Genomic DNA, 113,743 nt, shown 5'->3' on the forward strand with positions numbered 1-113,743 from the left:
CGGTGGGAGCCGTCAGTACCGGCAGGTGACTCATGTCCGCCGCGTCGACCGCATTCTCGGCCCGGGGGATCGGTGTGGGTGGCAGAGGTTCTTGACTCGCGCAGCCCGTGAGGCCCAGTAGGAGCACCGCGACGGCGGCCCTGACGCGCAGGGCCGCCGTGCGGCTCAAAACTCCTCCTTGGGCCGCAGCCGGGTCAGCACGACGCCGGCCATGACGAACGCCACGCCGGAGACGACGATCCAGAACGCATCCAGCCCGGTGGCTGCCAATGCGGTGGCCGAGGCGCCGGTTGCAGCGAGACTTCCGTTTGCTCCGTACATTAGTTCTTCCCTCCTCTCAGGTGATCCAGACGCGCGCCTCGCGGCGCACGGCTCCTAGCAGGGAACGCCAGTACACGATGAACATGGCGTTGTCATAGAGCCACAGCGGGACGAAGAAGATGGCCGTCCGGATCGACGCCCTGTCCTTGGTCCGGTATGCGGTGACGATGTTCTCCGCCATGAAGATGGGCAGGAGGAACCAGTAGAACGGGTTGGGGGTGATGTCCCACAGCAGCCAGCTCAGGACCAGCGCGAGCAGCGCGGCCGGGAAGAGCAGGGACGAGAAGAACGTGAACGCGACCCCGCCCCAGGTGCGGCGGGTGATCTTGTTCCAGCCGTAGAGCCAGAGCGATTCCATGGCCCCTCGGTACCAGCGCAGGCGCTGGACCTCGAGGTCTCGGATCGTCGGCATGACGTCGGTGATCACCGGGCAGCGCTTGGTGCTGGTGCAGTCGAAGCCGAGGTGCCTGATCGCGAGGGTCAGCTCGTAGTCCTCGGTCAGGGAGTCCTCCATGTAGACGCTCCCGGGGGCGCCCGGAAGTGTCTTGCCGCGTGCATCGGCGATAGCCCGGAAGACGTGCACCGGGAACAGCGAGGCGGCACCGGAGAGAACGTGCACCTTGCCGCCCTGGCGCCCCATGAGGCGGGTGCCACGTGCGTACTCGATGGCCTGGGCGCGTTCGATGAAGTTGTTGGGAGTGCGGGCGATGATGCAGCCCGACACCCCGCCCAGATTCGGCTTCACGTCATAGGCCCACAGGGCGTTCTTGACGAAGTCGTTGCTGAGCTCGCCATCCGCGTCCTGGGCCAGGATGTAATCGCCGTCGTCGAGCAGCGGCATGACCAGGGCCAGTCCCTGGTTGAGCGCGCCGGCCTTCTTGGCCTTGTTGCCCACGGTCTCCAGCACCTGGGCGCCGGCCTCACGGGCCAGTCGTACGGTGTCGTCGGTGCAGTTGTCCGCCATGACGATGACCAACGCGGGTCTGATCGTCTGGGCGAACTGGCTGCGGACGGTCTTGACGATGCCGTCCTGCTCGTTGTGTGCCGGGATGAGTGACACGATGCGGGGCCCCGGCCGGTCCAGGCCGGAGAGGTCCAGGCCGCCGGCGTCGGGGGCGGTGGAGGGCGGGGCGCCCCCGACGGAGAACGGGTCTGCGGTCAGTTGCATGACGGGCCTCCGTGCCGGACCTCGGCGCAGCGGCTGCAGGAGACTCTGGGGCGCTCTTGTTCGGGCCGGGGTCTCTCCTGCGGTTCAGGGGCCCGGGCGGGGGGCGTGGTGATAGTGGCAGTCATGACTGCGCTCCTCTTGAAGTGAGACCACGAGCTCAAAGGCTCGCGACGAGACCGAATGCGCTTGTGCGCATGCAGGAAAGCACTTCACGACTGCCCTGTCGACGGCCGGAAGGCAGTTGATCGGACAATTGATTTGCGTTCAGCACAAAGCTTGTTCCGGTTCTCCGACTCGTTCACGAGTAGGTGCTACTCCACCTTTATCGGGGACTACTTGCCCGGCCGGACCGCTTTACTCAGAACCTCCGGGACGGCCGGACAGACGGGCGACCGCCTGTTCCTCGTCATTTCCTGAGGATTCGCCTTGCTACGCCTGACACTTCCTACTCGTGTGCGCGCGGCGAGACCATCAACGGACGGAGGGAAATTCCTTGCGGTGTCCGAAGTGGCGTTGATCACAATTAGTACGGAATTCGCGATGAAATGGTGCAGACCATTGCGGGCGTGGATGGACGCCGCGCCAGGGTGCGCCACGCGGTGTGACGGGTGTGTCCCACGCGGTCCTTCAGGGACGCGTGACGCCGAGTTGTCCATCACGCTCAATCTGGCAGACGGCAGTAGTAACGGCCCCCTGACCTGCGCAATCAGTCCTATGCCGGCCCTCGTGGCCATGATGGGAGGGAGTCCGCGGAGCTGTTCCCGGGCCGACTCCCCTGGTACTCGACGGCTGCTTGGTGACGGGGCGCGGCCTGGAGGGAAGACCGGAGAAGCGGACGGGGGGTACCTGCTCACGGTGTCTGCAATTCGACGGTCGGCTCTGACGCGACGCAGTGCCCGACCGACTCGGAACTCGCTTACATGTTGTGTCCTGAAAGGGTGTTTCCGTCGGACCGTTCACCGCGAATTGGCCTTCCATGGATCGGATCCACCATGGATTCCACGACCCCGGCTTCCACCACCTATTGACGGGAAAAGTGACTCTTGCTGATCTCGAGGACTTATCCGAACTGCGCCATTTGTGCCTCTTAGACTATTGGAAGGGGCGAGGAAGTACCGGACCGGGGGAATTCAATGGGGCCTACGAGTAGTCGGAATTGGTAGACAGGTAGATGAACTCCCTGATTTCGAGTATTCCGGTCCGAACTGGAGTGATATCCCGTGCGGACGACCTCGCACCGGCTCCTCGCACCGTCGATCCGGTCGGACGAACGCGCCGGGTTCCTCCGCCCCCGGCGCTCGCTCATGGGCCTGCGTCCTGTGGCGGACGACGTCTTCAGCGAGAACCGAGTGGGGCTCGACCATGTCGCCTTCGCCGTCGAGGATCGCGACGTCCTCGACGACGCTGCCAGGCAGTTGGACGATCGTCCTCTCACGCCCTGGAGCGAAGGACATCGGCGCGGGCTACATCCCGGAGTTCCGCGATCCTGACGGCATCGCACTCGAGCTCTGCGCTCCGAAGGCGTAGGTACCGGGTGCGGCCGGTCGGGCGGAGCCCGCGCCGTTGACCTCGAGCTCGGCTTCGTCCGCCAGACGGCGGAGCTGCGCGAGCCCCTGTCGGTCGAGGTCCCGCGGCTGCGGATCGAGGATGCACATGCTGCCCACGAACCACCCGCCGGGACCCCGCAGCGGTACACCGGCATAGAAGCGGGTGTAGGGCGCGCCCTTCACGAGGGGGTTGTCCCGGAAGCGCGCGTCAGCGAGGAGGTCGGGCACCACCAGTGTCCTGTCGCTCTGGATGGTGACGTTACAGAACGCCGCATGACGTTCGACGGCGCGCGGAAAGGGCCCTGCGAACGACTTGAGGTACTGCCGGTCCTCGGCGATGAGCGAGATGATCGCGGTCGACACCCCGAACCGGGACTGCGCCTGGCGGGTCAGGCGATCGAAGCGTTCCTCATCGCCTGAGTCGAGGAGCCCGGACCGGTCCAGCGCCCTGAGTCGCTGGCGCTCCATCTCGCGGTTGGTGGTCGATGACGTCGGAAGGTCTGACGGGATCTCCGCACCGGAGGACAAAGGCATGGGCAAGAAGGGAATCCGCTCGGCTGGGGGTTGGGAAGGCTGACCGTTCGCTGCGGCAACGGATATACCCATACTGCCTGTCGAATCTCAAGACGGCGGCCGGGGAGGGGAGCGTGCGGCGAAAGCTTTGGCGAACTTTCCCTGTACTGCGGTGTGCGACAGGAGCTGCCGCTGTACGAGGCGCGGCTGATGGGCAGGCCTGTCCGAGGGCTGCACCCACCCCGGGGAAGCGCCCGGTGGTCGGCACAGTCCCGATCAGGACCGCGTCACACGATCAGGCGGCGCACTCCCCCCGTCCCACCGGTACGCGGCATGGGTGCAACGCCAAGGGGTCATGCTGCGATGGTGCTGCAGCATGACCCCGTGGTGGGTCTCCGGGTCGGCCAGGATGACCCCCGGCATGACGGGCGTCAGGAGAGCTTGACCGCCAGCACGTTGCAGGGTGCGGACAGCAGGATCGTCTGCGCCGTCGAACCCATGATCAGCTTGCCCACCGGAGTGCGGTGCCGCAGTCCGATCACGATCAGGTCCGCAGCCAGTTCCGCCGCCGTGTCGACCACCTCCTCGGCCGCCGTGGCCTCCGAGATGCTGTGGCGGATGGAGTAGGGCACCCCTGCCGCGCTGAGTATGCCCTCCAGCTTCGAGACGTCCTCGGAGTCGGCATAGGCCGGGTTGACGAGGCGGTCGGCACGGGTGGTGTTGATGACCACCAGCTCGGCATCCCGGCGTCGGGCCTCCTCGACCGCTTCGGCCACGGCGGCCTCCCCCAGTGCGTTGGGCACATAGCCCACCACGATGGTGCTCATCGGCCAGTGTCCTTTCGGTCGGATCCGGGCGACGTCGGAGACGACGGCGCCGCGGATGTGGCGGGAGACGACGGTGCAGACGAGGTCGGTGACCCCGGCGCGGTCACAGAGGGTGCCGTCGTCGACGCATCGGCCCCGGCACCAGCCGTGCCGGCCTCCGATCCGCGGACGACGTCGGCCGCGTCGGCGTTCGCCGCGACCATGGCCTCGAACTGGCGCTGGCGCCGCTTGAGCAGGAGGGACAGGGCGAAGATCACGATCAGGACCACGTAGATGGTCGCGGCGACCGGCGACTGGATCAGCGCCACCGGATCACCCTGGGAGATCGCGAGCGACCGGCGGAGCTGGCTCTCGAAGATCGGACCGAGGATCAGGCCCACCACCATCGGCGCGATCGGGTAGCCGAAGCGCCTCATGAAGAAGCCGAGGATACCGACCACCAGCAGGATGATGACATCGATCGGCGTGAAGTTCACCGAGAACGCACCGAGGACGGCGAACACCAGGATCCCCGCGTACAGGTAGGGCCGCGGGATCTGGAGGATCTTGACCCAGATGCCCACGAGCGGGAGGTTCAGCACGAGCAGCATCAGGTTGCCCACGTAGAGGCTCGCGATGAGCGCCCACACCAGTGCACTGTTGGACTCGAAGAGCTGCGGGCCCACGGGGATCTGGTACCGCTGGAAGGCCACGAGCATCATGGCGGCCGTGGCCGTCGTGGGGATGCCGAGGGTCAGCAGGGGTACGAGCACGCCGGCAGCCGCGGCGTTGTTCGCGGCCTCCGGACCTGCAACGCCCTCGATGGCGCCCTTGCCGAACTGCTTCTTGTTCTCACCCTTCGCGAGCTTGCGCTCGGAGGCGTAGGACAGGAAGGTCGCGACGTCGGCCCCGCCGGCGGGGATGGTGCCCACCGGGAAGCCGATGAACGTCCCGCGGAGCCAGGGCTTCCAGGACCTGCGGAGATCGTCCTTGCGGAGCCAGCTCGTCCAGCCACCGGTCACCGGGATGACCTTGATGGGCCCGTGCCGCAGGCGGGACGCCACGTAGAGCGCCTCGCCGACGGCGAAGAGCGCCACGGCCACGAGGACGACGTCGATCCCGTCCGCCAGGAACGGGCTGCCGAAGGTGTAGCGCTGCTGGGCGGTGAGCGCGTCGAACCCGACGAGCGCGATGAACAGCCCGAGTCCCAGGGAGGCCAGGCCGCGCAGCACCGAGGAGCCGAGCAGGGCGCCCACCGTCAGGAACGCCACCACCATGAGCGCCACGTACTCCACGGGACCGATCTGCACCGCGAAGGCCGCCACGAACGGGGCCAGGAAGCTCAGCAGGACGGTCGCGATGGTACCGGCGACGAACGAGCCGACCGCGGCCGTCGCGAGCGCCGCCGCTCCCCTGCCGGCCTTCGCCATCTTGTTGCCCTCGAGGGCCGTGACGATCGAGGAGGACTCACCGGGCGTATTGAGCAGGATCGACGTCGTGGACCCGCCGTACATGCCGCCGTAGTAGATGCCGGCGAAGACGATGATCGCCGCCGTCGGCTCGAGGCTGTAGGTGATGGGCATGAGCAGGGCCACCGTCATGGCCGGGCCGATGCCCGGCAGCACGCCGACCGCCGTACCCACGAGCACCCCGCCGAGTGCGAAGAGCAGGTACATGGGCTGCATCGCCGTGGCGAAGCCCTCCATGAGCAGGAAGAAGTTATCCACCGAAGATCCCCAGCCCTTCGAGGAAGCCCGGAGGCAGCGAGACGCCGAGGAGCCCGCCGAAGACGAACTGCAGCACCAGGGCCAGGACGATCGCGGTCACGAGGTTGCGCCACCAGGGGCGCGCTCCGAGTGACCATGCGGCGCCGAAGAAGAGGATGGCCGCTGCGACGGGCCACCCGAGCGGCACGATCAGGAACGCGTGCAGCAGGACGAAGCCTGCGAGCTTCCCGACGGTCAACCAGTCCGTCTTCGCCTCGAGGTCCACGTCCTCACCCTCATCGGCGGAGCCACGGTGGCCGCGGAGCACCTGGAACACCAGGCCCGCCCCGACTGCCACGAGCAGTGCGGACACGGCGAAGGGGAAGGCACGGGGCCCGATGTCACTGGCCGACGGCGGGGTCTGGATCCCCGCGCCGGCCACGAAGCCGACGACGCCGATGCTCACGATGAGCAGTGCGAAGACCAGCTCACCGATCGGCTTGCCGGGAGCGGCGGCCGTGCCGCTCCCGGGGCTGTTCTGGACCGAGGTACTCATGGCTAGAGCAGGCCGATGTCGGTGAGGGTCGTCTTGACGCTGGCGATGTCCTCGTCGAGGAAGCTCTGGAACTCCTCGCCGGTCAGGAAAGCGTCCGACCAGTTGTTCTCCTCGAGGGTGGCCTTCCAGGTGTCGGTCGCGTGCAGGTCGGTCACGAGCTGCGTGAGCTTGTCGGCCTGGGCGTCGTCGATGTTCCCGGGGGCGACGACGCCGCGCCAGTTGGTCAGCACGAGGTCCACGCCCTCCTCGGTGAGGGTCGGGGTGTCGGGCAGCTGCGGGGCGGCTTCCTCACCGGACACCGCGAGCGCCCGGAGCTTGCCGGCATCGACCTGCTCCGCGTACTCGCCGACGCCGGAGATGCCGGCGTTGACCTTGTTGCCGAGCAGTGCGGCGAGCGATTCGCCACCACCGGAGTAGGGGATGTAGTTGAGGCTGTCCGGGGAGATACCGGCCTCCTTCAGGACCGAGCCGGCCAGGATGTGGTCGGCGCCGCCGGCCGAGCCGCCCGTGATGGAGACGCCCTTGCCCTTGGCCTCGATGTCGTCGAGCAGGTCCTGGATGGTCTGGTACGGCGAATCCGCGGGGACCACGATCACGAGGGGCTCCTCGGTGAGGCGGGCGATCGGGGTGGTGTCCTCGATGCGGGTGGCGGCGTTGTTGGTCTCCACGGCGCCGACCATCACGTAGCCCATGACCATCAGTGTGTTCGGGTCCGTCTCGGTGGCGAGCTGGGCGAGGCCGTTGGTGCCGCCGGCACCTCCGACGTTGACCACGGAGGCGTTGCCCACGAGGTCGTTCTCCTTGAGGTCCGTCTCGATGGCCCGGCCGGTCTGGTCCCAGCCTCCACCGGGATCGGCGGGGACCACGATGTTGAGTTTCTCGATCGTTCCTTCCGCGTCACCCGCGGTGGTGCTCTCCGTCATCGAGCCGCAGGCCGAGAGGGCCAGTGCGGAGACGAGGGCGAGTGAGGTGAGGGCCGAGCGGCGCGTCGTCGTGCGTTCGATCTTCATGGGTGTCTCTTCCTTGAGATGTGATGTGTGTCACCACTGCTGTCCTCAGGCTAGGAAGGGGACTGACCGGCGGTAAAGCATGCGGTCGTAGTGCTCGTATTGGTCTTTGTGGTCTCGGGGTACGGTTTGTCCGCTCCGGTGTGATGCGCCCGGGCGTGTCACACTAAGGGAATGATCAGGTCGATGTCGCTTCGATCACAGCTGTTCCTGCTGCAGCTGGCCATCGTTCTGATCATCGTTGCCGTCGCCGGCTCGACGGCCGTCGCGATGCAGCGCCAGCAGATCCGGGAGCAGTACGAGGACCGCATGGTCGGTGTCGCCCAGTCGGTGGCCCAGCTGCCCTCCGTGATCGACGCCTTCGACGAGACGGATCCCAGCAAGACCATCCAGCCCATCGCCGACCTCATCCGCCAGTCCACCGGCGTGACCTATGTCGTCGTCACCGACGAGGACGGCATCCGCTACTCCCATCCGAATCCCGAGCTCATCGGCGAGATCGTGTCCACCGACCCGTCCATCCCGCTCTCCGGGAAGACGTTCGTGGGCACCCAGACCGGCACGCTCGGTAAGTCCTGGCGCGTGAAGGTGCCCATTCTCGACGCCGACGGCAGCATCATCGGCACGGCGTCCGTCGGCACCCTCGAGTCGGAGCTCGACGCCGACCTCTACGAGGACCTGCCCCGCCTGCTGGCCTGGTTGATCGTGGCCGCGCTCGTCGGGTCCGCGGGGGCCATCTGGATCTCCCGGCTCGTCTGGCGGCGCATCTACCGCCTCGAGCCCGAGGAGATCGCATCCCTCCTCGAGACACGCGACGCGATGATCCACGGCATCAGCGAGGGCATGGTCGCCGTCGACGAGCACCACCGGATCGCGTTGCTCAACGACGAGGCGAAGAGGCTGCTGGAGCTCGACGACGACGCCACGGGCCGGCTCGCGGCCGACGTCATGGAACCCGCCCTGGCGCAGCTCCTCACCGACCCCGCCGACACGGACGAGACAGTCCTGTCGGGCGAGCGGGTGCTCCTCGCCCGCACTTCCGGCGCCCTCGTCGACGACAAACGCGTGGGCCGCGTGATGATCCTCCGCGACCGTACCGAGCTCTACCAGCTGCTGACCGACCTCGACGGCGAACGGGATGCCACCCAGGCGCTGCGGGCGCAGGCGCACGAGTTCGCCAACCGGATGCACACCATCTCCGGGCTGCTGGAGCTCGGCCGCACGCAGCAGGCCGTGGACTTCATCTCGCGGTCCGGGCACGGCGGCTCGCTCGTGTCGGGCAGCATCGCGCCCGGCATCCAGGACCCTGACGCCGCGAGCCTGCTCATGACCAAGAGCACCATCGCCGCCGAGAAGGGCATCACCCTGACCATCGACGAGACCTCGGCGCTCGAGCCCGACGGCACCACCGACGTCGTCACCGTACTCGGCATCCTTCTCGACAACGCGATGGAGGCCGTGACCGGTAGCGGACGGCCGGACGGGCAGGTCGTGGTGCACCTCGCGGCGGACGACGACGCCGTCCGCATCACCGTCGCCGACAACGGCCCCGGCGTCGCACCGGAGGACGTCGACGGCATCTTCTCCTCCGGCTACTCGACCAAGGACGGCGGCCACACCGGGACGCGCGGGTTCGGCCTCGCGCTCGTGGACCGCATCGCCCGCCGCCGCAGCGGGCAGGTCGTCGTCGACGACTCCGAGCTCGGCGGCGCCGAGTTCACCGTCTGGCTCGCGCCGTCGCTCGCCGGCACCCGTCCTCCGCTGCGCGTGCCATGAGCGCCCCTGCTTTGATCCCCACGCTGGTGGTCGACGACGACCGCGAGGTGGCCGGCATCCACACCGGCTTCCTGCTCGCGCACGGTGCGTTCGACGTCGTCGGCGCCGCACACACCGGAGCCCGTGCGCTCGAGCTCGCCGAGGCGCTGCGCCCGCGCCTCGTGCTGCTGGACATCCACCTGCCCGACATGACCGGCATCGACGTGCTGCGGACGCTGCGGAACCGACCCGGCGAGCCGCTCGACGTCATCGCGATCACCGCGGCCCGCGAGCTCGACACCGTACGGGCGGCCGTGGCCGGCGGGGTGCTGCACTACCTCGTGAAGCCGTTCAGCGCAGCGGTGCTGGGCCAGCGGCTGGACTCCTACGTCGCGTACCGCCGCGAGCTCGACACCCACGCGGCCGACGGCTCCGCGGCGCTCGATCAGGGCCGCATCGACCAGCTGCTGCGGACGACGGCGGGGTCCGGTGCGGGCGGCGCGGGTGCGCCGTCCGGCACGGCGACCATCGTGACGCCGAAGGGCCTCTCGGCGCCGACCCTGGAGGCCGTCATGCTGGACCTGCGCGGTCATGGCCGTGGGACGTCGGCGTCCGATGTCGCCGAGCGGCTCGGTATGGCCCGCGTGAGCGCCCGGCGGTACCTCGAGTTCCTGGTCTCGCGGGGGCAGGCACGGATCGTCCCGCAGTACGGGTCGGCGGGCCGTCCCGAGAAGTTCTACGTCTGGACGGACGGCGCCTCCCGCGGCTGAGCGGGGACAGGCGGGCCGGGCCGGCGCTAGCGGCCTCCGACGACCACCGGTGAACAGCGCACCGCATCGCAGACCTGGTAGCGCACGGACGCCGATTTCGCCGTGGTCGAGGTTCCTCCCGTGTTCGGGACCGTGCTCCGGACCCCGTTGGTCAGCAGCGTCACGGAGGAGCCTGCGGCCCCCGACCAGCTGAGTGTCGTGGTGATGGTGCCGCGGGTCTTGGTGCTGGACGCGGCGAGCGTGATGGTCGCCGGAGCGGGGGTGGGCGCCGGCGCCACGACCGGCGGTGTCACGACCGGCGGTGCCGCGCGCGGAACGAAGGAGAAGTCGCGGACGACCACCTTCTCGGGAACGACGCGGGCGGGGTCCCCGCCGCCTCCGTCGGTCACCCAGAGGTTGAAGTGGACGGTCTCGCGGGCCGGTTCCGGGACCTTCTCACCCGCCAGGACCGTGCGCTTGAGGAGCTGGCCGGTGTAGCCCTCTCCCGCGAAGGTCTCGAAGGTGATCCTGTCCGGCTCCCACACCATCCTGTGCGTCAGGACCGGATGATCCGTGACCGCGAAGATCGCGGTGTCGTTCCCCACGCCCGGGCCCTTGCTCGCATCGAACCAGTAGCCGTGCCCCTGCGTGATCGGCCACACCTGACCGAAGCTGCTGCCACCACCCCACGAACTCGCCTCGCACAGGTCGATCTCGTTGAATCCGGGGGCGGCCGCGGGGTCGTAGGTGAAGAGGCACCCCCACACCACCTCCTTCTGCAGGGTGCTGAGGTCCTTCTCGATGGTGGTGCTGTAGGTGCCGTACCCGAAACCGTGGCGCGTCGTGTTGAACTCGGCCCCGATCGCCGAGCCACCGGTCGGGTTGGAGAGCGTCATGGTGACATGCCCGTTCGCATCGGGGTTGCTGACGTTCGCCGCGTCGAACTGCTTGTTGTAGTTGGGGGCACCGGTCCACCAGCGCTTCTCCCAGTTGAAGCCCTTCCAGGCGAAGTCGCCGACCGGCCCGGGGTCCACGACGGCAGGCCTCGTCTCGCCGGCTTCGGCGGAGGTGGAGGCGGATACCGACACCGCCAGCAGGAGCGCGGTGAGCACGGAGGCGACGAGCGACGAGCGGCCGTCCGTCCGTCGGCGGGTCCGTGAGGTGACGGGCAGGAGGTTCATGCGGGGAGCCTTCGCTGTTCGGTAGCCCGGCGGACCGCGTGGGTCCCGTGGCTTTGCGTCGCCGGTTCGCACCGGGTTTGCCCTTGTCGCTGAGCGGTCGTGCCAGCGGCGCCGCCGGACGCGCTGCACGATGTCCGCCGGCCCCTCCATCGTCCTGCAGACGTGCGCCAAGGACCCCGTCCTTCAGCGCAGATCTTGCTCAGATTTGGCGCAGGTCCCTACGAACACGCCCCGGGGTCCGGGCTAGCCGGCTCCACGCCAGATGCGCCGCCAGAAGGAGGGCCGAGGCTGCTCGGGCGGTGCGGCGTCCTCGGCCGCACGGCGCGCCGCAGCCCTGCGTTCGCGCCAGAGCTCCACCTCGGCGTCCACGTCGCGGAGCTTCGTGATGACGGGCGGGCCCCCGAGGAGCTGACGCCTCGCGTCGATCACTCGGTAGTTGAAGTCCTCGAGCACCTCGCGGACCTGCTTCTCGGTGTACTGGCGGTCGAGGCGGTCGTCGAGTTCCGCGTCCTCCGTGCGCAGCAGGATGGCGCGGGGGCCGAGGCCCGTGATGTTCTCGCGTTGGATCAGGCCCTTGACCCACCAGTCGGGGTCGTGGGCCTCCCCCAGCCCCGGGATGGGCTTGCCGGCGAGCGCCAGGTCGTCGAAGTCACCGCGTGCCACGGCCTGGTCCACGATGAGCCGCGCCCGCTTGACCTCGTCCTCGCCCGCGCGCAGCGGCGCCATCTCGCCGTTGGCCGCGTCGCCGTCGTTCTGGCGTTCGAGCTCGGCGAGCGCGTCGTCCGCATCCCGGGCCCCGCTGCGGGCAGCGCGGTACTGGGCCGCCTTGCGCAGCCTCTCCTCGTTCTCCTGGGAACCGCTGATGCCGCTACCCTTCGCCTGGTCGTGCCGTCCTCCCCAGTATTCCGAGGTCCCTGCCGGGCCCGCAACCGATTCTCCTGCGGACGAACGGCCCTTCCACCCGGCAGGGACGACGACGGCGGGCCACTTCCGAACGGGCCCGCCGTCGTTGGACTCCTGCTACACGAGCCAGGCGGTGGTGTCGCCCGGCAGCCTGCCGTCCTCGAGCGGTGAGCTGCTCAGCAGCACGGTGCCGGCGGGCAGGTCCACCGTGGCCGGGCCGAAATTGGTGACGCTGTGCCAGCCGCCGGGACGCGTGAAGTGCAGGACGTCGGCCGAAGGCTCGTCGACCCACTCGAAGTCCTCCTCGCCCTGCAGCTCGCGGCGCAGTTCGAGTGCACGGCGGTAGAAGCCGAGGTGGGAGGAGGGGTCCGCTTCCTGCACCTCGACGGCGTAGTCCCCGAACCACGCGGGCTGCGGCAGGTGCGCTCCGCCGAAGCCGAAACCGAAGGATTCGCCGTCGCGCGTCCACGGCAGCGGCACGCGGCACCCGTCACGCCCCACGTCCACGCCCCTGTTGCGGAAGAACGTGGGGTCCTGGCGGTCCTCCTCGGCGATGTCGGCCACCTCGTGCAGGCCGAGCTCCTCCCCCTGGTACAGGTAGGCGGAGCCGGGCAGGGCGAGCATGAGCTGCGAGACGGCACGCGCACGGCGCTCCCCGAGCGCGCGGTCGAGCTCCGGCTCGGTGCCGCCGCTCATGAGCCACGCGCCGCCGTCCTGGCCGTCGTCGCTGTCGGCTCCGACGGGAGGCAGCCCGTAACGCGTCGCGTGCCGGACGACGTCGTGGTTGGAGAACACCCAGGTGGACGACGCCCCCGAGGACGTCGCCTCGACGAGGTTCTTCGTGATGATCTCCCGGAACTGGCGGGGGTTCCAGTCGGCCTTGAGGAGGTCGAAGTTGAACGCCTGGCCGAGGCCGTCGGGGCTGGCGTAGCGCGCCCGGCGGTCGGCGTGCACCCAGGCCTCGGCGACGGCGGTGCGCGGCGGCGTGTACTCGTTGAAGACCGTGCGCCATTCGGCGAAGACCTCGTGCACCTCGTCGCGGTCCCAGAAGGGGTGCTCCCCCAGATTGTTCCCGCCCTGGGGGCCGAGCTCGGCCTTGGACGGCAGCGGCTCGGTCAGGTCCTTGGTGAGGGCGTGCGCCACGTCCACGCGGAAGCCGTCCACGCCGCGGTCGGACCAGAAGCGCAGGGTCTTCAGGAAGTCGTCGCGGACCTCGCGGTTGTCCCAGTTCAGGTCAGGCTGCTCGCGGGCGAAGATGTGCATGTACCACTGGCCGTCCTCCGTGCGCTCCCAGGCGGGGCCGCCGAACACCGAGTCCCAGTCCGAGGGCGGCCGGGAGCCGTCGGGGCCGAGCCCGTCGCGGAAGATGTAGCGGTCGCGGGCGGCGGATCCCTTCGGCGAGGCCAGCGCCTCCTGGAACCACTCATGGAGGTTCGAGGTGTGGTTGGGCACGATGTCGGCAATGAGCTTGATGCGGGCCTCGTGCAGCGCAGCGATCATCTCGTCGAAGTCGGCGAGGGTGCCGAGCTTTGGGTCCACGTCGCGGTAGTCGTCGACGTCGTACCCGCCGTCGGCGAGCGCGGACGGGTAGAACGGGCTGAGCCAGACGGCGTCCACGCCGAGGGACTTCAGGTACGGGATCCGGGACGTGATGCCCTTCAGGTCACCGATGCCGTCGCCGTTCGAGTCGGCGAAGCTCCGCGGGTAGATCTGGTAGACGGAGGCCTGGCGCCACCAGTTCGGATCCTCCATCGTCGCGGCGAGCGCCGCGGCGGGGGCGTCGACGGCGGATTCGAGGTCGGGGTTGACGGTGGAAGTCACGGGACGGGGTCCTTTTCGGGGATCGGTGAGGCGGACGTCGAGCAACCAGCCATCGCCGGAAGGAAGCCAACGGGATCGCTCCAATAATTTTTACGGTAGAAATAAGAACGGCGTCAACCGCCGGACTCCCGCCCGGAACAGCTCGGTTCCGCATTGACATCACCTCGACGTAGGGTTCTCAGCACCACCCCACACAACATGCCTGCCTGCGAACGGAATGCCATGGACGCGGTCACCTCGCTCGCCCCCTCCAGCCCGGCCCGAGCACTCGCACGCGAGGTCCTGATCCGCGGGCCGATCTCGCGCGGCGACCTCGCGGCACGCCTCGGGCTCTCGGTGGCGAGCCTCACACGCCTCAGCCGGCCGCTCCTCGACTCCGGCGTCCTCCGCGAAGCGGACGAAGCCGCGAGCACCTCGATCGGACGCCCCATCCGCCCCCTCGAGGTCAGCCCCGAGAGCCACCGGTTCGTGGGCGTGAAGCTTACCGGGGACAGCGCCGCGGCTGTCGCCACCGACCTCAGGTCCGATGTCATCGGCTCGAGCGAGCGCCCCCTGCGGAGCCACGGTGTCGAGGACGTGGTGGGGACCATCGCCGACGCCGTCGCGGACCTCGGCGCGCCCGGCGACTTCAGCGGTATCGGCGTCAGCATCGGTGGCAAGGTGGGGCCCGGCGACATGGTGCTGCGTGCACCCTTCCTCGGGTGGCGCGACGTCCCCCTCGCCGCCCTCCTGCAGGAGCGGACCGGCCTGCCCGTCGCCGTCGAGAACGACGTCGTGGCCCTCACCGTGGCTGAACAGTGGTTCGGCGCGGGGCGCGGCGAGAAGGACTTCGCCGTCCTGACCGTGGGGGCCGGGGTGGGCTACGGGCTGGTCGTCAATGACGCCGTCATCGCGCCGCCCGACGCCGGCCTGGGCCTCGTGGGCCACTTCCCTCTCGAGGCCTCCGGGCCACGCTGCAGCGAGGGGCACCGCGGTTGCGCCTCCGCCGTGCTCACCATTCCCGGCATCTGCTCCCGGTTCGCCGCCTCCACGGGGCAGCAGGCGCCCTACGCGGCGATCCTCGCACTCGCGGCGGAGCGCCACCCCGCCGCCTCGGAGATCGTCGACACCGCCGGCGCAGCCCTCGGCACGCTGGTCTCGGCGGTCGCGAACCTGACGATGGTGGAGCTCGTCATCCTGTCGGGCGAGGGCATGGACCTCGCGGACGTGGCAGCCGCTTCCCTGCACGGGTCCATCACCCGCCATCGCGATCCCGAAGCCACGGCCGTCCGGCTGAGCCGGCAGCCCTCGGATTTCGCACAGTGGGCGAGGGGAGCCGCTGCCGTCGCCATCCAGCGCACCATTCTCGGGACGCTGCGCTGACGTGCACGGCCGCTGGTCACGGAATTATTACGGCGCGCCGGTCCTTGCACCCGGTATGACTACTCTCGCGATCATCGGAGCAGGACGCGGCCTCGGTGCCGCCGTGGCACGGCGGTTCGGAGCCGAAGGGTTCTCCGTGGCCCTGCTCTCCCGCAACCAGGGCAAGCTCGACGCCCTCGCGGACGACCTCGGCAAGGAGGGGATCCACGCCCGGGGCTTCGCGGCCGACGTCCGGAACCCCGACTCCATCGCCGCAGCCCTCGAGTCCGCGACCGAGACCCTCGGCCCCATCGAGGTGCTGCAATACAGTCCGCTGCCCCAGAAGGACTTCATGCGTCCGGTCCTCGAGACGACGCCCGCGGACCTCAGGGGTCCCATCGCGTTCTCCATCTACGGGTCCGTCGCCGCCGTCCACCAGGTACTGCCCGGCATGCGGGCCCTCGGCGCGAACCGCGGCACGATCCTCTTCGTCAACGGCGGGTCCGCGGTGAAGCCCGGACGTTCCGTCACGGGAACCTCGGTGGCGTTCGCAGGCCAGGCCGCCTACGCGCAGCTCCTCCACGAGGTGCTCGGCGAGGAGGGCATCCAGGTGTCCCAGCTCATCATCGGCGGGCGGATCGTCGAGGGGGACCCCGAGAAGGATCCGAACCTCCTCGCGAACCTCCTCTGGGAGCTCCACGCGAAGCGGGACACCTTCCGCCACCAGGTCAGCGAAGACTGACCACCCCGACCTCCGGAGGATTCATGAAGATCGCACTGCTCGGCGTCGGACGCATGGGCCACGAGCTCGGCGTGCACCTGCTCGCGGCCGGTCACGAGCTGACCGCCTGGAACCGGACCCCTGCGGCCGTGGAGCGGCTCCGCGACGCCGGAGCCACGCAGGCCGACTCCCCCGAGGACGCCGTCCGGGACGCCGACGTGGTGATGACGGTCCTCTTCGGCCCGGACACGGTCCGCGAGGTGGTGCTCTCCGGGCTGGAGATCCCCGCCGAAGCCGTCTGGTTCGACGTCACCACGGTCTCCCCCGAGGACGCCCGCGAGTTCGCGGACTACGCCGTCGCCGCGGGCGTCCGCTACGTCCACGGGCCGGTCGTCGGGAGCCTCGCACCGGCCAGGGCGGGCCGGCTGGGCGTCCTGCTCGGCGGCGCACCGGAGGACGTCGACGTCGTCGAGCCGCTGGCCGCGCTGTGGGCCGACGCCGAGCGGCTCCGCCGCGTCGCCACGCCCTCGGACGCGGCGACGGGCAAGTTGCTCGCCAATCTCGCTCTCGGCGTCACCCTGCAGGGCCTCGTGGAGGCGCTGCGCCTGGGCCGTGCGAACGGTGTGGACGCCGCAGGCGTGCTGGACCTGCTCGAGGGCACGGGCCTCGGCGTCATCGCCGGCATGAAGGGACCCGTCATCACCGGCGGGACCTTCGGGGACACCCAGTTCTCCGCCGACCTGCTGGCCAAGGATGCGCGGCTCATGCTGCGCTCCACCCCCGACCCCCTGCCCGCGGTCACCGCCGTCCTGCAATCGCTCACCGACGCGCAGCGCGCCGGCTCGGGCGACGACGACATCGCCGTGATCGCGAAGCCCGAGCTCGGCCCGCGCCCGCGGAACGGGTAGCCGGCTCAGTCCACCTGGGGGAAGCCGAGGTCGATCTTCGACGTCGACGGATCGGGCCACCGTGTGGTGACGACCTTGCCGCGCGTGTAGAACCGGATGCTGTCCGGCCCGTACATGTGGGTGTCGCCGAACAGCGAGTCCTTCCAGCCGCCGAACGAGTACGTACCCACCGGCACGGGGATCGGCACGTTCACGCCGACCATCCCGGCCTCCGCCTCGACCTCGAACTGGCGGGCCGCACCGCCGTCGCGCGTGAAGATGGCGACGCCGTTGCCGTACTGGTTCTCGTTGACGAGCCGCACCGCGTCGGCGTACGTGTCCACGCGGACCACGGACAGCACGGGGCCGAAGATCTCGTCGTCGTACACCTTCATGCCCGGCTTCACGTGATCCACGAGCGAGACGCCGATGAAGAAGCCGCCGGAGTCGAACTGCTGCTGCGTCCCGTCCACGACGACGGTGGCGCCCTCCGCGGGCGCGTTCGTCACGTAGGACGCCACGCGGTCGCGGTGCTCGGCCGTGATGAGCGGGCCCATCTCGGACGCCGGATCCGTCCCCGGGCCGATTCTCAGGCTCTCCATGCGCGAGCGCACGGCCTCCACGAGGTCGTCGGCGATGTCGCCGACGGCCACCATGACGCTGATCGCCATGCAACGCTCCCCCGCCGACCCGTACGCGGCGGAGATGGCGGCGTCAGCGGCCATGTCGAGGTCGGCGTCGGGCAGGACCACCATGTGGTTCTTCGCGCCGCCGAGCGCCTGGACGCGCTTGCCGTTCGCGGCGGCCCGCGCGTAGATCGTCTTCGCGATCGGTGTCGAGCCGACGAAGCTGACCGCTTTCACGCCGGGGTGGTCGAGGATGCCCTCCACCGCCTCACGATCGCCGTGCACCACGTTCAGGACGCCGTCGGGCAGGCCCGCCTCCGTGAAGAGTTCGGCGATGAACACGGACGACGACGGATCCTTCTCGCTCGGCTTCAGCAGCACGGTGTTGCCGCACGCGATGGCACTGCCGATCATCCACAGCGGCACCATCGCGGGGAAGTTGAACGGCGTGATGCAGGCGACCACCCCCACCGGCTGGCGGATGGAGTGGACGTCGACGCCGGAGGACACCTGCTCGGAGCGCTCACCCTTGAGCATGTGGGAGAGACCGGTGGCGAACTCTATGTTCTCGAGGCCGCGGGAGATCTCGCCCTCCGCGTCCGAGAGGACCTTGCCGTGCTCGCTCGTGAGGATGGCTGCCAGCTCGGACTTCCGTTCGGTGAGCAGCTGCCGGACGCGGTAGAACACGGCCGCGCGCTTGGCGAGGCTCGCCGAACGCCAGCCGGGAAGTGCCGCCTGGGCCGCGGCGACGGCCTCGTCGATGCGCGACGCCGATGCCAGGGCCACCTCCTTCTCCTGCTCGCCGGTGGCCGGGTTGAAGACCGGGCCGAAGCGCTCGGCCTCGGCCACGCGCCGTCCGTCGATGTAGTGCGGTATCTGCTGCATGGGGATCCTTCGTTTCCTGGTGGGAGCTACTGGAGGGAGCCGTCGACGAGCTTGATGATCATGGAGCAGTCCTTGCCGCCCTCACCCTCGTCGATGAGGCGCTGGAAGAGCTGCTGCACGTGCGTGCCGATCTCGAGCGGGGTCCCGGTGTCCCGGGCGGCGGCGATGGCGAGACCGATGTCCTTGTTGGCCAGCTCGGTGGTGAAGGTCGGCGCGAAGTCGTTGTTCGACGCCGCGGTCTCGACCACGCCCGGCACCGGGTACCAGGTGCGCAGGGCCCAGCTGTCGCCTGAGGACACCGAGGCGATGTCCCAGAACACCTGCTTGTCGAGGCCGAGGCGGTCCGCGAGGACCGCACCCTCCGCCGTGGAGGCGAGGTTGATGAACAGCATGAGGTTGTTGCAGATCTTGGCGGCCTGCCCCGTCGTCGCCCCGCCGGTGGGGATGATGTTCCTCGCCATGGGCTCGATGAACGCGGTCGCGTCCTTCACGGCGCCTTCCTCGCCCCCGATCATGAAGGTGAGCGTGCCTGCTTTCGCTCCGCTGATCCCGCCGGATACCGGGGCGTCCACGAAGCGGAAGCCCTTCTCCGCGGCAGCCTCGTGCAGCGCTGCTGCCGACTCGATGTCGATCGTGGACGAGTCGACGAGGAGCGTCGAGGTGTCGGCGTGCGCGAGGACGCCGTCCTCGCCGAGGTAGACCGCTCGGGCGTGCTCGCCCTTGGGCAGCATCGTGAAGACGACGTCGGCCCCCTTCACCGCGTCCTCGATGCCGGCCACCGAGGTGACGCCGCCCGCCTCGGCCGCGGCCACGGCGCCGGGGTTGAGGTCGAAGCCCCTCACCGTGTGGCCGGCCTGCACGAGGTTGGCCGTCATGGGGCCACCCATGTTCCCGAGTCCTATCCAGCCGATCGTTGCCATGGTCAAGCTCCTTTGCTCGTGGGTGTCATCCGGTCAACCTTCTCCCGCTGCTACAGTGCGATCAAGGGAAGAAATCACAGATCTCATGAACATTTCTGCACAGTCGCAGGGAAGGATGCCGTGGTCGACCCCAAGCGCCTGCCGAGCCCCGACGATCTCCTCATCCTCCTGACGGTCGCCCGCCTGGGCCGCTTCAATGCCGTCGCGGAGTCGCTCGGGACCACGCACACCACCATCTCCCGGCGCATCCTCGCCCTCGACCGGCAGCTCGGCGGGCGGACGCTCGAACGCACGCCGCAGGGGTGGGAGCTGACGGCGCTCGGGACCGACGCCGTGGCCGCCGCGGAGGCGATCGAGGCGAGCCTGGGGGAGCTCGACGCCCGGCTCTCGAACAGTGACGCCCTCACGGGCCTGGTGCGCATCAGCACCCCCGACGGCTTCGGCGCGCGCTTCGTGACGCCGGCGATGGTCCGTGTGCAGCGGCAGAACCCGAGGCTCGACGTCGAGATCCTCAGCGCCACGAGGAAGGCCAGCCGGAACCGTTCCGGCGTGGACCTCGAGGTGGTCGTGGGCCGCACGGGGACCGTGAACGCCGAGCCGATCTTCCTCACCAACTACTTCCTGCGCCTCTACGCGGGCTCCGCCTACGCGGACCGGCGCGGGCTGCCCGAGCGGCTGGAGGACATCCGGCACCACGGTTTCGTCTCCTACGTGGAGTCCGCGCTGCAGGTCCCGGAGCTGGGCCACCGCTCGTCGCAGCTGCCCCTGCCGGCGACGTCCTTCCAGTCCACCAGCATCTTCGCCCAGATCGAGGCGGTGCACGCGGGCGCGGGCCTCGGACTGCTGCCGAGCTTCATGGTGCCCGCGGGATGCGGACTCCTGCCCGTCCTGCACGACGACTTCCACCGGCAGCTGCCCATCTGGGCCGTCGCCCGCCCCGAATCGCTCCGGTCGGCCGCCGTGCAGGGCGCGGTCGCGGCCATCCGGCAGGAGATCGCGGACCGCGCCCATGAGCTCGACGCCTGATACCGACGCCGCGGCTACTTCTTCGAGTTGGCGAGGAGATCCGCCGTCCCGCGGGCGTCCGCCTCGTCGACGTCCTGGAGCGAGATCCCGCGCGTCTCCTTGAGCACGAGCACCGCGACGACGGTCACGCAGCAGGCGAGCAGGAGGTAGACGGCCACCGGCGTGGAGGAGCCGTAATCGCGCAGCAGCGTCGTCGCGATGATCGGCGCGAGCGATCCGGCGACGATCGAGGTGACCTGGTAGCCCAGCGAGACGCCCGAGTACCGCATGCGGGTGGGGAACATCTCCGCCATGATGGCCGGCTGCCCCGCGTACATGAGCGCGTGGAAGAACAGGCCGATCGTGACGGCGAGCAGGATGATGAGGTCGTTCCCGGTGTCCATCATCGGGAAGGCGAAGAAGCCCCACGTTCCACCCAGCACCGCGCCGGCGAGGTACACGGGCTTCCGGCCGAACCGATCCGAGTAGCGTCCCACGATCGGCACGGCGCAGAAGTGCAGGAAGTGCGCCACGAGCAGGAGCAGGAGGATCCGGGTGCGGTCCTCCCCCACGACGGTGCTGAGGTAGGTGATGCTGAAGGTGACCACCAGGTAGTACAGGATGTTCTCCGCGAAGCGCAGGCCCATGGCGGTGAACACGCCCCGGGGGTAGCGCTTGAACACCTCGACGACGCCGTAGCCCTTGGCCTCCTCGACGACCTCCTTGCGTGCTTCGAGGAAGATCGGGGCGTCGTTGACCTTGGTGCGGATGTAGTAGCCGACGATCACGATCACGGCCGAGAGCCAGAACGCCACGCGCCAGCCCCAGCCGAGGAAGGACGCTTCGTCGAGGACGGCCGAGAGGCCGAACAGCACGCCCGTGGCGAGCAGGTTGCCCATGGGGACGGCCGACTGCGGCCAGCTTGCCCAGAAGCCGCGGCTCCTGCTGGGGCTGTGCTCGGCGACCAGCAGGACGGCCCCGCCCCACTCGCCGCCGACGGCGAAGCCCTGGATGAAGCGCAGCACCACGAGGAGGCCGGGCGCCCAGTAGCCCACCTGATCGAAGGTGGGCAGGCAGCCCATGAGGAACGTCGAGACGCCCACGAGGATGATGCTCAGCTGCAGGAGCTGCTTGCGCCCGTACTTGTCACCGAAGTGGCCGAAGACGATGCCGCCGATGGGCCGCGCCACGAAGCCGACGGCGTAGGTCAGGAACCCGGCGATGATGGCGTCCAGCTCGGAGTCCGCGCTGGGGAAGAAGACGGTCGCGAAGACGAGGGTGGCGGCCGCCGCGTAGAGGAAGAACTCGTACCACTCGACCACGGTGCCGGCCATCGACGCGACGACGACCTTCTTCAGTCCCGACTGTTCGACGTCGGGTTCCTGCCGCGACGGTGGTGTGTGCTGCGCTGAACTCATGCGGGCTACTCCTTCGGTGTCCTCGTTGACACGGTGTGCCGTGACCGGCTCCGCTGACAGGTGCGGCCTGTGACACAGGGCACACCGGGGCGTTATGAGTATCGCGTTCGCGGGCAGGGTGATCAACGCCGATTAGTGCAGAGCACTTCTGCATTTACGCACACCTCTCCCCGGCTCCCGGTAGGCGGTAGCGGCTGTTTGAGCGCCGACCCGCTGGGTACGGTACGAAGTATGGCTACCATCGACACCCCCGGTCCCGACGCAACCCACCAGCGCCCCGAGGGCGTCTCCGACACCACGGTCGAGGCGCTCGGTAAGCTCTCCGAGGCCCTCGAGGTCGTGGAGAACGCCCGCGGCTTCCTCTACAACTTCCACCGCCTCACCGGCACGGCGGACCTCAACCTGTCCGAGGCCGAGGAGCTGTTCCGGAAGGCCGGTCACACCGAGCTCGCGGACAAGCTCGCGCGCGAGATCATCGGCCGCAACGTGATCGAGGGCCGCTGGACCTTCCAGATCATGGAGGACTACGACGATCACTACTACGCCGAGTTCAAGGCCTTCGAGAAGGAGGCCCGCGACACCCTCGTGGAGGGCAAGCGCCACCTGTTCGAGGCGGAGATGAAGGAGGAACGCCGGACCAAGGGCAAGGAGCACCACGAGGCGCTGCCACCCGAGGCCTGACTCGGTGACCCGTCCCGCGGCCGAGGCGCCCTATCCGGCGCAGCGGCTCGGCCGCGCCCGTCTCGCCGTCAGCGTGCTCTTCCTGACCAACGGGGCGATGTTCGCGAACCTCCTCCCGCACTACCCCGCCATCAAGGACGGACTGGAACTGAGCAACGCCGCGTTCGGCGTCGCGGTGGCGGCGTTCCCCCTCGGCGCCATCGTGGCGGGCCTCGCCTCGGGTGCCCTGGTCCGCCGCTTCAGGTCCTCGCGCGTGGCGACGGCGGGCACGTGGCTCATCGGCCTGTCGATCCTGCTGGCCGGCATCGCGCCGTCGTGGGCGGTCCTCACTGCCACCCTGTTCCTCGCCGGGGCGATGGACGCCATCACCGACGTGGCGCAGAACTCGCACGGCCCGCGCGTCCAGAAGCTGTACCGCCGCTCCATCCTCAACTCGTTCCACGCGGTCTGGAGCATCGGCGCGGTGCTGGGCGGTCTGATGGGTGCGGCGGCCGCAGGGCTCGCCGTTCCGCGCGGGCTGCACCTGACGGTCTCGTTCGTGCTCTTCAGCATCCTCACGCTCGCCTGCTACCACCTCCTCCTCCCCGGCCCCGAACCGTCGGAGCCGGCGGGCGACGCATCCGTGGAGCCGGGCAGCGGCAGGGCACGACGCCGGACGGTGACGGTCGGCATCCTTGCCGCCCTGGTGGTGGTGGGGATCGCCGGGGCACTCGTGGAGGACGCCGGGAGCACCTGGGCGGCCGTCTACCTCACCGGTTCCCTCGGCGCCGCGCCCACCGTCGCAGGGCTCGGGTTCGTGGCGCTCGTCGGGCTCCAGTTCGTGGGGCGCCTGTTCGGGGACCGCCTTGTGGACCGGTTCGGCCAGCGCGCCGTCGCCCAGGCCGGTGGTGCCCTGGCGGCAATCGGCATGGGCACGGCCCTGCTCTTCCCGTCCATCCCGCTGACCATCGTCGGCTTCGGACTGGCCGGCCTGGGCGTCGCGACCCTCGTCCCCGCGGCCATGCACTCGGCGGATGAACTGCCCGGGCTCCGGCCCGGCACGGGCCTCACCGTGATCAGCTGGCTACTGCGCCTGGGATTTCTGCTCTCGCCCCCGATCGTCGGCGCCGTCGCGGACGCGTCGTCGCTGCGCGTGGGCCTGATCGTGGTCCCGCTGGCGGGCATCCTGACCCTGTTGGCCTCGCCCGTGCTCCCCCGGCGGGTCCCGCCCCGCCGCCTCTGATGCGCAGTACGGGATATGCCGTGCGTCATAGTGTCCGGAGCATCTGTTAGACAATAAGGAGCACGCACGCTCGGGGGATGGGGAACAAATGCGATTCGGTGATTTGCTGCGCCAGGCCCGCAGCGCCAAGGGGCTCACACAGGCCGAACTGGGCGCCGGGGTGTACTCCACCCATTTCATCTCCCTGCTGGAGCGTGGATTCCGCCAGCCCACCCCGGAGATGGTGCAGCACTTCGCCACGCTCCTGGGAATGGACGTGCAGACCCTGAACTGGTGGGTGGAGCCGCCGTCCGCCGAGGACCAGCCGGCGCTCACCACGGCGATGTTCGCTGCCAACTACGCCCGCGACATGCAGGACGACGCCCTGGCCGCCTCCGAGGCGGAGTACGCCGCGAGCGTCGCCTACGAGCAGCGGAACGGGCCGGCCTGGTGGGACATGTCGATGCTGCGGGCGCAGTCGCTCATCGCGCTCCGGCGGCTGGAGGAGGCGGAGGGCGTCCTGCTGCAGATGGACAACCGGTCGCTGATGGCGCCCACCCCCGAACTGCGCTCCGTGGTGCAGGGACGGCTGTCCACCATCGCCCGCAATTCAGGGCGCCTGCTCGAGGCCCTCGACCTCGCCCAGGCATCGGTTGCATCCGCGGCCGAACTGCCCGACCAGGCTCCGGCGCGCCTGCAGGCGGCCTTCATCCTCATCGCCGCCCTGGCGGTCAAGGGTGACCTGGACGAGGCCTGGGAGGTGGCGACCAGCCTCAACATCGCGGATGCAGCACCCACCGTGCCGTCGCTCCTGATCGCGCGCGGAGCATGGGCGATCGGCAACGTCGCGTTCCGCCGCGGTGACGTGGAGGTGGGACAGGAACAGTACGCCCTCGCCGCACGGCTCCTGCTGCCGCAGTCGGACCTCGAGACGTGGGCGGAGTTCCACAAGTCGAGCGCCGAGTTCAAGCTCAAGGCCGGCATCGTGGACCCCTCCGTCCGGGAGTCGCTGACCCACGCGGACCTGGGATTCAGGCTGGTCGGCAGCCCTGTCCACCGCCTGGAGCTCAGCCTCGTGCAGGCCCGCCTCGCCCTGCTGACCGCTGAGCCGGGGACGGCGAAGGAGCTGCTGGACATCGTCGACGAACAGCGTGCCCTGCTCGGTTTCGAGGCGACGACCGATCTGGAGGAATGCCTCGGCCAGTACCACGCTGCCAGCGGCTCCCCCACCCAGGCCGCCCGCCACCTGACGGCGGCCGCCCACCTCTACGCGGAGGCGGGCGCCGACGAGAAGGAGCGCGAACTGCTGGAGCAGGCGCGGGCGCTGCGGAACCGGGCGTGATGGAGCAAACAGCCTCTCCTGCACCTCGTGCACCGGGCATGGACTTTTTCGGTCCTCCCCATGGACACCCTGCGAAGCCCGTCCTACTCTCTTAACCGCCGTCAGCCGCGGGGACCCGCGGGTTGTGCGGGTGATACGGCGGCGGAGCCGCCGCTCGGTGCTGGAGCCGGTCAGAGCGTCTCGACACTTCCTCGCACCGAAGGACAGGCCCATGAGAGGTACCCGTACATCCATCGTGGCGGCGGCACTCGCCGTCACCCTCACGTCCACCGCAGGCGCCGCGATCGCGACTTCACCAGACCCTTATCACGACGGCGGACGATCAGTCACTGCAGGTGAATCCAGCGAACTCGCGACCGGCCTCCTCGGGCCGCTCCGCGTGGCTGTCGGCCGCGGCAACACCGCCTACGTGTCGCAGAATCTGGGCGGCAAGCTCACCAGGGTGGATCGCAGCGGCGAGATCACCACCCTGCTGGACAGACCGGGCATCGAGATCGGTGGGGTCTCCACCCGACACGGCGAGGTGTATTTCACCGAGAGTTCCGGCGGACCGCAGGACCCCGAAGCTCCATACGTCGCCAACGTGAGCGTCCTCGAGGACGGGGAGACGCGCGTGCTCGCGGACCTCGCCGCGCTCGAGACCGAATACAACTACGACGCCGGCAACGAGTACGGCTTCCAGGGCCTCCCCGCCGAATGCGCGAGTCGGATCCCGGCCGACCTTGCCCCCATCGCCCTGCCGCACGGGGGCGAGGCCTACTCACACCCCTACGCCACGGCGGTATCGGATTCCGGACGCTACGTGTACGTCGCGGATGCCGGAGCTAACGCCATCTTCACCGTGGACACGCGCCGCGGCAGTGTGGACGCGACGGTGCTCGAGCCGGTTCCCACCTTGGTGACCGCCGAACTCGTCGCCTCCCTCGCGGAACAGGGCTTCGCCCTGCCCGAATGTGTCGTCGGCGCGACGTTCAACGCGGAGCCCGTCCCCACGGACATCGAGTTCGGCCCCGCCGGCCTGCTGTACCTGACGTCACTGCCGGGCACTCCGGAGGCCCCGGGGTCGGGTTCCGTGCGCAGCTTCGATCCGCGATCGGGCGACGTCGACGTCGTCGTCGCCGGGCTGAACACACCCACCGGTCTGGCGTTCGACCGGCGCGGGAATCTCTTCATCGCCGAACTGTTCGCGAACCGCATCCTGGTGGTGCCGGCGGGGACCGACGAGGCAGTGCCTTTCACGGAGGCTGTGCTACCTGCGGATGTCGAGGTGGACGGCAAGTACCTCTATGCAACCACCAACGCGCTGCCCTGTAGCCCCGAGGTGGTCACGGATCCCCCGTGCGACCCGGCACCGCAGGGTGCGCTGGAGCGCACCCGCCTGGAGTACGGCCGCAAGTAGCACCACCGACGACGGCGCGTCCCGCTCGGGGCGCGCCGTCGCCATGGGTGCCATGAATGCTCGGGAAATCAGTGCTCCGTCGGTCGGTGCTGGGTCGGTCAGCGCTGGTTGGTCAGTGCTGAGGCCGGAAGCGCCGGATGCTGTAGACGATGAACCCGGCCGCCAGCACCCCGGAGAGGATGAGGCTCGAACCGACGCTCCACCCGCCGGGCAGCCACCAGCGCTCGTCGAGCGGCCACCAGGACGGCATGGGCGGATTCACTCCCCACAGCACCCCGAGCAGGATCAGCACGAGGGCGCCCGTGAAGCTGAGCGCGATGGCCGTCCTGGTCCTCACACCCTGTGCCGCCGCCGCGAAGGCCTTCTGCTTGACGGGCTGCAGCCAGCGCCGCGCCCACTCGTACTGCTGCGCGAGCACGGCGAGCCCCGCGACGAGGGCCAGGAGCCCGGGGCCTGGCAGCACGAGGGCCGCCAACCCGATCAGCACCAGCAGCCAGCCAACCACCAGCCCGACGATGCGGCTGACGCCGTGGGGCCTCGTCCGCCCCGCGAATCGGGCGCCCCGGGGACGGCGGCGCTCGGGTCCTGCCATCACCAATTACTCAGTAGGCTTCGCATTCCTCTATCCTTGATGCAAGAGCCGTCCTTGGCAACGCCCGGCAGACCCGGGCCACACCCTTGCCACCACCAGGACCCCAGGCTTCCCGCGCACAGCGGGCCGAGTACAAGGAGATTCATCATGATCGGTTTCATCGTCGCGGGGCTCATCATCGGCGCCCTTGCACGCCTCATCAAGCCCGGCAAGCAGAACCTGGGGCTGGTGGCCACGCTGCTGCTCGGCCTCGTCGGGTCCGTCATCGGCGGCTCGATCGCGAGCCTGCTCGGCACGGGCGACATCTTCGAGCTCAACGTCTTCGGTTTCATCGTGTCGGTCATCGCCGCCGTGCTGCTGATCGGTGTGGCCGAGTCGGTTGCCGGCCGCCGCCGCGTCACGCGCTAGGAGCTCTCCACTCCACGGGAAGGGCGGCTTCGGCCGCCCTTCTCTCGTATCCGGGGCACGTCCCGGCCGCCCCGCTCGTTCTCCGATGTACCCGTGCCCAACTCCCAGCCTGCAGGTGTAGCGTTGGCGCCAGATGGGGCACAGATCCGTTCGGAAGGCTCAATCATGAACAAGAACTGGCGCTGGCTTCCTGCCGGCATCGTTCCGGTCGTCATCGTCACCGCCGCCGTCAGCGGCTCCGCTGTCGCCGAAGCCCAACCGCAGCTGCCCGCGAAGACCGCGCAGGAGCTCCTCGAGTTCGTCGCCACCAGCACCGACGACGCCTACTCCGGCACCGTTGAGCAGTCCTCCGACCTCGGCCTCCCGGATCTCGGGGCGGTCGACGCCCCGGGCCGCACCTCCAGCTCCGACCCGACCTCCATGGCCCTCGAACTCCTGACCGGGGAGCACACGGCCCAGGTGTACGTGGACGGGACGGACAGGGCACGCGTCCAGGTGCTCGACCAGCTGGCGCAGCGCGACGTCGTCGTCAACGGGAACGATGTCTGGTACTACGACTCCGAGTCCAACGAGGCCGCCCACGCCGTGCTGCCGGACAAGGCGGCGGCGAAGGCCGAACTCGAGGCGAAGCTGCAGGAGAAGTCGGCCGAGTACCCCGAGCTGCAGGATCTTCCCCGGACGCCTGCCGAGGTCGCCGAGGTGGTCCTCGCCACGATCGATCCCGGCACCGACATCAGGGTGGACGGCACCAGCCGCGTGGCCGGTCGCAGCGCCTACGAGCTCGTCCTCACCCCCGAGGACGAGGCGACCCTCGTCGGCTCCATCACCGTCAGCGTCGATTCCGAGACCGGCGTCCCGCTGAACGTCACCGTGCTCGCCAAGGGCCAGGAGGAGCCGGCGTTCTCCGCAGGCTTCAGCTCCGTGGACTTCGGCGCCCCCGACGCCGACATCTTCGAGTTCACTCCGCCGGCAGGTGCCACCGTCACGGAAGCACCGACCGCCGACGAGGCGAGGGCCGAGCTGGAGGCCAGGGCCGAGCTGGAGGCCGGGCAGGCGCCGGCCGATGCACCCGCCCAGATGCCCGCAGAGGAGCAGCAGCCCACCGTCATCGGTGAGGGCTGGAGCACCATCGTCGAGCTTCCCGCCGGGACCGCCGGCGGACTGGGTCTCGACCTCGGCACCGGTGACACCGCGGGCATGGGCGAGATCATGGAGATCAAGCCCGGCATGGATCCCGACGAGGTGGCAGGCGCTCAGGCCCTCCTGGAGCAGGCACTCACCCAGGTGGACGGCGGCCGCGCACTGCAGACCTCGCTCGTCTCGGTGCTGATCACCGACGACGGCCGCATCCTCGCAGGCGCCGTCGGCGTCGACCAGCTCGTCGCCGCCTCCCAGCGGTGACCGCGGGAGTGCCCGTGCGGTCCGCCCACGACGAGCGGACCGCGCGGGAGGGCGCCACGGGATTGGCGATCGAGACGCGCGGACTCACCAAGGTCTTCGGTAGGCAGCGGGCCGTCGACGGCGTGGACCTCGCCGTCCCCCGCGGGACGGTATTCGGCTTCCTGGGCCCCAACGGCTCGGGCAAGACCACCACCATCCGCATGCTCCTCGGTCTCGCCGCGGCATCGAGCGGCGAGATCCGGCTGCTCGACGGCGCCATGCCGAAGGACGCCCGCGCCGTCCTCCCGCGGGTGGGAGCCCTCGTGGAGGGACCCGCGATCTATCCGTTCCTCTCGGGGCGCGCGAACCTCCAGCGGTTCGATGCCGCCGACCGCCACACCTCCCCCTCCACCCGGAACGCGCGCGTGGATGCAGCCCTGGAGCGTGTGGGCCTCGGCCACGCGGCGAAGAAGCGGGCCCACGCGTACTCGCTCGGCATGAAGCAGCGCCTGGGCATCGCCAACGCCCTGCTCGCACCACGCGACCTGCTGATCCTCGACGAGCCCACCAACGGGCTCGATCCCCAGGGCACGCGGGAGGTGCGCAACCTCATCCGGTCCCTGTCCGACGACGGCACCACCATCTTCGTCTCCAGCCACCTGCTCGCCGAGGTGGAGCAGATGTGCACCATGATCGCCGTCATGAGCGCCGGTCGGCTCGTAGCGCAGGGCACGCTCGACGACCTCCGGTCCCAGGGCACCGCCCGGGTTCGCATCACCACGCCCGATCCCGCCGACGCGCGCCGCATCCTCAGCGGACTCGGGCTCGTCCCCGAGCCCCACGGGCGAGACGACGTCGTGACCGCCGAGCTCTCCGTGCCCGGGCTGCAGTCGGAAGCGGTGAACGCCGCCCTCGTCCGCGCGGACGTGCGCGTGCGGGGTCTCGAGGTGAGCGGCGCGTCCCTCGAGGACCGCTTCGTCGCACTGACGGGAGAGGGGTTCGACGTTGCCGGCTGACATGGCGCAGGTGCGGCCCGCCCGCGGGCGTCGGTCCCTCGGATTGACGCTGGTGGTCTCGGAGATCACGGTCCTGTTCCGCAGGCTCCGCACGTGGGCGATGATCGGTGCATTGGCGTTGATCCCGATCCTCATCGCCGTCGTCGTCCGCGTCTCCTCCGACGGCGCGGCGAGCGGCCGCGGCCCGGCCTTCCTCAACAGCATCACGCAGAACGGCCTGTTCGTCTCGCTGACGGCGCTCACCGTCGCGATCCCCCTGTTCCTGCCGCTGACCATCGGCGTCGTGGCCGGTGACACGATCGCCGGCGAGGCCAATCTCGGCACGCTGCGCTACTTGCTCGTGGCGCCTGCGGGGCGCCTCCGACTGCTGCTCGTGAAGTACGCGGGGGCGGCCCTGTTCTGCTTCGTGGCGACCCTGACCGTCGTCGTGACCGGTGCGATCATCGGGGCGCTCCTGTTCCCGGTGGGTCCGGTGACTCTGCTCTCCGGGGACACCGTGGGTATCCCCGGGTACTTCGTGCGGCTGCTGCTGCTCGCCCTGTACGTGACGGTGTCGCTCATGGGCCTCAGCGCCATCGGCCTGTTCATCTCGACGCTGACCACCATCCCCGTCGGGGCAATGGCGGCGACGGCCGCGCTGGCTGCCGTCGCGCAGATCCTCGGCGCCCTCCCTCAGCTCGAATGGCTGCACCCGTGGCTGTTCACCAACTACTGGCTGGGGTTCGGCGACCTGCTGCGGGAGCCGATCGTGTGGACCTCCTTCGCGGACAACGCCCTGCTGCAGTTCGGCTACATCGCCGTGTTCGGGACGCTGGCGTACGGGCGGTTCAGCACCAAGGACATCCTGAGCTAGCCCGGAATGGCTCTGCGTTCTTAACTTAGGCTACCCTTGGTCGTCGAGCCCTTCGCGTTCGACGGACATCCCCACGGCCCGAGAAGAGACCTGATGCACCTGCGCCCCCTGACGACCACCCTCGTTGGACTGACTGCACTGACATCGGTACTCACCGGGTGCAGCGCCATCGGCGGTTCGTCCGCGGACCTCCAGATCTATTCGGCGCGCCACTACGATCTCGAGGGTGCCTTCGGACAGTTCACGGAGGAGACCGGCATCACCGTCGAGTTCATCAGCGGCGACGACGCCGAACTCCTCGAGCGCCTCAAGGCGGAGGGTGAGGACACCCCGGCGGACGTGTTCATGACCGTCGACGCGGGCAACCTCTGGAACGGCGCGCGCCAGGACGAACTGGCCCCCACCAGTTCCGCCGTGCTCGACGAGGCCGTCCCCGAGGACCTCCGCGACGCGGACGGCCGCTGGTACGGACTGGCCCTGCGCGCACGCACGGTCACCTACAACCCCGACGCCGTGGATCCCGCCGAGTTCGACGCGGTCGACACCTACGCGGGCCTCGCCGATCCGACGTGGAAGGGCCGCCTGTGCATGCGGGACGCCACCTCCGCCTACACGCAGTCCCTCGTGGCAAGCCTGATCGACCTCCACGGCCGGGAGCGGGCCCTCGAGATCGTGCGCGGCTGGGTGGCCAACGAGGTCTCCATCCTGAGCAACGACGTCCTCCTCCTGGAGGCCATCGACGCCGGGACATGCGATGTCGGCATCAACAACCACTACTACCTCGCCCGGACCCTGGCGGAGAACCCCGACCTGAAGGTGGACCTGTACTGGGCGAGCCAGGAGGGTGCCGGGACGCACGTCAACATCTCCGGTGCCGGCGTGGTGCAGGGATCGGACAACCCGGAGGACGCGCAGAAGCTCCTCGAATGGCTCGCCACCGACGGACAGAACGCCTTCGTCGACGCCAACCACGAATTCCCCGTCAACCCTGCCGTCGAACCCGAGCCGGTCATCGCCGCCTTCGGCGACTTCGAGCGCATGCCGCTGAACGCCGAGGCCTACGGGACACTGAACGCCGACGCCGTCGACCTGCTCGCCGAGGCCGGATACAAGTGACCGACACGGCGGCGCTCGCCGAACCGCGGCCGCCCCGCCGACGCCCCCGGACCCACGGAGTCGGGCGTCCCGCGTGGTCGGCACTGGTCGTCACGGTGGCCGCCGTCGTCGCCACCCCCGTCCTGGCGGTCGTCGTCGACGGCCTCGGCAACAGCGCCGCCCTCCCGCGGGACCTCGGGCAGATGATCCTCACCACCCTCGCCCTGATGCTCGGCGTCGGTGCGGGGTCGCTGGTGGTGGGCGGAGGCCTGGCCTGGCTGGTGACCGCCTACCGCTTCCCGCTGCGTAATCTCCTGGTGTGGCTGCTCGTCCTGCCACTGGCGATGCCCGCCTATGTCCTCGGGTTCGTCTTCCTCTCGGTCTTCGACGTCGCCGGGCCCGTCCAGTCCTTCCTGCGCGCCGTGTTCGGGGCCGACGTGTGGGTTCCCGAGGTACGGTCGCTGCCCGCCGCGATCATCGTCATGTCGCTCTCGCTCTACCCCTACGTCTACCTCATGGCCCGTTCGGCCCTGATCGAGCAGTCCTCGGGGACCTACGACGCGGCACGCACCCTCGGAGCGAACCGGGGCCGGGCGCTTCGGCGGGTGGTGCTGCCGCTCGCCCGGCCGTCCCTGGCCGCAGGGCTGGCCCTGGTGATGATGGAGACACTGACCGATTTCGCCACGGTGCAGTACTTCAACGTGCAGACCGTCTCCGTGGGGGTCTACCTCGTCTGGAAGGGCACGTTCGACTTCCATGCCGCGACCCGGCTCGCCGTCCTCGTCCTGCTGTTCGCCGTGGCCGTGCTGGTCGCGGAGAGGGCCCTGCGCGGGCGGGCGCGCTACCACCAGCAGGGCGGCCGGCGGCAGGGCTTCGAGCCGGAGCGGCTGCGGGGAGCACGCGCCTGGGCCGCGACGGCCCTGTGCCTGGCGGCCCTGTCCGCCGGGTTCCTGATCCCCGTCGCACAGCTCCTGGTGTGGGCGGTCGGGCAGGTCATCTCGGATGCGTCGTTCCTCGCCGACCCCAGGTTCGCGGAGTACCTGGCCAACAGCCTGCTGGTGGCAGGAGTCACCTCCCTGGTGTGCGTCGGCCTCTCCCTGTGCGTCGGTCACGCCATCCGGCTCGGCGGCGGCCGGCTCGTCTCCGGGGCGGCGCAGCTGACGACATTCGGGTACGCGGTACCCGGCGCCGTGGTGGGCATCGGGGTCCTGCTGTCCTTCGCCGCCCTCGACGCCGGACTGGAGCGCGCAGGCGTCCCCGGGGGTACCGGGCTGATCGTGACGGGTTCGGTGGTCGGCATCCTCTACGCCTATGTCATCCGCTTCCTCGCCCCCGCCTACCAGTCGGTCAGTGCGAGCCTCGAGAAGATCTCCCCCACCCTCACGGCTTCCGCCCTGAGCCTGGGTGCCGGACCGCGCCGCATGCTCGGCCGGGTGCATCTGCCCCTCGCCCGGCCCGGGGTCGCCGTGGCCCTGATGCTGGTGGTCATCGACGCCGTCAAGGAACTGCCGATCGTCCTGCTCCTGCGGCCCTTCGGCTTCACCACGGCGTCCGTGTGGGTGTACGAGCTCGCGCGGGAGAACTTCTGGGAGAAGGCATCCCTCCCGGCCCTGGTCATCGTGGCTGTCGCCATCATCCCCGTCTTCGTGCTCGTCGGTCAGACCCGACGGCGCGAGGCCCATCGAACGGTTCCCGGAAAGGCAGGACAGTGACGGCCCAGACCAAGAGTGCGCCGGCCGGTCGCGACGCAGTGGGCGCCCCTCCGGCGCTCACCCTCGAGGGAGTGACCAAGCGGTACGGATCGGCCCGGGGCGTGGAGGGGATGGACCTGGTCGTTCCCCCGGGGGAACTCCTGACGCTGATCGGCCCGTCGGGCTGCGGCAAGTCGACGACGCTGCGGCTCGTCGCCGGGCTGGAACGGCCCGACGCCGGGACGATCACCGTCGCCGGGCGGGTCGTCGCGGACACCCGCCGCTTCGTCGAACCGGAGCGCCGGCGGGTGGGGCTCGTCTTCCAGGACCATGCCCTCTTCCCGCACCTCACTGTCGGGAAGAACGTCGAGTTCGGCCTCCACGACCTGCGCAGCGGTGAGCGCCGGTCCCGCGCCGGCGAACTCCTGGACCTCGTCCAGCTGGCCCATCTCGCCGACCGCTATCCGCACGAGCTGTCGGGAGGCGAGCAGCAGCGCGTCGCCCTGGCGCGCGCACTGGCCCCGCGGCCCGCCGTCGTCCTCCTCGACGAGCCGTTCTCCAGCCTGGACGAGTCGCTGCGCGCCCAGGTCCGCCGGGACACCGTGGCGACGCTGCGCGAGACCGGCACCACCGGGGTGCTCGTCACCCATGACCAGACCGAGGCCCTGTCCGTGGGCACCCGCGTGGTCGTCATGAACAACGGCCTGATCGAACAGGCCGACTCTCCCGAGAAGGTCTTCGAACAACCGTCCACCCGGTTCGTCGCCTCCTTCATGGGTGACGCCGACTTCCTCCCCGCGCACGTGCACCGCGCCCTGCTGACCTGCGAGATCGGGATCGTCTCCACGGTCCCCGGCTGGGCGGACAGCGACGCGGACGTCGACGTCGTCCTGCGGCCCCACGAGGTGGCCCTGAGCCCGTCAGCGGACGCCACCGCGCGGGTGTCCGCGGTGGAGTACCACGGGGCGTTCGTCCTGCACCACGTCCGGCTCGCCTCGGGACGGACCCTGCGCTCCTGGCAGCCCCACGACGTGCGCCACCCCGTCGGCACACCCGTCACGGTGACCGTGGCCGCCGGCACCTCGCCCACGCTGCTCGTGGGTGACCGGGCCGTCACCACGCCGCCCGGGAACGCCCCGAGGATCGCGGTGGCACCGTGAGCCTCAACCCGGACCTCTCCGAGGCCACGTTCACCGACCTCGCCCGCCACGGGGACCGGCCCGCGGTCCTCACCGCCGACGGCGCCCTCTCGTACCGCGAGCTAGCAGCGCGGGTCGACGACGTCGCGGCGCGCCTCGGCACTGAGCGACGCCTCGTCCTGCTCGCGGCACGCAACGACGTGGAGACCCTCGTGGCCTACCTGGCGGCGATCACGGCCGGCCACCCGCTGCTCGTGGTGCCGGCGGACAAGCCCGCTGCGCTCGAGTCCCTCGTCTCCGGGTACGAGCCCGATGTGGTGCTCCGGACCGGGAACGGCTCGCTCGCCATCGACGAGCGGTGGCCCGGCACCCGGCACGAGTTGCACCCCGATCTCGCGCTGCTGCTCAGCACCTCGGGGTCCACGGGCTCCCCGAAACTGGTCCGGCTGTCGCGGGCCAACCTCGAGGAGAACGCACGGTCGATCGCCGGGTACCTGAGCATCGGCCCCGACGACCGGGCCGCCACCACCCTGCCGTTCTCCTACTGCTACGGCCTGTCGGTGGTCAACAGCCACCTGGCCCGCGGGGCCGGTCTCGTCCTCACGGACCTGTCCGTCGTCGACCCCTGTTTCTGGGACCTCTTCCGCGAGCGCGGCGCCACCTCCTTCGCCGCCGTGCCGTACAGCTTCGACCTGCTCGAGCGGGTGGGCTTCGCGGACATGGACCTGCCGACCCTGCGCTACGTCACCCAGGCGGGCGGGCGGCTCGCTCCGGAGAAGGTGCGGACCTGGGCGGAGACCGGCCAGCGGCGGGGCTGGGACCTCTTCGTCATGTACGGGGCCACGGAGGCCACCGCACGGATGGCCTACCTGCCCCCCGACCTGGCGGCGGAGCACCCGGGAACCATCGGGGTGCCGGTCCCCGGCGGCTCCTTCCGGATCGATCCCGTCGACGGCCTTCCCGCCGGGGAACTGGTCTACACCGGCCCGAACGTGATGCTGGGCTATGCCGAAGGGCCGGACGACCTCGCGCTCGGACGCGAGCTGCAGGAACTCCGGACGGGGGACCTCGCCCGCCGGCACCCGAACGGCCTCTACGAGGTGGTCGGCCGGCGCAGCCGGTTCGTCAAGATCGCCGGGCTGCGGGTGGACCTCGGGCAGGTCGAACGGATCCTCGCCGATCTGGGCGCCACCGCCGCCGCCACCGGTTCCGACGACGACGGCCTGGTCATCGCTGTCGAGGGTGACCACGACGCGGACCTGCTGTCCAAGGTGCTTGCCACCGATCTGGGACTGCCCCGGGCCGCGGTCGCGCTGCATCCGGTGGAGCGCCTGCCCCGGCTGCCCACGGGCAAGATCGACTATCCCGCCGTCCGGAACCTGGCGGCCGCGCAGGTCGTACCTCCCGCCGACGGAGGACGGCAGCAGGAGGGTCCCGCCGACGTGCCGCGGATCTTCGGGGAATGCCTCGACCGTGCGGATGTGCGTGCGACGGACACCTTCGTCTCGCTCTCCGGTGACTCGCTCTCCTACGTGGCACTGTCCGTCCGGCTCGAGGCCGCCCTCGGGCCGCTGCCCGCCAACTGGCATCTCCTGCCCGTCGGCGAACTGTCCGGCCGCAGCAGGCCACGGCGTCGGCGGCTCATCTCCTTCCTGGAACCGTCGATCGTGCTGCGGGCCGTCGCGATCATCTGCATCGTCGCCGCCCATGTGGAGCTGTTCACGTTCCATACCGCGCACCTGCTGTTCGTCGTCGCCGGTTTCAACTTCGCCCGCTTCCAGCTGACCGGGAACCGTCCCGAGCGGCTGCGGCGCCATGCTCGGAGCCTGGCGAGGATCGTCGTCCCGTCGGTCGCCTTCATCGCGGTGGCCTATGTCCTCACCGACAACTACAGCGTCGCCAACATCTTCCTGCTCAACGGCATGGTGGGGCCGCAGGAGGTGACCAGCGAGTGGCACTTCTGGTTCGTCGAGATGCTGGTCTACGTACTCGTCGCGGTCATGCTCCTGCTGGCCGTCCCCTGGGTGGACCGGCTCGAGCGCCGCGTGCCGTTCGCGTTCGCCCTGGGTGTCCTGGCTGTCACGCTGCTCAGCCGGTACGACATCGTCGACCCCGGCCTGCCCAAGCCCCTGCCCGTCTTCTGGCTCTTCGTGCTCGGCTGGGCGGTCGCACGGGCCGGCGACACCCGGCGTCGCCTGCTGGTGTCGGCCCTTGCCGCGCTGACGGTGCCGGGTTCCTTCGACGAGCCGCTCCGTGAGGTGACCATCGTGCTGGGCCTGCTGCTCATCACGTGGGTGCCGGCGCTGCCCGTGCCGTCGATCCTGCGCCGCGTCACGGGCTGGCTCGCCGCGGCGTCGCTGTACATCTACCTCACGCACTGGCTCGTCTACCCGATGCTGATGCCCTTCGGCCAGGTCGTCGCAGTCGTCGGATGCCTGCCGGTCGGGGTCGGTTACTGGGCGCTGTGCCGGTGGGCGCCCGTCGCGTTCGTACGGTGGAGGCGGCGCAGGGCCCCGATTCTCGCGTCGTAGGTCCTGCCGGGGGTCACCGGGATCGCGCGGGCTGCGCCGCGGGCCACAGCACGTCCAGTGAATGGAGCGCGTGCCTCCGCGCGATGGCGACGACGGCGGACGCGCACGTCTCGGCATCGCTCCCCGCGTCGTGGTGCCTGAACGCGCCCAAACCGAGGGCCTTCGCGACATCCGGCAGCTTGTGGGACTCGAGGCCGAGGAGGCGCCGTGCCAGATGGACGGAGCAATGGAACGCTGTCTCGGGCACGGGAAGACCCGACTCCGTGCAGGCACCCCGCAGCACGGACCGGTCGAAGGAGGCGTTGTGCGCCACGAACGAGTCGGTGGCGGCGAACGCCTGGATACGCCGCAGGCTCTCGGGCCACCGGGGAGCCGTCCGGACGTCGGCAGGGCGGATTCCGTGGACCTCGATGTTCCGCGGCGCGAACTCCCCCACCGCATGAGGTGGCCTGATCAGCCACGACGCCGAGTCGACGACGACGCCGTGCCGCACCTTCGCGAGGCCGACGGCGCAGACCGAACCGCGCTTGCTGTTCGCGGTCTCGAAGTCGATAGCCGTGAAGTTGAGACCGTGCACTGTTCCCCCTGAAGACCCCACCGCTGGTTCCGCGGCCTCCGACAGCCTACCGGCCGCAGATCGCACGATCCCGCAGCGCCGCCGTCCGCGAGGTGCGGAAACACTGACGGAATCCTGCCTCGAACCCGTGCGGTCGGCGGACCGGCAGCGGCCCCGCGGCCGATAGATTCGTGGTACCCGGCGAGGCTCAGCTCGCGCGGGACGCGCAAGGGGACTCTCATGATCATCGGACACCGGCGATGACCGCCGCCGTACCACTCGACGGCGAAGCCGCGTACGTGGAGCCCGAGACCCTGGGGCTGCTCAAGCGCCGCATACCCGGGCAGTCCGTGATGGAGGAGCTCCTCGACACCCACGCCCGGAGCACAGGGCGCGGGCTTCTCGCGCGCGTCCTGGGGGTCCACCCGCTGAGTTCCGAGAGCCGTCCCTGGTACTGGGGCGCGCTGGGCGAGCGCGCCACCGGTCGCACGCTGGCCTCGCTGGGACCGGAGTGGACGGTCCTGCACGCCGTCCCCGTGGGTGAGAAGTCGGCCGACATCGACCACGTGGTGATCGGCCCCACGGGCATCTTCACGATCAACGCGAAACGCCACCCCGGCCAGAACATCTGGACGGCGAAGGGCACCTTCATGGTCGCCGGGACCCGCTACCCGTACGTCCGCAATTCCGAGCACGAGGCGACCCGGGCAGGAAAGCTGCTCTCGGCCGCGGTCCGTCAGAATGTCGTGGCTACAGCCGGAATCGTCGTCGTCGGCGCGCGTCAGGTGACGGTCAAGGAGAAGCACCGGACGGTCTCGGTGCTAAGCCAGGCTCAATTGCTGCGCTGGATCACCCGGCGGCCGGTCGTCTACTCCCCCGAGCAGGTGGCCCTCCTGTCGGCGGCCGCTGCGCAGCCCTCCACCTGGCGGCGCACCACGCCCCTCCTCCGTGATGCGGCGGAAATCATGGGCCCGTTCGAGGCACTGCACCAGCTCGTGGAGCAGGCACGACGACGGCGGATCGGCTGGCTCCTGGCCGCTCCGGTCGCCTTCCTCGCGTCGGTTGCCGGCGTGCTGCCGTCCTTCTGACGCTTCGCGACCCGAGAGTTCCTCCGTGCTCCATTTCCCTTCGAAGAACACCGCCGCCCACAGGCCGGCCCAAACCGATGTGGCTCGCCTGCATCAGCTCCTGGGCGACCACGTATGGGCCTTCAGCAACTGCCGCGTGGACGCGCCGGGCCTGCAGGTGGCCGAGGTCGACTGGCTCTTCTACAACTCGCTGAAGGGCACCTTCATCCTGAGCGAGTGGAAAAGGTACCCCGCCGCAGTGGTACAGGTGATGGACGAGGGGAAGCCCTGGCTCCTAGCGAGTGGGTCCACCGTTTCCAACCCCGTGGAACAGGTGGGCAGGCAGCTTCAAGCTGTGCGCCGGGCGCTGCAGCTCAACATTTGCAGGAAGTACTTTCCGGCTGCCGAGCAGCATTCGATCAACCTGTATCCCAGCGTCTACTCACCGCAGATCAATGGGGAAACCCGGCGGGAACGGCTGCGGTACGGGGTGGTGCACGGATCGCTCGAGGAGGTCGCCCAGATGGTGGAGCGCAGAGCCGTAACCACTCCCCTGGTCGTTCCCGACGGCAGCGCACGCATCGACCTGGTGGAAGCGCTGGCCGAACTCTTCCGTTGCTCGATCAGCTCGGCGGCGCGCCGGAAGATCCACCCTCCGGTGCCTACACGGCCCGATCCTGCTGTCCGCATGGCAGCGATCCATCGTGAGCTGGCCGCGCTCCACGTCGAACTGGCCACACTGCTCGACAGCCCTGGGACCCAGGCAGTCCCGGGCCCCGCCGTGCCGGTGACCGTTCCTCCGGTTCCCGCTGCCGTGCCCGCCCCATCCGTGTTGGTCCCCGCTCCGGCGCCAGCACCGCCGTTGCCATTGCTGTCACCCGCCTCGACACCCGCCCGCGCGGTCACCGCTGCCCCGAGGACCGCGCATCTGCAGCACCACGTCACCACGCATGTCCCGTTGTCGAAGGCGAAGGCCCAGCACGTTTGCGCCGCGTTCCTCGCCGCCCTGCAGGACGGCCAGTTCCGGCACAGCGGTGTCCACATCGGGTTGTTCGGCAGCCTGGTCGGACAGCGCCTCAAGGGCGGCCCGGCACTCGCCAGTCTCGCTCCCGGCAGCCTCCGGACGTGGTGCCTCGCGCAGGCGGCAGCTGCCGGCGTAGCAGCGTCCATCGACGCGATTGATCCTTCGATCGTCCGGCTCACGGGATAGCAGAGGGCACTCGCTGCGACCGATCTCGACCTACAGATCCGGTGCCTGCTTCGCCCAGCCCGTCGCCTGCTCGAACGCATACGCCACCTGCAGCAGCTCCACGTCGCTGCCGTGCGGCATCGCCAACTGCAGGCCGACCGGCAGCCCGCCCTCGCTGAAGCCCGCCGGCACCGAGACCGCCGGCAGTCCCGTCGCCGAGATCAGGGTCGCGGAGCGCATCCAGTCGACGTACGTGTCGAACTCGACGCCGTTAACGGAAGTCGGATACCGCTCGGTGGCGTCGAACGGCAGCACCTGAGCGGTAGGGCTCGCGAAGACGTCGTAATTCCCGAAGTAGCGGCGCACGCTGGCATCGAGCCGCGTCCGGGCCAGGGCAGCGTCGACCATATCCTGCGCGGCCAGCTGCTGGCCCTGCTCCACGTTCCACCGGATCTCCTGCTTGATCATCTCGCCGTGCTTCTTCACCACGCCGCCGAGGCCGAGCACGAAGTCGAAGGCGCGGGTCGTCCGGAAGACCAGATCGGCCTCGCGCAGGTCGGGCGAAGCTTCCTCGACCACGGCACCGAGGTCGGTGAAGACCTGCAGCTGCCCCTCGAGCACCCGCAGCACCTCACGGTCCACGGGCACGCCGAGGCCGAAGTCGGCCGACCAGCCGATCCGTAGCCCGGTCAGGTCGCGCTCCAGCGGCGCTGCGAACGAGCCCGCCACCGGATAGGCGTAGGGCACGGCAGGATCCGCCCCGGCAATCGCGGTCATACCCAGGGCGATGTCCCCGACCTCGCGCGCCATCAGCCCGGCGCGGTTCAGCCACGCCCAGGCATTGCGGGTCGGCAGGGAGGGGACGACCCCGATCGACGGACGGTATCCGGCCACGTTGCAAAACGACGCCGGGTTGCGGAGCGAACCACCCATGTCGCTGCCGTCGCCGAGCGGCTGGATCCGCGCCGCGATCGAGGCGGCCACTCCCCCGCTGCTGCCGCCCGCGCTCCGGGTGGTGTCGTACGGATTGACCGTCGTCCCGAACACCTCGTTGAAGGTGTGGGCGCCGGCGGCGAACTCCGGCACGTTCGTCTTGCCGGTCGTCACGACGCCGGCGCTCTTCAGGCGGCTGATGATCAGATCGTCGAATGTCGGGACGAAGTCCCGGAAGGCCATCGACCCCTGTGTGGTGCGCAGGCCCTTCGTGTTGTGCGTGTCCTTGTGCGTCATCGGCAGCCCGTGCAGCGGCGGCAACTGCGCACCCGATGCCGTCAGTTCGTCCGCTGCGGCTGCGAGCGCGGCGGCGCGTTCCCGATCCTCCGTGACGACGGCGTTGATCGCACCGTTGACGGCGTCGATCCTCTCGAAGTGCGCCTCGAGCGCTTCCCGGGCGGACACCTCACGACGGCGGATGGCGCCGGTCAGCTCGACGGCGGACAGTTCGTGGAGCGCACCGGTCACGCGCCGGTCCCCACCCTGGACAGCAGAGCTGCCAGCGCCGCCCGAACGCCGGTGGTCAGCGTCGGCTCGATCGCCGGCGCGAAGAACGGCGAGTGGTTGCCCGGCACCTGGCCGTCGCCGTCGAGCAGTTCCTGCGGGTGCCCACCGAAGAACCAGTAGACGCTCGGGACGCCGATCGCCGCAGCCAGGAGACCGAAGTCCTCGCTGCCCATCACCGGCGGCGCCTCGATGACGGCGTCCTCACCGAGCACCCCGCCCAGTACGGTGATGAGGTCCTCTGTGGAGGAGGGGTCGTTGTAGCACTGGGGGAAGCTCGTGATCTCCTCGATGACCGGCTCCGGCGCGCCCGACGCCGCGGCCTCCGCACTGATGATGCGCCGCAGCGAAGCGAGCACGCGCTCGCGCACATCGACGTCGAACGTGCGGACATTGAGGGTGAACTCGGCCGATGCCGGGATGATGTTCTCCTTCAGCCCGCCGTGGAAGGTGCCGATCGTGACAACGGCTGACTTCATCGGATGCACCTCGCGGGAGACGACCGTCTGGAGCCGCACGACCATGTGCGCGCCGAGCACGATCGGGTCGATCGACTGCTCGGGCTGCGATCCGTGCGCCTGTTTCCCGAGCACCGTGACCTTCCACGAGTCGGCCATGGCCATCGCCGTGCCCGTGGTGATGTTCACGGTGCCGGCGAGGCCCGGCCAGACGTGCTGCCCGTAGACGATGTCCGGCCGCGGTGCCTTGTCCCACAGGCCGTCCTCGACCATGGCCTCTGCGCCCTCGCCGATCTCCTCACCGGGCTGGAAGACGAACACCACGGTGCCAGACCAGGCGTCGCGGTTCTCCGTCAGGAGCTGAGCGGTGGTGAGTGCCACCGTCACGTGGGTGTCGTGGCCGCATCCGTGCATCACGGGAACCTCCGTGCCGTCGGCGAGGGCGCCCGTCGTCGTGCTCGCGTAGTCCAGTCCGGTGTCCTCCTGGATGGGCAACCCGTCCGTGTCGGCGCGGAAGGCGACCACCGGTCCATCGCCGTTGCGCAGGACCCCGACGACGCCGGTTCCACCGCACATGAACGCATCCAGCCCGAGGTGCCCCAGCCTCTCGAGGATGAACGCGGCCGTGTGCGTCTCCTGCATGGACAGCTCTGGGTGGGCGTGCAGGTGCCGGTACAGCTCGTGCATGGCGGTGGTGTGCGCGTCGGTGAGCTCGAAGACGGCGTTGTCGATGGTCATGGTGTCCTTCCGGAGGGTTCGATATCGGAGCTTAGTCGACGAGGGCCTGCACATCGGTTGGCGTCGTCGAGCGCGGGAACCCTACGCGGTGACGGTCGTACGACGGCGCGGTCGATGCCCGATGATGCCGGAAGCGGTGGAGCGGAATTTATCCCTGCCCGCCCGGGTTGAGTAGGGTACATGCATATGCATGAAGAAGAAGGAGCATCATCATGAAGATCACCGTTGTCAGCGCGGGCCTCGGGGTCCCGTCCTCCAGTCGGATGCTCGCCGACCAGCTCTCGCACGCGGTTAGTGAGGAACTGACCGCCCGTGGGAAGTCAGTGGCCGTCAGTACTGTCGAGGTGCGGGACTACGCCGTCGATATCGCGAACAACCTCGTCACCGGTTTCGCTCCGCCGTCCCTGGCCTCGATGCTGCGGGAGATCACGGAAGCCGACGCACTGGTGGTGGTGACCCCGGTCTTCTCCGGGTCCTACAGTGGACTGCTCAAGTCGCTCTTCGACGTCATCGACAACACCGCGTTGCGGGGGATGCCCGTCATCCTCGGAGCGACAGGAGGAAGCGCTCGCCACTCGCTCATGCTCGACCACGCGATGCGTCCGCTCTTCTCCTACCTGCGGGCGCGTGTGGTTCCCACCGCGGTTTATGCGTCTCCGCAGGACTGGGGTGCGGGCGACGACGACGAGCCGGTCCTAAACGAGAGGGTTCGCCGGGCTGCGCGGGAACTGGCTGAGATGACCGGGACATACTCAACACCCCGATCGCCCGAAGAGCCTCTCGCTTCACTGCCGTTCGAAGACCTCCTGGCCAACATCACGAAACCGGCCGGACAGCGCACGCAAGCACCGGAGCACTCCTCGAACCGCTGACCATCCCGCCCTCCGGCGTCGACCACAGGCTCCCCGAGCCGGCCCAGCAACAAGCATCCAACCCACAGGAAGTAACCATGGAAATCGGCGTTTTCACCGTCAGTGACATCACGCGGAACCCTCTCACCGGCGAGATCCCCACCGAGAACCAACGCATCAAAGCAGCCGTCGCCATCGCCAAGAAGGCCGAAGAGATCGGGATGGATGTCTACGCCACCGGCGAGCACCACAACCCACCCTTCTACGCCAGCTCCCCCACGACGATCCTCGGATACATCGCCGCCCAGACCGAGCGGATCACCCTCTCGACCTCCACCACGCTGATCACCACCAACGACCCGGTGAAGATCGCCGAGGACTTCGCCACGTTGCAGCACCTCGCCGACGGTCGGGTCGACCTGATCCTCGGACGCGGCAACACCGGGCCGGTGTACCCGTGGTTCGGGAAAAACCAGCAGGACAGTGTCGAGCTGACCATCGAGAACTACCACCTGCTGCGCCAGCTCTGGGACAACGACGTCGTGAACTGGGAGGGGAAGTTCCGCACTCCGCTGCGCAACTTCACCTCCACCCCGCGCCCGCTCGACGGCGTCGCCCCCTTCGTCTGGCACGGCGCCATCCGCACCCCGCAGATCGCCGAGATCGCCGCCTACTTCGGTGATGGTTTCTTCGCGAACAACATCTTCTGGCCCAAGGAGCACTACCAGCAGCTCATCGGTCTCTACCGCGAACGCTACGCCCACTACGGCCACGGAGCGGCGGACCAGGCGATCGTCGGCCTGGGCGGTCAGTTCTTCATGGCGAAGAAGTCACAGGATGCCGTCAACGAGTTCCGACCGTTCTTCGACAATGCACCCGTGTACGGCCACGGACCGTCGATGGAGGACTTCATGGCGCAGACGCCGCTGACAGTCGGCAGCCCGCAGGAGGTCATCGAGAAGACGCTGTCCTTCCAGGAGTTCTTCGGCGACTACCAGCGCCAACTGTTCCTGATCGATCACGCGGGCCTGCCACTGAAGACCGTGCTGAACCAGCTGGACCTCTTCGGCGAACTGGTCCTGCCCGAGCTGCGCGCTGAGTTCGCGAAACGCCGCCCGGCTCACGTTCCTGACAGGCCGGTCCACACCACCCGCAAGGCCAGCCCGGTCCCGGCTCCGGCCTGACTTCCCGTCGGAGGGCCCCTCGGGACCCGACGGGGGTGACGGACGAGAAGGAGGCGCCGGTCGACCGACCGGCGCCTCCTTCTCGTGCCCCGCCTCGAGCCTTCGCGGGCTGTTCATCTCGGGGCTTCGCTGACTCCACCCGCCAGTGGCCCGGCATCGACAGCGTGGAACCGACACCAACGCTGCCCGACGAGGAGATCTCCCGTGAAAGCAATCGTCCGCGCCATCACCCTGCTGCTGTCCGCAGTCCTCGTGACCGGTGCTGCGAAGCCCGCCGTCGAGGACTTCCCCGCCACGGTCGACGGCGGCGCCTGGCCCGCCGGCCATGTGCAGGGCATCGCCGTCGACACGGAGAACGAGGTGGTCTACTACTCCTTCACCTCGATGCTCGTGAAGACCGACCTCGACGGCACCGTGCTCGGCACCGTCACCGGTTTCACCGGGCACCTCGGCGACCTCGACTTCAACGAGAAGGACGGTCGTGTCTACGGGTCGCTCGAGTACAAGGAGGCCGAGTCCTTCTACATCGCCATCTTCGACGTGGACCGGATCACCGGGATGGACATGGACGCCGAGACGGACGGCATCGTCACCGCCGTCTACCTCGACGAGGTGGTGCAGGACTTCACCGCGGACATGGACGGTGACGGCGTGTTCGACGGCAATATCGCCGACACCCCGGACCACCGCTACGGCAGCAGCGGCATCGACGGCGTCTCCTTCGGCCCCGCGTTCGGCCGCAAGAACGGTAAGGAGTTCCTCACGGTCGCCTACGGCGTCTACTCGAACACCGAGCGCACCGACAACGACCACCAGGTGCTGCTGCAGTACGACGTCGCCGGTTGGAAGAAATACGAGCGGCCCCTCACCCAGGTGGCCCCGCACACCAGTGGCCCCGTCACCACCGACGGCAAGTACTTCGTCCGTACCGGCAACACCACCTACGGCGTGCAGAACTTGAACTACGACGCCTTCACCCACACCTGGCTCCTCGGCGTCTACAAGGGCGTGAAAGAGCAGTTCCCCAACTACTCGCTCTTCGCCGTCGACGGCGCCTCCCGCCCCACGCGCGGCGTCCTCGGGGGCCAGCCCACCTACGAGGAAGGTCTGCTCCTGCCCCTCCTCCAGCAGGGCCTCCACCACGAGCCCACGGGCATCCGTGGCTGGAACTTCACCGCAGACGTCGGCATGGAGTCGCTCGGCAACGGCTACTTCTACATCGCCACGCAGGGCCGCGTCGTCGAAGACGGCATCACCCGGCAGACTGCGGTGCTCGACCTCTACCGCTGGACCGGAGCGGCAGAGTCGCCCTTCGAGCTCGTACGAAGGTAGCGTCAGGCAGGCTCACCGACCGGCCGGCACGGGCAGCACGACCGCTAAGCACCAAGGGCCCGCAGGATGCACAAATCCGGCTAGACGCGACCCGCCACACGGGCCCGCGTCCGTTTCGTCGCCTTCGCGATCAGTCCTTCGAGAGGCCCCTGATCATGCCAGCGGCGCCACTGGAACGCGAACACTGTGGCAACGGCGATCTGGATGACCAGTGAACCACCGGATTGGTTCGCCAGGAATCCCGTGGAAAGGACGAGCAGATGAGCCGAGTACAACGTCAAGGTCATACTGCCAAGTGCTGCAAGCGGAGCGAACTCCGCAGCAGCCACGCGGGAGAGCAGCAGCACCAGGCCCAGGACCGCCATGGACGTCCCCACGGTGTTCAGCTTCTCCAACACCGTGGTGGAGTGCGGCGCGAGGATCGCCTGCCACCACAGCGACGTTGCCGGTAGTTGGCTTTCGGGCCCCCAGACCAGGATGTGCCGGATCGCTTCAGCATCAAGCTCCGGTGAGGCTTCCTGGAGCCGGGCAAAACCTCCGAACGGGCCCAGAAGCAGAGCTGACAGCACCCATGTGCTGACGGCCAGGATCAACCCGGCAGCGGTCACCCGGATCTGGATCACGCGAGATCCGAGATTCAGGCGACCTATGGCAAGCCCGGCGCAGATGTAGGCCATGTAGGGCACCGCGGGGTACACACCTGTCAGGAGCAGTTCGGTCACAAGCATCAGTGGGTCGGCGAAGAGGGAGGTGAACGTGGGCTCGAAATCAGGCAGGGGCAACGAGGCCCGGAGCACCGGGACCACCAGAGGACCGACCACCGCCACCGCTGCCGCGACAAGTGCCAGTGCCCGAGTGGATAGTGCCAGCAGGGGGACTGCCAGCAGGAACATCACCCCGTAGTAGGCCAGGATGATGGAGACCGGCGGGTCGGCGTAACCAAGGGCGAGCCCCAGGGCCATGATGAGGGCCGCACGGACCGCCAGTGATGCGCGGGCCGCCTTGAGCGCCCTGCCCTTCACCGGATTCCGACCACCAGAGGCGAAAGCAAGCGATACACCAGCCAGCAGGGCGAACAGCGCAGCGGAATGACCGGCGAAGACCGTCCACAGCACGGTGGGCTCGAAATCATCGTCTGTGGGCGGAAGAACGTGAACGATCATGAGGCCGATGAGCGCCAGACCACGCGCCGCATCCACGCCCGTCAGTCGGACTTTCGCCCCAGCGTCAGAAGGCCGCATCTGTTCTCCTCACTAGCTCCAACCGGCTCCAGGGAACTGGGTGTGCCCCTGGGGACCACCGACACGTCCGGTCCGGCTCCTCAGACCCTGTTGGGGGGAAGGCTGCCCGCTCTACCCCTCACCTGCCGGCGTCCAGCGATCACCAGCTTCTTGGCGCGGTAGAACAGCTGGGGGGACAGGGCCATCAGGCGTTGCTTGACGGCGCGCTGCGCCGTGTCACGAACACGCCGCGCCAACGGGGGCGTCCCGTAGCTCTCCACGAGCTGCAGATGGGTGGCGTAGTACCACTTGTAGGACTCGGTGCCCAGCAGCAGATCGAAACTGCGGTGCCCCAACCGGTAGCTGTGCTCCAGCAGACGCATCCGCAGCTCCCTGCCGACGCCGTACACGGCAACCGCGGGATCGTAGGCCGAGAGCACGTCCAGGTAATCGTCCTCCCACACGAACCCCGCATGCACCGCCACGCACCGGCCCTCCAGCCGCAGCGTCGAGACGACGAGATGTCCGTCCCGGTACAGGGCCTTGAGCATCAGCAGGGCCCGGGGGTCCTCGAGCGTCTCGTGGCCGCCCTCGTACTGGCCGATCTTCCACCCGATGCACGAATCCAGTGCCGCCGGATCCCGGTCATCGAAGGTGAACACCGGGTCGCCGAACGCATCGGTCATCCTCCGGAGTTTCTTGCGTTGCGCTGCCAACAGGTTCCTGCTCCTCCCGCTGAGAAGGGCGAGGTAGTCCTCCCAGGTGCTGAAGCGTTCCCAGACGATCAGCGGTGCCGGCTCCTGGGCGAACAGGGGAAGAGAAGATTCGGGATCACGGTCCTGCAGGGCGATCACCGAGGTCACGAGCCTGGGCAGGTAGGAGACGGTGCCCTGCGAGGGACTCCCGGCGGGGTCCTGGGCCGGGACTTCGGCGGGAAGGGGTTTGACGTAGTCGTAGAACGGCCCATCGGTGACGGGCCTGCCCCCGTCGATCTCGACCAGCCGCACCTGCTGCCCCTCAAGGGCGTACGTCTTGAACGCGTAAGTGCTCGCTCGATGGTAGTCCCGGGCAAGCGCCGTCAGGAAAATGTCGGATGCGAAGAAGTCCATGCCTATCGTCCTACCGTCGCCGTCGTTCTGGCCCTCGGATTCGGCTTCTGAGCTGACCAGCGCGCTCAGTATATGGGCCTCCTTCCACACTGCGGAGACCGATCTGCAGGAACATTCGACCGAACCGATCATTCGCGTAATTCGCCTGTCAGGAGCGAGTAGCCCGTGCTTGGACCGCTCCTCGAAACCTCCCTCTCCGAGTGCTCCTACGCGGTGATTCGGAAACCCGGATCCTGTTCGCCGGGAGGTACCAGTCGCGGGCTGATGGCGTTCGCACCCGGCGGGACGACGAACCATGCCTCCTCCCGATGTCCAGGGCGGCCGAAGGGACCGGCCCGGCTCGGGTATCAGCGCTGAACGATGTCGGCGTCACCGTCGAGGGTGAAGTGCGTCCAGCGACCGCCGAGCATCGTTGCCGCAACATCGAACGACCGCAGCTGATCATCGGTGGCGACGAGCGGATCCGTGTCCGTCACGACGAGGTCGGCAACGGACCCCATCCGGAGCGTCGTGCGCCCGTTGGTCGACGCCGCAAGAGCGACCGACGCCAGCACGCGTTGCTCGGCGTGCCAGGGTTCCCGACCGTCCCGTGCACGGGAGATGGCGGCGGCCATCGAGACCCATGGGTCGAGTGGCGCGACCGGCGCATCCGAACCGAGCGTGATCCTCGCACCCGCGGTCACCAGGCTCGCGAAGGCGAAGGCCCGGTGCGTCCGCCCTGCCCAGAAACGGTCCGCGACGTCGCGATCGTCCATCGCGTGCTCCGGCTGGACACTGGCGACGACGCCGAGACGTGCGAACCGCTCGAAATCGGCCTCATGGACGAGCTGGGCGTGCTCGATACTGCCGCCGCAGCCCACCTCCTCGAACGCATCGAGCGCGAGGGTGTTGGCCGCGTCGCCGATCGCATGGACCGCCGGCACGAGGCCTGCCGACGACGCGCGGCGGAGGTGCCCGACGAGCTGATCCGGATCGACCGTCAGGATGCCCTGCCCCTCGTGGGCGTCCTCGAGTCCGGGGTACGGATCGTGGCAGTACGCCGTCCGGGTGTTCAGCGACCCGTCCGTGATGATCTTGAACGGACCCATCGTCACCAGGCCGTCGGTACCCTCGATGACGTCCCCGCTGCGCAGGCCCCTCGCTATGACGGCCTCGAGATCGTGCGGGTACACGCCGGCGCGGACCCTCAGGCCGCGCGTACCGCCGGTGACGCGTCGCGCCCACCGGTCGAGTGAGAGCGTCATCTCGAGGTCGACGATACCGACGACACCACGGGCGGCCGCGGCATCGACCGCTTCTGCCACCCATCCGTCGAGCTGCTCCTCAGGTACCGCACTGACCCGCACGTTGACGTCGAACGCGGCCTGCTCACGCAGCAACCCCGTCGGGTGGCCTGCGTGCCCGTGCTGCAGGAGGGCGCTCGTGTTGAGCCAGGCCGCGTGCAGGTCCTTGCTGACGAGGACGACGGGCACATCGGCACTGATGGCGTCGAGCAGTTCCCGCGTCGGGGCGTCCGGCCACAGGCCGTCCTGGAAGCCGTAGCCGATCAGCGGCTGACCCGTCTCAGGCGGCTTCGCCTGCAGGCGCTGTTCGACGAGGAACGTGACCCCGGCAGCCGAGGTGGCCGAGGACAGGTCGAGGCGCTGGCGCGTGAGGGCCCACTGGTCCATATGGACGTGGGAGTCCCAGAGCCCCGGCGCCACCCATCGCCCACCCAGATCGAGCTGCCGGGCTCCTCCGGCATCGAGACCTGCACCGACCGCCGTGACGATCCCGTCCTCCACGAGGACATCGAGTGGCTCAGCCGATCCCCCGACGAGCCGCGCGGAGCGGAGCAGGACATCGCCCATCTCGCCCGTCATGCGTCGTGTACCCGCCGCATCTCCCGGGCGAGGGCAGGATTCGCGTAGTGCTCACCGTGCTCGAGTTCGTCCACGATCCTGTCGACCACTGCGGGGGCCTTGTTCTGGCTGAGCTTGAGTCGCGCATCGAAGCGGGTGACGCGCAGGCGGATGCCCACCGTTCCCCGGGCCACGCGGCGTGATCCTTCGGGGTCCAGGGTCAGGGAGCTCGGCTCCGGCATGACGTGTTCGAAATGATCCACCAGCTTCCCGAGCACCCGGAAGTTCTCCTCGTCGGACAGGATCTCCGGCCTCCCATACAGGTGCGCGGTGACGTGGTTCCACGTCGGGATGATCTGGTCGTCGGGGTACCAGCCGGGCGAAATGTAGCCGTGCGGCCCCTGCACGATCAGCAGCACCTCGTGGTCACCGAGTTCGTGCAGCTGCTCGTCGGGGCGGCCGACATGGCTGACGATACTGATGCTGTCGTCGGGCGTCTCTTCGAGCACCACCGGATAGTGGGATGCCACGAGTCCACCGGCGGGTGAGGACACGATCGTCGCCCAAGGATTCTCGCGGATGAGTCTCTTGACCTCGCCGACGTCGGACAGGACGAAATGTGGCGTGTGGCGCATGCCAGCCACTCTGTCATACCCCACTGGCTCGATGAGAGAGGGACGTCCGCGCGGAGCCCTGGAGCACGTGAGGCTTCAGCAGATACGACGGCGGCGGGGCAGCCACCTGCGTGACTGCCCCGCCGTCGCCTGGGCGATACCGGCTAGGAAGGCCGGTCCTTCCGGGCCGGCCTTCCTGGTCGTGCGCTGTTGCCCGGCGGGTAATGTCAGCCGATGGCGTCGCGCAGGTCCTTCGCGGCCTGGGCGGGATCGTCAGCACTGTAGATGCCACCGCCGACCACGGCGACGTCGGCGCCCGATGCCTGCACGTCCTTGAGGGAGGCGAGCTTCACGCCGCCGGCGACCGAGAAGGCGACACCCGACTCCTTGCCGGCGGTGAGCAGGGTGTTGAGGTCGTAGCCCTCCTGCGCCTGCTCGTCGAGGCCGGCGTGGAACTCGACGAACTCGGCGCCCAGGGCGGTGACCTCCTTGGCGCGTGCTGCCTTGTCGTCGACCCCGATGAGGTCGACGACGACGCCCTTGCCGTGGGCCTTCCCGGCCTTGATGGCCCCGGAGATGGTGGAATCATCCGCGACGCCGAGCACGGTCACGAGATCCGCGCCGGCCTTGAAGGCGACGTCGGCTTCGAGCTCGCCGGCATCCATGGTCTTGAGGTCGGCGAAGACGATCTTGTCCGGGTGGGCTTCCTTGATGGCAGTCACGGCGGACAGACCCGCGTTCTTGACCAGCGGAGTGCCGAGTTCGATGATGTCGACGTACTCGGCGACCTTCCCGGAGAGCTCGAGGGCGTCTTCGACGGTCAGTACGTCCATGGCGAGTTGCAGTTTCACGAGGTGTCCTTTGCTGGGTGGAATCGGTGGATGGGTGCGGCGCGCGCTATTCGAGATTCGCGTGTCGCGGCCACAGGTCTTCGGCGGGGGTGCCGTCGGTCTGCCAGAGGGTATGGAAGACGGCGTCGAGCACCAGGAGCAGGGACTGCTCGAAAAGGCTCCCCGAGTACTGGCGCGATGCCGTCCCGCGGTGGTCGGTCTTCTGGGCTGCGGGGATGACGACCACGCAGTCCGCGAGGTTCGCGAGCTTCGAGGTGCCATCAGTGGTCAGGGCCGCCACGCGCGCTCCGACATCGGCTGCTGTCCCGGCTGCGGCGACCGCGCCCGTCGTCGTGCCTGAACCGGACGCGACGAGGAGCAGGTCGCCGTCGCCGATGGCTGGCGTCGTCGTCTCACCCACGACGTGGACTGTCAGGCCCAGGTGCATGAGGCGCATGGCGTGCATGCGCAGGGCGAGCCCGCTGCGTCCTCCCCCGGTGACGAACACGCGTCCGGCCTGCTGGAGCTCCGTGACGAGTGCGGCGAGCTGGTCGTCCTGCAGGCCTTCCGCTGCGCCGACCAGTTCCTGGTGGAGCAGGTGCAGGCTGGCGGGCACCGAGGGGTCCTCGGGTGCTTCGGTCATCAGGTGCTCCTGCCGTTCGGGGTTGGTCCGGACTCCAGTCCATCACCCCCGGGATGCCCGTCAGGGCACGAGCCCTACCCCGCTGAACCTAGGTTGCGCAGGGCTAGCCGGATCCGTGAACCATGCCACAGGTGTCAGGCGTGAGCCGGGGACGACGTCGTCGATCGGGCCAGGCGCGCGAGCGCGGCTTCGCTGCTGGAGCCCGGCGCCCCGTAGTAGGTGCAGACGCTCTGGTCCGCCTCACCCGGGACGAGGAGCGTCTGGTAGTGCAGCACGAACTCGCCGACTACCGGGTGGTTGAAGCGGATCTCGCCCTGGTCCTTCTCGTGGACGTTCTGGTCGTCCCAGAAGCGGGTGAAGTCGGGGCAGCCCTCACGGAGGTCGGTAATGAGTTCGGCGAGCCGCCGGTCGTCCGGGAAGCGTCCGACGTCGAGGTGGAGCATCGCGGTGGTCTGCTCGCTGACCTGTTCCCAGTCCTGGTAGAGCTCCCGGGCCTTCGGATCCAGCAGGATGAAGCGCGCGTAGTTGCGATGGGTGGCCGGCAGCGCCTCGAAGTCCGTCATGAGCGCCCGTGCCAGGCGGTTGCTGGCGAGCACGTCCGTGCGACGGCCGAGGATGATCGCGGGAACCGACTCCATGACGGACAGCAGGTCGTAGAGTCCGGGCCGTACGCGCTGCGGCTCGTACGTGGGCGTGTGGTGGGGCGTCGGGGTGCCGCAGAGGTTCAGGAGGTGGTTCCGTTCCACCGTGTCGAGCCGGAGGGCCTGGGCGATGGAGTCGATGATCTCGAGGGACACCGCGCCGCCGCGGCCCTGCTCGATCCGCATGTAGTAGTCGGGGCTCATCCCCGCGAGCCGCGCCACCTCCTCCCGGCGGAGACCGGGCACGCGGCGCACCCTACCGTCGAACGGCGCACCGAGGTCGGCGGGTGAAAGCCGTGCGCGTCGCGAGCGCAGGAATGCTGAGATCTCTGCGGCCCGGTCCATGGTTTCCATTCTGCCGTACCTGATCGCGCTCTACAGGGCGGCCCGGGGTGGACGCCGGCGGAATCAGGTTCAGCAACTGCTGGCGTTCAGGCGAGGTCGAAGTCTTTCACCCGCTTCGCGCACAGCACCTCCGTGTCGTGTGCGCTCCGTCAGCCTTCGCAGCCCACTCCGTCGCCGTCGCCGTCGAACTTCGCCTGGAACCCGGGCGTGCCCGCGTAGATTGGTGCTGCTCCCGCAGCACGCACCGCGGCGCAGTTCGCGTAGGACGCCCCGGGAGCTACCGGCGCCACCGCAGCCGGTGCGACCGGAGCTGGTGCTGGTGCAACCGGAGCGGGAGCGACGACGGGCGGTGCGACCGGTTCCGGCACGACAGGAGCCGGAGCCGGAGCAGGCGGGGCAGGAGCGACAGGCACGACCGGCGCCGCCTCCTCGACCGGTTCAGCCGGCGCCGCGACGGAGGGGGCCATCTGGTTGGTCGGGGCGAGAATGCCGTTGCAGTCGGACAGGATGGTTGCCATGGCGTCGTGCTCGGCCTGCGTGACCCACAGGGTGTAGGTGGCCTTGACCGAGATCTGCCGCGCAACGTAGTCACAGCGGTAACCCTTGTTCGGCGGCAGCCAGGTGGCGGCGTCGCCGTCGCCCTTCTGCTGGTTGGTAGGCCCGTCGGTGGACTGCAGGTTCAGCGGATCGTTGGCGAATGCGATGCGCTGGTCACGGGTCAACTGCTGGGCACCCTTCTGCCATGCGTCGGAGAGTGCGACGACGTGGTCGATCTGGACGTCGCTGCTCGTCGCCTGGCCGCGCAGGAACGGGATGACCGTGCCGGTGTACGGGTCGTCGAGCACTCCCGACTGCACCTTGCAGGGCACGGAGTTGGCGTGGACGATCTCCGTCAGGTCGCGGTTCAGCATGTCGTTCCGGGTATCGCACCCGTTGCGGTCGACGTCGACCCAGGCCTGCCCGAACTGCTCGCGGTCGTATCCGGTCTTCGGCGCGCGGCCCTTGATGGGCAGCGTCTCCAGCACGGCGAGCGCTGTTGTGTTGAAGGCCGGCTGGTCCGACGGCGCTCGGGGCGTGCCTGTCACCTCGGTGGAGGTCTCGGAGTCGAGCGGCGCGACGTCCGACGGCGTGGGGCTCGAGGTCGGGCTCGGCGTCGGTGTCGGCGTGGGCTCGGCCGACTCGGCGGTCTGCTCAGCGACCGCTGTCGGCACCGTGTCCGATGCCGGTGCGATCGCGCATCCGGCGAGCATGGCGACGACGGCGGCACCTACGGTGATCGCGCCGGCCCTGCGGCCTCCGAAGCGTGCCCATGACGGTCTGTTGGTCTGGAGCGTGTAGAGACCGGTGAAGAGCGCGAACGTGGCGGCCATGATGAGCCCACCGCCGATACCGCCGGTAATGAGGCCGATGACGACCAAGAACAGGGCAGATCCGGCGACGATGGCCGTCGAGGTGCGTACGTTCGGTTTGATCGGCGATGACGTGTTTCGGCCAGGCGGGCGCGGAGAAGAACTGATTGAAACTCCCGGGAGTGGCGACTACGTCGGATGGTCAGACGTACATCGTGATGAGACAGATGCTCGAAGAATACAGGGCGCGTCAGTAGCATGCCGCCAAGAGCCCTGCGATACCAAGTCTCGTATGTGGAGATCTTTTGAGAAGGACCGCGGACTGGTCTGGCAAGCGGTGGTTCCGCCGACCAACGGCCTCCAAGCTCAGTTTTAGCGCAGGCTATTCCGGATTCACCTATCTGACGCCCAAGTGAACGGGTCTGGCCAAGACCTCAATCGGCTGCAGGTCATAGGAAATTGAGAATCTGCAGCTTCGAGCAGTCCGAGTCCCAGTTCGCGACACGGTGAGTGAAGGTATAAATATGTGCTAGTAATGAGATGTTATTCGCCTCGGCAACAACTCGTTGCGGGCACCTCGCATCATCTCAAGGGGAACAATTGAAGAAGAGCACCGCCTCACTCACGCTCGCTGCTGTCGCCGGTCTGACCGTGCTGTCCGCGACGCCCGCCGTGGCCGCACCATTCCAGAACTGCGAACAGGCCCGAGCCGCTGGTCAGGTCAACATCCCGATCGGTTCGCCGTTCTACAACCCGAGTTCCGACCGGGACAACGACGGCATCGCCTGCGAGGAGGGCGATCCCGCAAGCGTCCCGGTCGCCATCGACCCGGCCCCGACCACGACCGTTGCTCCTGTGACGCAGGGGCCCCAGGTTGCACAGATGCCCGTCGGCGGCGCCTCGACTGGCGTTGCTCAGGACACCACCGACAACACCGCTGCTCTCGCCCTCGGCGCCGGCTTCGTTCTTGCAGCAGTAGCCGGCGGCGCCTTCGTGGTCCGTCGTCGCACCGTCCAGGCATAGTCGACCTCGCACACTGAACCGATCAGAATCTCCGGACACATGATGGGTTCCCTTCGGGATCGCCGCAGAAGCGTTGTCGCTTCTGCGGCGATCCTCGTCGCTCTGCTCACCGGTTGTGCTGGACCAGCAGCCGATGTCTCGAGCGCTCAACCCCTCCCTTCGGCGAGTGCATCAGCCACCCGGAGCGCAGCAGCTCCTCCGGCGGAAGTTCCAGCCGTCGGGCTAGAGGTCCTACCCGCCTCCACGCCGGTGTCCCTCAGCATCCCGTCGACCGATACGAGCACGGAACTCATATCGCTCGGGCTGCAGAACGACCGCACGCTCGAAGTCCCTCCTGAGGACCCGGGAGCGCCTGCCGGTTGGTACAACCTCTCCCCGACGCCGGGGGAACGTGGACCGGCAGTGCTACTGGGCCACGTGAACGCAACCGGCGGTGGCCCCGGCGTTTTTGCCAAGTTGCGTGAGTTGAAGGTCGGCGACACCATCGAAGTCACACGCGAGGACGGTTCCACCGCCACCTTCGAATTCCAGCGCGGCGAACAGTATGAAAAGGACACCTTTCCCACGCAGGAGGTCTATGGCAACACCGAGGGTGCCGAACTCCGCATGATCACCTGCGACGGCTTCGATCTGGAGACCGGCTTGTTCGACGACAATTACGTCGTCTACGCGAGCCTCCGCACGACGTAGGTCTTTTCTCAAGGCGGGGAGCATTCCGCACAGGTTCGTCATCTCAGATGCAGCTGCCTTGTGGCAGGTGCCTCCCAACAGGGCACTACACACTCAGCATGACAATTGGCATTCGCGGTGTTGATCGCCGCAGTGCAGTTCGCCTCACCGCTACACCATTCACACTCATATCTGCAGAAGAAGACCGATGAATCATGCTCGTTTCCGCCGGTTCGCACCGGCGACTCTCCTGACGGTCGCGGTTCTCACCTCGACACTCACCGCTTGCACCGGCTCCAATGCTTCTGGTGAGACGGCGGTCGACTTCCAGCCCGGCACTGTGGTGCGAGTGATCGACGGCGATACCCTTGTCATCAACTTCGATGGCGACGACCAGACCGTCCGCCTGCTGAACGTGGACACACCGGAGACGAAGCATCCGGATAAGCCCGTCGAGTGTCTTGGCCCTGAGGCCACTCAAAAGCTCGAGTCGCTGACCCCGCCCGGAACGAAGGTTGCCTTGGACTTCGACGTCGAGCGGACCGACAGGTACGACCGCGTGCTGGCCGCCGTGTTCATCGAGGACCAGACCCTGGTCAATGCGGAGCTGGCCCGCGTGGGTCTGGGTGTTCCTGTGCTGATAGAGCCGAACAGGAAGTACTACGACGAGGTGCAGGCCGCGTACAACGAGGCGACCGAGCAGGCCGTCGGTCTGCTGGACGTCGCTGCAGGCTGCACCCTCCCGGCGGAAGTGACCGACGCTGTGAACGCACTTACCGAGGTAACTGAGGCTCCAGTCGGCGAAACAGAAGCAGCTGTTGCTGCAACCGCCGCAGGTATCCTCGCCGCCCTTACGACGGCGAAGGCTGTCCGGGAAACGCTGAACGCCGGCAAGGACACCGTTCGCGTGCTCGCTGTCGGAGCCGATCGTGCCGCGGCGATCACACGTGACCTCGACACTCGAATCAGCAAGGCCGAGCAGTCTCTGAACGCAGCTGACACCAAGGCTGCCGCTCTCAAACAAGCAAGGGAAGCAGCCCGAGTCGCCGCCGCTGAAGCAGAAGCAGCCAGGGTGGCAGAAGCTGCGCGGGTCGAGGCTGAACGGGTCCAGGCAGAAGCCGCTGAGGCCGCACGCGTCGAGGCCGAACGGATGCAGGCGGAAGCCGCTGAAGCAGCACGCATCGAAGCCGAACGACTTCAGGCAGAAGCCAATGCTCAGGCTGAGGCTGGCCGGCTTGCCGCTGAAGTGGCAGCTGCCGCCGAGCGGGAGCGGATCCGGAACCTCCCGCCCGCACCAGCACCTTACGTTCCACCCGCTCAGCAGTATGTCCCTCCCGCTCCCCCTGCGGCTGGAAATCCTTACCCCGGCTACAACGGGCCTCGTTGCTACGCACCTGGTGGAAAGACCTGGCGTCCCTGCTGAGCATCACATCAGAGCATTCGTCGTCCACTTGGACGACGAATGCTCTGATGAGAGCACTTGGATGGCTCGGCCAATCAACTCCATGAATGGCCTGATGCAACGCGCTATCCGTAGAAATGCCAGCGGCGTGCTCGATCCCTCGCCCTACCCTGGCCGCGGTCGTCGTGCACGCTGGGCAAAAGCTTCGAGGGCAGCGAGCACGCGCTCGCTCTCGAAAGTTCGATTGCGTCTGCCTTGCCCGCTTGGCGCAAGGATGCCGTCAACGACAAGTCGGTTCAGTCCGTTCTGCGCGTTCTGCGCGGTGATGCCCAGCAGCGTAGCAGCAGTCCTCGCATCGATAACGGGATGTTGCAGCAGCAAATCGATAGTGCGCCTGCCCGCAGATCCGCCGCGCGCCGATGTTCTCCCGACGGCCCAGCTTCTGAACTCTTCGAGGTCACGCACCAACTGCCTGCCGCTTACCAAAGCCGATGTGAACGCGGAGGAAAAAGCCTCGATGATGGGCTCCACTGAGCCGTTCCGGTATGCGGTCAGAGCATCAAAGTAGCCCTCCGTGTTCTGAAGCAAGCCAGCTGACACGGGGACGGTCAGGTTCCGCATGATACCCAAACGATGCAGCATTGCATGAGTGAGTGCCCGGCCTGTTCGACCGTTGCCGTCCGGAAAGGGGTGAATGGTTTCGAATTGAGCATGGGCGAGGGCGATCTGCGGCATGACCGGCAGATCGACGCGTTGGGCGAAGGCCACGAGGTCCGTCATCAGCTCCGGCACTCGATCCGGGTGCGGCGGAACGAATGCCGCGGAGTGCGGACTGTTGGCGACACCTCCGCCGATCCATACCTGCTGGTGCCTCCATTGGCCCGTGTACTCAGGATGAGTGTCCACCAAGAGTGCCTTCTGCATGGCGATAATTGCGTCCGCCCCGAGATCGGCGGACAAAGCGATGGCGGCTTCCATAGCCCGAGTATTCGCAACGACGAGACGCGCATTTGGTCCGCTCCGGAAGCCGAGCTCTGCCAGGGCAATGTTTTTCGGCTGAGCAGTGAGGCGCTCGATCTCGGAACTGGAGGCACTTTCGCTGCGCAGAAGAATGGCGGCAAAAGGTGCGGTGGTCGCCCCGTACTCTCCGTCGAAGCGGACGAGTTCCGTCACCGCATCCTCGCCAGCGACAACCGTTTCAGGCGACAACGGCGGCAGCGCACGATCCGCAATCAGGGGTGGTACAGCCGCGTCGTAAGGACCCCTCGCCCGCAGTCGAGCCCGATGGGACTCGCCCCGGTCTGGCACCGCCTCCCATGGTCGCTGCTCCCATGCAACCGAGGGCCATCGGTCCTGCCGTGGGGCCCCGCTTTTCGATGCCATGTAGCCACGCTATCATCGGTTAGTAGCGTAACCGATGGTGTAGGGGACAGTAGTTATCGATTGACGCTGAAGATCAGTCATCCAAAGAACAAGTAGCTAATCCTAGGAAGATCTCGATCGACCCCGCGCAACGGCGGGCCGGCCACCCGAAGGTGACCGCTCCGCCGTCGTATGCGGTGAAACTAGAACACGCGGATAGGGATTTCCGCCGGATCCATCAGCAGCGACTCGATCTCGTCATCGAGCTTCACCAGCGTGACGGATGCGCCGGCCATGTCCAGGGACGTGCAGTACTCCCCCACATAGCTGCGGCCCACACTGATCCCCTGCTCCGCGAGCCGCTTATGCGCCTGCCCGTACAGCAGGTACAGCTCGCTGATCGGGGTTCCGCCCAGGCCGTTGACCATGAGGGCCACGCGGTCGCCGTCGCCGAACGGCAGGTCCTTCACCACCGGTGCCAGAAGCTCCTCCACGATCTCGTTCGCCGGCATCATCTTCGCGCGACGCCGCCCGGGCTCCCCGTGGATACCGACTCCCATCTCGATCTCGTCCTCGCCGAGCTCGAACAAAGGACTGCCCTTCGCCGGCGGAGTGCATGCTGTCAGGGCGACGCCCATCGTCCGGGTCACCGAGTTCACCTTCTCGCCGATGCGGATGACCTCGTCGAGGTCCGCCCCGCGCTCGGCGGCAGCGGCCACGGCCTTGATGACGAAGAAGTTGCCGGCAACACCGCGGCGCCCGATCGTGTAGGTAGAGTCCTCCACGGAGACGTCGTCGTTGATGAACAACGTCTTCACCTCGATGCCCTCGGCGGAGGACATCTCCTGCGCCATCTCGAACACCATCTTGTCGCCCGTGTAGTTGTTCACCAGCAGCAGCACGCCCTTGGGCGAGGCCATGAGCTTGGTTGTCTCGTACACGTAGTCGAAGGGAGGCGCGGCGAAGACGTCACCCGGGCAGGCGGCGTCGAGCATGCCCTTACCCACGATCATCACGTGCGCCGGCTCGTGCCCGGACCCGGAGCCCTGGACGATCGACACCTTGTTCTGGTCCGGACCGTCGGCGCGCATGATCAGGTTGTACTCGGGCATGTACTTGAGGGTGTCCGGGTTAGCGAGCGCGAGGCCCTCGAGCATCTCCGGGACGAACTGCTGCGGATCGTTGACGAACTTCTTCATGGGGGCTCCACGTCGTTGTGAGTAGGGATGAGTTGAAGGAGAAAGAGAGTCAGGGCCAGTCGGCGACGATGCGCTCCGCGATGATGGCGACCGCTACAGCGCCGGCATCTGGCGAACCGATGCTGCGTTCCCCGCTGTAGCTGGCGCGGCCGCGTCGAGCCTCGAGGGTCGACGTCGCATCCGCGCACTCGCGGACCTTCGCCGCGAATGCCTGCCGGCACTCCTCCGGCGACGCGCCGGCTGCCAGCTGCCGTTCGAGTTCATCGGTCGCCGGGATCAGCGCGTCGAGCAGGGTCTTGTCGCCGAGGTCGGCGTTGCCGCGGGCCTTGATGCCGTCGGTGGCTCCGCGCAGCATGGCGACGACGGCGGTTCCGTCGATCGTGTCCACCGCCTTCGCTGCGGCAGATGCCCGCAGGAATGCCGTCCCCCACAGCGGACCGGAGGTCCCGCCGATCCTGCTGGAGATGGCGAGCGCGATCTGCTGCAGGAAGGTGGCGACGTCGTCGCGCTTGAAGGAGTCCCAGTCCGCCAGGACCTTCTCGAAGCCGCGGGCCAGGGAGTAACCGAGGTCGCCGTCGCCGACCACGGCGTCGAGATCGCCGAACTCCTTCTCCTTGTCCACAGCCGTCTGCGCCAGGGAGTGGACGACGTACTCGACGTCGGCGAGGTCGGTGGCGCTCATGGGTTCTCCGTTTCGATGGTCGCGGAAGTGGGGGCAGGTGCGGAGAGCAGCGTCTGCAGGGTCGCTAGGGTGACGACGCCGGACGGGCGAGCGCCGTGCGGGTCGGCGAGGACCTCCGTCTGCTCGCCGTCGGCATCCCCGAGGGAGCTGACCACGAGGGACGCCCCGGTGAAGTCCTCCTCGCGGGTGAAGCCGCTGACCGTCACCACGGTCCGGAGTCCGGCTCCGACGGCGGCACGGAGTCCGTTGCCGCTGTCCTCGACGACCATCGCGTCGTCGGCCGACACCCCGAGCTCCGAAAGCGCGAGCAGGTAGATGTCCGGGGCAGGCTTCTTGGCAGGCACCACGTCCCCGGCGAACAACGAGAAGTGTGCGGCCAACTCCTCCCCGACGGCGTGCGTCAGGACCGCCCGGACAGCGGGTTCGGCGGAGGTGGAGGCGACGGCGAGTGTCCACCCGGCGTCGTGCGCCTCCTGCACGATCCGCGCGATACCCGGCCGCGCGGGCATGACCCCGCTCTCCACGAGACCCTTGTAGACCTCGGTTTTCCGCTTGTGCCAGGAGAGGATCGCAGCGTCGACGGCGTCGTCGTCCTGCAGGCCGAGAGAGGCGGCCAGGTCGGGTGTCAGGATGCTGCGCATGCGCTCCTTACCGCCGCCGATCTTCACCTTCTCGGCGTACTCCCCGACGCTCCACTGCACGGGTACGCCGAAGTCGGTGAAGGTCTGGTTGAAGGCGGGAAGGTGACCGTACTGCTCGGTATCGGCGAGCACGCCGTCGCAGTCGAAGATCAGGGCCGGCATGGTCAGCGGCCGCCCTTGCCCGCGCTGCCGAACTGTCCGCAGAGGTCGGTGACCATCGCGACGATGTCGGCCCGCGTGTGCTTGAACAGCGACGGCGGATCCCACTTGCTGTTCTGTTCGGCCTGCTTGAGGAACGCCAGGCTGGACTGCATGTACGTCTCCTTGAGGGCCGTGGAGATGTTGACCTTCGCGCAGCCGCGGGCGATGAGGTCGGCGAACTGCTCGGGGCTGAGGCCACTGCCGCCATGGAGGGCGATGGGAACGTTCCGTGCCTCCACGATCTGCGTGACGCGTTCGACGTCGAGCACGGGTGCGGCCTTGTAGCTGCCGTGGGCGTTGCCGATCGAGGGGGCGAAGACGTCGATCCCGGTGGCATCGATGAACGCGAGCGCCACTTCGAGGCTCTGCTGCTTGGAAACCTCGTCGGACCCGTGGTCATCCTCGACGCCAGTGATGGCCTCGATCTCGCCCTCCACCTGCGCGCCGTAGCTGCGGGCCTCGGCGACGACCTCGACGGTCTGGCGCTGGTTCTCCTCGACCGGGAGGTTGGACGCGTCGAAGAGCACCGAGTTCCAGCCGGCCTTCAGGCATTCGGTGACGACGTCGCGATCCGGGCAGTGATCGAGGTGCATGGTGACGGGCACCTCGATGCCGCGCGTCATGGACTGCCACATGTCGAACAGCACGCGGGAGCCGATGCTGCGCACGGTCTTCACCGAGGTCTGCAGGATCACCGGGGAGTTGGCCTCCACGGCGCCGGCGAGCACGCCCTCCATGGTCAGGTCATTGAAGATATTGATGGCGGGCACCCCGTAGCGTGCCTCGAATGCCGGGTCGACGATGTCCTTCAGCGGTACAACGGCCATGGTGATTCCTCCTGGTCAGGCTGACCCCCACGCTAGGTGGGTGAGGCGGCGCTGGGTATGGGGGTTCTCCCGCCCTCCCCCTGGGGGTAATCACCACCTCGTCAGCAGCAGACGCGCGTGGTTGAGTGGGCCGCGGCCGCCCGGCCACCCACTTCGACGACGAAGGACACCCCATGCCCCAGGGATCAGTGCTCGAGACCATCACCGCCGAGGAAGCCCGCCGTGTCATCGACGCCGCCGCGGCGAAGGCCACGGAGATCGGCCAGCCGATGGACATTGCCGTCGTCGACGCCGGCGGAAATTTGAAGGCGCACGTGCGGATGGACGGTGCGAACATCGGCAGCATCACCATCGCCATCAACAAGGCCTACACGTCCATCGCGTTCCAGTGCGAGACCGGCGACCTGCAGGGTGTCACCCGGCAGGACGGCCCCATCTACGGGCTGAGCGACGCCCACGGCGGCCGACTCGCGGTGTTCCCCGGCGGCATCCCGCTGGTGCGCGACGGGAACATCATGGGCGCCATCGGCGTCTCCACGGGCACCATCGAGCAGGACCAGGAAGTGGCCTCAGCGGGCGCGGCCGCCTACTGAGGCGCGTCCTGCTGCAGGGACAACGCGCTAGGACCGGTCATCCTCACGCGACGTGCCGGACTCGGCGATCCGCTTGATGGCAGCGAGCGTCTGCGGGATGCCGTCGAGCGCCTGCCGGGTTCGGTCGATGATCTGCGCGGGCGCGTCATCCCCGAACTTTTCCTCGAACATGGCGATGCCGCCCGGCAGGAAATCCCAGGATTCCGTCAGAGTGGTCCCGGTGCCGGCCGGCGTCAGCGTGTAGCCCCAGCGGACTCGATCGCCACCGACCACCCAGGCGAACTCACGGCCGCGTTCTGCGGCCACGACCTGGGACCGGGTCTCCCAGGTACGGTGCGGAAGCTCGTTGCGCCCTGTGAACCAGGCGCCGACCTGGCCCGCGTCGGCGTCGTTCTCCCACCAGCACCGCGTGCACACCGGGCTCCACTCACCGGTGCGGGTGATGTCGGAGACCAGGTCGTAGATGCTGTCTGCCGATGCCTGGATGGTGACGGACTCCTGGTGGTGGCGGATCTCTGTCTGGCTCATGCGCCCATTCTCACAGAGAGGATCCCCTCGGCCTGCGGGATCGGCTGCAGCGATCTGTGCCCACATAGACTGAATTCTCGAGCCCGCTACGAAAGGCCCCACATGTTGAACGCCGAACGAACCGGCACCGGAAGGCCACTCGTCCTCGTGCACGGGCTCGGCTCGAGCGTCCGCACCTGGGATCCCGTCCTCCCCCTGCTGCAGGAACAGCGCGAGGTCATCGCGATCGATCTCCCCGGATTCGGCGGCAGCGAGCCGCTCGCGGGCGAGGTGACCATCGCGACCCTCACGGACGCCGTCGAGCAGTTCCTCGAGCAGGAGAACCTGCGCGACGCGGACATCGTCGGAAGCTCGATGGGTGCGCGGATCGTGGTCGAGCTGGCGCGGCGGGGTCACGCCGGCAACGTCGTCGCTCTCGATCCCGGAGGATTCTGGAACGACACGCAGGTGCGCATCTTCAACGCCAGCATCACCGCGTCCATTGCGCTGGTACGGCGCCTCCAGCCCGTCCTGCCGTTCCTCGTCCAGCAGGCTGCGGGCCGGACAACGCTGCTCGCCCAGTTCTCCGCGGCCCCCTGGAAGCTCGATCCGGACCTCGTCCTGACGGAGCTCCGCGGATTCGCCACCTCGCCCAGTCTGGACGAAGCGCGTCAGTCGCTCGCGCACGGACCACGCCAGGCAGGCGCGCCACAGGGGACGATCAAGGGCATGCTGGCGTTCGGCTGGGGCAGGTCTGACAGGGTCACCCCGCTCAGTGAGGCCGCCGTCGCCATGTCTCTCTACCCGGACGCCACCCTGCACGTCTTCGAGGACTGCGGACACTTCCCGCACTGGGACCAGCCGCAAGAGACAGCCCGGTTCATCCTCGACGCCACTGCCGCTGGGTCTTCGTAACCATCCTCCGAGCCGCACACCAAGCAAGCGTGCTGGCGGCGCCTCAGTACATAGGCTGAGGACGGACGCTGCCGCCTACCTGGAGTTCGCGATTGCCTGACCCTGGTGCTGCAGACCCACCAGCATGGTGCGGTTACGTGCCCCGGTCTTCCGCAACATGGCACTCACGTGCTTCTCGACCGTCTTCACCGAGATGGCGAGCCGGGTGGCAATCTGCTTGTCCGCCAGCCCCTCGGCGAGCAGGTCACGCACCTCGAGTTCGCGGGCCGTCAGTGATATCGCCTCACCTGTATCCGCCGCACGAATCTCGGTGAGCCGCGTGAACATCGCCCCGTCCAGCAGGGCGTCGCCGCGGGCGGCGGCGACGACGACGCGCGCCACCTCCGCGGGCGTCGAGGACAACGAGAGGAAGCCCCGCACGCCCGAGGACGCGGCGGCCGCCAGCAGTTCGTCCGCGAAATGGTCGACGACGGCAACCACCGGCCGCTCGACGGTGTCCGTTTCTGTCACCCGGGCTTCGGCATACCGGGACAGCAGGTGCTCGTCGAGGACGATCATGTCCGGCTGCAGGAGGGACACCGACTCGGTGAGGTCCTCGAGCGTCCCGAACTCGCCGAGGACCTGCACCGATGGCTCAGATGTCTCGAGCAGCCGGACGAGCCCGGCCCGGAGCAGGGGCTGGGTGCAGGCGACGAGGACCTTCCACCGTTCGCGGGAGGCGTCGCCGTTCGAGGAGTAAGGCACCTGCGCCCGGATGCTCGTCCCCCAGCCCAGCGTCGACTCCACGTGGAGTTCGCCCCGCAGGTAGTGGGCCCGGGCTGCCATGCCGTGCAGGCCGAGCCGACTGCCCTTCAAATCGGTGCTCTCCTGGGCCTCGAACCCGCGGCCGTTGTCCTCGACGACGGCTGTAATACCGGCCGTGTCGTAGAAGATGCCCACCCGGCACGCGGTCGCGCAGGCATGCGCCACCGCGTTGGCCACCGCTTCCTGGATGATCATGAAGAGCTGATGCGCGACGACGGGTGCCAGTTCGTGAGGATCGCCCGTCACGAGGAGCGTCACGTCCATCGGACCGTTTGCGCTCACCCGGTCGAGTTCCTGGCGAACCGCTTCCTCGAGCGAGCGGTCGGCCAGGGTGGAGGGACCGAGTCCCAGCACAGTCCGGCGGGTCTCGAAGAGCGCCTCGTGGGCGAGCACCCGGGCGGAGTCAATGTGCTGAGTGGAGGGCGAGCCGCCCGGCGTCGCCTTGTCCGCGCGGTCGAGGTGCAGCAGGAGCGAGCCCAGGGACCGGCCGATCGTTTCGTGGACCTCCTGTACGGCACGCTCACGTTCTCCTGCGACGGCAGCCTCGCGTTCCTTCGCAGCGGCGGCCTGGTGGAGCCGGGAGTTCATGATGGCGATGGCGGCGTGGTTGGCGAACAGTTCCACGAGGGATGCGTCGCCGGGGCTGAAGACGCGGCCGGGACCGTCACTGAAGATGGCGAACGTGCCGATGATCGTGCCGGCCCAAGTGATGGGGACGCCGATGACGGCGCTCCCCCACCGAGGGTCCGCCGGGTCGATGTGGCCCGCGGTTACAGACGCGTAGCGGTCGAGGATGACGGTGCCGCGGGTCTTGACGATCTGCCCGGTCAGGCCTTCGGTCAGGGGGAAGGTCTGGCCCTCGCGGCAGCCGACGCCCTGGTCCACTTCCTTGCGGTAGTAGCCCTCGGCCTCGTGGACGATCGAGATGGAGCCGCTCTCGCACCCAAGGAGGGCAGCGGCATGCCCGAGGACGCGTTCGAGGAGCGGGACTAGCTCAAACTGTCCGGCGAGGTCGCCGGCAAGTTCGGTGATGCGATCGAGCTCGGAAAGTGGGGTCTCACTCGGGCGATTCTGGCTCTGGTTCGGCGTGGCAAGCTGCGGCATGTACGGCACCTGTCTCCTGCAACCGGGCGCAACGCTGCGCACGGGCCTTCAGGATAGCGGGCGTGCACAAAGTGCCGCAGGTGGTCCTACAGGAGATCAGCCGATGCGCGTTCGCTCGCCACTACAGCGGATTCGCCGGTTTCCTTCACGATAAAAAGTGCGTCAGCTCCTGCAGCACCTCATCCGGGTGTTTGAGTTCACACTCCCACACGACGTGGATCTTCCAGCCAAGTTCTCCAAGCTTCTGGATTTGCTCTGCGTCCCGCTCAACGTTCCGCTGTCGCTTCGCGGACCAGAACTCCGCGTTCGTCTTCGGAGTGTATTGGCCTGCCCGGCACACGTGATGGTGCCAGAAGCAGCCGTGAACGAAGATGACCTTCCGACGTCCCGGAAAGACAAGGTCTGGCTTGCCTGGCAGCCGCTTGTCGTGGAGCAGGTACCGATAGCCTTCTCGATGCACCATCCTGCGAACCTGCATCTCCGGCTTCGTGTTCGCGGCACGGATCTTCGACATGTTCGCGCTCCGCTGCTTAGGCGTCAGGCGATCTGTCATAGAGACATTGTAGAAATGAACTTGCTGCAACGCGTCGGCAAGGCACCTAGCGCAGAGCCCTGATCGCTGCTAACGGCAACTGGCTGTACGGCTTCGGCGCTACCCGGACCATCCACATACCCGCCCACGGCCATCGACGGGCGCACCACCCTGGTATCCTGGAGTGTCACAACATGGAAGGCTGCAGTGTATCCCCTGATCGACCTCTTCGCCGGCCCAGGCGGCCTCAACGAAGGTTTCTCCAACGTCCGTAACTCAGACGGGTCCTACGCGTTTTCGAACGCCGCGTCCTTCGAGATGGACGCCTATGCCTGCGAGACTCTCCGTCTCCGTGAAACCTACCGGCATCTCAGCCGAGCAGGCGAAAGTTTGGAGGGCTACTTTGACTACATCTTGGGACGTAAAACTTGGGCGCAGATCTACACCGGAACCTTCCAAGAGGCCTATATGGCGTCAGGAGACAAAGTTCACCGGGAAGTTCTCGGCGAGGACTCAAGAACCCAAGTAGATTCGCTGATCCGGGAAAGACTCTTGGGAAACAGGTCGGATGCACCGTGGGTGCTAATTGGGGGCCCACCATGCCAGGCATACTCTCTTGCCGGCAGGTCCCGCCGCACAGGAGACGCGAACTTCGCATCAGATCACAAGCACTTCCTGTACCGCGAGTATCTTCACATACTTGACGAGTTCAAGCCGACGATTTTCGTTATGGAGAACGTGAAGGGCCTGCTTTCGTCCAAAAATGGTGACGACAGCATGTTCCAAACGATATTGGCGGACCTCCGTGCACTGCCTAGCGGCGTGAGGTACGAAATTCGATCGTTGGTGGTCGACAAAGAACCGGAGAGTCTTAAGCCCTCGGACTTCATCATCAAAGCTGAGGACTACGGAGTTCCGCAGAAGCGGCACCGTGTCATCCTCCTCGGTGTCCGCTCGGACGTAGCGCCACTAGTCCCGCGCCAGGTCCTTGTCCCAGGCGACAGCCCGGTCACGGTTCGTGCGGCTCTGGAGGACCTGCCGTCCGTCCGGGCGCAGACGTCAAAGCGAGTACCTAAGGCCGCCGTTGATTGGCTGGTGGCAGAGCAGTCTGCACTGCAAGCGCTCCCCGAGGCGGAGCTCGGCCCGGATCCCGCGGAAGGCGTCGAGCACGGTGCTGCGACGCAGACGTACCGTTCCTGGATTAGCGACCATATGGTCGACGTTCCGAGTCAGCACCAGCCCCGACCTCACATGGTGTCCGACCTCGCTCGCTACCGGGTGATGGCAACGATTGCAGAACGAACCGGGAAAAGTCCGAAGTACACCGACCTGCCTGCGGTCCTCCACCCTGAACATAGCAATGTGTCGAGGGAGGGCACCCCTTTCACCGATCGCTTCCGCGTGCAGGTGTGGGACGCGCCCTCCACAACGATTGTGTCTCACATCTCAAAGGACGGCCATTACTACATTCACCCAGCTCGCGATCAAGCCCGCAGCTTCACAGTCCGCGAGGCTGCGCGTCTCCAGACATTCCCCGATAACTACTTCTTTGAGGGCCCGAGGACACAGCAGTTCCACCAAGTAGGCAATGCCGTACCGCCGCTGTTAGCTAAACAAATTGGCGAAGTCGTAAATGAGATGCTGGCTGATCTGTGACCGCCACCGCGAGTAGAACTACAGCCGCTCCGCTGGCGGGAACCTGTTAGGACGGTCACCACAGCGCTAAGGTCGAACTTGTTCAACAAGCTCGTCAAATAAAGCATCCAATTCATGCTTGGACAACGCATCAAGCGCTGTATGCGATCGAACAGCAAGCATCTTCAGCGCAAGCTGCCGAACCAAGATAGAGCGCGAAATCGGCGCATTGCTTTGCTCCACTCGCCATATGGCATCCTGCAGAGCTCGTGCTACACGTTGATCGCCGAATAAATTCGTTCGTTCCTCAATCTGGAAATAGTCATCCTCGCGCAAGGGCGCACACCCTTCAGGGGCAAAAGTCAGATTGGGGCCAAAGGTATATGCCCGCCACCACAACCTGCGTACAACATTTCTTCTGTGACCGCGGAGCCTGTCATTATGTCGCGAAGGAAAGCGCCAAGGACCCAATTCCGGAACAAGTATCAAAGAGACAAACGACCATACGCCATCGTTTGCCGCATCCCCGGGCACAATACGCATCTTTTCTAGCAAGGCCGTTCCCAGAACCCTGTCAAAGCTTTGCTGAGCTTCCTGGCCCATTGCCCCGGGATACCCATAATCGACACAAATGCCCCTTATAAGGTCTTGTAGCTCGACCAGCGCTTCCTCTCGCACCGGGGTTCCTCCTACAGCAGAGAAAGTGGCTCGGCCGTGCTTGCTCGCTCCTAATTGATGCAGCGCAGCCAGCTGACCACCTTTCACTATGTTTAACGCCTCAAGCTCGGGCGCTCCAGTTAGGCGTGGATAAAGATATGTATACATCCGATTCCTAAAGTCCTCTAGCGTGAGCAATGTAGGCGTCAAAGAAACTTGGATTAGCTCGAACCAAATTGCTCAGGTGCTTCGGATTCTCGCCGGTTGGCCATAGCATCGTGATGAGGTTTGCGAGAACGGCCCCTACCGTCCCCTCGTCCCATGCTCTTTCGCCCGACGTGAGGACATCATTATGCAAAGCCGCCATGGCAAGTTGCCGCGCAACATCCACCTCCAGCTGACGTGCCAACTGCAGCGTCGCTCCGTCCCGTGACCCTTCCAATAGCTTGCGCACACCTTTATGGTTCTCATTAAGGAATACACGGACGCTTCCTAGGAATGAAGCATCCAGATCGTCATCCTCTACCTCCACAGCCCATGGAGCATTACGGATTTCGTACCTTGTTCGCGAAAAGTCCTCACAGTAGGTGGGGAATTGGGAGCCCTGTCCCTCGAGATACACAGACTTAGCGTCTCGCCATAGAATCTGCCCAACTTTGCTCGGCGCTGATTCGCTGATAGAACTACTCGAATAGAAAACGACGGTCGATGTAAGTGTCAGTCGACCGCCCATATCGTAGCCTTCAAGCACTGTCTCCAACTGGTGAAGACTCGGTTCGTTTCTACTACCTGCCGCCCAGATGTCGCTCCATATCGGGCGTACGACTTTTGTAGTCGACGAGCGAGCGGTAACAATTAAGCCCAAACGAGCATTCAGACCAAGCTGGCATTGAGCGACTATCGATCTATCAGAGATCTCAAAAGACCTCGAGAGGAACAACTTCGTCTGGTAGTCCCAACCTGACATCTCCTGCGGTAATGCAACCCTCTCCACACCTTCCCTAGTATCCCACTCGCTAGGTAGAACGACATCTTCCGTGGGAAGCAGAAATGGGCGCGTTACTAGTCTCATGAATCTAATCCAACACTCGGTTCGACAGACCACACTATCGAGCTCCAAGACGAATGCTTTGCCGATATCTTTGCAAGCCGTTCCGCATCCCCAGTTAGCGTCAGCGTCCCCGCAGCAGATTTAATCTCTGCCGTCGCGTCCGGCGCAGATACATGTACCAGCGACAAAGCAGGATCCAAGTCGTGCGCAATGGACGAGTCGTCAAGAGCAACTCCCACTGCGATATCAATATTTGTCACCGCACGGTCCTTCAAAGGCACTATCCGAAAGATCACCGTTGACATGACTACGTCGCCCTCGACGGTAATCTCGCTCTTCTCATAAGCTATCTCTGGCGAGCTAGGTCGACGCGCTCTACTTTTTCCATTTCGACCGCGTCGTTCAGGCATCCCTGGGCCCGACGCTGCCAGCCCAAGGACTAGTGAGCTGAGGGAAATGGCTACCTCTGCTGTGCTCAACCCGCCGGACGCTTCCTCGGGAACGAGGGGATTCCACCGGGAACTAATTGATTGGTGAATGTCACGCAAAGACTTCCTGACGATGCCTCGATCCGACGTCTTTGTCACATAGTCGGGAATCCAAGCATCGTGAGTGGGCGGTTCAGCTGCAGCGAAGACTGAGTCGTACTCATCTCGCACTTTGAAAACCGCTGCCCACTGAAGATCGGGATCCGGAGCGACAGGTCCGGCCGAATATTCAACAACGAGGTCTGGAGAGCGAAGTAGCACTACGTGATTGACTGCGCCCAACGGCAGAGGGCGAGCAGGTAGCGGAGCGTTTGGGTCAGAAGGGTTAGATCCGTCGTCAACTTTGTAGTCATGATACTGACGCACATAAGGAACCACCGCGAGATCGCCAATGTTCAGCTTTGGTCGTTGGCGACGACCAACAACATCCAGCGTGCCGCCCAGTACGACTTCACCTCCTGGCGACGTTGACTGATCTCGGATCATTGCATAGGCGTTGCGAAAACGATCGAGCGGGGGACGATCTTCGATCTTTGGAATACTAACTCTACGGCCTTCCAAAAGGAGGGAAAACTGCATTGCAGAACTCGCGCCATCCGCAAACTTTGGCCAAAGGTGCCATAGGATGGACTCAGCGATGAAATTCATGGCTTGGCCGGGAGACCTAGTGCCTAAATCAGGCGCTAAAATCAATATATTCGTGCCGAATTCGTCACCATCAAAAGGCATCATTCCAAGTTGATATGCAATATCCCTTGCCTCGGCGCCTTCGATTGGCAAGGGATTGCCAACGATTGAGTGACCCCACCAGTGTCTTCCCGTGAAATTCACTCGGCTGTCATTGAACTGGTCGCCTATCGTGGCAAATATAAGACGCTCCACAGCGCATCCGTCGACGAGGGACTTCGAATGTACAACAATCGAATTTATTCTCGATACGACATATGAGATAGTCTTTCCAAACCCATAAGTTCCACCGGATCCTGCTTGGGTGTTTGGCTTACCCACATTCAGAACGAAATCCACCCAGTCATAGACCTCTTCTGGACTGGCGAGATCCGCTTGCGGGGGGCCCCCCAAGCCCCTTGTGCCGCGGTCGCTAATCTCTAAACTCAGCGATCCGGAATCGGCCAACCAGCTCACTAAGTCCAAGCCGGGCACGTTTGCCTTCGAAAAGATCTCCGAGAACTTACGCCGTGCAACATCACCGATTGAAGATAAGGCAAGTGTATACTCGACCGCCTGGCCCTCGATCCGGGCATCCCAGCTATTCTGAGCCGTCTCTCGTACGAGAACTGTGAGCGGGTCAAGCGACGGCCGCCCCAATAGTTTGTAGAAGCCATCCGCCGCTAGTCCTCCACTGGGAGAGTAGCGCTCCTGCACCCAAGCACCTGTCACAACGCGACCTCCGCTAAATGTGAGAAAAGCGTGGTCTTAGCGGAATCGTCAAGTTGCGAGTCACCACTCGCACTGAGGTCGATGAAGTAACTAAGCCCATAGGTTCCTGCTGGCACTGACTGGGCCACAAATGATCGAGGTATGATCCGAGGAAAAACATCGCCGTCAACTCGATAGATGCCGTGCTCGACAACCTTGTACTTGAAAGACGCATAGTCTTCTTCCATCGCTGGGTTGTACCCGGCACGGCGAAGTAGCGCCTTCATAATCGCCCTATCTGCACCAATTTCAAGTGCTTCCTGTACTGCCATCGGCACCGATTTCCCGCCAATCGATGGTTCGAATCGATACCAAGCGAGGTACAAACTTCCCTCCTCTGGGGCACACAGTTGCAGTGCCCCACTGACCTTCGCGCGGCGGCCCTCACGGGTGAAAGTCGATTTCACCTCCAACGCGTCCTCACCGCAACGGAAGTCGTGCTGACTATTCAAGGGACCCGTCCAATATCCCAGCGACCTCGGAGCTCCGACCGACAGCAACTGTGTTAGAACGGCCAACTCACCCAGCAGCCCAATCTGCTTCTCGGCAGTCAACAGTTGGGGGGAAACTTTCTCGGCCAACAACTCGCGCCAAGCGTAGTAGGTGTCGTCAAGAGCAGCTGAGATCGGTCCCGTGCTTGGCAATTCCCGAGTGACTGCTTCGACAAAGAGGGCAAAAATGTCCTCGAGTACTGGACGAGTACAAAAAACAGAAGCGAACTGCTGCCCTTCTATCACCGTCTGATTAATACGAACCGCAGCTCCATCGTGCTTCTGAATTATGTCGCTAGCAGTTAGTGGAATTAGCAAACCCATAAGACCTTCGGAGTCAATGGCGGCGCGCACAGCTCCAGCTTGCACGCGGGCTTCGATATCAACCCACTGGAAGTCGTATGCAACTCCGGCTTTCTCAATTCCCAGCACCGACCAGACGGTCTGAATACCAACGTCAGTCTGCATCGAGATTCAACTCATTGTGAGAGCCCTCAGTATCTTCGTATACATAATCTTCGTCTAGCTCGTCGTTTGACCCAGCGTTCGCCGTAACCCGGCTGAGGTCGACTTGCACCATGTCCTTCGGCTCTGAATCGGGAGCGGCCGCTGGGAGACTCAGACCAAGCCCTATCTGGTGTTCGACGGCATCCAACGGTTCCCGCGCCTTCGAAGATGACTCCGGAACGGAATCTTTCGAGATTGGGTATATGAGGAGTAAGGGAACGGCGCATTCGTTGCGCATTTCCCTGGCATTCTTCTGGGCGCCGATCTCACTTGCGTTCGGCATGTCGAGAATGAGATCCGCGGGAGACATCAAAGCCTTGATGTAGGCCGTACTCTCGTCCGACCCATTTTTCAGTCGAGCACGATTGATCAGGTTGTAGTCTGCTCCGTTCAAAGAGACAGTACCGAGGCTCTGCGAGTTTCGTTGAAGCCCCGCTACGGCCACGTTCCACTCGAGAAGTGACCCAAAAGCATTTTGTTCCTTGATGTAGCCCAGCAGCGTGTCATCCGACATTTCGCTGCTCGGGTGAAATTCATATTCTTCCAGGAATGCTGATATCACGTCTACAGGAACTTTATTTACTAAGAGTGAAGCCCTACCGTCCCTGTTCGGGTACCCATACTTGAGTGCATCCCGCAACAGGAGATCGGTGGCGCGCCGGTTATGGAGCGCAATTTCTGCATTCCGATGGCTGAAATGAATGGTTTGCGGTCGCTGCTCGCTGTAGGATGAGGTTGCCCTGACGGCATAATACATCTTCAGCGCTGACGTAATCTTCAACTTCGGGTGAAGTTGAATGCGCACCGCGAGCTCGCGAGGAGTAGCAACTCCGCCAGAATACCGCGATATGTCAGATCTGATGGAATACTCGACATCCGAAAGAAACTCGAAGTCCGACGCCAGATCTTTCGAAGTCCAGATTCGCGGCAAGTCTGCATATCCGGGCCTGTATCCGAACCAGCGTCCCATTTGGAGCGTACTATCATAATTCCGACTCTCTCGAAGGAAGAAGGAGGACACCAGCCCTTCTAAGGTAAGGCCACGCGAAAGGGTGTTTCCTCCAATCGCTATAACCGTGGCCGGATCCGCGGTGTAAAGGAGTCTCTCGCTGGAGGAACCGTTATCTGCGAGTACATGGATTCTGCTCAGCACGCCGGTCACGCCCGTAGACATCTCTTCGAAAGACACAGGCGCTAGACCGTGACGTGATGCTGGCTCCGCTTCTATCTCGGTCTCCCACTGAGCGCGCCAGGGCTGCACATTTCCAGAGGCCCACTCTGTGCTCAAGCTGCGAACAAACTTTTGAATTACAGGGATCATGTCCAGTTGCGGCTGTACACGCATTGTGGTGTGAATCAGCATGCTCGAATGGTCAGCGTGTCCCTGCCGAAAGCGTCGAGCGGCTGTCGCCATGATGAACCAGCGAACGGCGTCAGCTAGTGATTTAGTAACCAGAGGAGTGTACGGTTGCTTAGCTTTCACTTTGTAAGCGCCAGCTTCTTCCCAGCTGATATGACGGATCATATCGTGTGGCTGCTGGTCGGCGGTTGCATTCTCTTCAGGGACTGCCGCCCCAAACAGCTCTTCTGCGCCGAAGTATCCCGCAGGGCGCGGGAGTGAGTAAATAAAGCTCCGTGGGTAGATACCGAAGGGGTCAGCGGGGTTAGATAGGATGTTCGCAAAGGGCGTAGCGGTATAGCCAAGATAGGCCACTTTGGGAAACTTAAGCAATTCTACTATTTTTTCATGTATCTTGGTTCGATCTAGGTCTGGGTTCTTTGAGGAATTTGGGGTTGCTTGGTCTGCCTCATCGTCTATGATGAGGATTGGGCAATTGGCCAAGCCGCCAGACTCGTTAGCCTTTGTCAGCCAGGTGAGCAGATTGGATAACCTAGTGACATTTTTCTTCACTACCGCAAGAAGGCGGAGCTGAGATCCAGCGAGCATTGGCAGGCCCTGCACCGGATTCCCGAAGTCTGCGAACTCAGTTGTTAATGTGGCCCAATCCACTGGGTTCAAACGTGTAATTTGATTTTCGAGCCGCTGCTGTGTTTGGCGCCTTAGAGAATTGTGCACTCCAGAGAGAACGATGAAAAGACGGTAGCCAGCATCGGCTGCCTTAGTAATCGTTGCGGTAAAGTTTGCCGTCTTACCGGACTGTACGTATCCGAGTACCAGCCCACGCGTCGTTATCCTGTCGCTCGTGGGGTTTCCAAGCCGACTCAGCACGTCAGTCGATGTTTTGTCGAGGGACGGAACGGCGGGCGCCCAGCGCTGGTCCGCTTCGAGTGACGTGCGCAGGGCTGGCCAAAATTTGTCTCCTTCCTGTGGTCCGGTGTACCAAGGATCCTCTTTGCCGTTTGCATCGAATACGGTAGGCCCGCCGTGGGTCTGTATCTTTGCTGCAATCTCCAAGTGCTTCGCGACAACTTCGTCAATGAGGTCTTCGTCCCGAGTGATCTTTTTCAGCAGGTTCGCCGCCTGCTGAACGGTTTTTTGCTGACCAGTCATCATGCTGTGAAGCTGCTCGAGGCAAACCTCATGCTGATCGCTCCAAGCGGAAGTTGTATCTGACATCATCATCCCCAATATTGCTAGTCAGTGACTACCGAGGTCCTCCCACGGCTAATCCCTGAAATCCTAACCGATGACCCGGTGCGCCGTGAGGATGCAGTGTTGGCGAGCTGCCAGCCCACTACCTGCGCCACTTACTCTCAGATCCAATCCGAGCATTCAGTCCATTCATCTGAACAATACCGCGCACGAAGTCGGTACAGTTTGTGCAGGCTCAGCGATAGTCGGCTCGGGATTTACAGGGCCGATCTGCCCCCGCCAGGTTGAGGTCCGAGCGGCTGGGTTGTATGTCTGCTTCTAAACCACGGTCATCTGTATGACGGCGAACCTACAGCATGCATAGCTGGCCTGTCCCGAACGGCATCCTAGTCCGTAACGCGAGACTGCTCAGTAGCGCCCGTTCCGAGTCGCGTCCTGTCCCCCGCGCGCTTGGCACGGGGAACGAGCTTGGGCGCCAGAACTCATGGCAGCGGGGCGATAGGACGGAGGATCGGATAGTCCTCATCCTTATATAAGGATTGCACTGCCCCACCCTTGGCACATCGTGTCCCCACTAGTTGCATGCACCCCTCCGTCCGCACAGAAAGAAGATTCGCCATGGCAGCCGAATCGCTTGCGAAGTCCCGCATCCTGGGCGGACTCGTGCTCATCCCGTGATCCTCGGCTCGGTTGTCGAAACCTGCGCTTCCGGGCTTTCTGGAACTTGGCAGCTTCACCACCGCCCTGTTCGCCGACTCGGCCCTGCCGCTGATCGCCGTGCTGATCTTCGCCACCGGCATGCAGATCACCGCCAAGGCCTCCGGCCCCGTCCTCGCGACCACCGGCGGCGTCCTGCTGTTCAACACGATCATCCGCGCCGCCCTCGTCGCCGGGCTCGGCAACATCCCCTTCCTCACCCTCCTCACCCTGCTCGCCGCCGCCATCCCCGTGATCCTCGGATTCATCATTGGCAGCCTCGACGCCAAGTGGACCGAGGTCATGCGGCCCGTACCGAGCATCGTCATCCCGATCTTCGCCTTCGCCCTCGGCACCGGCATCGACCTCCGCAACGTCATCGCCGGCGACATCAGCGGCATCTTCGTCGGCACCGCCGCCACCCTCATCACCGGCACCCTGGTGTACATCGGCTACCGCTTCGTCCTCCGCCGGGGCGCCAAGGCCGGCTCCCGCAGGGCAACCCAAGCGACGCTTGCCGCCGCGTCGTAGCCGGACGTGCCATGACTTCTTCCGCACCTCCAGCGGACATCGCCGACGATTCCGTCTATGGCTAGGCAAGCGCCGATCGCGTCGGGCAAGCTGCCCGCGGGGGCGTAGCTACGCGAGACGACGCTCACCTCGCGAATCGGCGCGAACAGGATCCCGATCCGCGAGGCACTCAACCGGCTCGCCGTGGATGGACCCGTGGAGCTCAGCCGCAACAAGGCTGCAGGTAATTAGCATCTCCCCCGGACATCGCCAACGTGTGCGACGTGCGGGCCGGCTTCGAACGGCACGCCGTCCTGTTCGATCCCGGACCTCACAGCGGGATCGGACCTAGCACCTTCGCCTGCGGGGTCAGGAGCGGACGGGTGCGCCCAAGGTGGCGGCCATCTTCCACCAGAGCCGGTTCACCTCGACGTACCGGTCGGTGGGGTCGAGCGGCTTCGCCCACGGCTTGTCGATGATGTAGTGGATGTTCTTCACCGACGCCGGATCCCAGACCGACGGGTGCTGGTGCGGCAGGGTCTTCAGCGCGTTGTACACGTAGGGCAGCGGCTGCCAGCGGTCGCGGTAGAACTCGTTGAGGAAGTCCTGCTCCGCGAACGGGTAGTGCGAGAGGTCCTCAACAGCCGCCAGCCGCCCCACCATGTCGGCGAGGACGGCCTCGTCGGGCGACAGTACGAGGAAGCCGCCGTTCAGGTAGTTGTCCATCGCCCCCGGTTCGGTGACGTGGTCCCCGCCGCGGCAGTGCGTGTAGAAGCAGGTCTCGGGCCGCCAGCTCGCCGGATAGCTCGCGATCCGATTGGGGTTGCACCGGCAGGCGTGGCAGGCGGCGATGGCGCCGTCGGCCAGGTCCAGCGAGAACAGCTCGTCCATGTTCCGCGTCACCAGCATGTCGGCGTCCAGGAAGACGACGCGCTCGAACTCCGTGAGGCCCCAGACAGCCAGCTTGGTCCACACCTCCGCGAACCGGGAGTTGGCGTAGCTGTCCGCCGACCCGCCGGCAGGACGCAACGGTGCCACGTCGCGCAGGAGGCACCCGTCGTCCTGCAGGAGGCGCCGGGCCTGCTCGTCGATCCCCTCGGTCACCATGACCACGAGGGGGATGGTGCTGCCGGAGGCCGCGAGCGAGGCACGCAGCGTCCGGACCCCGATCAGGTAGTCGGGTTGAGTCGATAAGGTCACCCAGGCATTCATTGGTGGTGTTCCTGTCCTAGTGGGCGGGTCGGGTCAGTCGAGGAGCGCATCGGTGAAGGCATTTGCGAAGCGGTGCTCGGGGTCCAGCGCCTCGCGCACCCGGCGGAAGGCTTCCCACTGGGGGTAGAGCGCCGGCCAGTCGTAGAGGGACTCGTCGAAGTACTTGCCCCAGTGCGGCCTGCCACCCTCCTCGGCCAGGGCCCGCTCCACGGCCCGGAGGAAGCTGTTCCCCTCCTCGGACAGCGAACCGTCCGCCGCGTAGTAGACCACGAAGCCGAAGTAGCAGGTGTCCTGGCCGTTGGACGGGCTCAGCCATCCCTCGGACGCGCCGGTGCAGCGCAGGATCACCGGGTAGTGCATGCGGGGGCGGGTCTCCGCATGCCAGTCCTTGATCTTCCTGATGACAGCTCCGGCCCGGGCGAGCGGAATGGCGATCTCCACGTTGATCTGAGGGGTCGCGATCCCCTTGCAGAACACCTGGTAGATGTCACCCGTGACGTCGGTGAAGTCCCGGAAGCGCGACACCGTGCGGAGCGACTTGCCGTTGTCGGCGACGCCCTTGCTGTCGTCGCGGAGGTGCTGCAGCGTTGCCTCGATCGTGCTGTTCATGGACGTATCGGTCGTCGCGTACTCCACGAGCTGACTGCCACCGGCCCGGTACCGGGAGACCTCGTCGTCGGACGCCTCGTTGGCGGTCCACGCCTGCACCTGGTTTTCCTGGGGGAACCACCACGCCTTGACCAGGATGTTCTCCCGGTTCCAGGTCTCCAGGTCCGTTTCGAGTGTGCCCGCGTCGACAGCCTTCTTCACGCAGGTGTAGATCATCGACTCCCGTGCGCGCAACGTCACGGCGGTGATCACGCCCAGTGAGCCGAGGCCGAGCTGGACCGCGGGGAAGTCCGGGTGGTCATGGTCGAACTCCGCGACCGTGCCGTCGGCCAGCACCATGCGGATGGCCAGCGCGGCGCCGGCGATCGAGCTCTGCTGCAGCCCTTGACCGTGGGTTCCGGTCGACAGGGCGCCGGCCAGCGTCTGCTCGGCGATCACCCCGGGTGAGGCGTCCAGCATCTGCCCCCGCGCGGTGAGGAACGCGTACACCTCGGCCAGCGAGGTCGAGCCGGCGAAGGTCGCGGTGTCATCGGTGCTGGAGATCAGACCGCTCAGCCTGCTCAGGTCCAGGAGCGTGCCGGCTCCGTCCGCGACCTCGATCATCCTGCCGGGCGACATCCGACTCCCGATCATCCGGACCCGCCCGTCACTGGTGGACAGGAAGTCGCACAGCTCCGCCTCGCTGGCCGGCGCGACGACCGAGCCGGGCAGGCCCAGCCGGGAGTTCCAGGCCCAGTTGCGGAGCCGGATGTCCTCGCCGGTGAGCTCCGGCTCCTGGTGGGGGTAGGTGAGCTGTGTGATGGCCATGACGAGTCTCCTGTGGAAGTTCGGTTCTGCCTTCGAAGCCGCACCGACGGGCGCGGCTGATCCATCGGGCACGGGTGTTTCCGGCCACCGTGGATGAATTTCTCAGTTCTGTAGGAGTCCTGCGGACACCACAGCCCTGCCTCGTCAAGGGGATGTTTACACTGACGAAATGACTGTCGTCTGCGTACCCGATCCGAATGCCCGCGATCTCCTCGGAGCCCTTCCCGACGGGGTCGAGGTGATCGTCTGGGACGGCGGGGGCGAGAAGCCTGAGCGGCTGGCGGAGACCGTCTTCTGGGTGCCGCAGGTCGAGGACTCCACCGACCTCGCCGGGAAGTTCGCCGCCATGCCGAAGCTCGAGGTCACCCAGCTGACGAGTGCCGGCGTCGAGGACATCTTCGAGCACGTCCCGGACGGTGTGACCCTGTGCAGCGCGCGTGGCGTGCACGGCCCGGCTGTCGCCGAACTGGTCCTCGCCGTCGTCCTGGCCACGCTGCGTCGGCTGCCCCACTTCGGGGAAGCGCAGCGACAGGGCCGCTGGGACCCGATGGAGGCCGACGACCTGCGCGACAAGCGCGTCCTGATCATCGGCGCCGGTGACCTCGGAGAGCAGACCGCCCGCCGCCTGCGGAGCTTCGACGTCGTTCCCGTGTTCGTGGCGCACACCGCACGAGTCGGCATCCACGCCACCTCGGAGCTGCCGGGCCTGCTGCCCGAGGCCGACGTGGTGGTGCTGACCGTTCCGCTCACGGAGGCCACCACAGGTCTCGTCGACGCGGAGTTCCTGTCCCGGATGCCCGACGGCGCCCTGCTGGTCAACGTGGCGCGCGGCAAGGTCGTGGACACCTCGGCGCTGCTCGCGGAACTGACGTCCGGGCGGCTGCGCGCCGCCCTGGACGTGATGGAACCGGAGCCCCTGCCTGCCGACCACCCGCTGTGGACCGCTCCGAACCTGATCATCACCCCGCACGCCGCCGGCTCGATCGCGCAGTCCGGCCCACGAGCCTTCGCGCTGGTCAACGCGCAGGTGCGCCGCTACGTGGCCGGCGAGGACCTCGTCAACGTGGTGAAGGGTGCCCACTGAGACCTCAGGCATATGCCGTGAAGTGCGGGCCGAGGGTGTCGAGCCAGGCGACCGGATGCACGGCCACGGCGTCGGCGCCGGGCCGGGCCCGCGCGGCCGCGACCGCCTCCTGCAGCGCCGCTCCGGTCCGGGCGAACGGGTAGCGGTCGAGCACCCAGCGGCGATTGGCTTCGCGGACCGGCGCCAGGGCGTCGAGGTCCTGGATCAGGTCTGCCACCCGGTCGCGGATCAGCAGCGGTCGCTGGTCCGGGACCCGCCAGGCACCGGGTGCCTCGAACAGCTCGTGCCCGCCGCCGCCGTCGTACCCGACCACGAGGCAGCCCGACGCCAGCGCCTCGGCGACCGGCAGGCCGTAGCTCTCGGTGTGCCCGAGGGCGACGAAGACCGCCGAGCCCGCCAGGGTGGCGGCCACCTCCGCCCGCGGGGCCTGGACCAGTTCCACCAGCTCCACTCCCGAGAGTCGTGGCTCGTCGGCCAGCAGCCGCCTCAGCAGCGAGGCCTCCCGCGGCCGCTTCTGGGGGAACCAGCTCACCCGGAGCTGGTCGGTCGCGTCGGGGGCGAACAGCTCGCCGTCGACCGGGTTGGGCACCACGCTCACCGGCAGGCCGGGCAGCGCGGCGGACAGCACGTCGCGGCTCTCCTCGGACACCACCCAGATCGCGGGCGCCGGCGTCCAGCCGGGGAAGTCCTCGCCGGGCGCGCCGGCGGCGAAGGTGTAGAAGTGGTTCTGGTTGAAGATGACCTTGCGCGCTCCGTGTGCCGGATCGCGGCCCTGGACGGTCGGTGTCTCCGGCAGCACCAGGAGGTCGTCGGCGCCGATCGCAGTGGTGTTGCCGAACAGCATGGGCACGTCGTCGGAGATCCAGTCGGTGCGGTCGTCCGCGTCGGGCAGCCACAACCAGGCCTCGTGGCCACGCTCACGCAGCAGCCGGACGTGCTGGGTCATTACGTGCACGCCGCCGCTGTGGTGGCGCGTGGCGAAACCCGCGTAGACGATCTTCCCTGGAGTGCTCACCATGTTGGAGCCGTCAGGTACCAGGACGCGCCGCTCCCGGTGTTGTGGGCGGGGAACGAGTCCGGGCCGAGCCCGACGTCCGCCTGCCACCCGTCGCCCCACTTGGCGTCCAGTCCATGGAGGATCTCCGCCCGGTTGCCCTCGGAGCTCTGACCGGTCCGGTTCATCGTCTGCCGCCGCAGGTGCGAGACGTAGGCGCCTTCCGTGACCACGCACCGCAGGCCGGCCGCCCGCACGCGGATCGCCAGGTCGATGTCCGCGCCGTAGCCGTGCCGCGGGAAGGTGACATCGTCCAGACCTCCCAGTCCGACGACGGGGGGGACGGCGAACGCTATGGCGGTGCCGTCACAGAAGTCGACGTCGCGCAACACGTCGCGCGGGACGTACTCCGCGGCGGTACCCGGTATCGCAGAGGCCCGCTGGTGGAGCCAGAAATCGTCGTAGCAGGCCGCCGCGAGCGCGATGTCGTCCGCTGTGGAGAAGGGCGCGAGCAATCCATCGAGGAACCCGGGCGACAGCCGGATGTCGTTGTTCAGCACCACGCAGACCGCATGGCCATCGCGCGACGCCGTCTGCAGAGCCCAGTTGGCGGCGCCGATCCACCGCAGGTTGCGCCCCGGGCGGTGGACCTCGATGCGCCCCTCAGGGAGGACGTAGTCACCGGCGTTGTCGACCACCACGATGCGCAGGGCCGGGTCGAGGTCGCTCCTGTCGCGGACTAGGTCGTGCACGACCGCATCGGTCAGCTCCGGCGAACCGAAGGCGGGGATGACCACCAGTGCCGACGCGGCGGTCGCGGAGGGGGTCACTGCTTGGCACGGGCGGCGCGGCCCCCGCGGTCGCCGTTCAGCGTGATGATCAACATCGGTTCCCGTCAGGTCAGGTGGACGTGCGCCACGGCAGCGAAGACTACGAAGTAGTTCTGCCAGGCCCAGCGAACGGATGGCTCTTTCTTGTGTGACGTGCCCCACGCGGCTTACAGTAAGTACATCGTGTCCGTACTAGTTGTACGCACCCCTCCGCCCACACAGACCTCCCGCACAGAGAGAAGATTCGCCAATGGCAGCCGAATCGCTTCCGAAGTCCCGCATCCCCCTGTTCGACGGCATGAACCGCATCCCCGGCGGGCTCATGCTGATCCCCCTGATCCTCGGTTCGATGGTCGGGACATTTACGCCCGGCTTCCTCGAACTCGGTAGCTTCACCACCGCCCTGTTCGCCGAATCGGCCCTGCCCCTGATCGCCGTCCTGATCTTCGCCACCGGCATGCAGATCACCGCCAAGGCGTCGGGTCCCGTGCTCGCGACCACCGGCGTGGTCCTGCTGTTCAAGACGATCATCCCCGCCGCCCTCGTCGCGGGTCTCGGTCTGTTGGTCGGCGTCGAGGGCATCCTCGGCATCTCGATCCTCGCCCTGCTGGCCAGCTTCGACAACAGCAACGGCGGCCTCTGGCTCGCCTTCACCGGCCGCTACGGCGACTACCGCGACCGCGGCGCCTACATGGCCTCCGCCATCAACGACGGCCCCTTCTTCACCCTGCTGTTCCTCGGCATGTCGGGCCTCGGCAACATCCCGTTCCTCACCCTGCTCGCCGCCGTCATCCCCCTGATTCTCGGCTTCATCGTCGGCAACCTCGACGCGAAGTGGACCGAGGTCATGCGGCCCGTGCCGAACATCGTCATCCCCTTCTTCGCCTTTGCGCTCGGCACCGGCATCGACCTCCGCAACGTCATCGCCGGTGGCATCGGCGGCATCTTCGTCGGCATCGCCGCCACCCTGATCACCGGAACCCTCGTGTACATCGGCTACCGGTTCGTCCTCCGGCGCGGCATCAAGTCCGGCATCGGCATCGCCTCCGCGACCACGGCCGGCAACTCGATCGCCACGCCGGCCATCGTCGCCGCTGCGGACCCCAGCTTTGCTCCGTTCGTCGAAGTCGCGACCGCTCAGGTCGCTTCCGCCGTCCTGGTCACTGCCATCTTCGCGCCACTCCTCGCCACCTGGGTGCTCAAGCGCCAGGGCGGTCTGGACACGGAGGACGCCGCGCATGTCATCCCCACCTCCGCTTCGGAGCTCCCTCCCGCCGGCGATCCCTCCGCACCCATTACCCGTCCCCGTCGAATCGAACAGGACGGCGAGGCGTGACGGAAGCGCAGCCCGCTCCGATCGTCGGCATCGCTGCCGACGACGTCACCGGCGCCACCGACTCCGTGGTCCAGTTCTCCCGCATTGGCTGGTCCTCCCGGCTGCTGCTGGGCGAACTGCTCCCGGACTCGGTGGCACCGGGCAGCGCCCTGGCCGTGAACACAGACGCCCGCGCGATGGAACCCGTCGCCGCCCGTCAAGCGACGGCGAGCGCCATCAGGAACCTCGTCACTGCCGGGGCCGACCGCCTGTACCTGAAGATCGACTCCACCATGCGCGGCAGCGTTCCGGCGCAGGTGGCCGGCGCGCTCGACGCGTGGCAGGAGCGGCACCCCGGCTGCTTCGCGGTCGCATGCCCGGCCTACCCGGCGATGGGGCGGACGATCGAGGACGGCCTGCTGCGGGTGCATGGCGGACCCGTCGAGGACTCCCCCGCGGGCCGGGACCCGGTCACGCCGGTTCCGACCAGTGAGTTCTCACAACTTCTGCCCGGCACCACGACGATCAGCCTCAGCGGTTCTGCGGACCGGGATGCGCAGACACTGCGGGACGCGGCGCGCGACGGCGTCGTGGTCGTCAATGCGGCGTCCGACGATGACCTCCGCACTCTTGCGGCCGCGCTCGTCGTCGCCGGTCCGACGGCAATACCCGCCGGCTCCGCCGGGCTGGCCGCAGCCATGGCAGCAGCCTGGGCCGTGGCCGGAGCAGTACACGCCGCATCAGAACTTGCACCCGCCGCGCAGGGGCAGCGGATCGTCGTCGTCGTCAGCTCACTGCACGACGTCGCCCGCGCCCAGACCGACCACTTGCAATCCCAACTGGACTCCGCCGACCTCCGCATCCTGCAGCCCGACGAGACCCTGCTCGACCAGCCGAACCGGCTCGCCCAGTGGGCAGCTGGAGAGCTCGAGGTTCCGGAGTCCCTGCCGCGAGTCGTCGTCATCACCTCCCCCGAGGCGGTCGGCGGTTCCGGAACCCTCAGCGGTACCGCCATCGCGAACAGCCTCGCGTTGGTGGTGCAGCAGACCCTGGCCCGCACGTCCGTCGGCGCCCTCGTGCTCGTCGGCGGCGACGGAGCCCGTGCCGTCCTCGACGCCACACGGGCCCAGGCGCTGCGCATCACCGGCGCCATCCAGGAGGGCATCCCGGTCGGCGTCGTCGAAGGCGGCACCGCGGCTGGAAAGATTGTCGTCACGAAGGCCGGCGGCTTTGGGCCGGTCACCGCCCTGCTCGACACCGTCACCGAACTCACCCAGACACTGACCCGCACGCTCGCCCAGTCAACGGAGGCATCCTTATGAGCATCCCCACCCTCGCCGTCACCCTCGGCGACGTCGCCGGCATCGGGCCGGAGATCACCGCGAAGTCCCTCCTCGGGCACGACGACGTCCGGCAGGAGTGCAGGCCCGTCGTCATCGGCGACGAGGCCGCGATGCGCCAAGGCGTCACCAATGTGGGCGGCGACCCGGACAAGGTCCGCGTGCTGTCCTCGATCGAGGACGCGACGAACGAGGCCGGCATCATCGAACTCCTGCAGACCGGCCCGTCACTGGCGGACGTGAAGCTCGGCGAGCTCAGCCCCGCTGCGGGCGACGGCTCCTACCGCTTCGTCGTCGAGGCCTGCCGGCTCGCCCGCGAGGGCAAGGTCCAGGGCATCGTCACCGCGCCCCTCAATAAGGCCGCGATGCACGCCGGCGGGCACAAGTGGCCCGGCCACACGGAGCTGCTCGCGCACGAGTTCGGCGTCGAGAACTTCAGCCTCGTCCTGTCCGCGGGCGACCTCTACTTCTTCCACCTCACCACCCACGTCTCCCTGCGCCAGGCCATCGAGGACGTCACGCCCGAGCGCACCACCAACGTGATCGAGCTCGTCAGCGCGTTCACCAAGGCGCTGGGCAACCCGGACGAGCCGATCGGCCTCGCCGGCCTAAATCCGCATGCCGGCGAGAACCGCCTGTTCGGCGACGAGGACGCGGACATCCTCGCCCCGGCCGTCACCGCCGCCCGGGAGAAGGGCATCAACGTGCACGGGCCCATCCCCGCGGACGCGCTCATCCCCGCCGCGGTCAAGGGCAAGTGGAACATGGTCATCGCCTGCTACCACGACCAGGGGCACGCACCCTTCAAGGCGGTCTACGGCGACGACGGCGTGAACATCACCGTCGGGCTGCCCGTCGTCCGCGTCTCGGTGGACCACGGCACGGCGTTCGACATCGCCGGCCAGGGCATCGCCCGCGAGGCGAGCCTGGTGCTGTCGATGCGCCGAGCTGCTGCGCTGGCGCCGGGGTGGGATCACGTCTGGCGGACCGCGCAGAAGAAGTAGGGACGGGCGGGCCCCGGGGCGGAACAGGCCATAATGGCTGGAATGAAGACGCCTGACGCCCCGGGACGCCCGCTCGACGCCGACAGCGGCGAGCCGCTGCACCTCCAGGTCCGCGGTCACCTGCGGGCGCAGATCATGAATCACTCGCTGCCGCCCGGCACCTCGCTGCCCAGCGAGGCACAGCTGCAGGTGCGGTACGGCGTCTCCCGGTCCGTGGTCCGGCAGGCCCTCGGTGCACTGGCCGATGAAGGGCTGATCGAGCGTGGACGCGGACGCGGCAGCACCGTGGCCCCTCGACGGGAGCACCACCGGCTCGTGCACCGCACCTCTGGGCTCTCGGCGCAGCTCGGGAGCACCGGCGCGAGCGTCGGCACCGAGGTACTCTCGCTGACCGTGCGGGACGCCGATGCGTCGACGGCGGTCCTCGGAACGCCTCAGGTGCTCGCGCTCGAGCGGCTGCGCACAGCCGACGGCGTGCCCATCGCCGTCATTCACACCTGGCTCCCTGTGCCGGCGTTTACTTCCCTGACCGCCGAGGATCTCCACGACGCGTCCCTCCATGCCGTGCTCGGGGAGAAGTTCGGCGTGCAAATCGCCTCCGGGAAGCGGCAGATCCGGGCCGTTCCCGGCGACCAGGACCTCCTGCGCCTGCTCGAGTTGGGGGCGTCGTCACCCGTGCTCCTGCTGGAGGGGACGAGTTTCGACCAGAACGGGCGGCCCGTCGAGGTGTTCTCGACCTGGCATCACCCGGACCACGTGGTGTTCGACATCGATATCCAGCAGGACGCTCAGCTACCGGCCGTGCTGAGCGGTCCGGCTCCATCGTCGTCCGGTGACCCGACTGATCCCATCGAAGAGAGGGCGCGCAAGCTGGCCGCTGAGCTGCTCCGCTTTGCCGACCAGCTTTCCACTTCGAGCCGATAGGCAACCACACGTTCGACGTTGATTCCACGCCGTTTCACATGCCTCAGTGCTGCTGCCCTGTAGAGCAGTATCAACCCTCCTGGCAGACGATCCCGTTCAAAACGTTTCTTCGTTGCACCTGGAACGCGGTCGTAGGACGGCTTCACCAACGCCACCCGGCATCCGGCATCCGACCTCAGCCCGCTCCTTCCACGGGCACTACCTGCTCGATGCCCGGGCTTGGTGAGACAGGAGGTGTCGACAGGGCTTCAGCAAAGCTCTGCAGCATCCCTGCCCCGATCCAAAGGGTGAGCGCCAACAGAACGAGACGCCCGAGAGCGCCGAGGCAGCTCGGCTGGTTCTTCCGCCGGGGTCGACTGCCGGACGCGGGACGAGAGACTCGACGGATGGTCGGCTGGGGACCTGAAATGGTTCGACGCACCGCAGCCGCCCGGCGAGCCGTCAGGACCGACGAGGCAGAATCGGTGCGATCGAGCAGCGCAGTCGTGGCAACACCAGGGCTCGTCGGACCCGTCAGCAAGCCCTTCAGGTAGTCATGGATGATCTCGACCGAAACTTCTTCCAACACCTGTGGTAGCGCAAGCACCGCGTCGACCAACCGATCAATGCCCACGACGGTCACGCCGGAGGTGGTGGTACCGCTGAGGTCCGGTTGCCCCACCAGACAGATCCAACCCTGTGCCAGGCTGCGATGCTGCGGTTCGAGTAACGCAGCCACTTCAGCGCACTGGGTTAGCACAGACGCTGTTTCCTGCTGGCGCGAGTAGCCGTTCCGGCGGAGCTCGCCGTTGTGCAGCCGAACATCACCCGACCAGTTCTTGGCATCGATGACCAGCACACCGCCGGGACCGACGGCGATGTGATCGATGTTTGCCCTCTGTCGACCGGGCCAGTGCACGTCGTGCAGGAGCTTCCAGCCGTGGAGCTCCAACCGGCGCAGCTGTTCACCGACCCTTGCTTCACCCTCGGCTCCGGCGAGCCAAGCCTGCTGCGCTCTACGTGCCTTCTCCAGTTCCGCTTCGAGCTGCGCGAGTTCGGTTTCCAGCCGGGAGACTCGTTCGCCCAGCCGCCGCGCCTGCTCCGCAGCGCCCTGTCCTGCTTCCACGTCTTCCCCCAGAATCCTTCTGCTGCACAAGCAGCCTAGGAGAATCCGGAGCGGGTAGTCGGAAGGAAAAGCACAGGAGTACCGAAGGGTTTGAGCGCTCCGGTCAAGGCGCTGAATTCCGCTGAGCCCAGCTGTCCTGACGAGTAGTCGTGCGCCCACGAGACGCCGATCCGGTTCAGGCCTGAGGAACCAGCGTCCCGAGGTGCGCGATGATGGCCGCGACTCCCACCTCGAAGCTCAGGTCGGACCGCGGCCCGCCCAGGGACGACGCTTCGAACGCCCTGTGCAGCGCGGGCTGGTCCTCGGCGCTCGCGAGCCAAGCCGATTCCGGTGACGCCATGTCCAGTGCGGAACCGAGCATGAAGCTGTCGAGGACCGTCACCGCCACCACCACGTCGTTCGCCGTGAAGCCCTGCTCCACGAACACCGCCGCGAGGTGCTCGTAGATCTCCAGCGTCGCCGCGTCCGTCACCGCTTCCCCCACGAGCAGCGGGATGGCTTTCGCATGCTGGCCTAGGGCGCTGCGGTAGCTCCGCGCCCATGCCGCCGCCCGGTCCTGCCAGGCCGGGCCGGCGGTGAAGAAGTCGCCCGCCGCCAGGGCGTCGGACCCGATGACCGACCGGATGCCGTTGATGATCTCCGGTCGGCCCTGCACATGGTGGTAGATGGACGACGGGCTGACCGAGAGCCGCTTCGCGAGTCCCGGCAGCGTGAAGTCGCCGAACTCGTCGACCAGCTCGAGGGCTGCCCGGTAGATCTTCTCCTGCGACAGAATCGCCTGGCGCGGCCTGCCCATGTCCCCCCTGATGAAAGCGGCCGAGCCGCGCTGTCGATCCTGATGCTAGCCGCCGTCGTCGTTACTGGAACACGATGACGCTCCGGGCGCGCTCGCCCCGGCGCATCGCGTCGAACGCCTCGTTCACCTCGTCGAGACCGATGCGGTGCGAAATGAGCCGGTCCACGGGCAGCCTCCCCGCGAGGTACAGCGCCGCGAGGCGCGGGAAGTCCCGCCCCGGCACGGTGGAGCCGTAGTTGGAGCCGATGAGCGACTTGCCGCTCTCCGCGAGCGCCAGTGCGTCGATGGATACGGGGCTGTTCTCGGGCGGCAGTCCCACGATGACAGCCTTGCCGCCGGCCGCGATGAGCGATGGGAGAGACTCGATGGTCTGGACCCGCCCGATGGCCTCGAAGGCGTACGCTGCTCCCCCGCCCGTCAGGGCCCGGATCTCCTCGGCCAGGTCTGCCGAGGGTACGAGCGTATGGGTGGCCCCGAACCCCCGGGCGGCCGTGAGCTTATGCTCGCTCAGGTCGACGGCGATGATCGGATGGGCGCCCACGAGGCGCAACGCCATGATGATCGACAGCCCCACTCCCCCGGCTCCGATGACGACGGCGGACGAGCCCGGTTCGACGTCGGCGTCGTTCACCACGGCCCCGAAGCCGGTGGCGGCCGAGCACCCGATGAGGCTCGCGACGTCGAACGGGACCTCGCGCGGGATGCGGATAGCCCCGGCCTCCGGCACGACGGCGTACTCGCTCATCGACCCGACGGTCAGGTACGGGTACGCCCGCTCGCCGTCGACCGACACGGGCGTGCTGCCGTCCGGCAGCAGGCACTCCTCGGACCGGCTACCCGTGCAGACGTAGGACTTCCCCGAAAGGCAGGCGGTGCAGCGCCGGCAGGGGTAGAACCAGGAGAGGATCACGTGGTCGCCCACCGCGACGTCGGTGACGCCCTCGCCGATCGCCTCGACGGTGCCCGCGCCCTCGTGTCCCATGACCGTAGGGGACGGGAGCGTCCAGTCGCCGTCGAGCACGTGGCGGTCCGATCCGCACACACCCGACGCGCCCATGCGGACGAGGACGGTGCCCGGTCCGGGATCGGCGACCGTGACGGTCGTCAGTTCGAGGTCCTGCGAACCGATGCGGTGCACCGCGGCCCGTGAGTCGCGGCTCATGCGCGCCCCTCGACCTTCTCGGGAGCGGCCGTGTAGCCGCCGACGCCGCGGCGGACGTAGAGGACGCGGGCGAGGACGTAGTAGACGACGGCGCCGATGATCGCCGCCGGGAAGGACGCCGTGATGTAGCCGAAGATGGGCTGCGCGGTGAGGGTGACCGGGTTGTAGATCACCAGGTAGAAGACGGCTCCGACGGCGACGGCGGCCATACCGGCCCAGTTGACGCCTCCGTGGAAGTGGTAGGCGCTCTCACCACGGTGACGGTAGAGGTCCTCGAGGACGACGCGCTGGCGGCGCAGCAGGAAGTAGTCGGCGATGATCGCCCCGCACATCGGGGCCAGGAACGCGCCGCTGAGGGTCACGAAGGTCATGAACCGCAGGTACATGAACCCCGGGAAGAACGCGAGGATGGCCGGCAGGACGAAGAACGCCGCGCAGAGCCAGGCCCACCTGACCCGGGACAGCAGGTTGCCGCTCGCCTGCCGGATGGCCAGCACCGTCGAGTAGACGATGGAGGACGTGCTGGTGATGTTGGCGAAGGCGATGAACAGCAGGATGAAAGCGCCGAGGACCGGCCCGCCGAAGGGCAGCATCCAGACCGTCGGGTCGGAGTCGCCGAGTGTCAGCGCCGCGGCCATGCCGACGATCTGCGCGATCAGCGTGGCGCCGAGCAGCCCGCCGTAGGAGGGCCAGAGGGCGGCCTGCGGGGTCTTGGTCAGCCGTGCGAGGGACCCCATGACCGGGTACCAGGACACGCCGACGCCCACGTTGAACTCGACGGCGAGGGCGAAGTTGAGGCGGTCGTCCTCGAACGGGGCGAGCGGCGCGGCGCTGAACAGCGTGTCCCACGAGGTGTTGAGAACGAGGAACACCATGAGGAAGACGGTCACGACGATCAGGCCCGGGGCGATGAACTTGTTGAACCGGCCGATGGTGACGGGACCGCGGGAGAGGATCCACCAGGAGACGGCGATCGCGACGAGGGCGAAGACCGTCACCATGAGGCTCTCAGGACCGAAATCGGTGCTGAACGCGGAGTTCGAGACCTGGGTGACAGCGCGCCCGACCATGATCGCGAGCAGTGAGGACCACCCCATCTCGGTGATCAGGATGACGGTGAAGACCAGGACGCCCACGCCGACGATCCCGAAGACCGGCCGGAGGATGGTGTACTGCTCGACGCCGTAGCGCTGGCTGGCGACGACGCTGGCCAGGATCATGAACCCGAGGCCGATCGCGTTGCCAATGATCATCGCGGCGATGCCCTGCTGGAAGCCGACGAGCAGCGCCGTCGACCCTCCGACGAGGAAGGCCCAGGTGGCGATGGCGAGGCTGATGTTGACGCCGGTGAAGTCGGCGCCGTTCCAGATGCGCTCCTTGCGCAGGAGCGGCAACGAACCCAGCGATCCGCTCGTCTCACCGGCGACCTCGGTGGAGTCTTGGTGGTTCCGGCTCACAGCGCCAGCACCAGGAAGCCCAGCAGGGTGATTCCGAGGGTCACCAGGGCGTACATCCCGAGGTCCCATCCCGAGAGCGCTGCCCGCGAGGCGTCGCCCTGTTCCCGGGCGGAGATCTCCTCGAGCCTCCGCCGGAGAGCGGCTGCCGTAGCCGCGTCTGCAGAATCCATCGTTCCCGTCCTCACTAATCGAATGTCATTCGGTTCGGGTCAATAGTTGTGCCTACCATGAGGACTGTCAATGGATCGGTGCTGGAAATCTGCACCGCCTGGAAGCGTCGATCGCCGTCGAGAGGGAGGGCTCATGCCCGGTGTGGCAGTACTGCAGGCCGACGGCGCCACCGGCGCCGTCGAGGAGAACCTCCGCCGCGTCGATGAGTATGCCGCGCGCGTGGCCGAGCGGGGCGCCGAGATCCTCGTGACTCCGGAGCTCTTCGCCACGGGCTACGCGCCGGCTCTCGTAGCCGACTCGGACGGGCCCGGTCTGCGGTCCGCGCTCGGCGACATCGCTCGCAGGCACGGCATCGCGCTCGTCGGCTCGACGGTCGACGCCAGTCCTGAGGGCCGGCACATCAGTGCGTCGCTGTTCGACCGCCAGGGCGCGGAGCTGACCCGCTACCGGAAAGCACATCTGTTCGGGGCCGAGGAACAGTCCGTCTTCGTGCCCGGCCACGACCTTCCGGAACTGGTCCCCCTCTTGGGGCTCACTGTGGCGCTCGGCATCTGCTACGACATCGAATTCCCGGAGTTCGCGCGCAGTGCGGCGCAGCGGGGAGCGGACGTGCTCCTCATCCCGACGGCCGTGCCGGCGACGGGCGACGTCGGCGGTCGGGCGCCGGAGCACACCTACAACGCGGAGAGCATCTCGACCCTGCTGGTACCTGCCCGAGCCCTCGAGAACGGAGTCTATGTCGCCTACGCGAACCACACGGGCCCGGACTTCACGGGACTGAGCTGCATCGCCAGCCCCTATGGGACGTTCCTCGGGATGGCGGGGCACGACGAGGAACTGCTGTTCGCCGACGTCGACCCGACGGAAGTGCAGCGCGCCCGGGAGATCAACACCTACCTCACCTGCCGACGGCCGAGCCTCTTCATCTGACCGCTTCCGCATCCCCCCGGGCGCCGCCACGTTGGAGACGCTGGATGTCCGAGGGTGTTGCTACATTCTGAGCAGCGCGGGAGCCGTCCCCGCGCACCACTGATGCCGGGGGCACCATGTTCTTGCTCGACCCGATCGCGCCGGCCCTTCAACCGGACCTGGTCTTCTCCGCGACCGACCTCGTCGCGGCGAGCGAGTGCGAGTACCGGACCCTGCGGATCCTCGACGAGAAGCTCGGCCGTGCCCCGAAGGCGGAGTTCGCCGTCGACGAGCTGCAGCAGCTCGCGGGTGCGCTGGGCGACGTCCACGAACTCCGGGTACTGGAGGACCTGACCGCTCAGTACGGCCACTGGGACGCGGAGCGGAATACCGGGGTGTACCGGGTGGAGCGGGGAGAAACCCTGGATCGAGCCGCGCTGCTCGCCAAGCACGAGGAGACTGCCGCCGTCCTCACCGCGGGGGCCGACGTCGTCTTCCAGGCCACGTTCTTCGACGGCGAATTCCTCGGCTACGCCGACTTCCTGGTTCGGCAGCCCCTCGACGCCGAGTACGCCGGACGCTACGCCGTGTGGGACACGAAGCTCGCCCGGCACGCCAAGGTTGGCGCACTCCTGCAGCTGGCGGCCTACGGCGACCAGCTGATCCGCCTCGGCCTCCAACCCGCGCCGCAGGTCACCCTCGTGCTGGGCGACCTCGAGCGCAGCGTCCACTCCCTCACCGACCTGCTGCCCGTCTACCGCGAACGGCGGGACCGGTTCCGCTCCCTCACCGGTGCACACCGCGCGACGGACACGGTGGTCGAATGGGGCCAGCGCGGTGTCGTGCATTGCGGACGCTGCGCCTACTGCGCCGAGCAAGTCGCCCTGCACCGGGACCTGCTGATGGTGGCCGGGATGACGTCGTCCCGGCGCAAGGACCTGATCAGCAGAGACATCACCACGATCGACGCGCTCGCCGAGTTGTCCGACGCCGAGACCCGAGGCCCCCTGGTGCGGCTGCGGGACCAGGCCCGGATGCAGACAGGCACCGCCGTCATCGACGGCTCGCGCTCTTTCGTCAAGAAAGGCGTCGAGCACACGATCAGCTATCGGGTGCTCGCCGAGCACACGCTGGCGACACTGCCCGCCCCGAGCGAGGGCGACATCTTCTTCGACTTCGAGGGCGATCCCCTCTGGCAGGACCCGCTCACCCGGAGTTGGGGGCTGGAGTACCTCTTCGGGGTGATGGAGCCGGCCGACGCCGGAGATGCGCCGGTGTTCCGGCCCTTCTGGGCGCACTCCCGCTGGGAGGAGCGGCAGGCGTTCCTCGCCTTCCTCGAGTACGTGGAGAAGCGCCGCAGCGCGCACCCGGACATGCGCATCTACCACTACGCGCCGTATGAGAAGACGGCGCTGCGCATCCTCTCGCTCCGGCATGGCGCCGGTGAGGACATCGTCGACGACTGGCTCCGCGCCGGCCTGCTGGTGGACCTGTACGCGACGGTCCGGCACTCGCTGCGGGTCTCCGCCGCCTCCTACTCCATCAAGGAACTCGAACCCCTCTACATGGGCAGTCACCTGCGCACCGGCGACGTGGCCGACGCCGGTGCCTCCGTGGTCGCGTACGCAAAGTACTGTGCGGCACGGGACGACGGCGACGAGGCAACCGCCGCAACGATCCTCGCCTCGATCACCGACTACAACGAGTACGACTGCCTCTCCACGTTGCGCCTGCGCGACTGGCTCCTGCAGCTGCCGCGGCCCGATGCGCCGACGGAGTCAGAGAATACCGACGGCGGCCGTGACGCACGGACGAAGCCCGAGCCGAGGCCCGCGGACGAGCCGACCCCGGACGAGATCCGGCTGCGCGACCACCTCGCCCAGCGTGCAGCGGACCACGCGCCAACAGCGGAGGACCAGGCGATCGCGATGGTCGCCGCCGCCACGGGCTACCACCGCCGCGAGCGCAAGCAGTTCTGGTGGGAGCACTTCGACCGGCTCGAGAACGACCGGGACAGCTGGTCCGACCAGCGGGATGTCTTCATCGTGGAGTCCGCGACCGTGCTGGAGGACTGGGTGAAACCAACGTCGAGAGCGCGGACGGAGTCCCGGACAGTGCAGCTGCGGGGCGTCCTCGCGGACGGTTCGGACTTCCGTCCGGGCTCGACGTGGTTCCGCATGTTCGATGCGCCGGTGCCCGATGGCGTGCAGAGCTCGACGGACGGTCCGCTCGGCCGGGGCGGGTGTTTCGGAACGGTGGTCGAGCGCGTGGAGACGGACCCGGACGTTCCCGGCAGGACGCTGATGACGGTCACGGAAAAGTCGTCGGGGAACGTCCCGCCGTACCGGCAGCTGCCTACTGCCCTGACGCTCGATCAGCCGGTGGCCACGGTGAGCCTGGAGGCGTCCCTCGCCGAGTTGGCGAACTCGGTCGGCGCCGCGCTACCGGGTCTCCCGCGGCACCCTGGGCTCGATGTCCTCCGCCGCGCGTCGCCGCGGTTGGCGACGCGGGACGCACTGCCCGTCGTCGCGCATGACGGCTTCGGGCAGGCTGACTACGTCACCGCCGTGACCGACGCCGTGCTCGACCTCGACTCCTCCTACCTCGCGGTGCAGGGTCCGCCCGGCACGGGCAAGACCTACGTGGGTTCGCGCGTCATCGCCCGGCTCGTGGCGCAGGGGTGGAAGGTCGGCGTCGTCGCGCAGTCCCATGCCGTCGTCGAGCACTTCCTCACAACAGCCGTCGCAGCGGGCGTGGACCCGGAACGGATCGGCAAGAAGCTGCAGAAGGAGCATCCTGTCCCCTGGCCGCATACCTCGGACAGTGCCATCGGTGCCCTGCTCACGGGGGATGATGGCTGCCTGATCGGCGGGACGTCGTGGTTCATGACCGGCAAGCTCGTCTCGCCCGGGTCGCTGGACCTGCTCGTGATCGACGAGGCCGGACAGTTCTCGCTCGCCAACACGCTTGCAGTCTCCCGGGCGTCGTCACGCCTGATGCTGCTGGGTGACCCGCAGCAACTGCCGCAGGTCACGCAGGGTTCGCACCCGGAGCCTGTGGACGAGTCGGCTCTGGGCTGGCTGTCCGCCGGACACGCGACGCTCCCCGCCCGCCTCGGCTACTTCCTCGCCGACTCCTGGCGCATGCACCCAGACCTGTGTGGCGCCGTGTCACGGCTCAGCTACGACGGCAAGCTCGCCGCCGCACCCGCTGCCGCGGAACGCCGACTCGAGGGGTTGCCGGCCGGAGTCGACGTCGTCCTCGTCGACCACGCCGGCAATGTCGTGGCGTCGGACGAGGAGGCAGCGGAGGTCGTCGTGCAGGCGCGCAGGCACCTTGGTCTGCCGTGGCACCCGGGCGGGGACGAGCTGCCTCGGCCGCTGGCGCAGAGCGACGTGCTGGTGGTTGCCGCCTACAACGCGCAGGTGCAGAAGATCCGCGCCGCCCTCGACGCCGCGGATCTCCGGGACATCCGGGTGGGGACGGTCGACAAGTTCCAGGGGCAGGAGGCCGCGGTGGTGCTGGTGAGCATGGCCTGTTCCTCGGTGTCCGAGGCGCCGCGCGGCGTGGAGTTCCTGCTGAACCGAAACCGCATCAATGTGGCCGTCTCGCGGGGCCAGTGGCGTGCCGCCGTCATCCGCTCGCGCGAGCTGACGAACTTCATGCCCGGCCGTCCCTCCGGCCTTGAGGAGTTGGGCGCGTTCATCGGCCTCGGCGCCGGGACCGCACACCAGGTCACCGCAGCGAGCGGCTGACGCCCGAAGGGCCGCCTAGGCTGAACCCGACCGCCAGTTCCCTCTTCAAGGAGAGCCATGACCTACGAACTTCGCACCTACACCGCCTCGCCGGGCAAGATGGACGCCCTGCTGAACAGGTTCCGCGACTCCACCATCAACCTGTTCATCGAGCACAACATGAAGAGCCTGGGCTATTGGACGCCCGTCGACTCCCCCGACGTCCTCGTCTACCTGCTTCAACACGACGGCGATCCGAAGGCCAACTGGAAGGCATTCGGCACGGACCAGCGCTGGATCGACGCGAAGTCGGCATCGGAGACGGACGGGCCGCTCGCGGCCAAGATCGAATCGGTGATGCTGGAAGGGACGGACCTCTACCCCATCGCCGTCGCCCGGTAGGTGTCAGGCGACTGACACCTACCGCGCCACGACGCCTTGTTGCGGGAGTCCCGGCAGAGCACCGCGGTCAGGTCGTCGCCCGCCGGGCCACCGTCCACCGAACCCTTGACAGGACGGAACGGCGACTTCATATTCGGCGTGTACGTCGAACGAAGGAGCGACCGTGGCGACCCCCAACCCTCGTGAAAGCCTGGTGCAGAGGCTTCGGGACCTGCTGGCCTCGCACCGGAACGTGCGTGAAGTACGGATGTTCGGACTCCAGTCGTTCATGGTCGATGACAGTCTGGCGGTCGGCGTCGGCCGGAACGGGGACCTGCTCGTCCGCACCGATCCTGCCCGGTACGACGATCTGCTGGAGCGAGGCGGCGTACCGGCCCAGATGGGCGGCGACCGGCCGATGGGTCGCGGATGGCTGACCGTGCCGGGTGAGCGGATCACGGACGATGCCGACCTCGCCTTCTGGCTCCGGGTGGGCACAGACTCCCGCCGGCCGCAGACGTCGTCCGGCACGCAGTAGCACCCGATGTACGGGATGCCGGCAAGGGCGGAGTGAATCAGCCCCCCGGCCCGGGATACGACGATGCCCGGCACAGTATGCGCCGGGCATCGTTACTGCTGGTCGCATCAGCGAGCGGTGACGTCCCCGCCCCGACGGAGCCGCACCAGCAGCAGCGCCCCGCCGAGCAGCGCGAGCGCCACACCCGCTCCGGCGACCAGCAGCACATTCGCACCGGTGTCGGCGAGGTTTCCGCTGACTCTGTAGGAACCGTCGTCGTTACCGAAGCCGGCACCGTCGTTGCCGGAGCCAGAACCGGACCCGGAACCGGAGCCGTCGCCGCCGCCCGAACCGCCGCCGCCCGAACCGTCCGAGTCGCCGCCGTCCGAGTCGCCGTCGCCCGCTATGGGATCACCGGTGGGACCGGGAGGAGGAGTAGGCGTCGGAGTGGGCGTCGGCGGAGGTGTGGGAGTCGGGGTGGGCGTCGGGGTCGGGGTCGGAGTAGGCGTCTTGCCCGGGTCTGTCCCGACGGCCGCACGGCCGACCGCCGCCGGCTCCACCGGGCTGAACGCCTCGAAGTACTCCACAGCGGCGATGAGGTCGATCTGCCCCGAGTCCGCTGGGTTGGCGCCCTCGGTGAAGACCGTGAAGCCGTCACCGCCGCCCGCGAGGAACGAGTTGGTGGTCACGCGGAACACCTGCTCGTCCGTGACCGCCGCACCCTCGAAGCTGATCGAGGTGATGCGCTGCCCCAGCGGGGCCTCGGGCTGGTAGGTGTAGCCGAAGCCCTCCGAGACGCCGAGGTGCAGCTTGTCCGCCGGATCCTCCGACCGCCACTGCTGCTCCAGCAGCTGCTTCAGCTGGGCTCCCGTGAGGTCCAGGGTGAAGAGCGTGTTGCCGAAGGGCTGCACGGCTGCAACCTCCGCGTAGGTGACCACACCGCCGTCGTCCCCGAACAATAGGTCCGCGCGGACCCCGCCGGGGTTCATGAACGCGATCTGTGCGGGCTCACCGCCGAACGCAGCGTTCGACGTCGCCTCCAGCTGGATGTCCGCGATCAGGTTCGAGAGGGACGACTCCGTGGCGCGGTCCGCGGCACGCGTGATGTCCGCCGTGATGGAGCCGACCGGGACGGCGCCCTCGATATCGGCGGCGGCCTTCGCCTCGGCGACGATCGCCGCGACCTCGGGGTCCGCCGGGTACAGCGGCGCGTTGTCCGCGGTCAGCGGCAGGAGTGCCGCCTCGACCGAGACGACATCACGGGTCTCCCGATCCACGCGCACCTGCAGCTGGTCCAGCATGGTGCCGTACTGGCCGGCCTGCAGCACCGGGCGCTCGCGGCCCTCCAGCCCCGCGACCGGGAACGAGCAGTTGTACGCCTGGTGGGTGTGCCCCGAGAAGATGGCGTCGATGCCGGCAGATGCGCCGCGGACCAGCTCGCCATAGGGCGACTGCTCGGCGCCGATGGTGGCGCAGTCGGTGCTGCCGGAGCCGTCGTGCGCGAGGAGGACGACGACGTCGGCCTCACCGTTCGCGTCGTCGCCGTCGCGCAGCTGGGTGGCCACGCGGTTCGCGGCCTCCAGCTGGTTGCCGAAGTCCAGGTCCGCGATGCCCGCCGGGGAGACGAGCGTCGGCGTGGCCTCGGTGACGGTGCCGATAAAGCCGACCCGCACGCCGTCGACCTCCTCCACGTGGTACTCGTCCAGCACAGGGTTCTTGGTGCCCTTGGCGTACACGTTGGCGCCGAGGCCGTAGCGTGTGTCGCCGTAACGCGGCAGGACGCGGTCCGTGAGGTCCGCGAAACCGCGGTCGAACTCGTGGTTGCCCACCGCGGAGACATCGAGGCCCGCCGTGACGAGCGCGTCGATGGTCGGGTTGTCCTGCTGCGAGAAGGACGTGAAGGTGGATGCGCCGATGCTGTCGCCCGCCGAGACGAAGAGGGTGTTCGGGTTCTCCGCCGTCAGGGTGTTCACCGCGCCACCGATCACGGCGGCCCCCGCCTCCGCCCGGTTCGGCTCGAGGCGCCCGTGGAAGTCGTTGATGCCGAGCACCTGCACCGTGGTGGTATCCGTGGTGATGTCGAACAGCGTGGTGGTGCCCGAGACCTCGTTGCCGACCGCGATCATCGGCTTGCCCGTCGGCGAACCGTTCGCCGGTATGAAGGTGAGGCCCTCGGGGCCGAGATCGCCCGCGAGCGCCAGGTTGCCGCCGTCGCCCACGGACTGCGAGAAGTCGCGGTTGTTCACATAAGTGACGAAGGTGCTGGTGGCGGGGTCGGTGATGTCGTACACCATGATGCCGCCAACGCGCTCGAGGCCGATGAAGGCGTAGGTGCGGCCGTCGATCACGCCAATGGTGAGGTTCTCGGGCTCGGGGCCCTTGTCGTCACTGCGGCCCTCGAGGTTGGACTCCGTGTGGTTGGAGTTGAAGAAGCCGGGGTTCGCCGCGGCGGTGATGCGCTCGAAGTCCTCCCCGGAGTCGAAGACCTGCTCGCCGCCGGTGGTCCAGATGGAGAAGCTGCGGCTGCCGAACGCGAAGAGCTCGTCGTAGCAGCCCTCCGGGGTGAGGCCGCTGGCCGTGCTGACGTTCAGGCGGCCGAGGTCGGCGTCGCCGGTCAGCCCCGCGAGGGGGCTCGTCTCGCACAGCGGTGCCAGACCGTCCGTGCCGAGGTCCTTCACGCGGGCGGGCTCCGCGTAGTCGCCCCACTCACGGGCGTCACCCTCGTTCGCGGTGACGAGGTACGTCTGCTCGCCTGCGGTGTAGGCGTTGATGCCGTCCGGCATGTATAGGCCGTTGAGGCCCTTGTACGTGCGGATGTTCACCGTCGGCGCGTCCCGCGGATCGCGGTCCGACGCGTCGAGTCCGTTGCCAGGAAGGCCGTGGTCCTTCGCGCCGAGCGGCCAGATGTCCGTGACGGTTGCGGACGCGAGATCCACGACGGCGACGGCATTCGCCTCCTGCAGCGCGGCGTACGCGGTGCCGCCGTCGATCGCGATGTACTCGGGCTCGAGCCCCTCGGAGACGGGTCGCGTGGAGCCTTCGACGCCCGCGAAAACGCGGACGCCGTCGGGCAGTACCCTGGTGCCGCCGTTCTCCGGTGCCTCGAACGCCCCGAAGCCCGCCGTGCGGACGGCTTCCTGGGCAGGTGCGGCCACTGTGGCGGGCAGTGACACGACGCTGATCGAGCCCTCGGGGTCCACCGTGTAGTCGTCGTTCGGCTCGCCCTCGTTGGCGACGACGGCGAGTGTGCCGTCCTTCGAGATGCTCACCATGTCCGGCAGGGCACCGACCTGCACGGAACCGAGGATCACACCGTTTCCGGCGACGTCGAAGAAGACGAGGGATCCGGCGTCGGTCCTGGTGGGCGACTCCAGCGCGATGACGCCGAGGCCGTCGGTCCGGATGGCCACGGAGTTCGCGACGCCGGCTCCCGCGATGGTGAAGAGCTTGACCGGTGTGGTGGGGTCGGCGAGGTCGAGCACGTCCACGGCACCTGCCTGCGCGTTGACGACGAACAGGCGCTTGCTCGCAGCGTGGTAGGCGACGATCTCGGCCGCTGATTCGTCGAAGACCCCGCTCTCGTACGAGCCGATCGGGGTGAGGCTGAGGGCTGCGTCGGGTGCCGAGGAGCTGATGGGCTCCGGGACGACGGCGGCGCTCGCGGGCAGTGCCAGCAGCAGGGTGCCGGTCACGGCGACGGCGGCGACGGCGGCCTGCGCGCGCAGTCGGCGGGTGGGACGGGACGGAGTCATGGTTCTCCCGGGCGGACGAGGTGGGTGCGAACCTCTCCTGTCTACGAACCGAACGTGGCGGTGGGGTGAACGCACGGGGGTTCCGGGATGTCGGTCGCGGGGCGATTCGGCCCCATTACGGCCATCGGCCGGTACGGCTCCAGCAACGGGCCCACGGAGGCCCAGTGCTGAAGGCTCAGCCCCTGGTCGGCCGCACGCCCGTCGAGGACGGCCGGAGCGTCCGGCGGTCCCGCCACGCAGCCGTCGACCACAGCGCCCAGAGCACCAGCACCGGCTGGAAGAACAGGCGCGTCAGGCGCGCGCCGTCGGAATCCAGCCCGAAGGCGCTGACGCCGTCGACGTACTGGGCGATGTTGCCCGGGAAGACGGCGATGAAGAACACCGCGACCACCCACCCCACGAGCACGCGGTACCTGCCGAGGAGCACCAGCGCGGCGCCCAGCACCAGTTCGACGACGCCGGATGCCAGCACCACGACGTCGGCGTCGAGTGGCAGCCACCCGGGAACCTGCGCGGAGAACTCCGACCGGGCGAACGTCAGGTGGGCTGCGCCGGCGAACAGAAGAAACGCCCCGAGCACCAGTCGGGCGGCGGTCCGGGGCGCCGAGGTACCGGCTGGAGGCGTCATCTAGCGCACAATAGCGGCAATGCGTAGGACTCGGATAAAGTCGGGGTGCTGTCATCCGCAGTCTCCAGCATCGTCGAGCCCGACCAGGTAGGAATCCGTCCCGTGGGACGGCATCCTCCGGGTGCGGACTGCAGGGGCATGGTGGACGACGGATTGCCGCCCGCCCCACGAAGGAGACCGCCATGGCCCCCCGGAACCGCACCAACGACCGACTGCGCACCACCCTCGCCCTGCTCGCCGCCCACCAGGCCGCGGGCACCGTCGTCGCACCCTCCGAGCTGATGGCGCAGGCCGTGGCCGAGGTCCCGTTCGACGACAAGGAATCCGAGCTCCTCGCCGGCGGTGTTCCCCGCGGCTTCAAGGCGCTCACGACGGCGACGTCGAAGCTCGTCAAGGCCGGCTGGCTCGTCAAGGGCCGCGGCGGCTGGACTGCCACCGACGAGGGCGTCCGCGCGGTCAGTGCCTTCACCGATTCCGAACAGTTCATCAATGCCATGATCAGCGGCGCTCCCGTGCCCGAGACGGCTCCTGCGGCTCCGGTGCATGCACCGGCGGCTCCCGAGCAGCTGGGCGAGGAGTCGCAGGCCGTGCAGGCCGAGGTTGAGGTCGATCCGACGGAGGTCGCCCAGGCCAAGGCGGCCCTCGCCGAGGACGCCGCGCCCGCCGAGGACACGACGCCGCCGGATGTCACGCCGACCCTCGAGGTGGCTTCGGACGGCGTCGTCTCGCCCGCAGAGGGAACCGCCGACGACGCCTGGCACGGTCAGCCGCAGTCCGTCGCTCTCTCCGGCGACTTCGACCCGCTGTTCGGCGAGGCCGGGCATTGGAGCTCGGACCTCCGAGAGCTGCAGCTGGACTACGACGCCGCCTCGAACACCTGGAAGCAGACGCTCCAGCTGCCCGCCGGCACCTACCAGTTCAAGATCCTGGTCGACGGCTCCTGGGAGGAGAACTACGGTCGCTTCGGTGTGCGCGACGGCGCCAACCACGAGCTGCACCTGCTCTCCGACACCTCGGTGACGTTCCGTTTCGACTACGCCTCGAAGGACATCGAGACCTCCTAGGTCCTGGTTCCCTCCTCGGCCCCGCCGGTTGCCTTCGGGCGGCCGGCGGGGCCGTCGTCGTTCCGGGTCCGCAGAACCCGGCAGCCTTCGCGCAGCATTGCCCAAGGACCCCTCGAACCGCGATGGGACCCATTGCCCGTGCCGCACGATGGACCTGGATCTGCCGGAACGGGGGAAGCGCAGCACATGGGGACACTGGATCGCGAGTGGCATCACGAGCGGGGCGATGCCGCGCGGGACGTGCGGCGGTCGCCGTCGGGCCGAGTACCGCGGTGGGCGATGGACGAGGCGTCCGGTCAACCGACAGCACCACAACCGTGGCGTGGTGCGCCGACCGGTCGGCGCCCGCAGCGTGGCGCGCGGAACCACCCGGGGTACACATCGCCGAGGCGCAGGGGCCGCATACGACCGCGCCCGAGGCTGCGGCTCGGCACCGCTGCCGTCCTCGCGCTCGTGGTCTTCCTCTATGCGACGCCGTCGCTGTTCGATCGTTTCGTCCTGCCTGTCGCCCTGCCGCACCTGCCCGGCGCGAACGTCCCGCCCCGCGGTGTCGGAGCGAACGAGGTGCCGCTCGGCACCCCGCCGCCCGCTCCGGCGTCGACGGCGTACCGGCTCTTCGAGTCACCGGTGGAGGATCAGGAGTGGATCGCCTACGACCCCTGCCGCCCGGTGCACTACGTGGTGCGTCCGGACAACGCACCGTCGGGGTCGGAGGGACTGGTGCAGGAGGCCGTGGCCGAGGTGTCCGCGGCCACGGGGCTGCAGTTCGTGGATGACGGCACGACGACGGAGGCACCCTCCGAGGAGCGCGACCTGTATCAGCCGGGGCTGTACGGCGAGACGTGGGTGCCGGTGCTCATCACCTGGAGCAGTCCGGCGGAGATCCCCGGACTCGCCGGTGATGTCGCCGGATTGGGTGGAAGCGACTACGCCCAGTCGCCCGGCCAGCCCCTCGTCTTCGTGGGAGGGCAGGTGCAGCTCGACGCACCCGATGCCGTCCAGACCCTGCTGATCCCGGGCGGTCGCGCATACCTGAAGGCACTCGTCATGCACGAGCTCGCACACGTTGTGGGACTCGACCACATCGATGATCCACACGAGCTCATGTTCGAGGAGAACACAGGCAGGATCTCCTTCGGCGAGGGCGACCGCGCCGGGCTCGCACTCCTCGGCACCGGACCCTGCGCGCCCGGGCTCTGACCCCGTGATCACCGAAGATGGGACTTCTGTCAAGAGCCACCCATGTGAGTGCCCGGACCGGTTTCCGCCGCAGCCTGACCACCGCGTAGATTTATTCAATGAGCAATGACGCCCCCTCGATTGTCATCCGTCCGTTCGATCCCGACGGCGGCAGCGACCAGCCTGCGGAAGCACTCGAGGCGCTGATCGCGAAGGTCGAGGGCGAGGTCGCCGAACTCCAGTTCACCCGCTTCACCAACGACGACGCCGTGGCCCTCGGACAGTTGCTCGTCCAGCTCGGAGTGGGTCGGAACCTGCCGATCGCCGTCAGCATCTGCCGACCGGACCACATCCTGTTCCGCGCCGCGCTCGACGGCGCCACCCCCGACAACGACTTCTGGCTCGACGCGAAGGCCCGCACCGCACAGCGCTACTACGTGCCGTCCCTGCTCGTGGGTCTTCGTGCGCGACGGAACGGCGGCCGCATGGAGGACAACCCGATGTTCGACGCCACCACCCACGCCGCCCACGGCGGCTCGTTCCCGCTCTACATCCGGGGCGTGGGACCGGTGGCCACCGTGACGGTGTCGGGACTGCCGCAGCTCGAGGACCACAGGCTCGTGGTGGAGGCGCTCCGCACGTTCCACGCGGCGGACGGCCTGTAGGCGCTCCGGCGTCGACCCCGGCCGGGTCTGTCCACACCCCCTTTCTATGTGGACAACCCGGCGCACTTCCCCTCCACATTCGCCTCCCAGACGCACGAATAGTACGGGTGTTCTATAAAATTGGGACATGGCCATTGCACCGCTCGAGAACCTCCCCGGCGCCTCTGCGGCATTGGCCTCGGCATGTGAGGCGCTCGCTTACTGCGGCCAGCGGCTGAGCGGGCACCATCGTCTTCTGTCGGGGAGCGAGGCATTGCAGGTGATCCTCGACGTCGAGCGTGCCTCCAGACTGGTGGATCATCTGAAGATCGTCGCCGCCCGACTGGCCGACGAGCATCGTTTCGCCTCCCCTGACGGCTTCGGCGACCGCCCGTTCCCCGGCGCTCCAGCATGCTCGTCGGGCGGAAATGGCGTCGTGGACACGGACCCGGCCGATGCCGCGTCGGCTGGGTCGCCTACGGCGGCTACGACCGTGGCAGCGTCGGCGCTATCGGCGTCATCGGCTTTGGCGGCATCCTCAGCTTCGGCGGCGCTATCAGCGTCATCGGCTTCGGCGGCGTCCTTGCCTTCGGCGTGCGCCGGCTACAGGGACTGTGCCGACTTTCTCCGCGCCACGCTGGGCATCGGCCGGACCGAGGCGAAGCGCCGACTGAAACTCGCTGACGTGGTACTCCCCACGATCTCACCGACGGGGGCAGCGGTTCCCCCTCGATTCGAGGTCCTGTCGCGAGCGGTCGGGTCGGGTGCGATCAGCGGGAGGGCTGCCACGCTTGTCGTGCAGTCGCTCGAGCGCGTGCACTCCTTCGCAACGCCACGTCAGCTGGAGGGGATGGAGCGCCACCTGACGAAACACGCGGTGGAGTCCGATGAAGACATCCTCTGGGCGCTCGCACGGCGCTGGGAGGGTGTGCTCGATCAGGACGGACAGGAGCCCACGGAGAGGGTGCTGCGTGCACGGCAGGGCGTGTTCCTGAAAGGACGACGCAACGGACTGCATCTGCTGGAGATCGGCGCGACCGACGATCAGTTCGAGCACCTCGTGACCGTCATGAATTCGACTGCCAACCCCAGGCATCAGGACGGCGTGGCCGAGGGATCCATGGGAGGCGGTTCCCGGGACTCGGCAGCGGGATCCGGCACACCTGCGTCAGACGCAGACGAGACGACTGACCCTTCCGCTCCCACGAGACCCCAGCGGCTTCTCGATGGCCTCGTCTCCGCCTGCAGGATCGCCCTGACGACAGGTGCCCTTCCAGCGACCGGCGGTCACCGTCCGCAGGTCATGGTCACAATCGACTACAAGGATCTGATCGGTGAGACGCAGCATGCAGGGCACGCCGTGTTCGGCCAACAGATCAGCGCCAGGACCATCCGCAAGATGGCGTGCGACGCCGACATCATCCCGTTGGTGCTGGGCGGACAGGGCCGGATTCTCGACGTCGGGCGGGCGCAGCGACTCTTCCCACCCCATCTCCGGCGCGCGCTCGTAGCCCGGGACAAGGGCTGCGCCTTTCCCGGCTGCTCCATCCCGGCCAGTTGGTGCGAAGCCCACCACATCAGACGCTGGGCTCGAGGTGGCCCGACCAGCATCGACAACGGCGTACTTCTCTGTTCCCGGCATCACCACGTCATTCACCAGGGAACATGGGTCGTCGAAGCACGCAGCGGCATTCCGTGGTTCACCATGCGAGGTAGACCGGGCCGGGCAGGCGCCCCACGACGAAACACCTACTGGCAGGCAGGGCTATCGGTCGAACAGGAAGTCGTGCGTCACGGCGCCGAAGCCCCTGCATCCCGCCGGAGCCGGTCCACTGGATGAGCAGCGCCAGCAGCCGACGGGGAACGGGAGCGCTACAGCGAAGCCTGAATGGCCTCCGCGATGAGGGTGTTCCCGTTGTTGAACCGGATGGTCTTGTCCACCGTCCCGAGCTCACCGAGGACCACGGCCACCACGTGTGCCACGTCCTCGCGGGTCACGGAATCCTGCTGCGGCTCGTCGGAGACCTCGATCTTCCCGGTGCCGGGGTCGGTGGTGAGTCCGCCCGGACCGAGGATGGTCCATGCGAGCTCCGAGTTGCGCAGGTGCTCGTCCGCCGCGGCCTTGGCCTCCGCGTAGTGGAAGAAGCCGTTGTCCTCGGGGACCCCATGATCCTTGCGGGAACCGATGTAGGACACCATGACGTAGCGGCCCACCGATGCTTGCTGGGCAGCGTCCATCGAGCGGATCGCCGCATCGCGGTCCACGGCGTAGGTGGCCTCCACGCTGCTGCCGCCTGCACCGGCGGACCAGACGACGGCGTCGTGCCCGCGGAAGACGTCGGCCATCTGTGCCACGGACAGTTCGGCCACGTCCACCACCACGGGGGTGGCGCCGAGCTCCTCGATGTCGGCCGCGTGGTCCTTGTTACGGAAGATCGAGGTGACCTGGTGGTCCTGGCTCGTCAGGATCTTCGTCAGATGCAGTGCTACTTTTCCGTGCCCACCGATGATGGCTACGCGTGACATGGGAACTCCCTCTTCTCGTCGGATGTCTTCCCTTCGACGCTAGCCCCCTGGGCCCGGCACTGGCCACCGGTCATCCGGTGTTCAGCCCCCAGCGCAGGCCTATTCCCGGCCCCCGGCGGAAGAGTGCGAGGACGGGAACGCATCTACCGGAGGTAGGACGCCCCGTTGGCATCGACCACCGTACCGCTGACCCAGACCGGTGCGTCAGTGGCGAGCCAGGCCACGGCCCGGGCGATCTCCTCCGGCGTCGCCACGCGATTGAACGGACTTTGCGCCCGCACGGCGTCTCCGCCCGGACCGTCGAGCACGGTCCTGCCCATGTCCGTCTCCACGAAGCCCGGAGCGACCGCCGCGGCGAGGATCCCATGGGGCGCGAGCGCGACGGCCAGGGACTGGGTCATGGAGTGCAGCGCAGCCTTGCTGGCGCCGTACGCGGGGTTGACGGGCTCGCCCCGATAGGCGCCGCGCGAGCCAACGCTGACCAGCCGGCCACCCTCCGGGCCGGCCTCCCGGTGCAGGAGGTGACGCGCCACGAGCCACGCGAGGTTCGCGGGTCCCATCAGGTTCACGTCGAGTGTGCGCCGCCACGCGTGTTGCCAGTCCTCGTAGGACGTGCTCGCGATCGGGTGCGCCTCGAAGATCCCGGCGTTGTTGACCAGCACGTCAATGCCCCCGAGATCCTGCACGGCGGCGTCGACGATACCCCGGCACGCCTCCGGGTCACCCACGTCCCCGACCACGACGGCGTGCCCGGACCCGGGGAGATCCGCCAGGACGCCCTGAGCCGCCGCGGCATCGCGCCCGGCGTGCACCGCGATGCGATGACCGCGCCCCGCGAGTTCCCGGGCGATGGCAGCGCCGATACCGCGGCTCGCTCCTGTCACTAGAATGCTCAGAGTCATGCCATGACGCTACCTCCTGCATGTCAGGGCGGGCAGGTGCATGTCAGAGCGGGCGGGCGTGGACAGGACTCCGGCCGCGCAGCCGCTGCTTGGTACGCTGTCAAGCCATTACCCATGCCACTTCCCGTGAAGGACCGAGATGGACCCGTTCAGTGCGCACCTCGACAGGGGCGTCCTCACGCTGCGGTGGAACCGCGGCGTCGAGATCACCCACGCCGTTGCCGTCGCCGCCGCGCGTGCCCTGGCCGAATTCCACGGCCCTGCCGCCCTCCCCCTCCTTGTGCACATGCATGGTATTTCCGGTGTCACCCCGGAGGCCCGCGTGGGCATGGCGTCCTACCGCGGCTTCTCGAGGGTCGCACTGGTGGGTGCCGACGCCGTCGACGAGGTGATGTCGGGCTTCTCGCACCGCTCCCCCACCACCACGCGCTTCTTCACGTCCGAGATTGAGGCCCTCACCTGGTTGCGCAGCAGCGCGGGCGAGCAGGACGGGGTCAAGGAGGGCACGGTCGAGCGGGGCACGACGGCATCCCGGTCCGACTGACGGCTGTCAGATCCGCGTGGGAGGGAAGCGTTGACCGCCCTGCGCGGCGGGTGCCACAGTGACATCATGAGCACCGAGAACACCACCGACAGCGATGTACAGGTCAGCAACAACGAGGCCAAGAGCCGCTACGTCGCCACCCTCGACGGCGAGCAGGCCGGCATCGCCGCCTACGAACGCTCCGGGAGCACGATCACCTTCACGCACACCGTGGTGGACGAGGCGGTCGAGGGCCACGGCGTGGGCAGCACCCTGGTCCGGTACGCGCTCGACGACGCCCGTACCGAGCACCTCACCGTGGTGCCGCAGTGCGAGTTCGTCGCGGCGTTCATCGAGGAGCACCCCGAGTACCAGGACCTGGTGGGCTAGGCCGCCCTGCTGCTCCTGCCGCCCAGCGCAGTATCGATCAGCACCTCGGCCGCGCTCCGCGCCTGCCGTGCGGCTTCGGTCGTGCCGGCGATCGCCGCCGTGGTCTGGGCACCCTCCGCGAGGATCGAGAGCTGCGGCGCGAGGTACGACGGCGCACCAGCCTCATTCGCGAGGCGCACCACGTAGTCCTGGAACGACGCCTTGTGCTCCCGTGCGTACTCGGCCACCTCGGGACTCACGGCGCCGAGCTCGGCGAAGCTGTTGATGAATCCGCACCCGCGGAACGAGTCCTCACAGAACCACTGGGCGAGGTAGTCGAAGATGGCGAGGAGGCGCTCGCGCGGTGTTGCGGCCTGACGGACTGTGGCCTCGAGCCCCTCGGCCCAGGACCGGTGACGGCGTTCGAGCACCGCCATGACGATGCTGCCCTTCGACGGGAACTCCTGGTACAGCTTCTTGAGCGAGACGCCTGCCGCCGCACGCAGCTCGTCCATCCCCACGGCCTGGATGCCCCGCGCGTTGTAGAGCTCGTCGGCGGTCGCGACGATGCGGGTCCGCGCCTCGGAGATATTCATCCGTCCATTCTACTTGAAAAGAGAACGAGCGTTCTATACGCTGTGAGCACCGAGCGAGAACGAACGTTCTCCCCTCTCGAGACAAGGACTGCATCATGGCTTTCATCACTGTCGGCACCGAGAACAGCACGGACATCGAGCTCTACTACGAGGACCACGGAGCGGGCCAGCCCGTGGTCCTGATCCACGGCTATCCCCTGGACGGCGGGTCCTGGGAGAAGCAGACCGCGGCACTGCTGAACGCCGGGTACCGCGTCATCACGTACGATCGCCGCGGGTTCGGCAAGTCCAGCAAGCCCACCACCGGCTACGACTATGACACCTTCGCCGCGGACCTCAACACCGTACTCGAGACCCTCGACCTGAACGACGTCGTCCTCGTGGGCTTCTCGATGGGCACCGGCGAGGTGGGCCGCTACATCGGCACCTACGGCGAGGCACGTGTGGCGAAAGCGGCCTTCCTCGGCTCGCTCGAGCCCTTCCTGCTCCAGACCGACGACAACCCGACGGGTGTGCCGTCCACGGTGTTCGACGGCATCCGCAGTGCCGCGATCGAGGACCGCTACGCCTGGTTCAGCAACTTCTACAACGACTTCTTCAACACCGACGCCTTCCTTGGGAACCGGCTCAGCGAGGAGGCTCTGCGCAACGCGTGGAACGTCGCCGCGGGCTCGTCCTGGTACGCCTCCTTTGCTGTCGTCGACTCCTGGCTGACCGACTTCCGCTCCGACGTCGAGAAGGTGACCGTGCCGGCCCTGATCGTCCACGGCACGGAGGACCGCATCCTGCCGATCGACTCGACGGGCCGCGAGTTCACCAAGCGCCTGCCCTCCGCCGAGTACGTGGAGATCGAGGGCGCACCGCACGGCATGCTCTGGACGCACGGCGCTGAGATCAACGAGATCCTGCTCCGGTTCCTCTCCAAGTAACCGACCGAGTCCAACAAGCGAACCGAACGAAGGGCGCCGGTGCATCCGGCGCCCTTCGCTGTCCGGCGTGCAGCGTCTAGCGCGTCATCCGGCATCCGGCGTGCATCGCCAAACGCCAAACGCCAAGCACCAAGCACCAAGCACCAAGCACCAAGCACCAAGCACAGGGTCTACAGCTGGATGCCGCGGGTGAGTCCGCCGTCGATCAGGATGTTCGCGCCGGTGGTACGGGCCGACCGCGGGCTGGCAAGGAACACGACCGCGTCCGCGACCTCCTGCGGCGTGCCCATCCGGCCGGTCGGGTTCAGCTCCATCGCCGTGGCGAAGAGCTCCGGGTCCCTCTGCTCGATCCCCTCCCAGACGCCACCGACGTGGTAGGTGTTACCGGGCGAGACGGTGTTCGCCCGGATCCCCTGCTCCGCGAGCTGGAAGGCGAGTCCCGCCATGTAACCGATGAGAGCCGTCTTCACCGTGCCGTAGGGGCCCGAGGCGAAGTCGACCTCGCGGCCGGACACGCTCGAGATCGCCGTGATCGAGGGCAGGGCGCTTCGGGCGAGATGGGGCAGCGACGCCTTGACGAGGCGCACGGTCCCCATGAGGTCCACGCGGAGGCTGGCCTCCCAGTTCTCGTCGGTGTCGGCGATCGCGAGGGCGCTCACGTTGCTCACGACGGCGTCGATCCCACCGAATTCCGAGGCCACGGTGTCCACCCACGCGGTGAGCGCCGGTCCGTCGCCGACGTCGATTACGTATCCCGTGACGCGTCCCGGCAAGGAGGCGAGCGCCGCCTCGGTGGCCGCCACCTCAGCGGCATCACGCGCGCAGAAGGCGACATCCGCTCCTTCCCGGGCGAAGGACTCGACGATGGCGCGGCCGATGCCCTTCGTGCCGCCCGTGACGAGGGCTGTCGCGCCGGTGAGGTGCAGATCCGTGGGCATCCTCGGTCGGGAGCGGGAGTCAACGCAGTTCCGCGGCCTGCCGCCGGAGGTGGGCGTGGAGCCCGCCGTAGGCGTCGGCGGTTGGGAAGAGCGCCTTGGGCGCCTTCACCACCACGCTGTAGTTGACGTCCACGGCGTTCGCGATCGGCGCGAGCGCCGTCTGGGTGAGGAGCTGGTAGGCGTCGAGTGGGTGCAGCCCGAAGAGGTCGCCGAACCAGCGGACCATCTCCAGCTGTCCGATGCGCCAGGAATCCTCCATCGGACGGGAGGACCCGACGGCCATCCAGTGGTAGTCGGTCTCCAGGCGCGGCCATGCGGGAGCGCCGCCCTTGATGAGCTCCACGATGATGGTCGAGTGCATGGCCCCCTCGACGGCGGTGCCGCACGCCTCACCCTCGCCCTGGCGGTAGTGCCCGTCGCCGATGGAGAACAGGGCGCCCTCCACGTTGACGCCGAGGTAGACCGTGGTGCCGGCTTTCACATCGGGGGCGTCCATGTTGCCGCCGAACCGTTCGGGCACGAGGGCGGAGCGGACCTCTCCTCCGGGCGGAGCCACCCCGACGGTCCCCAGCATCGGCTCGAGCGGCAGAGCCACCTCGAAGTCGCCGAGCCGCGACTGGAAGCCGACCGTCCGCCGCTCCGTGTCGACGTGGTAGATCCAGGTGATGTCCGGCAGGGGCTCCTGCAGGGTGGCCGTGCGGTCCGTGCCGGTCAGTCCGCCGAAGAAGGGGATGGTGGCGGAGGCACCGTAGGAGCGGGCCGGCGTGAGGTCCACGACATGGAGGGCGAGGGTGTCACCGGGCTCGGCGCCCTCCACGTAGAACGGGCCGGTCTGCGGATTGACGAAGTTGAGGTCCACCTTCTCCCCGGACACGTCGTCCACGGAGGTCAGCGCGTTGTTGAAGGCGTCCTCGGTCCAGAGCCTGAGCGCCGTGCCGGCCTGCACCGTCAGGACGGGCGCACTGCCTCCGAAGGTGTACACGAGTTGGTCACGCCGCGGGTGATACTCGATGATCTCCATGACGGGATGCTACGGGGAGGCCCCAGCCCGGACAAGGGCCGGGACCGCCCCACGCTCGCGCATCAGGTCGCGTTTCAAGCCGCCCCGGCAGCCCGCTTCTCAGCTCGTCACGGAGAGTGAGGACAGCACGACGTCGAGCCGCTCATAGCCCTCGTTGACCCCGACCTCCATGCCGCTGCTGATCATCGCGTCACGGGCTTCGGCGGCGAGGAAGGCGGACCGGCCCGAGCACCGCGTCCGGCCGTCCCCCAGGTCCTCGAAGGTCATGCTCTCGAGACTCACCTGATGCGGAGCGCCGTCGAACTCGAAGGTCTGGATGATCCGCTCGGGGGCCACGACGGTGTGGAAGATGCCGCGGAAGCCGTAGGCGCCGCCGTCGTCGTCGCGGTGCACGTAGGAGTAGGCGCCACCGGCGACGGCGTCGAACTCGCGGATCTCCGTGGTGATCCGGTGGGGGCCGAGCCACTGGCGCACGAGCTCCGGTTCCGTGAAGGCGCGGAACACGAGATCGCGGGGTGCGTCGAACTCCCGGACGATGTCCACGAACGACTGGCCGGGCTGTGCGGTGATGGTGGTGGGATTGCTCATGACTGATCCTTGCTGTGCTGGTCCTTCAGGGTTGCGAGGACGCCGTCGAGCCGGCGGTACTGCCGCTCGGCCTCCAGGCGGTAGGTGTCGATCCAGCCGGTCAATGCCTCGAGGGCGGCCGGGTCGAGATGGCAGGGACGGCGTTGCCCGTCCCGCGTGCGCGTGATCAGGCCGGCCTGCTCGAGCACCTGGATGTGCTTCGAGACGGCCTGCTTCGTGATGGTGAAGGGTTCCGCGAGTTCGTTCACGGTCGCGGAACTGCGCGAGAGCCGCGCCACGATGGCCCTGCGGGCCGGGTCGGCGAGCGCGGAGAAGGCAGCATCGAGAGCGTCGTCCCGCATGATCCACCTCCTCGTTGATCAACTTGTCGGTTGATTACCTCAGTGTAGACCCGCCATTCAGGTGGGACAAGGGGGCGGACACGACGACGGCGGCGCCTCAGCGCCGCCGTCGTCCCCTTGCGGGCGGTCAGTTGGCGTAGACGTCGACCAGGCGCAGGTCCGGCGACCACAGGCCCAGGGAATCGCCCGTGTTGTTGAGTACCGACGCCGTCAGCCCGTTGAAGTAGGCCGAGGACGAACTGGTGCCCGGGCCGGTGTGGACGCGCAGTTCGGTGCC

104 protein-coding genes, 1 pseudogene and 1 riboswitch (2 of these 106 cut by a window edge) are annotated in these 113,743 nt (G+C 67.5%); of the genes and pseudogenes, 48 read left to right on the forward strand and 57 right to left on the reverse strand.

What is annotated here, in order from left to right; translation table 11 throughout:
• The 3 genes in view from CI785_RS05415 to CI785_RS05420 are tightly spaced (at most 16 nt apart) and all read right to left on the reverse strand, a layout consistent with a single transcriptional unit that may run on beyond the window.
• Positions 1-169: the 5' portion of a polysaccharide deacetylase family protein gene (locus CI785_RS05415; RefSeq protein WP_105031078.1), read on the reverse strand. 620 nt of this gene lie to the left of the window's left edge; the window shows 169 of its 789 coding nt (coding positions 1-169); it begins with the start codon at positions 167-169; its stop codon lies beyond the left edge, outside the window.
• A complete protein-coding gene (locus CI785_RS17000) occupies positions 166-321 on the reverse strand; it encodes a peptidase (RefSeq protein ID WP_157940170.1) in 156 nt (51 codons plus the stop codon). Before CI785_RS17000 ends, CI785_RS05415 begins: the two co-directional genes overlap by 4 nt.
• A 16-nt stretch (positions 322-337) precedes the next feature.
• Positions 338-1,489 carry a glycosyltransferase family 2 protein gene (locus CI785_RS05420; protein ID WP_105031079.1) on the reverse strand — a complete coding sequence of 384 codons (1,152 nt, stop codon included), beginning with the start codon at positions 1,487-1,489 and terminating at the stop codon, positions 338-340.
• 1,220 nt (positions 1,490-2,709) lie between these two features.
• On the opposite strand from CI785_RS05420, the gene CI785_RS05425 reads away from it, so the two are divergent.
• Positions 2,710-2,979 (forward strand): VOC family protein, encoded by a 270-nt coding sequence (locus CI785_RS05425; RefSeq protein WP_105031080.1) that lies wholly within the window; start codon positions 2,710-2,712, stop codon positions 2,977-2,979.
• Here CI785_RS05425 and CI785_RS05430 read toward each other — a convergent pair.
• The 5 genes from CI785_RS05430 to CI785_RS05450 all read right to left on the reverse strand — a co-directional run bounded on the left by CI785_RS05430 (position 2,953) and on the right by CI785_RS05450 (position 7,627).
• Entirely contained in the window at positions 2,953-3,570 is a 618-nt protein-coding gene (locus tag CI785_RS05430) for a GAF domain-containing protein (RefSeq protein ID WP_157940171.1), read from the reverse strand. The two genes, CI785_RS05425 and CI785_RS05430, sit on opposite strands and share 27 nt — an antisense overlap.
• 410 nt (positions 3,571-3,980) lie before the next feature.
• Positions 3,981-4,376, reverse strand: coding sequence for a universal stress protein (locus CI785_RS05435; protein ID WP_105031082.1), 396 nt, complete (start codon positions 4,374-4,376; stop codon positions 3,981-3,983).
• Positions 4,373-6,082 carry a tripartite tricarboxylate transporter permease gene (locus tag CI785_RS05440; protein ID WP_105031083.1) on the reverse strand — a complete coding sequence of 570 codons (1,710 nt, stop codon included), beginning with the start codon at positions 6,080-6,082 and terminating at the stop codon, positions 4,373-4,375. Before CI785_RS05440 ends, CI785_RS05435 begins: the two co-directional genes overlap by 4 nt.
• Positions 6,075-6,617 (reverse strand): tripartite tricarboxylate transporter TctB family protein, encoded by a 543-nt coding sequence (locus tag CI785_RS05445; protein ID WP_105031084.1) that lies wholly within the window; start codon positions 6,615-6,617, stop codon positions 6,075-6,077. The genes CI785_RS05440 and CI785_RS05445 overlap by 8 nt, the downstream gene beginning before the upstream one ends.
• Before the next feature lie 2 nt (positions 6,618-6,619).
• Positions 6,620-7,627, reverse strand: a complete 1,008-nt coding sequence (locus CI785_RS05450) for a Bug family tripartite tricarboxylate transporter substrate binding protein (protein ID WP_105031085.1) — start codon at positions 7,625-7,627, stop codon at positions 6,620-6,622.
• A gap of 183 nt (positions 7,628-7,810) precedes the next feature.
• Between CI785_RS05450 and CI785_RS05455 the strand changes: the two genes are divergently transcribed.
• A complete protein-coding gene (locus CI785_RS05455) occupies positions 7,811-9,400 on the forward strand; it encodes an ATP-binding protein (RefSeq protein WP_240615021.1) in 1,590 nt (529 codons plus the stop codon).
• Positions 9,397-10,149, forward strand: coding sequence for a response regulator (locus tag CI785_RS05460; protein ID WP_205753568.1), 753 nt, complete (start codon positions 9,397-9,399; stop codon positions 10,147-10,149). Before CI785_RS05455 ends, CI785_RS05460 begins: the two co-directional genes overlap by 4 nt.
• A 26-nt stretch (positions 10,150-10,175) precedes the next feature.
• On the opposite strand, the gene CI785_RS17460 is transcribed toward CI785_RS05460, so the two are convergent.
• From CI785_RS17460 to CI785_RS05475, 3 genes are all read right to left on the reverse strand, one after another.
• Positions 10,176-11,309: a LamG domain-containing protein gene (locus CI785_RS17460; protein ID WP_240615022.1), complete on the reverse strand. Its 1,134-nt coding sequence runs from the start codon at positions 11,307-11,309 to the stop codon at positions 10,176-10,178.
• A gap of 17 nt (positions 11,310-11,326) precedes the next feature.
• A riboswitch (cyclic di-GMP riboswitch) is annotated at positions 11,327-11,401 on the reverse strand.
• A 151-nt stretch (positions 11,402-11,552) separates the two neighbouring features.
• Positions 11,553-12,173 carry a DnaJ family domain-containing protein gene (locus tag CI785_RS05470; RefSeq protein ID WP_105031088.1) on the reverse strand — a complete coding sequence of 207 codons (621 nt, stop codon included), beginning with the start codon at positions 12,171-12,173 and terminating at the stop codon, positions 11,553-11,555.
• A 156-nt stretch (positions 12,174-12,329) separates the two neighbouring features.
• The gene (locus tag CI785_RS05475; protein ID WP_105031291.1) at positions 12,330-13,964 is read right to left on the reverse strand and encodes a glycoside hydrolase family 13 protein; all 1,635 of its coding nucleotides are present in this window, start codon (positions 13,962-13,964) and stop codon (positions 12,330-12,332) included.
• A gap of 291 nt (positions 13,965-14,255) precedes the next feature.
• On the opposite strand from CI785_RS05475, the gene CI785_RS05480 reads away from it, so the two are divergent.
• The 3 genes from CI785_RS05480 to CI785_RS05490 are packed head-to-tail and all read left to right on the forward strand — an operon-like array spanning position 14,256 to position 17,003.
• Positions 14,256-15,395, forward strand: a complete 1,140-nt coding sequence (locus CI785_RS05480; protein ID WP_105031089.1) for an ROK family transcriptional regulator — start codon at positions 14,256-14,258, stop codon at positions 15,393-15,395.
• Between the two features lie 55 nt (positions 15,396-15,450).
• Entirely contained in the window at positions 15,451-16,116 is a 666-nt protein-coding gene (locus CI785_RS05485; protein WP_105031090.1) for an SDR family NAD(P)-dependent oxidoreductase, read from the forward strand.
• Between the two features lie 23 nt (positions 16,117-16,139).
• Positions 16,140-17,003, forward strand: coding sequence for an NAD(P)-dependent oxidoreductase (locus CI785_RS05490; protein WP_105031091.1), 864 nt, complete (start codon positions 16,140-16,142; stop codon positions 17,001-17,003).
• Between the two features lie 5 nt (positions 17,004-17,008).
• Here the strand turns inward: CI785_RS05490 and CI785_RS05495 are convergent, their stop codons facing one another.
• Entirely contained in the window at positions 17,009-18,493 is a 1,485-nt protein-coding gene (locus CI785_RS05495) for a CoA-acylating methylmalonate-semialdehyde dehydrogenase (RefSeq protein ID WP_105031092.1), read from the reverse strand.
• 26 nt (positions 18,494-18,519) lie between these two features.
• A complete protein-coding gene (mmsB, locus tag CI785_RS05500) occupies positions 18,520-19,413 on the reverse strand; it encodes a 3-hydroxyisobutyrate dehydrogenase (protein WP_105031093.1) in 894 nt (297 codons plus the stop codon).
• Positions 19,414-19,533: 120 nt separating this feature from the next.
• Between mmsB and CI785_RS05505 the strand changes: the two genes are divergently transcribed.
• A complete protein-coding gene (locus CI785_RS05505; RefSeq protein ID WP_240615023.1) occupies positions 19,534-20,439 on the forward strand; it encodes a LysR family transcriptional regulator in 906 nt (301 codons plus the stop codon).
• 14 nt (positions 20,440-20,453) lie between these two features.
• Here the strand turns inward: CI785_RS05505 and CI785_RS05510 are convergent, their stop codons facing one another.
• Positions 20,454-21,836: an MFS transporter gene (locus CI785_RS05510; RefSeq protein ID WP_105031094.1), complete on the reverse strand. Its 1,383-nt coding sequence runs from the start codon at positions 21,834-21,836 to the stop codon at positions 20,454-20,456.
• A 231-nt stretch (positions 21,837-22,067) separates the two neighbouring features.
• On the opposite strand from CI785_RS05510, the gene CI785_RS05515 reads away from it, so the two are divergent.
• The 4 genes from CI785_RS05515 (at position 22,068) to CI785_RS05530 (ending at position 26,459) form a co-directional block, all read left to right on the forward strand.
• Positions 22,068-22,517, forward strand: a complete 450-nt coding sequence (locus CI785_RS05515) for a hypothetical protein (RefSeq protein ID WP_105031095.1) — start codon at positions 22,068-22,070, stop codon at positions 22,515-22,517.
• A gap of 4 nt (positions 22,518-22,521) precedes the next feature.
• Positions 22,522-23,739, forward strand: a complete 1,218-nt coding sequence (locus CI785_RS05520; RefSeq protein ID WP_240615024.1) for an MFS transporter — start codon at positions 22,522-22,524, stop codon at positions 23,737-23,739.
• A gap of 88 nt (positions 23,740-23,827) precedes the next feature.
• A complete protein-coding gene (locus CI785_RS05525; RefSeq protein ID WP_105031096.1) occupies positions 23,828-25,060 on the forward strand; it encodes a helix-turn-helix domain-containing protein in 1,233 nt (410 codons plus the stop codon).
• Positions 25,061-25,271: 211 nt separating this feature from the next.
• Positions 25,272-26,459 (forward strand): ScyD/ScyE family protein, encoded by a 1,188-nt coding sequence (locus CI785_RS05530; protein WP_105031097.1) that lies wholly within the window; start codon positions 25,272-25,274, stop codon positions 26,457-26,459.
• Positions 26,460-26,571: 112 nt separating this feature from the next.
• Here CI785_RS05530 and CI785_RS05535 read toward each other — a convergent pair whose 3' ends face one another.
• Positions 26,572-27,051 carry a PGPGW domain-containing protein gene (locus tag CI785_RS05535; RefSeq protein ID WP_105031098.1) on the reverse strand — a complete coding sequence of 160 codons (480 nt, stop codon included), beginning with the start codon at positions 27,049-27,051 and terminating at the stop codon, positions 26,572-26,574.
• A 147-nt stretch (positions 27,052-27,198) separates the two neighbouring features.
• On the opposite strand from CI785_RS05535, the gene CI785_RS05540 reads away from it, so the two are divergent.
• The 8 genes from CI785_RS05540 to CI785_RS05575 all read left to right on the forward strand — a co-directional run bounded on the left by CI785_RS05540 (position 27,199) and on the right by CI785_RS05575 (position 37,164).
• Positions 27,199-27,459, forward strand: a complete 261-nt coding sequence (locus CI785_RS05540) for a GlsB/YeaQ/YmgE family stress response membrane protein (protein ID WP_105031099.1) — start codon at positions 27,199-27,201, stop codon at positions 27,457-27,459.
• A 165-nt stretch (positions 27,460-27,624) separates the two neighbouring features.
• Positions 27,625-28,860 carry a LolA family protein gene (locus tag CI785_RS05545; RefSeq protein WP_105031100.1) on the forward strand — a complete coding sequence of 412 codons (1,236 nt, stop codon included), beginning with the start codon at positions 27,625-27,627 and terminating at the stop codon, positions 28,858-28,860.
• 14 nt (positions 28,861-28,874) lie between these two features.
• On the forward strand, positions 28,875-29,855 hold the full coding sequence (locus tag CI785_RS05550; RefSeq protein ID WP_240615025.1) for an ABC transporter ATP-binding protein: 981 nt from the start codon (positions 28,875-28,877) through the stop codon (positions 29,853-29,855).
• Between the two features lies 1 nt (position 29,856).
• The gene (locus tag CI785_RS05555; protein WP_105031101.1) at positions 29,857-30,708 is read left to right on the forward strand and encodes an ABC transporter permease; all 852 of its coding nucleotides are present in this window, start codon (positions 29,857-29,859) and stop codon (positions 30,706-30,708) included.
• A gap of 93 nt (positions 30,709-30,801) precedes the next feature.
• A complete protein-coding gene (locus CI785_RS05560; protein ID WP_105031102.1) occupies positions 30,802-31,824 on the forward strand; it encodes an extracellular solute-binding protein in 1,023 nt (340 codons plus the stop codon).
• A complete protein-coding gene (locus CI785_RS05565; RefSeq protein WP_105031103.1) occupies positions 31,821-33,515 on the forward strand; it encodes an ABC transporter permease in 1,695 nt (564 codons plus the stop codon). Before CI785_RS05560 ends, CI785_RS05565 begins: the two co-directional genes overlap by 4 nt.
• Positions 33,512-34,654: an ABC transporter ATP-binding protein gene (locus CI785_RS05570; RefSeq protein WP_105031104.1), complete on the forward strand. Its 1,143-nt coding sequence runs from the start codon at positions 33,512-33,514 to the stop codon at positions 34,652-34,654. Before CI785_RS05565 ends, CI785_RS05570 begins: the two co-directional genes overlap by 4 nt.
• Positions 34,651-37,164: an AMP-binding protein gene (locus tag CI785_RS05575; RefSeq protein WP_105031105.1), complete on the forward strand. Its 2,514-nt coding sequence runs from the start codon at positions 34,651-34,653 to the stop codon at positions 37,162-37,164. Before CI785_RS05570 ends, CI785_RS05575 begins: the two co-directional genes overlap by 4 nt.
• 13 nt (positions 37,165-37,177) lie before the next feature.
• Here the strand turns inward: CI785_RS05575 and CI785_RS05580 are convergent, their stop codons facing one another.
• Complete coding sequence (locus CI785_RS05580) at positions 37,178-37,741, reverse strand: 3'-5' exonuclease (protein ID WP_157940172.1); 564 nt, start codon at positions 37,739-37,741, stop codon at positions 37,178-37,180.
• A 239-nt stretch (positions 37,742-37,980) separates the two neighbouring features.
• Between CI785_RS05580 and CI785_RS05585 the strand changes: the two genes are divergently transcribed.
• A complete protein-coding gene (locus CI785_RS05585) occupies positions 37,981-38,808 on the forward strand; it encodes a nuclease-related domain-containing protein (RefSeq protein ID WP_105031107.1) in 828 nt (275 codons plus the stop codon).
• Positions 38,809-38,833: 25 nt separating this feature from the next.
• Entirely contained in the window at positions 38,834-39,997 is a 1,164-nt protein-coding gene (locus tag CI785_RS05590; protein ID WP_157940173.1) for a hypothetical protein, read from the forward strand.
• Between the two features lie 30 nt (positions 39,998-40,027).
• Here CI785_RS05590 and CI785_RS05595 read toward each other — a convergent pair whose 3' ends face one another.
• The gene (locus CI785_RS05595) at positions 40,028-41,437 is read right to left on the reverse strand and encodes an amidase (protein WP_105031109.1); all 1,410 of its coding nucleotides are present in this window, start codon (positions 41,435-41,437) and stop codon (positions 40,028-40,030) included.
• On the reverse strand, positions 41,434-42,669 hold the full coding sequence (locus CI785_RS05600; protein WP_105031110.1) for an amidohydrolase: 1,236 nt from the start codon (positions 42,667-42,669) through the stop codon (positions 41,434-41,436). Before CI785_RS05600 ends, CI785_RS05595 begins: the two co-directional genes overlap by 4 nt.
• Before the next feature lie 212 nt (positions 42,670-42,881).
• On the opposite strand from CI785_RS05600, the gene CI785_RS05605 reads away from it, so the two are divergent.
• The 3 genes from CI785_RS05605 to CI785_RS05615 all read left to right on the forward strand — a co-directional run bounded on the left by CI785_RS05605 (position 42,882) and on the right by CI785_RS05615 (position 46,036).
• On the forward strand, positions 42,882-43,541 hold the full coding sequence (locus CI785_RS05605) for an FMN reductase (protein WP_105031111.1): 660 nt from the start codon (positions 42,882-42,884) through the stop codon (positions 43,539-43,541).
• 77 nt (positions 43,542-43,618) lie between these two features.
• Positions 43,619-44,704: a CE1758 family FMN-dependent luciferase-like monooxygenase gene (locus tag CI785_RS05610; protein WP_105031112.1), complete on the forward strand. Its 1,086-nt coding sequence runs from the start codon at positions 43,619-43,621 to the stop codon at positions 44,702-44,704.
• Between the two features lie 204 nt (positions 44,705-44,908).
• Positions 44,909-46,036: a hypothetical protein gene (locus tag CI785_RS05615; RefSeq protein ID WP_105031113.1), complete on the forward strand. Its 1,128-nt coding sequence runs from the start codon at positions 44,909-44,911 to the stop codon at positions 46,034-46,036.
• Between the two features lie 80 nt (positions 46,037-46,116).
• On the opposite strand, the gene CI785_RS05620 is transcribed toward CI785_RS05615, so the two are convergent.
• From CI785_RS05620 to CI785_RS05655, 8 genes are all read right to left on the reverse strand, one after another.
• Positions 46,117-47,277 (reverse strand): heparan-alpha-glucosaminide N-acetyltransferase domain-containing protein, encoded by a 1,161-nt coding sequence (locus tag CI785_RS05620; RefSeq protein ID WP_105031114.1) that lies wholly within the window; start codon positions 47,275-47,277, stop codon positions 46,117-46,119.
• Between the two features lie 80 nt (positions 47,278-47,357).
• The gene (locus CI785_RS05625) at positions 47,358-48,365 is read right to left on the reverse strand and encodes a GNAT family N-acetyltransferase (RefSeq protein WP_157940174.1); all 1,008 of its coding nucleotides are present in this window, start codon (positions 48,363-48,365) and stop codon (positions 47,358-47,360) included.
• Between the two features lie 347 nt (positions 48,366-48,712).
• Entirely contained in the window at positions 48,713-50,227 is a 1,515-nt protein-coding gene (locus CI785_RS05630; RefSeq protein WP_240615026.1) for an amidohydrolase, read from the reverse strand.
• On the reverse strand, positions 50,224-50,841 hold the full coding sequence (locus CI785_RS05635) for an FMN-binding negative transcriptional regulator (protein WP_105031116.1): 618 nt from the start codon (positions 50,839-50,841) through the stop codon (positions 50,224-50,226). The genes CI785_RS05630 and CI785_RS05635 overlap by 4 nt, the downstream gene beginning before the upstream one ends.
• 206 nt (positions 50,842-51,047) lie before the next feature.
• Positions 51,048-51,671 carry a 3-hexulose-6-phosphate synthase gene (gene hxlA, locus CI785_RS05640; RefSeq protein ID WP_105031117.1) on the reverse strand — a complete coding sequence of 208 codons (624 nt, stop codon included), beginning with the start codon at positions 51,669-51,671 and terminating at the stop codon, positions 51,048-51,050.
• 46 nt (positions 51,672-51,717) lie between these two features.
• Positions 51,718-52,293, reverse strand: a complete 576-nt coding sequence (gene hxlB / locus CI785_RS05645; protein ID WP_105031118.1) for a 6-phospho-3-hexuloisomerase — start codon at positions 52,291-52,293, stop codon at positions 51,718-51,720.
• Positions 52,294-52,427: 134 nt separating this feature from the next.
• Positions 52,428-53,279, reverse strand: coding sequence for a helix-turn-helix transcriptional regulator (locus CI785_RS05650; protein ID WP_105031119.1), 852 nt, complete (start codon positions 53,277-53,279; stop codon positions 52,428-52,430).
• 149 nt (positions 53,280-53,428) lie between these two features.
• Positions 53,429-54,697 (reverse strand): GmrSD restriction endonuclease domain-containing protein, encoded by a 1,269-nt coding sequence (locus CI785_RS05655; protein WP_240615027.1) that lies wholly within the window; start codon positions 54,695-54,697, stop codon positions 53,429-53,431.
• Between the two features lie 531 nt (positions 54,698-55,228).
• Here CI785_RS05655 and CI785_RS17330 point away from each other — a divergent pair.
• The 3 genes from CI785_RS17330 to CI785_RS05670 all read left to right on the forward strand — a co-directional run bounded on the left by CI785_RS17330 (position 55,229) and on the right by CI785_RS05670 (position 57,743).
• Positions 55,229-55,651 carry an excalibur calcium-binding domain-containing protein gene (locus tag CI785_RS17330; RefSeq protein WP_205753569.1) on the forward strand — a complete coding sequence of 141 codons (423 nt, stop codon included), beginning with the start codon at positions 55,229-55,231 and terminating at the stop codon, positions 55,649-55,651.
• A 42-nt stretch (positions 55,652-55,693) separates the two neighbouring features.
• Entirely contained in the window at positions 55,694-56,341 is a 648-nt protein-coding gene (locus tag CI785_RS05665) for a class F sortase (protein WP_276308009.1), read from the forward strand.
• A 187-nt stretch (positions 56,342-56,528) separates the two neighbouring features.
• Complete coding sequence (locus CI785_RS05670; protein ID WP_105031121.1) at positions 56,529-57,743, forward strand: thermonuclease family protein; 1,215 nt, start codon at positions 56,529-56,531, stop codon at positions 57,741-57,743.
• Positions 57,744-57,887: 144 nt separating this feature from the next.
• Here CI785_RS05670 and CI785_RS05675 read toward each other — a convergent pair whose 3' ends face one another.
• The 5 genes from CI785_RS05675 to CI785_RS05695 all read right to left on the reverse strand — a co-directional run bounded on the left by CI785_RS05675 (position 57,888) and on the right by CI785_RS05695 (position 62,634).
• Complete coding sequence (locus CI785_RS05675) at positions 57,888-58,895, reverse strand: Fic family protein (RefSeq protein ID WP_240615029.1); 1,008 nt, start codon at positions 58,893-58,895, stop codon at positions 57,888-57,890.
• Positions 58,896-59,287: 392 nt separating this feature from the next.
• Positions 59,288-60,283 carry a dihydroxyacetone kinase subunit DhaK gene (gene dhaK / locus CI785_RS05680; RefSeq protein WP_105031123.1) on the reverse strand — a complete coding sequence of 332 codons (996 nt, stop codon included), beginning with the start codon at positions 60,281-60,283 and terminating at the stop codon, positions 59,288-59,290.
• Positions 60,284-60,332: 49 nt separating this feature from the next.
• Complete coding sequence (dhaL, locus tag CI785_RS05685; protein WP_105031124.1) at positions 60,333-60,965, reverse strand: dihydroxyacetone kinase subunit DhaL; 633 nt, start codon at positions 60,963-60,965, stop codon at positions 60,333-60,335.
• Positions 60,962-61,768, reverse strand: coding sequence for an HAD-IA family hydrolase (locus CI785_RS05690; RefSeq protein WP_105031125.1), 807 nt, complete (start codon positions 61,766-61,768; stop codon positions 60,962-60,964). Before CI785_RS05690 ends, dhaL begins: the two co-directional genes overlap by 4 nt.
• Before the next feature lie 2 nt (positions 61,769-61,770).
• Positions 61,771-62,634, reverse strand: coding sequence for a class II fructose-bisphosphate aldolase (locus CI785_RS05695; RefSeq protein WP_105031126.1), 864 nt, complete (start codon positions 62,632-62,634; stop codon positions 61,771-61,773).
• Positions 62,635-62,807: 173 nt separating this feature from the next.
• Between CI785_RS05695 and CI785_RS05700 the strand changes: the two genes are divergently transcribed.
• A complete protein-coding gene (locus tag CI785_RS05700) occupies positions 62,808-63,227 on the forward strand; it encodes a GlcG/HbpS family heme-binding protein (RefSeq protein ID WP_105031127.1) in 420 nt (139 codons plus the stop codon).
• Positions 63,228-63,254: 27 nt separating this feature from the next.
• On the opposite strand, the gene CI785_RS05705 is transcribed toward CI785_RS05700, so the two are convergent.
• On the reverse strand, positions 63,255-63,755 hold the full coding sequence (locus CI785_RS05705) for an SRPBCC family protein (RefSeq protein WP_105031128.1): 501 nt from the start codon (positions 63,753-63,755) through the stop codon (positions 63,255-63,257).
• Positions 63,756-63,857: 102 nt separating this feature from the next.
• Here CI785_RS05705 and CI785_RS05710 point away from each other — a divergent pair, with 102 nt between their 5' ends.
• Positions 63,858-64,649, forward strand: coding sequence for an alpha/beta fold hydrolase (locus CI785_RS05710; RefSeq protein ID WP_105031129.1), 792 nt, complete (start codon positions 63,858-63,860; stop codon positions 64,647-64,649).
• Positions 64,650-64,724: 75 nt separating this feature from the next.
• On the opposite strand, the gene CI785_RS05715 is transcribed toward CI785_RS05710, so the two are convergent.
• Together CI785_RS05715 and CI785_RS05720 are read right to left on the reverse strand one after the other, a co-directional pair.
• Positions 64,725-66,557 carry a hybrid sensor histidine kinase/response regulator transcription factor gene (locus CI785_RS05715; protein ID WP_157940175.1) on the reverse strand — a complete coding sequence of 611 codons (1,833 nt, stop codon included), beginning with the start codon at positions 66,555-66,557 and terminating at the stop codon, positions 64,725-64,727.
• 145 nt (positions 66,558-66,702) lie between these two features.
• Positions 66,703-67,110, reverse strand: a complete 408-nt coding sequence (locus CI785_RS05720) for a very short patch repair endonuclease (RefSeq protein WP_105031131.1) — start codon at positions 67,108-67,110, stop codon at positions 66,703-66,705.
• A gap of 186 nt (positions 67,111-67,296) precedes the next feature.
• Here CI785_RS05720 and CI785_RS05725 point away from each other — a divergent pair, with 186 nt between their 5' ends.
• Positions 67,297-68,745, forward strand: coding sequence for a DNA cytosine methyltransferase (locus tag CI785_RS05725; protein ID WP_240615030.1), 1,449 nt, complete (start codon positions 67,297-67,299; stop codon positions 68,743-68,745).
• 66 nt (positions 68,746-68,811) lie between these two features.
• Here CI785_RS05725 and CI785_RS17005 read toward each other — a convergent pair whose 3' ends face one another.
• The 4 genes from CI785_RS17005 to CI785_RS05735 all read right to left on the reverse strand — a co-directional run bounded on the left by CI785_RS17005 (position 68,812) and on the right by CI785_RS05735 (position 75,936).
• Entirely contained in the window at positions 68,812-69,549 is a 738-nt protein-coding gene (locus CI785_RS17005; protein ID WP_157940176.1) for a DUF6339 family protein, read from the reverse strand.
• A gap of 900 nt (positions 69,550-70,449) precedes the next feature.
• Positions 70,450-72,072 (reverse strand): hypothetical protein, encoded by a 1,623-nt coding sequence (locus CI785_RS17015; RefSeq protein WP_157940178.1) that lies wholly within the window; start codon positions 72,070-72,072, stop codon positions 70,450-70,452.
• A gap of 242 nt (positions 72,073-72,314) precedes the next feature.
• A complete protein-coding gene (locus CI785_RS05730; protein ID WP_105031132.1) occupies positions 72,315-73,316 on the reverse strand; it encodes a PD-(D/E)XK motif protein in 1,002 nt (333 codons plus the stop codon).
• On the reverse strand, positions 73,306-75,936 hold the full coding sequence (locus CI785_RS05735; RefSeq protein ID WP_205753570.1) for a Z1 domain-containing protein: 2,631 nt from the start codon (positions 75,934-75,936) through the stop codon (positions 73,306-73,308). Before CI785_RS05735 ends, CI785_RS05730 begins: the two co-directional genes overlap by 11 nt.
• A gap of 663 nt (positions 75,937-76,599) precedes the next feature.
• On the opposite strand from CI785_RS05735, the gene CI785_RS05740 reads away from it, so the two are divergent.
• Entirely contained in the window at positions 76,600-77,136 is a 537-nt protein-coding gene (locus CI785_RS05740; protein ID WP_105031134.1) for a 2-keto-3-deoxygluconate permease, read from the forward strand.
• 120 nt (positions 77,137-77,256) lie between these two features.
• Positions 77,257-77,367, forward strand: a pseudogene (locus CI785_RS17745) (hypothetical protein); the annotation flags it as partial.
• Positions 77,368-77,484: 117 nt separating this feature from the next.
• Here CI785_RS17745 and CI785_RS05750 read toward each other — a convergent pair.
• Positions 77,485-78,315 (reverse strand): glycosyltransferase family 8 protein, encoded by an 831-nt coding sequence (locus CI785_RS05750; RefSeq protein WP_205753571.1) that lies wholly within the window; start codon positions 78,313-78,315, stop codon positions 77,485-77,487.
• A 45-nt stretch (positions 78,316-78,360) separates the two neighbouring features.
• The gene (locus tag CI785_RS05755) at positions 78,361-79,743 is read right to left on the reverse strand and encodes a D-arabinono-1,4-lactone oxidase (protein WP_105031136.1); all 1,383 of its coding nucleotides are present in this window, start codon (positions 79,741-79,743) and stop codon (positions 78,361-78,363) included.
• A 169-nt stretch (positions 79,744-79,912) separates the two neighbouring features.
• Between CI785_RS05755 and CI785_RS05760 the strand changes: the two genes are divergently transcribed.
• Positions 79,913-80,827 (forward strand): 2-hydroxyacid dehydrogenase, encoded by a 915-nt coding sequence (locus CI785_RS05760; RefSeq protein WP_105031137.1) that lies wholly within the window; start codon positions 79,913-79,915, stop codon positions 80,825-80,827.
• A 4-nt stretch (positions 80,828-80,831) separates the two neighbouring features.
• Here CI785_RS05760 and CI785_RS05765 read toward each other — a convergent pair whose 3' ends face one another.
• Together CI785_RS05765 and CI785_RS05770 are read right to left on the reverse strand one after the other, a co-directional pair.
• On the reverse strand, positions 80,832-81,845 hold the full coding sequence (locus CI785_RS05765; protein ID WP_105031138.1) for a glycosyltransferase: 1,014 nt from the start codon (positions 81,843-81,845) through the stop codon (positions 80,832-80,834).
• Positions 81,839-82,651 carry a glycosyltransferase gene (locus CI785_RS05770; protein ID WP_157940179.1) on the reverse strand — a complete coding sequence of 271 codons (813 nt, stop codon included), beginning with the start codon at positions 82,649-82,651 and terminating at the stop codon, positions 81,839-81,841. Before CI785_RS05770 ends, CI785_RS05765 begins: the two co-directional genes overlap by 7 nt.
• A gap of 250 nt (positions 82,652-82,901) precedes the next feature.
• Here CI785_RS05770 and CI785_RS05775 point away from each other — a divergent pair, with 250 nt between their 5' ends.
• From CI785_RS05775 to CI785_RS05790, 4 genes are read left to right on the forward strand one after another with little or no spacing between them, the layout of a single operon-like run.
• Positions 82,902-83,987, forward strand: coding sequence for a 2-keto-3-deoxygluconate permease (locus CI785_RS05775; RefSeq protein WP_105031140.1), 1,086 nt, complete (start codon positions 82,902-82,904; stop codon positions 83,985-83,987).
• Positions 83,984-85,288: a four-carbon acid sugar kinase family protein gene (locus tag CI785_RS17025; RefSeq protein WP_170068213.1), complete on the forward strand. Its 1,305-nt coding sequence runs from the start codon at positions 83,984-83,986 to the stop codon at positions 85,286-85,288. The genes CI785_RS05775 and CI785_RS17025 overlap by 4 nt, the downstream gene beginning before the upstream one ends.
• Positions 85,285-86,310 (forward strand): 4-hydroxythreonine-4-phosphate dehydrogenase PdxA, encoded by a 1,026-nt coding sequence (gene pdxA / locus CI785_RS05785; protein ID WP_105031141.1) that lies wholly within the window; start codon positions 85,285-85,287, stop codon positions 86,308-86,310. The genes CI785_RS17025 and pdxA overlap by 4 nt, the downstream gene beginning before the upstream one ends.
• A 42-nt stretch (positions 86,311-86,352) precedes the next feature.
• The gene (locus tag CI785_RS05790; protein ID WP_170068214.1) at positions 86,353-87,234 is read left to right on the forward strand and encodes a GntR family transcriptional regulator; all 882 of its coding nucleotides are present in this window, start codon (positions 86,353-86,355) and stop codon (positions 87,232-87,234) included.
• A 175-nt stretch (positions 87,235-87,409) separates the two neighbouring features.
• Here the strand turns inward: CI785_RS05790 and CI785_RS05795 are convergent, their stop codons facing one another.
• The 5 genes from CI785_RS05795 to CI785_RS17030 form a co-directional block, all read right to left on the reverse strand.
• The gene (locus tag CI785_RS05795; RefSeq protein ID WP_157940181.1) at positions 87,410-88,339 is read right to left on the reverse strand and encodes a nuclease-related domain-containing protein; all 930 of its coding nucleotides are present in this window, start codon (positions 88,337-88,339) and stop codon (positions 87,410-87,412) included.
• Positions 88,340-88,514: 175 nt separating this feature from the next.
• On the reverse strand, positions 88,515-89,135 hold the full coding sequence (locus tag CI785_RS05800; RefSeq protein WP_105031144.1) for a TetR/AcrR family transcriptional regulator: 621 nt from the start codon (positions 89,133-89,135) through the stop codon (positions 88,515-88,517).
• 61 nt (positions 89,136-89,196) lie between these two features.
• Entirely contained in the window at positions 89,197-90,297 is a 1,101-nt protein-coding gene (locus CI785_RS05805) for an alcohol dehydrogenase catalytic domain-containing protein (protein ID WP_105031145.1), read from the reverse strand.
• The gene (locus tag CI785_RS05810) at positions 90,294-91,754 is read right to left on the reverse strand and encodes a purine-cytosine permease family protein (protein ID WP_240615031.1); all 1,461 of its coding nucleotides are present in this window, start codon (positions 91,752-91,754) and stop codon (positions 90,294-90,296) included. The genes CI785_RS05805 and CI785_RS05810 overlap by 4 nt, the downstream gene beginning before the upstream one ends.
• On the reverse strand, positions 91,751-91,924 hold the full coding sequence (locus CI785_RS17030) for a hypothetical protein (RefSeq protein ID WP_157940182.1): 174 nt from the start codon (positions 91,922-91,924) through the stop codon (positions 91,751-91,753). Before CI785_RS17030 ends, CI785_RS05810 begins: the two co-directional genes overlap by 4 nt.
• Positions 91,925-92,057: 133 nt before the next feature.
• On the opposite strand from CI785_RS17030, the gene CI785_RS05815 reads away from it, so the two are divergent.
• From CI785_RS05815 to CI785_RS05830, 4 genes are all read left to right on the forward strand, one after another.
• Entirely contained in the window at positions 92,058-92,855 is a 798-nt protein-coding gene (locus tag CI785_RS05815; RefSeq protein WP_105031147.1) for a nitrilase-related carbon-nitrogen hydrolase, read from the forward strand.
• Positions 92,856-92,971: 116 nt separating this feature from the next.
• Complete coding sequence (locus CI785_RS05820) at positions 92,972-96,589, forward strand: TM0106 family RecB-like putative nuclease (protein WP_105031148.1); 3,618 nt, start codon at positions 92,972-92,974, stop codon at positions 96,587-96,589.
• A gap of 57 nt (positions 96,590-96,646) precedes the next feature.
• Entirely contained in the window at positions 96,647-96,970 is a 324-nt protein-coding gene (locus tag CI785_RS05825) for an NIPSNAP family protein (RefSeq protein WP_105031149.1), read from the forward strand.
• A 163-nt stretch (positions 96,971-97,133) separates the two neighbouring features.
• Complete coding sequence (locus tag CI785_RS05830) at positions 97,134-97,487, forward strand: TfoX/Sxy family protein (RefSeq protein WP_157940183.1); 354 nt, start codon at positions 97,134-97,136, stop codon at positions 97,485-97,487.
• A 107-nt stretch (positions 97,488-97,594) separates the two neighbouring features.
• Here the strand turns inward: CI785_RS05830 and CI785_RS17260 are convergent, their stop codons facing one another.
• Positions 97,595-101,218: a choice-of-anchor I family protein gene (locus CI785_RS17260; protein ID WP_105031151.1), complete on the reverse strand. Its 3,624-nt coding sequence runs from the start codon at positions 101,216-101,218 to the stop codon at positions 97,595-97,597.
• Between the two features lie 175 nt (positions 101,219-101,393).
• Complete coding sequence (locus CI785_RS05840) at positions 101,394-101,846, reverse strand: DoxX family protein (RefSeq protein ID WP_105031152.1); 453 nt, start codon at positions 101,844-101,846, stop codon at positions 101,394-101,396.
• Positions 101,847-102,028: 182 nt separating this feature from the next.
• Between CI785_RS05840 and CI785_RS05845 the strand changes: the two genes are divergently transcribed.
• The 4 genes from CI785_RS05845 (at position 102,029) to CI785_RS05860 (ending at position 106,573) form a co-directional block, all read left to right on the forward strand.
• Positions 102,029-102,910, forward strand: a complete 882-nt coding sequence (locus CI785_RS05845) for a pullulanase X25 domain-containing protein (protein ID WP_105031153.1) — start codon at positions 102,029-102,031, stop codon at positions 102,908-102,910.
• Between the two features lie 453 nt (positions 102,911-103,363).
• The gene (locus CI785_RS05850; protein ID WP_240615032.1) at positions 103,364-104,110 is read left to right on the forward strand and encodes a M10 family metallopeptidase domain-containing protein; all 747 of its coding nucleotides are present in this window, start codon (positions 103,364-103,366) and stop codon (positions 104,108-104,110) included.
• Between the two features lie 98 nt (positions 104,111-104,208).
• Positions 104,209-104,754 carry a heme-degrading domain-containing protein gene (locus tag CI785_RS05855; RefSeq protein WP_105031155.1) on the forward strand — a complete coding sequence of 182 codons (546 nt, stop codon included), beginning with the start codon at positions 104,209-104,211 and terminating at the stop codon, positions 104,752-104,754.
• Between the two features lie 127 nt (positions 104,755-104,881).
• Positions 104,882-106,573, forward strand: a complete 1,692-nt coding sequence (locus CI785_RS05860) for an HNH endonuclease signature motif containing protein (RefSeq protein ID WP_105031156.1) — start codon at positions 104,882-104,884, stop codon at positions 106,571-106,573.
• Between the two features lie 32 nt (positions 106,574-106,605).
• On the opposite strand, the gene CI785_RS05865 is transcribed toward CI785_RS05860, so the two are convergent.
• Positions 106,606-107,259, reverse strand: a complete 654-nt coding sequence (locus CI785_RS05865) for an SDR family oxidoreductase (RefSeq protein WP_105031157.1) — start codon at positions 107,257-107,259, stop codon at positions 106,606-106,608.
• Positions 107,260-107,402: 143 nt separating this feature from the next.
• The gene (locus CI785_RS05870) at positions 107,403-108,161 is read right to left on the reverse strand and encodes an SDR family NAD(P)-dependent oxidoreductase (RefSeq protein WP_105031158.1); all 759 of its coding nucleotides are present in this window, start codon (positions 108,159-108,161) and stop codon (positions 107,403-107,405) included.
• Between the two features lie 139 nt (positions 108,162-108,300).
• Here CI785_RS05870 and CI785_RS05875 point away from each other — a divergent pair, with 139 nt between their 5' ends.
• Positions 108,301-108,705 (forward strand): SpoIIAA family protein, encoded by a 405-nt coding sequence (locus CI785_RS05875; RefSeq protein ID WP_105031159.1) that lies wholly within the window; start codon positions 108,301-108,303, stop codon positions 108,703-108,705.
• Positions 108,706-108,771: 66 nt separating this feature from the next.
• On the forward strand, positions 108,772-109,074 hold the full coding sequence (locus CI785_RS05880; protein WP_105031299.1) for a GNAT family N-acetyltransferase: 303 nt from the start codon (positions 108,772-108,774) through the stop codon (positions 109,072-109,074).
• Here CI785_RS05880 and CI785_RS05885 read toward each other — a convergent pair.
• Positions 109,071-109,649, reverse strand: a complete 579-nt coding sequence (locus CI785_RS05885; RefSeq protein ID WP_105031160.1) for a TetR/AcrR family transcriptional regulator — start codon at positions 109,647-109,649, stop codon at positions 109,071-109,073. The genes CI785_RS05880 and CI785_RS05885 overlap by 4 nt on opposite strands.
• Positions 109,650-109,744: 95 nt before the next feature.
• On the opposite strand from CI785_RS05885, the gene CI785_RS05890 reads away from it, so the two are divergent.
• Positions 109,745-110,578 (forward strand): alpha/beta fold hydrolase, encoded by an 834-nt coding sequence (locus tag CI785_RS05890; RefSeq protein ID WP_105031161.1) that lies wholly within the window; start codon positions 109,745-109,747, stop codon positions 110,576-110,578.
• 170 nt (positions 110,579-110,748) lie between these two features.
• Here the strand turns inward: CI785_RS05890 and CI785_RS05895 are convergent, their stop codons facing one another.
• The 5 genes from CI785_RS05895 to CI785_RS05915 form a co-directional block, all read right to left on the reverse strand.
• Positions 110,749-111,516 (reverse strand): SDR family NAD(P)-dependent oxidoreductase, encoded by a 768-nt coding sequence (locus CI785_RS05895; RefSeq protein ID WP_105031162.1) that lies wholly within the window; start codon positions 111,514-111,516, stop codon positions 110,749-110,751.
• Positions 111,517-111,535: 19 nt separating this feature from the next.
• A complete protein-coding gene (locus tag CI785_RS05900; protein WP_105031163.1) occupies positions 111,536-112,537 on the reverse strand; it encodes an acetamidase/formamidase family protein in 1,002 nt (333 codons plus the stop codon).
• Positions 112,538-112,636: 99 nt separating this feature from the next.
• Positions 112,637-113,125 carry an SRPBCC family protein gene (locus tag CI785_RS05905; protein ID WP_105031164.1) on the reverse strand — a complete coding sequence of 163 codons (489 nt, stop codon included), beginning with the start codon at positions 113,123-113,125 and terminating at the stop codon, positions 112,637-112,639.
• Positions 113,122-113,466, reverse strand: a complete 345-nt coding sequence (locus CI785_RS05910; RefSeq protein ID WP_105031165.1) for an ArsR/SmtB family transcription factor — start codon at positions 113,464-113,466, stop codon at positions 113,122-113,124. The genes CI785_RS05905 and CI785_RS05910 overlap by 4 nt, the downstream gene beginning before the upstream one ends.
• A gap of 127 nt (positions 113,467-113,593) precedes the next feature.
• A protein-coding gene (locus CI785_RS05915; RefSeq protein ID WP_105031166.1) for a glycerophosphodiester phosphodiesterase family protein crosses the window boundary here: on the reverse strand, positions 113,594-113,743 show its final stretch. It continues 1,077 nt past the right edge of the window; only the last 150 of its 1,227 coding nucleotides appear in the window; its start codon lies beyond the right edge, outside the window — the gene reads right to left on this strand; it ends in the stop codon at positions 113,594-113,596.

The organism is Arthrobacter ruber, from assembly GCF_002954225.1.
GTDB classification, from domain to species: Bacteria; Actinomycetota; Actinomycetes; order Actinomycetales; family Micrococcaceae; genus Arthrobacter_D; species Arthrobacter_D ruber.

Excerpts from the sequence above, each read along its gene's own strand:
- CI785_RS17000 (WP_157940170.1), bottom strand. The coding sequence starts at position 321 with ATGTACGGAGCAAACGGAAGTCTCGCTGCAACCGGCGCCTCGGCCACC.
- CI785_RS05420 (WP_105031079.1), bottom strand. The coding sequence starts at position 1,489 with ATGCAACTGACCGCAGACCCGTTCTCCGTCGGGGGCGCCCCGCCCTCC.
- CI785_RS05430 (WP_157940171.1), bottom strand. The coding sequence starts at position 3,570 with ATGCCTTTGTCCTCCGGTGCGGAGATCCCGTCAGACCTTCCGACGTCA.
- CI785_RS05435 (WP_105031082.1), bottom strand. The coding sequence starts at position 4,376 with ATGAGCACCATCGTGGTGGGCTATGTGCCCAACGCACTGGGGGAGGCC.
- CI785_RS05445 (WP_105031084.1), bottom strand. The coding sequence starts at position 6,617 with ATGAGTACCTCGGTCCAGAACAGCCCCGGGAGCGGCACGGCCGCCGCT.
- CI785_RS05450 (WP_105031085.1), bottom strand. The coding sequence starts at position 7,627 with ATGAAGATCGAACGCACGACGACGCGCCGCTCGGCCCTCACCTCACTC.
- CI785_RS05455 (WP_240615021.1), top strand. The coding sequence starts at position 7,811 with ATGTCGCTTCGATCACAGCTGTTCCTGCTGCAGCTGGCCATCGTTCTG.
- CI785_RS05460 (WP_205753568.1), top strand. The coding sequence starts at position 9,397 with ATGAGCGCCCCTGCTTTGATCCCCACGCTGGTGGTCGACGACGACCGC.
- CI785_RS17460 (WP_240615022.1), bottom strand. The coding sequence starts at position 11,309 with ATGAACCTCCTGCCCGTCACCTCACGGACCCGCCGACGGACGGACGGC.
- CI785_RS05475 (WP_105031291.1), bottom strand. The coding sequence starts at position 13,964 with ATGGAGGATCCGAACTGGTGGCGCCAGGCCTCCGTCTACCAGATCTAC.
- CI785_RS05480 (WP_105031089.1), top strand. The coding sequence starts at position 14,256 with ATGGACGCGGTCACCTCGCTCGCCCCCTCCAGCCCGGCCCGAGCACTC.
- CI785_RS05485 (WP_105031090.1), top strand. The coding sequence starts at position 15,451 with ATGACTACTCTCGCGATCATCGGAGCAGGACGCGGCCTCGGTGCCGCC.
- CI785_RS05490 (WP_105031091.1), top strand. The coding sequence starts at position 16,140 with ATGAAGATCGCACTGCTCGGCGTCGGACGCATGGGCCACGAGCTCGGC.
- CI785_RS05495 (WP_105031092.1), bottom strand. The coding sequence starts at position 18,493 with ATGCAGCAGATACCGCACTACATCGACGGACGGCGCGTGGCCGAGGCC.
- mmsB (WP_105031093.1), bottom strand. The coding sequence starts at position 19,413 with ATGGCAACGATCGGCTGGATAGGACTCGGGAACATGGGTGGCCCCATG.
- CI785_RS05510 (WP_105031094.1), bottom strand. The coding sequence starts at position 21,836 with ATGAGTTCAGCGCAGCACACACCACCGTCGCGGCAGGAACCCGACGTC.
- CI785_RS05515 (WP_105031095.1), top strand. The coding sequence starts at position 22,068 with ATGGCTACCATCGACACCCCCGGTCCCGACGCAACCCACCAGCGCCCC.
- CI785_RS05525 (WP_105031096.1), top strand. The coding sequence starts at position 23,828 with ATGCGATTCGGTGATTTGCTGCGCCAGGCCCGCAGCGCCAAGGGGCTC.
- CI785_RS05530 (WP_105031097.1), top strand. The coding sequence starts at position 25,272 with ATGAGAGGTACCCGTACATCCATCGTGGCGGCGGCACTCGCCGTCACC.
- CI785_RS05535 (WP_105031098.1), bottom strand. The coding sequence starts at position 27,051 with ATGGCAGGACCCGAGCGCCGCCGTCCCCGGGGCGCCCGATTCGCGGGG.
- CI785_RS05540 (WP_105031099.1), top strand. The coding sequence starts at position 27,199 with ATGATCGGTTTCATCGTCGCGGGGCTCATCATCGGCGCCCTTGCACGC.
- CI785_RS05545 (WP_105031100.1), top strand. The coding sequence starts at position 27,625 with ATGAACAAGAACTGGCGCTGGCTTCCTGCCGGCATCGTTCCGGTCGTC.
- CI785_RS05555 (WP_105031101.1), top strand. The coding sequence starts at position 29,857 with ATGGCGCAGGTGCGGCCCGCCCGCGGGCGTCGGTCCCTCGGATTGACG.
- CI785_RS05560 (WP_105031102.1), top strand. The coding sequence starts at position 30,802 with ATGCACCTGCGCCCCCTGACGACCACCCTCGTTGGACTGACTGCACTG.
- CI785_RS05585 (WP_105031107.1), top strand. The coding sequence starts at position 37,981 with ATGACCGCCGCCGTACCACTCGACGGCGAAGCCGCGTACGTGGAGCCC.
- CI785_RS05600 (WP_105031110.1), bottom strand. The coding sequence starts at position 42,669 with ATGACCATCGACAACGCCGTCTTCGAGCTCACCGACGCGCACACCACC.
- CI785_RS05605 (WP_105031111.1), top strand. The coding sequence starts at position 42,882 with ATGAAGATCACCGTTGTCAGCGCGGGCCTCGGGGTCCCGTCCTCCAGT.
- CI785_RS05610 (WP_105031112.1), top strand. The coding sequence starts at position 43,619 with ATGGAAATCGGCGTTTTCACCGTCAGTGACATCACGCGGAACCCTCTC.
- CI785_RS05620 (WP_105031114.1), bottom strand. The coding sequence starts at position 47,277 with ATGCGGCCTTCTGACGCTGGGGCGAAAGTCCGACTGACGGGCGTGGAT.
- CI785_RS05625 (WP_157940174.1), bottom strand. The coding sequence starts at position 48,365 with ATGGACTTCTTCGCATCCGACATTTTCCTGACGGCGCTTGCCCGGGAC.
- CI785_RS05630 (WP_240615026.1), bottom strand. The coding sequence starts at position 50,227 with ATGACGGGCGAGATGGGCGATGTCCTGCTCCGCTCCGCGCGGCTCGTC.
- CI785_RS05635 (WP_105031116.1), bottom strand. The coding sequence starts at position 50,841 with ATGCGCCACACGCCACATTTCGTCCTGTCCGACGTCGGCGAGGTCAAG.
- hxlB (WP_105031118.1), bottom strand. The coding sequence starts at position 52,293 with ATGACCGAAGCACCCGAGGACCCCTCGGTGCCCGCCAGCCTGCACCTG.
- CI785_RS05650 (WP_105031119.1), bottom strand. The coding sequence starts at position 53,279 with ATGGACCGGGCCGCAGAGATCTCAGCATTCCTGCGCTCGCGACGCGCA.
- CI785_RS05665 (WP_276308009.1), top strand. The coding sequence starts at position 55,694 with ATGGGTTCCCTTCGGGATCGCCGCAGAAGCGTTGTCGCTTCTGCGGCG.
- CI785_RS05670 (WP_105031121.1), top strand. The coding sequence starts at position 56,529 with ATGAATCATGCTCGTTTCCGCCGGTTCGCACCGGCGACTCTCCTGACG.
- dhaK (WP_105031123.1), bottom strand. The coding sequence starts at position 60,283 with ATGAAGAAGTTCGTCAACGATCCGCAGCAGTTCGTCCCGGAGATGCTC.
- dhaL (WP_105031124.1), bottom strand. The coding sequence starts at position 60,965 with ATGAGCGCCACCGACCTCGCCGACGTCGAGTACGTCGTCCACTCCCTG.
- CI785_RS05690 (WP_105031125.1), bottom strand. The coding sequence starts at position 61,768 with ATGCCGGCCCTGATCTTCGACTGCGACGGCGTGCTCGCCGATACCGAG.
- CI785_RS05695 (WP_105031126.1), bottom strand. The coding sequence starts at position 62,634 with ATGGCCGTTGTACCGCTGAAGGACATCGTCGACCCGGCATTCGAGGCA.
- CI785_RS05700 (WP_105031127.1), top strand. The coding sequence starts at position 62,808 with ATGCCCCAGGGATCAGTGCTCGAGACCATCACCGCCGAGGAAGCCCGC.
- CI785_RS05705 (WP_105031128.1), bottom strand. The coding sequence starts at position 63,755 with ATGAGCCAGACAGAGATCCGCCACCACCAGGAGTCCGTCACCATCCAG.
- CI785_RS05710 (WP_105031129.1), top strand. The coding sequence starts at position 63,858 with ATGTTGAACGCCGAACGAACCGGCACCGGAAGGCCACTCGTCCTCGTG.
- CI785_RS05715 (WP_157940175.1), bottom strand. The coding sequence starts at position 66,557 with ATGCCGCAGCTTGCCACGCCGAACCAGAGCCAGAATCGCCCGAGTGAG.
- CI785_RS05720 (WP_105031131.1), bottom strand. The coding sequence starts at position 67,110 with ATGACAGATCGCCTGACGCCTAAGCAGCGGAGCGCGAACATGTCGAAG.
- CI785_RS17005 (WP_157940176.1), bottom strand. The coding sequence starts at position 69,549 with ATGTATACATATCTTTATCCACGCCTAACTGGAGCGCCCGAGCTTGAG.
- CI785_RS05730 (WP_105031132.1), bottom strand. The coding sequence starts at position 73,316 with ATGCAGACTGACGTTGGTATTCAGACCGTCTGGTCGGTGCTGGGAATT.
- CI785_RS05735 (WP_205753570.1), bottom strand. The coding sequence starts at position 75,936 with ATGATGTCAGATACAACTTCCGCTTGGAGCGATCAGCATGAGGTTTGC.
- CI785_RS05755 (WP_105031136.1), bottom strand. The coding sequence starts at position 79,743 with ATGGCCATCACACAGCTCACCTACCCCCACCAGGAGCCGGAGCTCACC.
- CI785_RS05760 (WP_105031137.1), top strand. The coding sequence starts at position 79,913 with ATGACTGTCGTCTGCGTACCCGATCCGAATGCCCGCGATCTCCTCGGA.
- CI785_RS05765 (WP_105031138.1), bottom strand. The coding sequence starts at position 81,845 with ATGGTGAGCACTCCAGGGAAGATCGTCTACGCGGGTTTCGCCACGCGC.
- CI785_RS05775 (WP_105031140.1), top strand. The coding sequence starts at position 82,902 with ATGGCAGCCGAATCGCTTCCGAAGTCCCGCATCCCCCTGTTCGACGGC.
- pdxA (WP_105031141.1), top strand. The coding sequence starts at position 85,285 with ATGAGCATCCCCACCCTCGCCGTCACCCTCGGCGACGTCGCCGGCATC.
- CI785_RS05790 (WP_170068214.1), top strand. The coding sequence starts at position 86,353 with ATGAAGACGCCTGACGCCCCGGGACGCCCGCTCGACGCCGACAGCGGC.
- CI785_RS05800 (WP_105031144.1), bottom strand. The coding sequence starts at position 89,135 with ATGGGCAGGCCGCGCCAGGCGATTCTGTCGCAGGAGAAGATCTACCGG.
- CI785_RS05805 (WP_105031145.1), bottom strand. The coding sequence starts at position 90,297 with ATGAGCCGCGACTCACGGGCCGCGGTGCACCGCATCGGTTCGCAGGAC.
- CI785_RS17030 (WP_157940182.1), bottom strand. The coding sequence starts at position 91,924 with ATGGATTCTGCAGACGCGGCTACGGCAGCCGCTCTCCGGCGGAGGCTC.
- CI785_RS05815 (WP_105031147.1), top strand. The coding sequence starts at position 92,058 with ATGCCCGGTGTGGCAGTACTGCAGGCCGACGGCGCCACCGGCGCCGTC.
- CI785_RS05820 (WP_105031148.1), top strand. The coding sequence starts at position 92,972 with ATGTTCTTGCTCGACCCGATCGCGCCGGCCCTTCAACCGGACCTGGTC.
- CI785_RS05825 (WP_105031149.1), top strand. The coding sequence starts at position 96,647 with ATGACCTACGAACTTCGCACCTACACCGCCTCGCCGGGCAAGATGGAC.
- CI785_RS17260 (WP_105031151.1), bottom strand. The coding sequence starts at position 101,218 with ATGACTCCGTCCCGTCCCACCCGCCGACTGCGCGCGCAGGCCGCCGTC.
- CI785_RS05840 (WP_105031152.1), bottom strand. The coding sequence starts at position 101,846 with ATGACGCCTCCAGCCGGTACCTCGGCGCCCCGGACCGCCGCCCGACTG.
- CI785_RS05845 (WP_105031153.1), top strand. The coding sequence starts at position 102,029 with ATGGCCCCCCGGAACCGCACCAACGACCGACTGCGCACCACCCTCGCC.
- CI785_RS05855 (WP_105031155.1), top strand. The coding sequence starts at position 104,209 with ATGAGCAATGACGCCCCCTCGATTGTCATCCGTCCGTTCGATCCCGAC.
- CI785_RS05860 (WP_105031156.1), top strand. The coding sequence starts at position 104,882 with ATGGCCATTGCACCGCTCGAGAACCTCCCCGGCGCCTCTGCGGCATTG.
- CI785_RS05865 (WP_105031157.1), bottom strand. The coding sequence starts at position 107,259 with ATGTCACGCGTAGCCATCATCGGTGGGCACGGAAAAGTAGCACTGCAT.
- CI785_RS05870 (WP_105031158.1), bottom strand. The coding sequence starts at position 108,161 with ATGACTCTGAGCATTCTAGTGACAGGAGCGAGCCGCGGTATCGGCGCT.
- CI785_RS05875 (WP_105031159.1), top strand. The coding sequence starts at position 108,301 with ATGGACCCGTTCAGTGCGCACCTCGACAGGGGCGTCCTCACGCTGCGG.
- CI785_RS05880 (WP_105031299.1), top strand. The coding sequence starts at position 108,772 with ATGAGCACCGAGAACACCACCGACAGCGATGTACAGGTCAGCAACAAC.
- CI785_RS05885 (WP_105031160.1), bottom strand. The coding sequence starts at position 109,649 with ATGAATATCTCCGAGGCGCGGACCCGCATCGTCGCGACCGCCGACGAG.
- CI785_RS05890 (WP_105031161.1), top strand. The coding sequence starts at position 109,745 with ATGGCTTTCATCACTGTCGGCACCGAGAACAGCACGGACATCGAGCTC.
- CI785_RS05895 (WP_105031162.1), bottom strand. The coding sequence starts at position 111,516 with ATGCCCACGGATCTGCACCTCACCGGCGCGACAGCCCTCGTCACGGGC.
- CI785_RS05900 (WP_105031163.1), bottom strand. The coding sequence starts at position 112,537 with ATGGAGATCATCGAGTATCACCCGCGGCGTGACCAACTCGTGTACACC.
- CI785_RS05905 (WP_105031164.1), bottom strand. The coding sequence starts at position 113,125 with ATGAGCAATCCCACCACCATCACCGCACAGCCCGGCCAGTCGTTCGTG.
- CI785_RS05910 (WP_105031165.1), bottom strand. The coding sequence starts at position 113,466 with ATGCGGGACGACGCTCTCGATGCTGCCTTCTCCGCGCTCGCCGACCCG.